This is a genomic window from Clostridium aciditolerans (assembly GCF_016316925.1).
GTDB lineage: Bacteria > Bacillota > Clostridia > Clostridiales > Clostridiaceae > Clostridium_AM > Clostridium_AM aciditolerans.
This window is the reverse complement of the sequence record NZ_JAEEGB010000037.1, coordinates 57,672-149,043: the sequence shown is the minus strand read 5'-3', so window position 1 is coordinate 149,043 and position 91,372 is coordinate 57,672. Positions and strand designations below refer to the sequence as shown.

General features: G+C 31.2%; 92 protein-coding genes (1 of these 92 running past the window's edge). 84 read left to right on the top strand and 8 right to left on the bottom strand.

Going from position 1 to position 91,372, the window contains the following annotated elements; all coding sequences use genetic code 11:
• Window positions 1-283 precede the first annotated feature (283 nt).
• From I6U51_RS20555 to I6U51_RS25185, 26 genes are all read left to right on the top strand, one after another.
• Window positions 284-907 (top strand): DUF47 domain-containing protein, encoded by a 624-nt coding sequence (locus tag I6U51_RS20555; RefSeq protein ID WP_211144433.1) that lies wholly within the window; start codon window positions 284-286, stop codon window positions 905-907.
• Complete coding sequence (locus I6U51_RS20550; protein ID WP_211144432.1) at window positions 900-1,898, top strand: inorganic phosphate transporter; 999 nt, start codon at window positions 900-902, stop codon at window positions 1,896-1,898. Before I6U51_RS20555 ends, I6U51_RS20550 begins: the two co-directional genes overlap by 8 nt.
• A gap of 162 nt (window positions 1,899-2,060) precedes the next feature.
• Window positions 2,061-3,395, top strand: coding sequence for a DUF512 domain-containing protein (locus tag I6U51_RS20545; protein ID WP_211144431.1), 1,335 nt, complete (start codon window positions 2,061-2,063; stop codon window positions 3,393-3,395).
• A gap of 3 nt (window positions 3,396-3,398) precedes the next feature.
• On the top strand, window positions 3,399-4,715 hold the full coding sequence (gene der / locus I6U51_RS20540; RefSeq protein WP_211144430.1) for a ribosome biogenesis GTPase Der: 1,317 nt from the start codon (window positions 3,399-3,401) through the stop codon (window positions 4,713-4,715).
• A gap of 2 nt (window positions 4,716-4,717) precedes the next feature.
• Window positions 4,718-5,716 carry an NAD(P)H-dependent glycerol-3-phosphate dehydrogenase gene (locus I6U51_RS20535; RefSeq protein ID WP_211144429.1) on the top strand — a complete coding sequence of 333 codons (999 nt, stop codon included), beginning with the start codon at window positions 4,718-4,720 and terminating at the stop codon, window positions 5,714-5,716.
• A 136-nt stretch (window positions 5,717-5,852) separates the two neighbouring features.
• Window positions 5,853-7,331 (top strand): stage IV sporulation protein A, encoded by a 1,479-nt coding sequence (spoIVA, locus tag I6U51_RS20530; protein WP_211144428.1) that lies wholly within the window; start codon window positions 5,853-5,855, stop codon window positions 7,329-7,331.
• A 444-nt stretch (window positions 7,332-7,775) separates the two neighbouring features.
• Window positions 7,776-8,765 (top strand): asparaginase, encoded by a 990-nt coding sequence (locus I6U51_RS20525; RefSeq protein ID WP_211144427.1) that lies wholly within the window; start codon window positions 7,776-7,778, stop codon window positions 8,763-8,765.
• Between the two features lie 195 nt (window positions 8,766-8,960).
• The gene (locus tag I6U51_RS20520) at window positions 8,961-9,839 is read left to right on the top strand and encodes a YicC/YloC family endoribonuclease (RefSeq protein ID WP_211144426.1); all 879 of its coding nucleotides are present in this window, start codon (window positions 8,961-8,963) and stop codon (window positions 9,837-9,839) included.
• 17 nt (window positions 9,840-9,856) lie between these two features.
• The gene (gene remA, locus I6U51_RS20515) at window positions 9,857-10,129 is read left to right on the top strand and encodes an extracellular matrix/biofilm regulator RemA (protein WP_178908399.1); all 273 of its coding nucleotides are present in this window, start codon (window positions 9,857-9,859) and stop codon (window positions 10,127-10,129) included.
• Window positions 10,129-10,752 (top strand): guanylate kinase, encoded by a 624-nt coding sequence (gene gmk, locus I6U51_RS20510; protein ID WP_211144425.1) that lies wholly within the window; start codon window positions 10,129-10,131, stop codon window positions 10,750-10,752. Before remA ends, gmk begins: the two co-directional genes overlap by 1 nt.
• On the top strand, window positions 10,733-10,951 hold the full coding sequence (gene rpoZ / locus I6U51_RS20505) for a DNA-directed RNA polymerase subunit omega (RefSeq protein ID WP_211144424.1): 219 nt from the start codon (window positions 10,733-10,735) through the stop codon (window positions 10,949-10,951). Before gmk ends, rpoZ begins: the two co-directional genes overlap by 20 nt.
• Window positions 10,951-12,141, top strand: a complete 1,191-nt coding sequence (gene coaBC, locus I6U51_RS20500; RefSeq protein ID WP_211144423.1) for a bifunctional phosphopantothenoylcysteine decarboxylase/phosphopantothenate--cysteine ligase CoaBC — start codon at window positions 10,951-10,953, stop codon at window positions 12,139-12,141. Before rpoZ ends, coaBC begins: the two co-directional genes overlap by 1 nt.
• Before the next feature lie 112 nt (window positions 12,142-12,253).
• Window positions 12,254-14,455, top strand: coding sequence for a primosomal protein N' (gene priA / locus I6U51_RS20495; RefSeq protein WP_211144422.1), 2,202 nt, complete (start codon window positions 12,254-12,256; stop codon window positions 14,453-14,455).
• A gap of 17 nt (window positions 14,456-14,472) precedes the next feature.
• Entirely contained in the window at window positions 14,473-14,928 is a 456-nt protein-coding gene (gene def, locus I6U51_RS20490) for a peptide deformylase (protein ID WP_211144421.1), read from the top strand.
• A 3-nt stretch (window positions 14,929-14,931) separates the two neighbouring features.
• On the top strand, window positions 14,932-15,861 hold the full coding sequence (gene fmt, locus I6U51_RS20485; protein ID WP_211144420.1) for a methionyl-tRNA formyltransferase: 930 nt from the start codon (window positions 14,932-14,934) through the stop codon (window positions 15,859-15,861).
• A 31-nt stretch (window positions 15,862-15,892) separates the two neighbouring features.
• Window positions 15,893-16,570: a zinc metallopeptidase gene (locus I6U51_RS20480; protein WP_211144419.1), complete on the top strand. Its 678-nt coding sequence runs from the start codon at window positions 15,893-15,895 to the stop codon at window positions 16,568-16,570.
• Between the two features lie 29 nt (window positions 16,571-16,599).
• Window positions 16,600-17,928 (top strand): 16S rRNA (cytosine(967)-C(5))-methyltransferase RsmB, encoded by a 1,329-nt coding sequence (gene rsmB / locus I6U51_RS20475; RefSeq protein ID WP_211144418.1) that lies wholly within the window; start codon window positions 16,600-16,602, stop codon window positions 17,926-17,928.
• Between the two features lie 9 nt (window positions 17,929-17,937).
• Window positions 17,938-18,984: a dual-specificity RNA methyltransferase RlmN gene (rlmN, locus tag I6U51_RS20470; protein ID WP_211144417.1), complete on the top strand. Its 1,047-nt coding sequence runs from the start codon at window positions 17,938-17,940 to the stop codon at window positions 18,982-18,984.
• A gap of 3 nt (window positions 18,985-18,987) precedes the next feature.
• Window positions 18,988-19,731 (top strand): Stp1/IreP family PP2C-type Ser/Thr phosphatase, encoded by a 744-nt coding sequence (locus I6U51_RS20465; protein ID WP_211144416.1) that lies wholly within the window; start codon window positions 18,988-18,990, stop codon window positions 19,729-19,731.
• Window positions 19,706-21,607, top strand: a complete 1,902-nt coding sequence (gene pknB, locus I6U51_RS20460) for a Stk1 family PASTA domain-containing Ser/Thr kinase (RefSeq protein WP_211144415.1) — start codon at window positions 19,706-19,708, stop codon at window positions 21,605-21,607. Before I6U51_RS20465 ends, pknB begins: the two co-directional genes overlap by 26 nt.
• Before the next feature lie 123 nt (window positions 21,608-21,730).
• The gene (rsgA, locus tag I6U51_RS20455) at window positions 21,731-22,600 is read left to right on the top strand and encodes a ribosome small subunit-dependent GTPase A (protein WP_211144414.1); all 870 of its coding nucleotides are present in this window, start codon (window positions 21,731-21,733) and stop codon (window positions 22,598-22,600) included.
• Window positions 22,594-23,244, top strand: a complete 651-nt coding sequence (rpe, locus tag I6U51_RS20450; protein ID WP_211144413.1) for a ribulose-phosphate 3-epimerase — start codon at window positions 22,594-22,596, stop codon at window positions 23,242-23,244. Before rsgA ends, rpe begins: the two co-directional genes overlap by 7 nt.
• Before the next feature lies 1 nt (window position 23,245).
• Entirely contained in the window at window positions 23,246-23,884 is a 639-nt protein-coding gene (locus I6U51_RS20445; RefSeq protein WP_211144412.1) for a thiamine diphosphokinase, read from the top strand.
• Between the two features lie 221 nt (window positions 23,885-24,105).
• The gene (locus I6U51_RS25190) at window positions 24,106-24,228 is read left to right on the top strand and encodes a hypothetical protein (RefSeq protein WP_281396393.1); all 123 of its coding nucleotides are present in this window, start codon (window positions 24,106-24,108) and stop codon (window positions 24,226-24,228) included.
• Window positions 24,229-24,424: 196 nt separating this feature from the next.
• A complete protein-coding gene (locus I6U51_RS20440; RefSeq protein ID WP_211144411.1) occupies window positions 24,425-24,940 on the top strand; it encodes an N-acetylmuramoyl-L-alanine amidase in 516 nt (171 codons plus the stop codon).
• Window positions 24,941-25,021: 81 nt separating this feature from the next.
• Window positions 25,022-25,150 (top strand): hypothetical protein, encoded by a 129-nt coding sequence (locus I6U51_RS25185; RefSeq protein WP_281396378.1) that lies wholly within the window; start codon window positions 25,022-25,024, stop codon window positions 25,148-25,150.
• Window positions 25,151-25,206: 56 nt separating this feature from the next.
• On the opposite strand, the gene I6U51_RS20435 is transcribed toward I6U51_RS25185, so the two are convergent.
• Complete coding sequence (locus I6U51_RS20435) at window positions 25,207-25,635, bottom strand: DUF2935 domain-containing protein (RefSeq protein ID WP_211144410.1); 429 nt, start codon at window positions 25,633-25,635, stop codon at window positions 25,207-25,209.
• A 459-nt stretch (window positions 25,636-26,094) separates the two neighbouring features.
• On the bottom strand, window positions 26,095-26,286 hold the full coding sequence (rpmB, locus tag I6U51_RS20430) for a 50S ribosomal protein L28 (protein ID WP_066619969.1): 192 nt from the start codon (window positions 26,284-26,286) through the stop codon (window positions 26,095-26,097).
• A 205-nt stretch (window positions 26,287-26,491) separates the two neighbouring features.
• Here rpmB and I6U51_RS20425 point away from each other — a divergent pair, with 205 nt between their 5' ends.
• The 6 genes from I6U51_RS20425 (at window position 26,492) to I6U51_RS20400 (ending at window position 32,604) form a co-directional block, all read left to right on the top strand.
• Window positions 26,492-26,842, top strand: coding sequence for an Asp23/Gls24 family envelope stress response protein (locus tag I6U51_RS20425; protein WP_211144409.1), 351 nt, complete (start codon window positions 26,492-26,494; stop codon window positions 26,840-26,842).
• Between the two features lie 16 nt (window positions 26,843-26,858).
• Window positions 26,859-28,520 (top strand): DAK2 domain-containing protein, encoded by a 1,662-nt coding sequence (locus tag I6U51_RS20420; protein WP_211144408.1) that lies wholly within the window; start codon window positions 26,859-26,861, stop codon window positions 28,518-28,520.
• A 140-nt stretch (window positions 28,521-28,660) separates the two neighbouring features.
• Complete coding sequence (recG, locus tag I6U51_RS20415) at window positions 28,661-30,703, top strand: ATP-dependent DNA helicase RecG (RefSeq protein ID WP_211144407.1); 2,043 nt, start codon at window positions 28,661-28,663, stop codon at window positions 30,701-30,703.
• A gap of 315 nt (window positions 30,704-31,018) precedes the next feature.
• Window positions 31,019-31,579: a 16S rRNA (guanine(966)-N(2))-methyltransferase RsmD gene (gene rsmD / locus I6U51_RS20410; RefSeq protein WP_211144406.1), complete on the top strand. Its 561-nt coding sequence runs from the start codon at window positions 31,019-31,021 to the stop codon at window positions 31,577-31,579.
• Window positions 31,580-31,584: 5 nt separating this feature from the next.
• On the top strand, window positions 31,585-32,067 hold the full coding sequence (gene coaD / locus I6U51_RS20405) for a pantetheine-phosphate adenylyltransferase (RefSeq protein WP_211144405.1): 483 nt from the start codon (window positions 31,585-31,587) through the stop codon (window positions 32,065-32,067).
• A 12-nt stretch (window positions 32,068-32,079) separates the two neighbouring features.
• Window positions 32,080-32,604: an ATPase gene (locus I6U51_RS20400; RefSeq protein WP_211144404.1), complete on the top strand. Its 525-nt coding sequence runs from the start codon at window positions 32,080-32,082 to the stop codon at window positions 32,602-32,604.
• Here the strand turns inward: I6U51_RS20400 and ylbJ are convergent.
• Window positions 32,587-33,756 carry a sporulation integral membrane protein YlbJ gene (ylbJ, locus tag I6U51_RS20395; protein WP_211144403.1) on the bottom strand — a complete coding sequence of 390 codons (1,170 nt, stop codon included), beginning with the start codon at window positions 33,754-33,756 and terminating at the stop codon, window positions 32,587-32,589. The genes I6U51_RS20400 and ylbJ overlap by 18 nt on opposite strands.
• Window positions 33,757-33,935: 179 nt before the next feature.
• Window positions 33,936-35,162, bottom strand: a complete 1,227-nt coding sequence (locus I6U51_RS20390; RefSeq protein ID WP_211144402.1) for a nucleotidyltransferase — start codon at window positions 35,160-35,162, stop codon at window positions 33,936-33,938.
• A 527-nt stretch (window positions 35,163-35,689) separates the two neighbouring features.
• On the opposite strand from I6U51_RS20390, the gene pta reads away from it, so the two are divergent.
• From pta to I6U51_RS20285, 21 genes are all read left to right on the top strand, one after another.
• Window positions 35,690-36,697 (top strand): phosphate acetyltransferase, encoded by a 1,008-nt coding sequence (gene pta, locus I6U51_RS20385; RefSeq protein ID WP_211144401.1) that lies wholly within the window; start codon window positions 35,690-35,692, stop codon window positions 36,695-36,697.
• A gap of 60 nt (window positions 36,698-36,757) precedes the next feature.
• On the top strand, window positions 36,758-37,957 hold the full coding sequence (locus I6U51_RS20380; RefSeq protein WP_211144400.1) for an acetate kinase: 1,200 nt from the start codon (window positions 36,758-36,760) through the stop codon (window positions 37,955-37,957).
• A gap of 97 nt (window positions 37,958-38,054) precedes the next feature.
• Window positions 38,055-38,558, top strand: coding sequence for a YceD family protein (locus I6U51_RS20375; RefSeq protein WP_211144399.1), 504 nt, complete (start codon window positions 38,055-38,057; stop codon window positions 38,556-38,558).
• Between the two features lie 14 nt (window positions 38,559-38,572).
• Window positions 38,573-38,755, top strand: a complete 183-nt coding sequence (gene rpmF, locus I6U51_RS20370; protein ID WP_178910758.1) for a 50S ribosomal protein L32 — start codon at window positions 38,573-38,575, stop codon at window positions 38,753-38,755.
• A 162-nt stretch (window positions 38,756-38,917) separates the two neighbouring features.
• Window positions 38,918-39,934 carry a phosphate acyltransferase PlsX gene (gene plsX / locus I6U51_RS20365; RefSeq protein WP_211144398.1) on the top strand — a complete coding sequence of 339 codons (1,017 nt, stop codon included), beginning with the start codon at window positions 38,918-38,920 and terminating at the stop codon, window positions 39,932-39,934.
• A gap of 164 nt (window positions 39,935-40,098) precedes the next feature.
• A complete protein-coding gene (acpP, locus tag I6U51_RS20360; protein ID WP_211144397.1) occupies window positions 40,099-40,329 on the top strand; it encodes an acyl carrier protein in 231 nt (76 codons plus the stop codon).
• Window positions 40,330-40,455: 126 nt separating this feature from the next.
• Complete coding sequence (rnc, locus tag I6U51_RS20355; RefSeq protein ID WP_211144396.1) at window positions 40,456-41,163, top strand: ribonuclease III; 708 nt, start codon at window positions 40,456-40,458, stop codon at window positions 41,161-41,163.
• A complete protein-coding gene (locus I6U51_RS20350) occupies window positions 41,156-42,244 on the top strand; it encodes an elongator complex protein 3 (protein WP_211144395.1) in 1,089 nt (362 codons plus the stop codon). Before rnc ends, I6U51_RS20350 begins: the two co-directional genes overlap by 8 nt.
• A 47-nt stretch (window positions 42,245-42,291) precedes the next feature.
• Window positions 42,292-42,552 (top strand): stage V sporulation protein S, encoded by a 261-nt coding sequence (locus tag I6U51_RS20345; RefSeq protein WP_185648905.1) that lies wholly within the window; start codon window positions 42,292-42,294, stop codon window positions 42,550-42,552.
• Window positions 42,553-42,821: 269 nt separating this feature from the next.
• Entirely contained in the window at window positions 42,822-46,388 is a 3,567-nt protein-coding gene (gene smc, locus I6U51_RS20340; protein ID WP_211144394.1) for a chromosome segregation protein SMC, read from the top strand.
• A 270-nt stretch (window positions 46,389-46,658) separates the two neighbouring features.
• Window positions 46,659-47,570 (top strand): signal recognition particle-docking protein FtsY, encoded by a 912-nt coding sequence (ftsY, locus tag I6U51_RS20335; RefSeq protein WP_211144393.1) that lies wholly within the window; start codon window positions 46,659-46,661, stop codon window positions 47,568-47,570.
• A 166-nt stretch (window positions 47,571-47,736) separates the two neighbouring features.
• Window positions 47,737-48,078 (top strand): putative DNA-binding protein, encoded by a 342-nt coding sequence (locus I6U51_RS20330; protein ID WP_211144392.1) that lies wholly within the window; start codon window positions 47,737-47,739, stop codon window positions 48,076-48,078.
• A 165-nt stretch (window positions 48,079-48,243) separates the two neighbouring features.
• Window positions 48,244-49,593, top strand: coding sequence for a signal recognition particle protein (gene ffh / locus I6U51_RS20325; protein ID WP_211144391.1), 1,350 nt, complete (start codon window positions 48,244-48,246; stop codon window positions 49,591-49,593).
• Between the two features lie 66 nt (window positions 49,594-49,659).
• Window positions 49,660-49,905 (top strand): 30S ribosomal protein S16, encoded by a 246-nt coding sequence (rpsP, locus tag I6U51_RS20320; protein ID WP_178910768.1) that lies wholly within the window; start codon window positions 49,660-49,662, stop codon window positions 49,903-49,905.
• Between the two features lie 18 nt (window positions 49,906-49,923).
• The gene (locus tag I6U51_RS20315; RefSeq protein ID WP_178910769.1) at window positions 49,924-50,151 is read left to right on the top strand and encodes a KH domain-containing protein; all 228 of its coding nucleotides are present in this window, start codon (window positions 49,924-49,926) and stop codon (window positions 50,149-50,151) included.
• Between the two features lie 397 nt (window positions 50,152-50,548).
• Window positions 50,549-51,037, top strand: a complete 489-nt coding sequence (rimM, locus tag I6U51_RS20310; protein ID WP_211144390.1) for a ribosome maturation factor RimM — start codon at window positions 50,549-50,551, stop codon at window positions 51,035-51,037.
• Window positions 51,028-51,759, top strand: coding sequence for a tRNA (guanosine(37)-N1)-methyltransferase TrmD (gene trmD / locus I6U51_RS20305; protein WP_211144389.1), 732 nt, complete (start codon window positions 51,028-51,030; stop codon window positions 51,757-51,759). The genes rimM and trmD overlap by 10 nt, the downstream gene beginning before the upstream one ends.
• Before the next feature lie 175 nt (window positions 51,760-51,934).
• A complete protein-coding gene (gene rplS / locus I6U51_RS20300; RefSeq protein WP_211144388.1) occupies window positions 51,935-52,282 on the top strand; it encodes a 50S ribosomal protein L19 in 348 nt (115 codons plus the stop codon).
• A 68-nt stretch (window positions 52,283-52,350) separates the two neighbouring features.
• On the top strand, window positions 52,351-52,920 hold the full coding sequence (lepB, locus tag I6U51_RS20295; protein ID WP_211144387.1) for a signal peptidase I: 570 nt from the start codon (window positions 52,351-52,353) through the stop codon (window positions 52,918-52,920).
• 96 nt (window positions 52,921-53,016) lie between these two features.
• Complete coding sequence (gene ylqF / locus I6U51_RS20290) at window positions 53,017-53,859, top strand: ribosome biogenesis GTPase YlqF (RefSeq protein WP_211144386.1); 843 nt, start codon at window positions 53,017-53,019, stop codon at window positions 53,857-53,859.
• Window positions 53,860-53,900: 41 nt separating this feature from the next.
• Entirely contained in the window at window positions 53,901-54,761 is an 861-nt protein-coding gene (locus I6U51_RS20285) for a ribonuclease HII (protein WP_425489785.1), read from the top strand.
• A gap of 167 nt (window positions 54,762-54,928) precedes the next feature.
• On the opposite strand, the gene I6U51_RS20280 is transcribed toward I6U51_RS20285, so the two are convergent.
• Window positions 54,929-55,297, bottom strand: a complete 369-nt coding sequence (locus I6U51_RS20280; protein WP_211144385.1) for a YraN family protein — start codon at window positions 55,295-55,297, stop codon at window positions 54,929-54,931.
• Between the two features lie 419 nt (window positions 55,298-55,716).
• On the opposite strand from I6U51_RS20280, the gene I6U51_RS20275 reads away from it, so the two are divergent.
• Window positions 55,717-57,240 carry a YifB family Mg chelatase-like AAA ATPase gene (locus I6U51_RS20275; RefSeq protein WP_211144384.1) on the top strand — a complete coding sequence of 508 codons (1,524 nt, stop codon included), beginning with the start codon at window positions 55,717-55,719 and terminating at the stop codon, window positions 57,238-57,240.
• A 308-nt stretch (window positions 57,241-57,548) separates the two neighbouring features.
• On the opposite strand, the gene I6U51_RS20270 is transcribed toward I6U51_RS20275, so the two are convergent.
• Both I6U51_RS20270 and I6U51_RS20265 read right to left on the bottom strand, forming a co-directional pair.
• Window positions 57,549-58,367 carry a TIM barrel protein gene (locus tag I6U51_RS20270; RefSeq protein ID WP_211144383.1) on the bottom strand — a complete coding sequence of 273 codons (819 nt, stop codon included), beginning with the start codon at window positions 58,365-58,367 and terminating at the stop codon, window positions 57,549-57,551.
• A gap of 20 nt (window positions 58,368-58,387) precedes the next feature.
• Window positions 58,388-59,191, bottom strand: a complete 804-nt coding sequence (locus tag I6U51_RS20265) for an MBL fold metallo-hydrolase (protein WP_211144382.1) — start codon at window positions 59,189-59,191, stop codon at window positions 58,388-58,390.
• Between the two features lie 342 nt (window positions 59,192-59,533).
• Between I6U51_RS20265 and dprA the strand changes: the two genes are divergently transcribed.
• The 10 genes from dprA (at window position 59,534) to I6U51_RS20215 (ending at window position 69,641) form a co-directional block, all read left to right on the top strand.
• Window positions 59,534-60,622: a DNA-processing protein DprA gene (gene dprA, locus I6U51_RS20260; protein WP_211144381.1), complete on the top strand. Its 1,089-nt coding sequence runs from the start codon at window positions 59,534-59,536 to the stop codon at window positions 60,620-60,622.
• Between the two features lie 262 nt (window positions 60,623-60,884).
• On the top strand, window positions 60,885-63,023 hold the full coding sequence (gene topA, locus I6U51_RS20255; RefSeq protein ID WP_211144380.1) for a type I DNA topoisomerase: 2,139 nt from the start codon (window positions 60,885-60,887) through the stop codon (window positions 63,021-63,023).
• Window positions 63,024-63,278: 255 nt separating this feature from the next.
• The gene (gene codY, locus I6U51_RS20250; RefSeq protein WP_211144379.1) at window positions 63,279-64,055 is read left to right on the top strand and encodes a GTP-sensing pleiotropic transcriptional regulator CodY; all 777 of its coding nucleotides are present in this window, start codon (window positions 63,279-63,281) and stop codon (window positions 64,053-64,055) included.
• Window positions 64,056-64,445: 390 nt separating this feature from the next.
• Window positions 64,446-65,147, top strand: coding sequence for a 30S ribosomal protein S2 (gene rpsB / locus I6U51_RS20245; protein WP_211144378.1), 702 nt, complete (start codon window positions 64,446-64,448; stop codon window positions 65,145-65,147).
• Window positions 65,148-65,217: 70 nt separating this feature from the next.
• Window positions 65,218-66,138: a translation elongation factor Ts gene (gene tsf, locus I6U51_RS20240; protein WP_211144377.1), complete on the top strand. Its 921-nt coding sequence runs from the start codon at window positions 65,218-65,220 to the stop codon at window positions 66,136-66,138.
• Window positions 66,139-66,225: 87 nt separating this feature from the next.
• Window positions 66,226-66,939 carry a UMP kinase gene (pyrH, locus tag I6U51_RS20235; RefSeq protein WP_211144376.1) on the top strand — a complete coding sequence of 238 codons (714 nt, stop codon included), beginning with the start codon at window positions 66,226-66,228 and terminating at the stop codon, window positions 66,937-66,939.
• A gap of 29 nt (window positions 66,940-66,968) precedes the next feature.
• Window positions 66,969-67,526 carry a ribosome recycling factor gene (gene frr / locus I6U51_RS20230; RefSeq protein WP_211144375.1) on the top strand — a complete coding sequence of 186 codons (558 nt, stop codon included), beginning with the start codon at window positions 66,969-66,971 and terminating at the stop codon, window positions 67,524-67,526.
• Between the two features lie 81 nt (window positions 67,527-67,607).
• A complete protein-coding gene (uppS, locus tag I6U51_RS20225) occupies window positions 67,608-68,375 on the top strand; it encodes an undecaprenyl pyrophosphate synthase (RefSeq protein WP_211144374.1) in 768 nt (255 codons plus the stop codon).
• 23 nt (window positions 68,376-68,398) lie between these two features.
• Window positions 68,399-69,196, top strand: coding sequence for a phosphatidate cytidylyltransferase (locus tag I6U51_RS20220; RefSeq protein ID WP_211144373.1), 798 nt, complete (start codon window positions 68,399-68,401; stop codon window positions 69,194-69,196).
• Window positions 69,197-69,326: 130 nt separating this feature from the next.
• On the top strand, window positions 69,327-69,641 hold the full coding sequence (locus I6U51_RS20215; RefSeq protein WP_211144372.1) for a spore coat protein: 315 nt from the start codon (window positions 69,327-69,329) through the stop codon (window positions 69,639-69,641).
• 41 nt (window positions 69,642-69,682) lie between these two features.
• Here the strand turns inward: I6U51_RS20215 and I6U51_RS20210 are convergent, their stop codons facing one another.
• On the bottom strand, window positions 69,683-69,826 hold the full coding sequence (locus I6U51_RS20210; RefSeq protein WP_211144371.1) for a hypothetical protein: 144 nt from the start codon (window positions 69,824-69,826) through the stop codon (window positions 69,683-69,685).
• Between the two features lie 739 nt (window positions 69,827-70,565).
• On the opposite strand from I6U51_RS20210, the gene I6U51_RS20205 reads away from it, so the two are divergent.
• The 20 genes from I6U51_RS20205 to rimO form a co-directional block, all read left to right on the top strand.
• Window positions 70,566-71,723: a 1-deoxy-D-xylulose-5-phosphate reductoisomerase gene (locus tag I6U51_RS20205; RefSeq protein ID WP_211144370.1), complete on the top strand. Its 1,158-nt coding sequence runs from the start codon at window positions 70,566-70,568 to the stop codon at window positions 71,721-71,723.
• 33 nt (window positions 71,724-71,756) lie between these two features.
• Window positions 71,757-72,767 (top strand): RIP metalloprotease RseP, encoded by a 1,011-nt coding sequence (gene rseP / locus I6U51_RS20200; RefSeq protein WP_211144369.1) that lies wholly within the window; start codon window positions 71,757-71,759, stop codon window positions 72,765-72,767.
• Between the two features lie 84 nt (window positions 72,768-72,851).
• The gene (ispG, locus tag I6U51_RS20195) at window positions 72,852-73,901 is read left to right on the top strand and encodes a flavodoxin-dependent (E)-4-hydroxy-3-methylbut-2-enyl-diphosphate synthase (RefSeq protein WP_211144368.1); all 1,050 of its coding nucleotides are present in this window, start codon (window positions 72,852-72,854) and stop codon (window positions 73,899-73,901) included.
• A gap of 267 nt (window positions 73,902-74,168) precedes the next feature.
• Window positions 74,169-74,633, top strand: coding sequence for a ribosome maturation factor RimP (gene rimP / locus I6U51_RS20190; protein ID WP_211144367.1), 465 nt, complete (start codon window positions 74,169-74,171; stop codon window positions 74,631-74,633).
• Between the two features lie 19 nt (window positions 74,634-74,652).
• Window positions 74,653-75,753, top strand: coding sequence for a transcription termination factor NusA (nusA, locus tag I6U51_RS20185; protein WP_211144366.1), 1,101 nt, complete (start codon window positions 74,653-74,655; stop codon window positions 75,751-75,753).
• A gap of 38 nt (window positions 75,754-75,791) precedes the next feature.
• Window positions 75,792-76,061: an RNase P modulator RnpM gene (gene rnpM, locus I6U51_RS20180; RefSeq protein WP_211144365.1), complete on the top strand. Its 270-nt coding sequence runs from the start codon at window positions 75,792-75,794 to the stop codon at window positions 76,059-76,061.
• Entirely contained in the window at window positions 76,051-76,365 is a 315-nt protein-coding gene (locus I6U51_RS20175) for a ribosomal L7Ae/L30e/S12e/Gadd45 family protein (protein ID WP_211144364.1), read from the top strand. The genes rnpM and I6U51_RS20175 overlap by 11 nt, the downstream gene beginning before the upstream one ends.
• 17 nt (window positions 76,366-76,382) lie before the next feature.
• Entirely contained in the window at window positions 76,383-78,458 is a 2,076-nt protein-coding gene (gene infB / locus I6U51_RS20170) for a translation initiation factor IF-2 (RefSeq protein WP_211144363.1), read from the top strand.
• A gap of 69 nt (window positions 78,459-78,527) precedes the next feature.
• A complete protein-coding gene (gene rbfA / locus I6U51_RS20165; protein WP_211144362.1) occupies window positions 78,528-78,893 on the top strand; it encodes a 30S ribosome-binding factor RbfA in 366 nt (121 codons plus the stop codon).
• Entirely contained in the window at window positions 78,880-79,842 is a 963-nt protein-coding gene (locus tag I6U51_RS20160; protein ID WP_211144361.1) for a DHH family phosphoesterase, read from the top strand. Before rbfA ends, I6U51_RS20160 begins: the two co-directional genes overlap by 14 nt.
• Window positions 79,843-80,718, top strand: a complete 876-nt coding sequence (gene truB, locus I6U51_RS20155; RefSeq protein WP_211144360.1) for a tRNA pseudouridine(55) synthase TruB — start codon at window positions 79,843-79,845, stop codon at window positions 80,716-80,718.
• Between the two features lie 6 nt (window positions 80,719-80,724).
• The gene (locus I6U51_RS20150; protein WP_211144359.1) at window positions 80,725-81,663 is read left to right on the top strand and encodes a bifunctional riboflavin kinase/FAD synthetase; all 939 of its coding nucleotides are present in this window, start codon (window positions 80,725-80,727) and stop codon (window positions 81,661-81,663) included.
• Window positions 81,664-81,780: 117 nt separating this feature from the next.
• Window positions 81,781-82,044, top strand: coding sequence for a 30S ribosomal protein S15 (gene rpsO / locus I6U51_RS20145; protein ID WP_178910801.1), 264 nt, complete (start codon window positions 81,781-81,783; stop codon window positions 82,042-82,044).
• A 173-nt stretch (window positions 82,045-82,217) separates the two neighbouring features.
• Complete coding sequence (locus I6U51_RS20140; protein WP_211144358.1) at window positions 82,218-84,359, top strand: polyribonucleotide nucleotidyltransferase; 2,142 nt, start codon at window positions 82,218-82,220, stop codon at window positions 84,357-84,359.
• Window positions 84,360-84,492: 133 nt separating this feature from the next.
• The gene (locus tag I6U51_RS20135) at window positions 84,493-85,791 is read left to right on the top strand and encodes a M16 family metallopeptidase (protein WP_211144357.1); all 1,299 of its coding nucleotides are present in this window, start codon (window positions 84,493-84,495) and stop codon (window positions 85,789-85,791) included.
• Window positions 85,792-85,964: 173 nt separating this feature from the next.
• Window positions 85,965-86,237, top strand: coding sequence for a YlmC/YmxH family sporulation protein (locus I6U51_RS20130; protein ID WP_211144356.1), 273 nt, complete (start codon window positions 85,965-85,967; stop codon window positions 86,235-86,237).
• 55 nt (window positions 86,238-86,292) lie between these two features.
• A complete protein-coding gene (gene dapG / locus I6U51_RS20125) occupies window positions 86,293-87,498 on the top strand; it encodes an aspartate kinase (RefSeq protein ID WP_211144355.1) in 1,206 nt (401 codons plus the stop codon).
• A 62-nt stretch (window positions 87,499-87,560) separates the two neighbouring features.
• A complete protein-coding gene (locus tag I6U51_RS20120) occupies window positions 87,561-88,286 on the top strand; it encodes a ClpP family protease (protein ID WP_211144354.1) in 726 nt (241 codons plus the stop codon).
• 268 nt (window positions 88,287-88,554) lie between these two features.
• Window positions 88,555-90,810 carry an FtsK/SpoIIIE family DNA translocase gene (locus tag I6U51_RS20115; protein ID WP_211144353.1) on the top strand — a complete coding sequence of 752 codons (2,256 nt, stop codon included), beginning with the start codon at window positions 88,555-88,557 and terminating at the stop codon, window positions 90,808-90,810.
• Window positions 90,811-90,986: 176 nt separating this feature from the next.
• Window positions 90,987-91,372 carry the start of a 30S ribosomal protein S12 methylthiotransferase RimO gene (gene rimO, locus I6U51_RS20110; RefSeq protein WP_211144352.1) on the top strand. 955 nt of this gene lie beyond the right edge of the window, so the window shows 386 of its 1,341 coding nt (coding positions 1-386); it begins with the start codon at window positions 90,987-90,989; the stop codon falls past the right edge of the window.

Below are 91,372 nucleotides of genomic sequence, written 5' to 3'. Positions count from 1 at the left end.
CCACAAGGGGAGCATATCATTAAGGCAGCTGGCTCTTTTATTATTTTTAATAATTATGTAGAACAATAATGTATTTGTTATAAGAAAACAATAATCAGTCTAATATTGTTATATTTTGTGTGATAATGTGTAAAATAATGTTATAATATCAAATGTTCTATTATATTTTGCAATATATAACGTTTACATTATTAACAAATGTTAATTTCATATTTTACTTTAGTTAATTTTATGTTATACTTTATAAGGTCGAATATATAGTTTCAACATTAGGAGGGATAAAATGTTCAGCTTAACTCCAAAAGAAGACAAATTCTATGATTATTTTATCGAGATTGCAAAAATTGCACAAAAAGCTTCTAATATGCTAGTGGAATTTATACAAGATCTAGATAATTCAGAAGAAAATCATAAGAAGCTCAAAGAAATTGAGCATGAAGGAGACAAAAAACAGCATGAAATACTTCAACAGTTAAATAAAACATTCATAACGCCTTTTGATAGGGAAGATATCTACCTTATAGCAAAAGACATGGATGACGTTATTGACCTTATAGAAGCTACAGCTAGCAGATTCGTAATGCTTAATGTAAATAACTGCACAGAAGAAGCAGAGATGTTAAGTAGAATGATAGTAAGTAGTTGTGAAGAGTTAATAAATTTAATGGAAGAACTTAAAAACATGAAAACTAGTAAAAAATTGCGTAATAACATCATAGAAATTAATAGAATAGAAGAAGAAGGCGACAGAGTATCAAGAAAAGCAATTAGAGATTTATTTAGAAGTAATACTGAAGTTATTGAAATAATTAAATGGAGAGAAATCTACCAGTATCTTGAAGATACATTAGATGCATGCGAAGATGTGGCTAATGTTGTAGAAGGAGTAGTAATGAAAAATGCTTAGTAGTACTATTATTGTAACTGCTGTTATAGTTGTAGTAGCATTGGCTTTTGATTTTATTAATGGTTTTCACGACAGTGCTAACGCTATAGCATGTTCTGTATCAACTAGAGTATTAACATTAAAGCAAGCTGTAATCATGTCTGCAGTAATGAACTTTGTAGGTGCATTCATGAATGTAAAGGTTGCTAAAACTATAGGAAGTGGAATTGTACATGCTGACCATATAACTTTGAAACTTATAATAGCAGCGCTACTCGGAGCAATAATATGGAACTTAATCACATGGTATTTTGGAATTCCAAGTAGCTCCTCGCATGCACTTATTGGAGGATTAGTTGGTTCAGCTATAGTAGCAAATCATTCAGTTGCTGTTGTTAATTGGAGTAGCTTGTTTACAAAGGTTATATTATGGCTTGTATTATCACCGGTAATAGGTTTCTTTATAGGATTTGTACTTATGAACATTATAAATTTTATGTTAAGAAATACAAGGCCAGCAACGGTTTCAAAAATTTTCTCAAAAGCTCAAATACTTTCAGCTATGACTATAGCTTTAAATCATGGTGGGAATGATGCTCAAAAATCTATGGGTATTATTACAATGGCACTTGTTAGTGCTGGAATGATACCTGAATTTGCTGTGCCGAATTGGGTTAAGTTTTCTTGCGCTTTGGCTATGGCATTAGGAACAAGCCTTGGCGGAAAGAAGATAATTAAGACAATGGGATCAAGGATGGCTAAGATTGCTCCAGTTAATGGATTTACGGCGGAAATGGGAGCATCAGCAGTAATTTTCAGTGCAACAATGTTTAATGCGCCAGTAAGTACAACTCACATAATTACTGGTTCAATAATGGGAGTTGGTGCATCGAAAAGACTTTCAGCGGTAAGATGGGCTGTTGCTAGAGAAATCGTAACGGCATGGGTTCTCACAATACCAATATCAGGATTAGTAGCAGGTGCAACTTTTCTTATTTTAAATTTAATATAATTTATAACAAAAACTCTTCTGTTTCTTAGAAGGGTTTTTTATTATGCATTGACTAAATAAGCATATTAAGGTAATATTACTAAATGTAATATAACATCAGTCGACAATTAACAGCTAAAATTTGTCCACTGGTTACTGCTTATTATTAAAGGGGTTGAATATATGAAAAATGAAATTGCAGTAATAAAGCCGGGAAGTATTGCTGAAGAGATGGAAATAGAAATTGGAGACTGTTTGATAAGTATCAATGGTGAGCCAGTTAAAGATATTATTGATTATAAATATTTAATTTGTGATGAATATGTTACAGTTGAAATACAAAAGAAGAATGGGGAAATTTGGGAACTTGAAATAGAAAAAGAATATGATGAAGACTTAGGTGTACAATTTAAAGATGCTATATTAGATAAGCCACAGAGTTGTCATAATAAATGTATTTTCTGCTTTATCGATCAGCTGCCTAAAGGTATGAGGGAGACACTTTATTTTAAGGATGATGATTCAAGACTTGCATTTCTTCAAGGAAATTTTGTAACTCTGACTAATATGAGTGAAGATGATATTGATAGGATAATAAAATATAGAATAAGTCCTATAAATGTTTCAGTTCACACTACTAATCCAGAACTTAGAATTAAGATGCTTAATAATAGATTTGCTGGAAATGTATATGACAGACTAAAGAGAATGACTAGTGCAGGCATAGAAATAAATTGTCAAATTGTTTTATGTCCAGGAATAAATGACGGAATTGAATTAGAAAAAACTATTGAAGATTTATACAAATTATATCCTACTGTAGAAAATTTAGCTGTAGTACCTGTTGGTGTAACCAAATTTAGAGAGGGACTGCATAAGCTAGATTTATATAGTAAAGAAACTGCTGAAAGACAATTAGATATAGTAGCAAAACTGCAGCAAAAATATATAAAAGAAATAGGAAGCCCTTTTGTAAGAATGTCTGATGAGTTTTATGTTGTAGCACAAGGAGAAATTCCATCTACAGATTTTTATAATGGCTTTAAGCAGCTAGAAGATGGTGTAGGAGTAATAAGACTTTTCAGAAACAATATTAAAGATTCTGTTTCAGATTTAAAAGAAAACATAAAAGGATCATTTACAATGGTAACAGGAGAACTTGCCTACAATGAAATTGTAAATGCTGCAGATATTATAATGAAAGCTAATTCTAAGATAAAAATAGATGTTATAAAGATAATTAATAATTTTTTTGGTGAAACTATAACTGTGGCAGGACTTATAACAGGTAGTGATATAATTGAACAATTGAAAAATAAAGAGATAGGAAAACATATTATAATTCCAGATTGCATGCTGAGAAAAGGATATGAATTAGCCGCAGATACAGAAAAAATATTTTTAGATGACATTACTGTCGAAGGTTTAGGAAAAGCTTTAAATAGAGAAATATTAGTATGTGATTATACTGGAGAAGATTTAATAAGCATAATAAATAAACACCATGAGGAGGTATAAAAAATGGGAAAACCAATAGTAGCAATAGTAGGAAGGCCTAATGTAGGAAAATCTACATTATTTAATAAATTGGCAGGTCATAGAATATCTATAGTAGAGGATACTCCGGGGGTAACAAGGGATAGAGTATATGCTCAAGCTGAATGGCTTAGACATAGCTTTACAATTATCGATACTGGTGGTATAGAGCCAGAAAGCAGCGATATTATAATATCACAAATGCGCAGGCAAGCACAAATAGCTATAGAAACTGCAGATGTAATAGTGTTTATAGTAGATGGTAAGGAAGGGCTTACAGCGGCAGATAGAGAAGTAGCACAAATGCTGAGAAAAAGTAAAAAACCAATAGTACTTGTTGTAAATAAAGTAGATAGTCTAAAAGAAGAAGATAATGCATATGAATTTTATAATCTAGGAATAGGAGAACCAATAACTATATCTGCATCACAAGGATTAGGGCTTGGTGATATGCTGGATAGAGTAGTTGAGAATTTTGATGAGGCTTCACTGGAAGAGGAAGAAGATGAATATGTAAGAATAGCTTTTGTAGGAAAGCCTAATGTTGGGAAATCATCACTTATAAATAAACTTTTAGGAGAAGAAAGAGTTATTGTAAGTGATATCCCTGGAACTACTAGAGATGCTATTGATAGTTACCTAGAAACAGAAGAAGGAAAGTTTATACTTGTAGATACAGCTGGTCTTAGAAGAAAAAGCAAGGTTAAAGAAGAAATAGAAAGATATAGTGTTATAAGAACTTATACAGCTATTGAAAGAGCGGATGTATGTATTTTAATGCTTGATGCTACTGAAGGTATAACTGAGCAGGATGAGAAAATTATCGGATATGCACATGAGATGAGTAAGGCTATAATGGTAATTGTGAACAAATGGGATCTTGTAGAAAAAGATACTAATACAATGAACGAATTTAAAAATATGATTAAAACAAACCTATCTTTTATGCCTTATGCAACATATTTATTTATATCTGCACTTACAGGTCAGAGAGTACATAAGGTACTTGAAACTGTTAAAGAATGTTATGAAAGCTATACAAAAAGAATAAAAACAGGTGTGTTAAATGATGTAATAAGCAAAGCGGTAATGATGAAAGAACCACCGATTATGGGAACTAAAAGACTTAAAATTTACTATGTGACTCAGACTGGTGTAAAACCGCCTACTTTTGTGTTCTTTGTAAATGATCAATCTTGTATTCATTTTTCTTATGAAAGATATTTAGAAAATCAATTAAGACAAAACTTTGAGTTTACAGGAACAGGTATAAAGTTGGAGTTTAGAGAAAGGAAGGAATAGTTATGGGTTCAGGAGTTACTTTTTTAGGTGGGGGGAGCTTTGGAACAGCTCTAGCTGTGATGCTCGCTAAGAAAGGAATTCAGGTTAAAATTTGGGATAGAAAAAAAGACGTAATAAATGATATTAATGTAAAAAGAGAAAATATAAAATATTTACACGGTACAGTAATTCCTTTTGGAGTAGAGGCCTTTGAAAATATGGGTGATGCCATTACAGACAGCGATTATATTGTGCTGTCTGTTCCATCACATGCCATAAGAGAGGTGTGTAGGCAGGCTGAAAAGTTTATAACAAACAATCAGATAATAGTAAGCATAGCCAAAGGAATAGAAGAAGAAAGTGAAAAAAGACTTTCGCAAGTTATTAAAGAAGAATTGCCTAAAAACCCCATAGTTATTCTATCAGGTCCAAGTCACGCAGAAGAAGTTGCGCAGGATATACCAACTACTGTTGTAGTAACTTCAGAGAATATGGAATATGCGGAAAAAGTTCAGGATTTATTTATGACAAATAAATTCAGAATTTATGCTAACGAAGACATAACAGGAGTAGAAATAGGAGGGGCAGTTAAAAATATTATTGCTCTTGCTGCTGGAGTGTCAGATGGTATTGGATATGGAGATAACACAAAGGCTGCTCTTATGACAAGAGGAATGAGTGAAATAATAAGAATAGGGACAAAACTCGGTGGCAATAAAGAGACCTTCGCCGGACTTACTGGTATGGGAGACTTAATTGTTACTTGTACTAGTATGCATAGTAGAAATAGGAGAGCAGGAATATTAATTGGTAGAGGGGCCACTGCTATGGAGGCCACAGAAGAAATTGGAATGGTAGTAGAAGGTATAAAAGCTTGTAAAGCTTTTTATGAGTTAAAAGAAAAATTGAAAGTTTCAATGCCTATTACTGATGCTTTGTATAAAGTATTATTTGAAGGTAAAGATCCAAAGTATGGAGTCCATGAGCTTATGACAAGAGATAAAAAATACGAAGTATACTAATGATAAAGAATCTTTGATTAATCACTCTAAGAGTGTTATCAAAGGTTCTTTTAAATTTTTATTTTATTTTAGTAATATTGTCTGTCAATATCAAATATATATATACTGTTAATATTAGATTACTGGGGGGAATATTTTGGAGAACTTTGATATATACAAAGATATTGCAGAAAGAACTCAAGGTGACATTTATGTTGGGGTGGTAGGTCCTGTAAGAACGGGAAAGTCTACTTTTATAAAGAGATTTATGGAGCTTATGGTAATACCTAATATTGAAAATAACTATAAGAAACAAAGAGCAAAAGATGAGCTACCACAAAGTGCATCAGGGAAATCTATTCATACAACAGAGCCTAAATTTGTACCTAATGAAGCTATAGAAATAAGTCTGAATGAGAATACTAAATTTAAGGTAAGAATGGTAGATTGTGTAGGTTACATTGTTAAAGATGCATTAGGCTATATGGAAGGCGAAAACGCTAAAATGGTAACTACACCTTGGTATGACTATGAAATACCTTTTGAAGAAGCGGCAGAAATTGGGACAAAGAAGGTTATAAATGAACATTCAACAATAGGTTTAGTAGTAACTACAGATGGTTCAATTACTGACATAAGTAGAGAAGAATATGTGGAGGCTGAAGAAAGAGTTGTAAATGAGTTAAAAGCAATCAACAAACCTTTTATAATAGTACTAAACTCTGGACAGCCTTATAATCCAGAAACTATGAATCTAAAAAGAGAACTTGAGGAGAAATATGATGTTCCCGTTCAAACGATGGACGTACTTAATATGAAAGAGGATGATATAACCAATGTGTTCCAGAGAGTACTTAAAGAATTCCCTATAAAAGAAATAAATATTGATATGCCTGAGTGGATAGAAAGGCTAGAAGCGTCACACTGGCTAAAGATAGACTTTATAGATTTAGTAAAAGATATGTGTAAAAACATATTTAAAGTTAGAGATATAAGTAAATCATTAGAAGGATTTGTTGATGTTGAATTCTTAGGTGTGTCTAATATTAAGGAAATTAATATGGGTGAAGGTACTGCAAGGATAAATTTAAAACCAAAAGAAGATATGTTCTATAGAATATTAAGTGAAGTTTGTGGAAGTGAACTAGGTGGAGAAAGTGATTTACTTGAGGCAGTTAAACAAATGCATAGAGCAAAAGTTGAATACGATAAGGTAGCAGAAGCTTTAAGGGATGTAAGAGAGACTGGGTATGGCTTAGTAGCACCTCAGCTTACTGAAATGAAACTAGAAGAGCCTGAAATAGTAAAGCAAGGAAATAGAACAGGTATAAAATTAAAAGCTAGTGCTCCTTCTCTTCATTTTATAAGGGCAGATATAGAAACTGAAGTTTCACCTATAATGGGAACGGAAAGAGAAAGTGAAGAGATGGTTAAGTCTCTACTAGAACAGTTTGAAAATGATCCTTCTAAAATATGGCAGAGTAACATGTTTGGTAAATCTTTGGAGATACTTGTTAAAGAAGGGTTGCAAAATAAGTTATACAAGATGCCTGAGGATGTACAGGTAAAAATACAGAGAACTCTTCAAAAGATAATTAACGAAGGTAATGGAGGCTTAATCTGTATTATATTATAATTTAAATATAATGTATAAAGCCTGTGAACTTTAAAGTTCACAGGCTTTATAGATGTTAGTTTATTATTCTTTGTGTAAATCAATTTTTTAGTTTGAAACACTATATGGAGAAGTCAACTTTCGGCCTAGTACTTCTATATAAGATAAAAATATGACTAAAATGCATACTATATAATATCCACTTTATTAAAAAATTTTTATATATTTTCTATTTATAAGAAAATTAATATTGTAGAATTAATATTATATCAATTAATAGAGTAAATCTGAACAAAATTAATAAATTATAATAAAAATCATGAAAAATGATCATCATTAGATTATAATAGAAAGGTAAGAGATTTTAAGGAGGTTAAAGTCCTAAATGGACTTTAACGAGTAGTTTGCGAGCGGAAGCGAGTAGGTTAAACTACTCAGTGTTCTGACTAAAAGGAGGAATTTTTCATGAAAAAAGTTGCTATAGTTTTTAATGGTGGGACGATATCAATGAAGGTAGATCCGAGAGTTCAAGCAGCAGTACCAAGCCTTAGTGGTGAAGAGATAGTTGCTATGGTAACAGGTATTGAAAATTATGCATATATAGAGTCATATAATTTTTCTAATGTACCAAGTCCATTTGTAACTCCTAATGATATGATGAAATTATCAAAATATGTAAAGGATTTATTAGATAGAGAAGATATAGATGGTGTAGTAGTAACTCATGGCACAGATTCATTAGAGGAAACGGCGTATCTTCTAGATTTAACAATACAAAATGATAAACCGGTTGTAGTTACAGGTGCTATGAGAAGTAGTTCAGAGCTTGGATATGATGGTCCAGCAAATTTATCAGCAGCGACATGTACTGCTATTTCAGAAGAAGCTCGTGGAAAAGGAGTCTTAGTATGTATGAATGGAGAGCTGAATTCAGCCTCAGAGGTAACTAAGGCTAATTCTATGAGTTTAAGTGCTTTTAAAAGCCCAGGTTTTGGACCTTTAGGAATAGTGGATAACAATCAGGTTATTTTTTATAGAGATAATCTAACAAGACACCATATAGATACTAATATAGTTGAAGCTAAGGTAAGTCTTATAAAGTGTGTTTCAGGAATGGACTCAAGATTTATAGATTTTTGCATTGACCAGGGAGATAAAGGTATTATAATTGAAGGAATGGGAAGAGGTAACATACCACCTAAGATGGTAGATGGAATCAAAAGGGCTTTGAATAAAGGAATAATAGTGGTATTAGTTTCAAGATGTTTTGAAGGAAGAGTTTTAGACACTTATGGATATAATGGTGGAGGAAAAGAATTAAGAAATCTTGGAGTAATATTTGGAGATAACCTTCCAGGCCAAAAGGCTAGAATTAAGTTAATGCTTGCGCTAGGAATGACAAGTAATAAAGAAGAGATTAAAGAAATTTTTGAAAAGGGATTGTATAATATATAAGCATATATTTATATATAGAAAATATTTTGTGATATAATCTTTTTTAATAAATAGGGGAGTTAAACTACATAATTTGCTAAATTTAATAATAATATATATGAAATTTGATGAAATATAAATTTATCTTGCAATTATTATTAATATTTATGTATAATTAGTATGAATTAGCAAGGAAAGACGGAAGGATGAAATATAATGATAAAAAGTATGACCGGCTTTGGAAGGGGAAGTGTAGAACAAGATGGGCGCAGCTTTGTAGTAGAAATAAAAAGCGTAAATCATAGATATTGTGATTTAAATATAAAAATGCCTAAAAGTTTTCTATCCTTTGAAGATAGAATTAGAAAGACAGTTTTAGAGAAAATAAGCAGAGGAAAAGTTGACGTTTTTATTACTCAAAACAAACAGGAAAAGCTTGGTGTAAAAGCAGTTCTTGATGAAAATTTAGCTGATAGTTATGTTGAGTGTTTAAAAAAAATAAAAGATAAGTATGACATAAAGGAAGGACTATCTATATCTCTTATTGCTAAATTCCCAGATGTAATAATATTAAAGCAGGAAGAAGAAGATATGGAAAGTATATGGGGAATTCTTTCTAATCCTCTTAAAGAAGCTATAAATTTATTAGTAGAAATGAGAGAAAAAGAAGGATTGAAACTTAAAAAAGATATACTATCAAAGTGTGACTATATTAAGCAATCTTTGGATAAAATAGAGAAAAGGTCTCCCTTTGTAGTATGTGAATATAAAGAAAAGCTTAACGAGAGACTAAAGGAATTGCTTCAAGATTACCAAGTAGATGAAAACAGAATAGCTATGGAAGTTGCTATATTTGGTGATAAAGCATGCATTGATGAAGAAATTGTTAGACTAAATAGTCATTTAGTACAACTAAGAGAGACTTTTAATTTAGATGAACCTATAGGAAGAAAACTTGATTTTATATTACAAGAAATGAACAGGGAAACCAACACTATTGGTTCAAAGGCAAATGATTTAGAAATAACTAACTCTGTTTTAAATATAAAAAATGAGATAGAAAAAATTAGAGAACAAATTCAAAACATTGAATAACAATTAGGAGGAAATGTATGAGTATAAAATTAATAAACATAGGCTTTGGTAATATTGTGTCAGCAAATAGATTAGTTGCTATAGTTAGCCCAGAATCTGCTCCAATTAAAAGAATAATTCAAGAAGCTAGAGATAGAGGGATGCTTATAGATGCTACTTATGGAAGAAGAACAAGAGCTGTAATAATTACAGATAGTGATCATGTTATACTTTCAGCAGTACAGCCAGAAACAGTGGCACACAGATTATCCTCTAAAGAAGAAGAAGAAGCTAATGAGGTTGATGAATAATGAAAGGACTTTTAATCGTAATATCCGGCCCTTCTGGCGCTGGTAAGGGCACCATTTGTAAGGCTTTACTGGAAGAAAATGATTTTTGGATTTCAGTTTCAGCTACTACAAGACAGCCTAGAGCGGGAGAAGTAGATGGTGCCAATTATTACTTTTTAACTAAAGAGGAATTTAAGAAAAGAATAGATTACGATGATTTTTTAGAATATGCTGAAGTTTATGGCAATTATTATGGAACACCGAAGTCAAATGCTTTAAAAGCTATTGAAAATGGTAGAGATGTAATATTAGAAATAGATATTCAAGGAGCTTTAAAAGTAAAAGAAAGCTATCCAGAAGGAGTATTTATATTTATACTTCCTCCTTCAATGGAAGAACTTAAGAACAGAATAATAAATAGGGCATCTGAAACACCTGAATCTCTTATGACTAGATTTAAATCTGCATATAAAGAAATAAATTACGTTTCTAAATACAATTATGCCGTTGTTAATGATACTGTTGAAGAGGCAGTAAAAAAAATACATAGCATAATTGTTGCTGAAAGATGCAGAGTTGATAGAGTTAAAGACAAGATATTAGACTCAAAGGAGGGAATTATTCATGAACAACTCTATGATTAATCCATCAATAGTGGAATTATTAAAAAAGGTTGATAATAGATACACATTAGTTACTATGACAGCTAAAAGAGCAAGACAGTTAATTCAAGGTGAGGAACCTTTAGTAAGAACTAATTCAACAAAACCTGTTACTATATCAATTAATGAAATAAACCAAGGAGCAATAACATACGAGACAATTAGAGAAGGTATAAAATAATGGCTCAAGATAAAAAAACGGTGGTTATAGGAGTAACGGGGGGCATCGCTGTATATAAGGCATTGGATGTAGTGAGTAAATTAAAAAAGAAAAATTACGAAGTACATGTGATAATGACTGATTCAGCTACAAAGTTTGTAAGCCCATTAAGCTTTCAAACTTTAAGCCAAAACATCGTAAACTATGATATGTTTTCCGAGCCAAGAGCATGGGAAATTCAGCACATATCTCTTGCAAAGAAAGCTGATTTGATTGCAGTAATTCCTGCTACAGCAAATATTATAGGTAAGGTTGCGAATGGTATAGCAGATGATCTTTTATCAACTACCATTATGGCAACTAAAGCACCTGTAATTTTTGCTGCTGCAATGAATACGAATATGTATAGCAACCCTATTGTACAGGACAACATAAGCAAACTTCAAAACTATGGTTATAAGTTTATTAAACCTACTAGTGGAAGATTAGCTTGTGGAGATGAAGGTGAAGGTAAGCTAGTTGATACAGAAATAATAGCAGAATATATTGATAGTATGCTTTATGATAAAAAGGATTTGTCAGGCAAAAAAGTTCTAGTAACTGCAGGTCCAACTATAGCAAGCATTGATCCTGTCAGATATATAACCAATAGATCTTCAGGGAAAATGGGATATGCTATAGCAGAAGAAGCAAGAGATAGAGGTGCAGATGTAACTTTAGTATCAGGGGCAACATCTCTTAAAGCTCCTTTTGGAGTTAAATTAATTAATGTAAAAACTAATGCAGAGATGCTTGACAATGTATTGGAAAACTTTAATGACCAAGATATCATAATTAAAGCTGCTGCAGTTGCTGATTATAAACCTAAGCAGTATTCTGATAAAAAGATAAAGAAAGCTGCAGATGAATTTGAGCTAACCCTAACAAAAGATAGTGATATACTTAAAAAGTTAGGAGAATTAAAAAAGCATCAAGTACTTGTAGGATTTGCAGCTGAAAGTAATGATTTATTGCAAAATGCTGAAAAAAAGCTAAAAAATAAAAATCTTGATTACATTGTAGCAAATGATATTACAGCCTCAGACACGGGGTTTGCTTCAGACAATAATAAGGTAACAATACTTAACCGTGATGGAAGAACTATTTCTTTAGAAAAAATGTCTAAAAGACAGGTAGCAAGGAAATTATTTGATTTAATAAATGAAAAGTAATTTTTGAAAGAGGGGCTGAAGCTTGCGATTTTTCGTAAGAAAATGCCTCTCTTATTTAGTATATTATTGAAACTAAAAAATTAAACAAAACTTAACAATAAAGGGTGATTAAGTGTATAGGTATGCAGGAATTATAGTTAACAATACTTCTATACAGGTAGATAAGGTTTTTACATATAGAATACCAGAAAATCTAATTGGTAAGTTAAGTATAGGGTTCAGAGTGAAGGTGCCCTTTGGAATGGGAAATAAAAAAATAGATGGGTTTATAGTTGGACTGTATGAGGATTGTAACAACAAAGGAAATATGAAAGAGATTCAATGCCTATGTGAAGGGTTTCCACTGTTTACTGAGAAAGATTTAATCATTATAAATGAGATGCGAGAAAAATATCTTTGTACTTATCTAGAATGTATAAAGGTCTTTATACCAACAGGTATCTTTAAAGGGATGAAGAATAAGAGTGAAACATTAGTATACTTAGGCAAAGCATTAGAAGGAAAATACGAAAAAGAGCCATACATAGGAATATACAAAACTATTGAAAAAAATAGTGGTATGTACACAAAGACTTCATTAAGTAAAGAATTTAACCTATCACTATCCTCAATAAATACTATGTTGAAGTATGGATTTCTTACAAGTCAGGAACAAATAGTTAATAGGTATAATACAAGGCAATACGATATATATTCAAAAAAAGTGTTAAATGAAGAACAGCAAAAAGCTGTAGATGAAATATTAGTATCTGATAGTAAAACATATCTTATACATGGGGTAACTGGTAGTGGAAAAACAGAAATTTATATGCATTTAGTAAGTGAAATGATTAAAAAAGATAAAGAATCTATAATTTTGGTGCCTGAAATTGCCCTTACACCTCAAATGGTAGAAAGATTTAAGGGACGATTTGGAGGAAACATAAGTGTGTTTCACAGCAAGCTATCTGATGGTGAACGGTATGATGAGTGGCTTCGTGTAAAAATGGGAAAAGTAAAGGTAGCAATAGGAGCTAGATCTGCTATTTTTCTTCCTTTTAAAAATCTAGGACTCATTGTAATAGATGAAGAGCATGAAGGAAGTTATAAATCCGATAGTAATCCTAAATATAATGCTAGAGAAATAGGCGAAATTAAATGTAATATAGAAAACTGTAAATTAGTTTTAGGTTCAGCTACACCATCTATTGAAACTTATTATAAATGTAAGAAAGATAAATTTAAATTAATATCTATAAAAAATAGAGCTGATGGAGCTATTATGCCAGAAGTTGAAATTGTAGATATGAGAGAAGAGCTCTTAAGCAATAATAAGTCTATTTTTAGTAAAAGTTTGCATAAAGCCATTGAGGAGAGATTAGCTAAAAAAGAACAAATAATTCTGTTTTTAAATAGAAGAGGGCATTCAACTTTTGTTTCATGCAGAAAATGTGGTTTTGTGTTTAAATGCAACAATTGTGACATATCGCTTACCTATCATAGCGAGGGAAGAAAATTAGTATGTCATTATTGTGGAAGTAAGCACTATATACCTAACACCTGCCCTAAATGCGGAAGTAAATATGTTAAATATTTCGGTATAGGAACGGAAAAAATAGAGCAGGAAATAAATAAGATATTTCCAAGTGCTAGAACTCTAAGGATGGACTTTGATACAACAAGAGGTAAGAATTCCTACGAAGAGATATACGAAACATTTAAAAATGGTGAGGCAGATATACTAATTGGTACACAAATGGTAGCAAAAGGTCTTGATTTTAAGAATGTAACTTTGGTTGGAGTAATTGCTGCAGATTTATCATTAAATCTTCCAGATTTTCGTTCTACTGAAAGAACATTTCAACTTATAACTCAAGTATCTGGAAGAGCAGGTAGAGGGGAAAAGGCTGGTAAGGTTGTAGTTCAGACCTATAATCCTGAGAATTATAGTGTTAAATATGCCTGCAGCAGTGATTATGACAATTTCTATAAGGAAGAAATAGATATAAGATATACTATGGACTATCCACCTTTTTCAGAGTTACTACTTATTAATATGAGTAGTAGAAATGAGAATATTTTAATAAAAAGTATACAAAATGTTGGTATTTATTTAAAAAATATGTTAGAAAAAAATGATACAATTAAAATGTTAGGTCCATGTCCCTGTCAAATCTCAAAAATAAAAGAGCTTTATAGGTGGCAAATTATATTAAAGGGTAAAATAACAAGAGAATTTGGAGAAAATGTAAGGAAAGTAGTTTATGATTTATTGAAAGATGTTTATAATGATATAAGGGTAAGCATTGACGTAAATCCAAATAATTTATTATAGATTACGGAGGGAAATAGATGGGTTTAAGAAACATAAGAAAATATGGTGATGAAATACTTAGAAAGAAAAGCAGAAAAGTAGAAGTTATAAACGATAGGATTCTAACTTTAATTAAAGATATGGAAGAAACAATGTATGAAGCTCAAGGTGTAGGCCTTGCAGCACCTCAGGTTGGAATACTTAAGAGAATTATAGTAGTAGATGTAGGTGAAGGAATAATAAAACTTATAAATCCTGAAATTATATCTAGAGAAGGAAGTCAGTTAGATGTTGAGGGATGTTTGAGTGTTCCTGGTGAACAAGGAGAGGTAGAAAGGCCTAATAGAGTAACGGTAAAGGCTTTAAATGAAAAGGGTCAGGAGATTACAGTAGAGGGAGAAGGATTGCTTGCTAGAGCATTATGTCATGAAATTGACCATCTAGACGGTATATTATTCGTTGATAAAACTATAGATAGCGAAGGGAGAGAATAGAATATGAATATAGTTTTTATGGGTACTCCAGATTTTGCAGTACCTTCGCTTAAAAAACTTATAGAAGAGTTTGGTGTAAAAGCTGTTTTCACTCAACCTGATAGGCCAAAAGGGAGAGGAAATAGGTTAGCTATGTCACCAGTAAAAGAAGTGGCATTAGAGAATAACATACCTGTGTTTCAGCCTGAAAAGCTGAAGAATGACCCAGAGGCTTTACAAAAATTAAAGGATATGAAACCGGATTTTATTGTAGTAGTAGCTTACGGACAGATACTTACAAAAGAAGTACTAGATATACCAAAGTATGGATGTATTAATCTTCATGGGTCACTTCTACCAAAATACAGAGGGGCAGCACCAATACATTGGGCTATAATAAATGGAGAAAAAGAAAGTGGAAATACAACTATGTTTATGGATGTAGGCTTAGACACTGGAGATATGCTTCTGAAAAGCAAAGTTGAAATAACTGATGATATGACTGCCGGAGAACTTCATGATATTATGATGGAAGACGGAGGCGAACTACTTGTAAGAACTCTAAAAGGTCTAATTGATGGAAGTATAACTAGAGAAAAACAAGGAGAAACACCTACAGCATATGCAAGTATGCTGGATAAAAATGTGTCAAAAATTAATTGGAATTTAAGTAGCCATGAGATAAAAAATATGATAAGAGGTTTAAATCCTTGGCCTATTGCATATACTCAGTATGATAAGCAAAATATGAAAATTTTTAAAGCTATGGTATTAAATGAAGAGTGTAATCAGGAGCCAGGATACGTTATTGATGTTTCGAAAGATGGAATAAAGGTAGCCTGTGGAAAGGGTACATTGTTAATTCAAGAAGTACAATTTCCAGGTGGAAAGAGTATGAAGGTAGGAGAATATATAAAGGGTCATGAATTAAAGAACGGCATTATACTTAAATAGTTTAAATTAGGTAGAGGATGGAGGAGTAATTATGTATTTTGATAGCAGCTTTATTATATTAATCCCTGCATTAATTATAGCGGCCTATGCTCAATTTAAGGTTTCATCTACTTTTGAAAAGTATTCAAGATATGGAAGTCGCAATGGATATACTGGGGCTCAAGTTGCAAGAATTCTTTTAGATAGCAATGGATTATATAATGTTCCTGTAGAGGTGATTCCAGGTAAGCTTACAGATCACTATGACCCTACAAAAAGAGTCATGAGATTATCACAAGAAGTTTTTTATGGCAATTCTGTAGCAGCTATAGGTGTTGCTGCACATGAAACAGGCCATGCAATTCAACACAGTAAGAATTATGCACCTTTAATAATAAGAAATTCTATAGTGCCTGTAGCAAACTTTGGTTCTAGCATTTCATGGATATTATTTGCTGCAGGTTTGGTCTTTGGATTAAATGGATTGGTGAATATAGGAATACTCCTGTTTTCAGCGGTAGTTATTTTTCAAATTATAACGCTGCCAGTGGAGTTTAATGCATCAAGTAGAGCACTTAAGATTTTAGATGCGAAAGGAATATTGTACTCAGAGGAACTATCAATGGCTAAATCAGTATTAAGTGCTGCGGCAATGACATATGTAGCTGCTGCATTAACAGCTATAGCAAATCTGTTGAGATTAATAGTTATTAGTAGAAGAAATGATTAAATAGATTAATTTGAAGTAGAGGTAAAATAATGGATAACGCTAGAAGAACAGCAGTAAAGGTATTAGGTGAAGTGCTGCAAAAAGGTGCATTTTCTAATATTGTATTAGGCAGAGAACTAAATAAATCAAACTTAAATGATAAAGATAGAGCATTAGCTACGGAAATAGTATATGGAACATTAAAGTATAAGTATACTATTGATGTTATATTGAATTATTATATAAAGAGTGACTTAGAAAAGATGGATGGAGATATTCTAAACATTCTTAGAATATCTCTTTACCAGATGATATATCTAGATAAAATTCCTGAATTCGCTGTAGTTAATGAGGCAGTAGAACTGGCAAAAAGAAATTCAATTAAAGGTTCTAGGCTTGTTAACGGTGTGTTAAGAAATTACTTAAGGAATAAGGATATAAACTATTGTGATGAAAAAAACAATACAGAACAACTAAGTTTTAAATATTCATTTCCAAAATGGATAGTAAATTTATTTATAAGTCAGTATGGAACAGAAGATGCAGAAAGAATACTAAATGGTTTGAATATGATTCCTGCAATCACAGTAAGGGTTAACAATTTAAAAACAGAATATGAAGATGCATGGAAGCTGTTAGAAGATAATGGATACGATATTGAAGAGGGGAAAATATGTCTAGAAGCCATTATAATAACTAAAGGAAGAAATGTGGAGGATAATCCATTGTTTAAAGATGGATTAATAACTGTTCAAGATGAGAGTGCAATGTTAGTTGCGCCTTCTATGGATCTAGAAGAGGGTATGACTGTTTTAGATTTATGTAGTGCACCAGGAGGTAAAACATGTCATATTGCCGAGATTATGAACAATATTGGCGAAGTATTTGCTTTTGATATTCATTTAAGTAAATTGCCAATGATTGAAGAAAATGCTAAGCGACTTGGAATAAAGAACATTAAATGTAATGTTTTAGATGCCACAAAATATGATACAACATATAAAGAGAAAGCAGATAGAGTACTTATAGATGTTCCTTGCTCAGGACTTGGAATAATAAGGAAAAAACCTGAAATTAAATGGAATAAGAACACTAATGCTATGAAAGAACTCATTGAAATTCAAAGGCAGATTATGACAAATGCTTGTAAGTATGTTAAGCCAGGAGGAAAGCTTATTTATTCTACTTGTACTATAAATAAAGAAGAAAATGAAGAAAATATAAGATGGTTTATCAAAAGACATAGTGAATTTACTTTAGAACCTCTTTACTATGGAGAGTCAGATAATATCATTTATCATAAAGAAGGATACATGACTATCCTGCCTGATAAGCATATGGATGGATTTTTCATTGCCAAAATGATAAGACGTAGGTAGGTGTAATATATGTATAATATTCTTGATTTTAATCCTGAAAAATTAAAACAATGGATGAAAGAAAATAAAGAGAGTGAATTTAGAGCTAAACAGATATTTGACTGGATATATAAAAATATATGGGATTTTGACCAAATGACTAACATTCCTAAAAATACTAGAGAAAAATTAAAGAATTCCTTTTATATAGAAATACCTGAAGTAGTTCATATGTACAAATCAAAGCTTGATGATACTTTTAAATTTCTTTATAAATACAAAGATGGGAATATAATTGAGTCAGTAGTAATGAAGTATAAACATGGTAATTCTATATGTGTTTCTACTCAAATAGGCTGCAGAATGGGATGCAAATTTTGTGCTTCAACATTAGAAGGCATAGTTAGAAACCTAAGCAGTGGCGAGATTTTAGCACAAGTGTTAAAGTCGCAGGAGCAAATAGGTGAGAGAATATCAAATATAGTACTTATGGGAAGTGGAGAACCATTAGACAACTATGACAATGTAATGGAATTTTTGAATTCTGTAAATGCTGAGTATGGGTTGAATATAGGACAGAGACATATAACTCTCTCCACCTGTGGAATAGTGCCTAAAATCATAGAATTGGCAGATAAAAATATGCAAATTACTCTTGCTATATCTCTTCATGCACCAAACGATGAATTGAGAAAGACAATGATGCCTGTAGCATATAAGTATTCTATTGATGAAGTAATAAAAGCTTGTAAATATTATATTAGTAAAACTAACAGAAGAATAACTTTTGAGTATGCCCTTGTTAACGGAGTTAACGACACTAGAGAGTGCGGATTTCAACTGATTCAACTCTTAAAAGGAATATTATGCCATGTGAACTTAATACCTGTCAATGAGGTGAAAGAAAGAGAATTTAAAAAATCTTCTTCAAATAACGTAAAAGATTTTTATGAAATGTTATCAAGCCATGGAATAGAAACTACTATTAGAAGGGAAATGGGATCTGATATTAATGCTGCTTGTGGGCAACTAAGAAGAAGTTATCTTGAATCTAAAAATGATTTAAAAGGGGTGTAGAAAATGGTGGGGATGCTATCCGATATAGGTAACGTTAGAAAGATAAATGAAGATTCAGTGGGGTATTACAGAGATGAGAATTTTGGTATCTACATTGTTGCTGATGGAATGGGCGGACATAATGCAGGAGAGGTCGCGAGTAAGGTAGCTGTGGATGCTACTATATCTTATATAAAATCTTTAAATAATCTAGATGATATGGAAAGTATTCTAATAGAAAGTATAAAGATGGCAAATAAACAAATTTTTGAGCTGTCAAAAAGTAACGATGGTTTAGTTGGAATGGGGACAACTATAACGGCTTGTTTAGTAAAAGGTAAGGAAATGGTTGTAGCTAATGTTGGAGACAGCTGCTGCTATATAATGAAACATAATGGTATAAGTAAAATAACAAAAGACCATTCATTAGTTCAGCAGTTACTTGATGAAGGAAGTATTACTGAAGAGGAAGCCGTAAGCCATCCTAATAAAAATATAATAACAAGGGCACTAGGTACAAATGTATCTGTGGAAATAGATACATTTAACATAGACTTAGCAGATGTGCTGAAGGTAATTTTGTGTAGCGACGGCTTATCTAATGGAGTTAACAATAGTGAAATGTATGATATAATATTTAATAATAATAATGAGAATGCTTGTATACAGTTAATTGAACTTAGTAAGCTGAAAGGTGGAAGAGATAATATATCAGTTATCGTATTTGAAGGAGAGTGTGAAGATGATAGGAACTATGCTAGGGAATAGGTATGAGTTGTTAGAAAAAGTCGGAGAAGGCGGAATGGCTATAGTTTACAAAGCTAAATGCCACTTGTTAAACCGCTTCGTTGCTGTAAAAGTTTTGAAAGATGAATATTCTAGCGATAAAGAGTTTGTTGAAAAATTTAAAAGAGAAGCTACTGCTGTTGCAAGCCTTTCAGATAACAATATTGTCAATATTTATGATGTTGGTACTCAAGAAGATATTAATTATATAGTAATGGAATATGTTAAAGGCAAGACTTTAAAGGAGATAATACGTGAAGAGGGCAAATTAAATACACCTAGAGCTATCAATATTGCCTCTCAGATAGGAAAAGCTCTTGAGTGTGCTCATAGGAACAATATAGTACATAGAGATATAAAGCCTCATAATATTCTTGTTACTGAGGAGGGAGTAGTTAAGGTAACGGATTTTGGTATTGCAAAAGCATCAAATTCAGTTACAATAACTAATTCCAGCAAGGTAATGGGATCAGCACATTACTTTTCACCTGAGCAGGCAAGAGGAAGTTATGTAGACTGTAGAACAGATATATATTCCCTTGGAATAGTAATTTACGAAATGGTTACTGGAAGAGTGCCTTATGACGCAGAAAGTCCAGTATCTGTTGCTTTAAAGCATATACAAGAACCTGTAGTGCCGCCAAGGCAATTGAATGAAAAAATACCAGAAAGTTTAAATAAGCTTATTTTAAAGTGTGTGGAAAAAGAGCCTATAAGAAGATATCAAAATATAAAAGATATGCTTGGCGATTTAAAGAAAATAGAAAATAATCAAAGTTTTAATATTGCATCTAATGCCTCAGACAACGATATGACAAGAGTGATGGATCCTATAGTAGTAGATGATAACTACAAAAATAGTGAAGAATATGATGATGAACCAGTACAACGTAGAAATGTAATCGGAGCTAAAAAAAGAAAGACACTAATTGGAATTACTATTGCAATACTTGTAGTAGTTATAGGAGCTGTATCAGGATTTTATGCATTTGGTAAGATGACAAATGGATCTGGAGATACTACTGTGCCTAATATAGTTGGAATGAATCAAGATGATGCTAAAAAACTTGTAGAAGATAAAAAGCTAAAGTTTGTATCAATTGGAAAAGAAAAGAGTGATAAGCCAGAAGGAACTGTGCTTAGAGTTTATCCTACTGAAGGTACAAAGGTAAAAGCAAATTCTGAAGTTAGAGTTAGCATAAGTGGAGGGCCAGATAAGTTGGGAGTACCAAGTGTAGTAAATCTAGATTTAGCTGCAGCTAAGGAGATTATAATCAATAGTGGGTTAAAATTAGGTAAAGTAAATTATCAATATAGTGATACTGTTCCTAAGAATTCCGTTATAAGTCAGGATCCAGAAGCAGATTCCAATGCAAGTGCTGATACTAGCATAAATTTAATAATAAGTAGCGGACCTAAAATTAAATATGTTAACGTGCCTAATGTAGTGGGAAAAACAGTAGATGATGCAGTAGCTTCCATAACTAATTCAGGTCTTAAGGTTTCAAAGAGTGCAGTAGAAACTAATGATAAATCTCAAGATGGTAAGGTAATAAGTCAGAGTGTACCATCAGAACAACAAGTTAAAGAGGGTACAACTGTTAACATAACTTATTATAAATATAAAGAATCAGAGCCAAAGCAGCCTGGTGATGGAACTGGCCAAGGTGGAGGTTCGACTGGTGGTGGAACTGACCAAGGTGGAAATTCAACTGGTGGAGGAAATCAGCAAGGGGGAGGATCTAACACTGGAGGAGGTTCAAACACTGGAGGAGGTTCAACCGGTGGAGGAACTAATCAAGGTAATCAAAATAATACAGGTACAAATACATCAGGTAGTGGGAAACAAAATCCATAATAAAGTATGGTTCTACGGAGAAGTTTATTTACATTGAATTTAAATTGAAAGTAAAGAGTGAGAGAAAATCAATAAAGGTTATTAATTCTTCACTCTTTACTAAAATTAATAATAGGAGGATTTATGCAAGGAACTATAGTAAAAGGAATAGGTGGATTTTATTATATAAAGGTAAGTGAAGGAATAGTTGAATGTAAAGCAAGAGGTAAGTTTAGACATAATGAACTTACTCCTATGGTTGGAGATAAAGTAGAAATTACTATTAAAGACGGAAAAGGCGTTATAGATAAAATTTATCCTAGAGATAACGAACTGATCAGACCAGCAGTAGCAAATGTTACCCAGGCTTTAGTTGTATTTGCTTTAAAAAATCCTGAAATAAATGAAGACTTACTAAATAAGTTTTTAATAAATTGTGAGTACAATAATTTAAAAGTAATAGTATGTTTTAACAAGTTAGATTTAATATCTGAAGAAGAGAGAAATGAAATAGTAGATATGATAAAAAGTGCAGGTTATGAAATCATTTTCTTAAAGGCAAAAGAGGGATATGGTATTCAAACAGTGAAAGAAAAGCTAAAAGGTAATGTAACAGTACTATGTGGACCCTCTGGTGTAGGTAAATCCACTATTTTAAATACAATAGCAGGAAGAGAACTTATGGAAACAGGAGAAATAAGTGAAAAACTTCGCAGAGGTAAGCATACAACAAGACATAGTGAACTTATTGATATAGGGGAAGGTTTTATTGTAGATACCCCTGGATTTTCTTCTTTGGATTTAGATTTCTTATCGAAGGAAGGATTGGAACACTGTTTTCCGGAATTTGGTGATTATATAGGATGTTGCAAATTTACTGGATGCCTTCATTTTAAGGAGCCGGGATGTGCTGTGAAAGAAGCTGTTACTGATGGCACAATAAATAACAAAAGATATGAATTTTACATAAAAACGCTAGAGGAAATAATGAGTAGGAGGAATAAGCAATGGTAAAGATAGCCCCTTCAATATTATCAGCAGATTTTTCTAAATTAGGAGAAGATATTAAAAGCCTAGAAAAGTACGGTGCAGATTTCATTCATATAGATGTAATGGATGGAATGTTTGTACCCAATATATCATTTGGAATACCTATAATGAAAGGTATAAGAAAAATCACAAATCTCACTTTTGATGTACATTTGATGATTGAAGAACCAGCAAGATATGTAGAGGATTTTGTCAAGGCTGGTGCAGACATTATTACAGTACATTATGAAGCCGATAGACATATAGATAGAACTATAAACTATATAAAAGGCTTTGGTGTTAAGGCAGCAGTAGCTTTAAATCCTGCTACTCCTGTAGAAAGCATAAAACATTTAATTCCTAATTTAGATATGGTGTTAATAATGTCGGTAAACCCAGGATTTGGTGGACAGAAATACATAAATTATTGTTCGGAAAAAATTAAAGAAGTTAAAGAATTGAGTAATAAGTATAACAAGAATCTTATGATCCAAGTAGACGGAGGAATAGGAAAAGGTAATATAAAAGAAGTTGTAGATTGTGGGGCTAATGTAATTGTCGCTGGTTCAGCAGTATTTAAAGATGGCAAAATAGAAGAGAACATAAAGGATTTAAAAGGGGAATTTTAAAATGAAAGCAGTCTTGATGTCTGGAGGTACTCCTCCATCTTATGAGCTAATAAATAAAGAACTGAAAGATAGTGATTACTTAATTTGTGCTGATAGTGGAGGAAACTTTTTATATAAACATCAAATAGTACCTAATTACCTTATGGGAGATTTTGATTCCATAGACAAAGATGCTTTAGACTTTTTTTCAAAACACAAAGATTGTAAAGTAGAAAGAGTTCCGGAAGATAAAGACTTTACAGACACAGAATTTATTTTTAGCAAAGCTATAAAATTAGGAGCAACTGAAATTGTACTTCTAGGATGTACAGGTACAAGAATAGATCATATGATGGGTAATATAGGAATACTTCAGAAATGTTTAGAACTAAACGTTAAAGGATATATAAAGGATGATCATAACACAATTACTATATCGAACAAGTCAATAAAAATAAAAGGTGAAAAAGGATCTGAATTTTCTCTTCAAGCATATTGTGAGTGTGTGAAGAATCTAAATATAATAGGTGCAAAATATAAACTTGTAGATTATAACCTAGGACTAGGAGATTCTCGTACTATTTCTAACCAATTTTTAGATACTGAAGTTGAAATTTCTTTTAAAAAAGGAACTATTCTTATATTGTATAGTAAAGATTAATAAAATAAATATATACCAATATTATAATAAGAGTAGCTGATAATAACTGTTAGCTACTCTTATTGCTTTAGGCATTTTTAATAGATCCTAACATTAAAAAATTGCTATAATTATGTAACAATAAAGAGAGTCAATGCATATAATATTATAGAGCAATTTTAAGGGATAATAATATGTCAAGAAAAATATTCCGTAAAAGGAAAAGAAAAAAAGTGGGGCTAATGATCGCATCAATTGGAATTGGAATAGTAATAACTTTTATTATCCCAGTATGGGGATGGATAATAGCTGTAGGTGGGGCATTGATTTATTGTGGGTGGTACTTAATGGAAAATAATAAGTAGGAGGTATGTCTTATGAAAATAATTACTATTAAACTTCCAGGTTTTTTATCTACCATTATAAAATTTTTTAAAAGAAAGAAATAATTATTAGTTTACTCCTCTTGTCAATAGAAGAGGAGTTTTATTTTTAAGTGTAAAGTTCACTATTTTGCTCTGCTTTCATATTATGATTATGAAAGTAAGGGAGGGTGATCAGATGAAAATTGCTTTAGACATAGGCCATAATTGCTATCCTGATACAGGTGCATCATATATAGGTGATGAAAATGCTATGGTAGTTGATGTAGGTAAAAGAGTTGTATCCAAGTTACAAGCATTGAGATATCAAGTGATTGTTGTTACACCTACTGCTTGCTCAAGTGTATCTGATAGTTTATGGCAAAGAGTTAATAAGGCAAATAATTCAGGCGCAGATCTATACGTAAGCCTTCATGAAAATGCAGGTGGTGGACGTGGGACTGAGATATGGATTGGCAGTGAAAGTGGAAGAAGTGTCGCAGAGAATATTCTTAAGGAAATTGTTTCTTTAGGATTTGCTAACAGAGGTGTAAAGGTTCAAGGAATCGATGGACATCATCTGTATGTGTTAAACAATACTACAATGACTTCTTTACTTATAGAAGGGTGTTTTGTAGACTCACAAGAAGATATGAACAGATTTAATCCTGAGTCTATGTCAACTGCAATAGTAAATGGAATAGTTGGCCTGTAACCTGAAAAGAGCTATTCAAATAATTTAGTATTAAAATCTTCTAGTGTGGGCAAGTTAATGTTGAAAAGGGGTGACAACGATATGCCAACCAAAGGAGAAAAAAAGAGAAAAAATGATAATAAAGGCCAAAATCCAAAAACAGCAAATCCTATTACAATGGATGTTGACACTAATATGAAAAAGCCTGTAAGAGGTTTACCAGAGGTTTAATTATTTTAAGATTATATAGGAAAAGGCAGCCACAAATTGATGAGGCTGCCTATTTGTTATATTAGCTGTCTGTTGAGGTCGGTCATCAATTCATACATGAATCTTTGCTCGTGAGTTATATGATTTAAAAGAGTTTGCCATACCTTATCTTCTTTGCCATATTGTTTTACCTCTGGCAGTATAGATAGGAAGTGATTATCGTGGATTAAGAAACTTTTTATAAGTCCTCTTACCTGTATTGAATGAGCTTGAAAATTATATGGATTTCTTTGAATGTTAGATCTAACAGCTTTAACTTTTTTATTAAGCTCGGTAAAATCATTGTGAACATCCATTAGATTTTTTAATGTACCTTGGGATAAGTTTTTATTAGTTAAGGAAGCCACAGTTTTTATAAAGATAGGATGCTCGCTAGATATCTCTGTCCAAAGTAGAAGTTCGTTAAGAATACAGTTAAGTCCATTAGCATAAGTAAAACAATACATTAAAAATCCTCCATAAAAATATTACATACAATAATATTATATGAAGAAGTAGAAAGAATGTTCAAGTTAAGTTTGCCTTATTATAAAGATATAATTAAAGGATATAATAAATATTAGAAGATAATAGGAAGCAATTATAAAGAAAAAAGCCTAGAAACATAGTTTCAGGCTTAGTAATTGTATCTATATGTATCTTAATAAATATAATTTTCATCTTAAAACAACTAGATAAAAATATGTGCTCCTTTGAATTGCCTAAGTATTATAAGTTTAGATTCAATAAGTAAAAAATTTATAGCATAACAAGTTTCATAAAAATGTTATTACGATTACTATATTAAATTAAGGTTCAACTTTAGGATTGCAAAGGAGCTAAATATTGTAAAGTAATGTAATAATTTACAATATTAATGCAAGAAACAAAAATGCAATTGTTTAAACAACTGCATTTTTTATTCCTTATATTGCACGTTGAACCTTTCCTGAACGAAGGCATCTTGTACAAACATGTATAGTTTTTGGTGTTCCTTCAACTATAGCTTTAACTTTTCTTATGTTTGGAGCCCAAGTTCTTTTGGATTGACGGTGTGAGTGGCTGTATTGTACACCAAATACAACGCCTTTATTGCATATTTCGCACTTTCTTGACATTATAAACACCTCCTTAACAAATTGTGAAGAAATATATCTTCTCAATTCAAACATTAATTATTTTACCACATAACATAGAATTTTTGCAAGTATATTATAAAATTAAATAGTAAAAATAACATTATAAATAATATATTTCCTTGAATAAATCTCTTATTTAATATAAAATATGTTATATGGTCTATGACAGGAGGAGGATTTTATTATGATAGGTAACATCACCAGTGAGAACGGAATTATAGGTTATTCAGAAGAAGTGGTTGCCAATATTGTAGGTGTCTCAACTATGGAGTGTTATGGTGTAGTTGGAATGGCATCTAGAAATGCTAAAGATGGACTATGGGAATTAATAAAGAGTGAAAACTTAAGCAAAGGTGTGAAAGTTCGTTCTAAAGAAGACGGATTATCTATAGAGCTATTTATTATGGTTCAATATGCAACTAAAATATCAGTTATTGCTAATAATATAATTCAAAAAGTAAAATATAATGTGGAAAATTATACAGGTCTTAAAGTTTCAAATATTACAGTAAATGTTCAAGGTGTTAGAGTCTAGGAGGTAGTTTTCAAATATGAAGTACTTAAATATAGATGGCCAGTGTTTTTACAATATGGTTGTGCATGCAAGCAATAAGCTAGAGGCTCAAAAGGATTATGTAAATTCATTAAATGTTTTTCCTGTACCAGATGGAGATACGGGTACGAATATGTCTATGACATTTAGAAGTGCAGTATCTGAAATTAAGAATATGAAGGATAAGTCTATAGAGGAAATAGCTAAAAAACTAGCTAAAGGTGCTTTAATGGGAGCACGAGGTAACTCAGGCGTAATACTTTCGCAAATATTTAGAGGAATTGCAAAAGGTCTAGAAGGAAAAAGTGAGGCCAGTTCTGAAGAGTTTGCAAATAGTTTGATGGAAGGTTCAAAATCAGCTTATAAGGCTGTTATGAGACCAACAGAAGGCACAATTCTTACTATCATAAGAGCAGCAGGAGAAAGCGCTGTTAAGTCAAGTAGTGAAGATGTAGAAACGCTTTTTAAAGAGGTATGCGAGTATAGCAGACTTATTTTAGATAAAACTCCTGAAATGCTGCCAGTGCTTAAAAAAGCAAAAGTTGTAGATGCAGGAGGAATGGGATTATTAATAATACTCGAAGGCATGTATGAAGTTCTAAAGGAAAATATGAAGAAAGTTGACATTACAGACACTAATGAGTCTGTGGCTGGACCAGCTAGTAAAAATATAGTTGAGCAGGATATCAAGTTTGGTTATTGTACTGAATTCTTTATTATTTCAAATAGTACAGATGTAGATAGCTTTAAGTCTGAATTAGAGGCTATAGGAGATTCCATGGTAGTTGTGAAAGATGACGATATTGTAAAAGTTCATATACATACTAATGATCCTGGCATAGTTCTTTCTAAAGCTATTAAGTTAGGTGAGTTGTCAAAAATTAAGATTGATAACATGAGGGAGCAGCATAGAAATATACTAAATGTGGAGAATGAATCCTATAATGAAAAAGCTGCTTCTAGTGAAAGTGAAGAAACTCATGAGTTAGAGAATACGGAATTGAAAAAATATGCATTTATATCAGTAGCTATGGGTAGTGGAATAAAGAATATTTTTGAGGATTTAGGTGTGGACTTCGTAATTGAAGGAGGACAGACGATGAATCCAAGTACTCAAGATATACTTGAGTGTATAAATAAAATAAATGCAGAAAATATTTTTGTTCTCCCAAATAATAAAAATATAATTATGGCGGCAAATCAAGCAGCAGAGTTAAGTGATAAAAATGTAAATGTTATTGCTACTAAAACAATACCTCAGGGTATAACAGCGGTTACGGTATTTAATCCTGACTTAAGTGTTGGTGATAACATACAAGCTATGGAACAAGGCATAGATATAGTAAAGACTGGTTCAGTAACTTACGCTGTAAGAGATACTGAGATGGATGGTAAAACTATAAAAGAAGGTAATATCTTAGGTCTAGTTGAAGGAAAGATACAAGATGTAGGAGAAGACATCTTTGGAGTATGTGAAAATATAATTTCTTCAATGGTTGATGAGGATAGTGAGTTAATTACAGTTTTTTATGGTCAGGATTGCGAAGAGGAAAAAGTAAAAGAATTCATAGAAAATATTCAAGAAAAATATGAAGATGCTGATGTTCAATACTATAATGGACAACAGCCGCTATATTACTTTATTGTTTCTGTTGAGTAAAAAAAGCCTTAAGGCTTTTTTTATTTGCAAAATTATATGATTTTGATGTATATTGGTATGGATATTAATATAATAGTTGATTTAAATAATATAAGGCTATAAGATAAAATTTTATAATTTTTAAAAATGGAGTGATTTCATTGGATGTATATAGTGATATAACTTGCTTAAAAGGGGTAGGACCTAAAACTGGAGAAAATTTAAAAAAATGCTGTATCTTCAGTATTTTAGATTTACTATTGTATTTTCCAAGAGATTATGAGATGATCTCGTCTTGCAGCTCTTTAACGGATGAAAAAAACATTGGTAAATTAATAATAAATTGCAAAGTTGTAAAAATAGATAAAGATATAAGAACTAAAAATGGAAAAACAATTTCTACTGTTATTTTTAATGATGGTAATAATATATTTAAAGGAAAATGGTTTAATCAACCTTACATGAAAAATTACTTTAAAATAAATTGTGATTATACTATAATGGGGAAATTACAAGATTTTAAAGGCGAAACTTCTATTATAAACCCAACATTAGTTAAAAATAGATCAAATGAAGAAAATTCTGAAAAGATAATGCCTAAATATCCTCTCAAATCTGGAATAACAAATAGTTTAATAGCAAAATTGGTAAATTATGTTCTTAAAGATGTAGATATAGATGAAAATCTTCCAGAATGGATAATAAATAGATATAAGCTATGCAGTTTAGATAGGGCAATAAGAATAATACACAACCCTTCTAGTATGAAAGAACTACAGGAAGCTAGAAGAAGGCTTAAGTTTCAGGAGTTATTCACATATTCACTAAAAATACTAATGCTTAAAAATTATTTTAATGAAAATAAAAAAGGAATAGCTTTTAAAATAAGTGATGAATTAAAGCTTTTAAAAGAAAAATTACCCTATGATTTAACAAAGGCGCAAAATAGGGTTATCAGGGAAATATTGATTGATCAAAAAAAAGAAAGCCCGATGAATAGGTTAGTTCAAGGTGATGTAGGAAGTGGTAAAACTGTTGTGGCTCTCATTTCTGCCTTTAACATAATAAAGAACGGTTATCAGGCTGTTATCATGGCACCTACAGAAATATTAGCTACTCAACATTATCTTGAAGCAGAGAAACTATTTGAGGATTTCAATATTAATGTTAAATTATTGTGTGGCAGCACTACTCAGAAAAATAAGGAAGAAATAAAAAGAGATTTGAAGGATGGAAATATAGATTTAATAATAGGGACTCATGCTCTTATTGAAGATAATGTTGAGTTCAAAAACCTTGGAGTGGTAGTTACCGATGAACAGCACAGATTCGGTGTAATGCAGAGGAGTAGGTTAACAAATAAAGGTAAAAACGTAGATACTCTGGTTATGACTGCTACGCCAATCCCTAGAACTTTAAGTTTATACCTTTACGGAGATTTGGATGTATCTGTGATCGATGAGCTTCCGCCAGGAAGACAGAAAATAGAAACACATTATATAAAAGAAGACTTAAAATATAAGGCATATAATTTTGCACTAGAGGAAATAAAAAAAGGGAGGCAGGTTTATATAGTCTGCCCGCTGGTAGAAGAAAATGAAGATTTAGATTTAAGTTCCGTAGAGAACTTATATAGTGAATTGAAAGAGGAATACTTCAGCGAAATACCTATAGAAATACTTCATGGGAAAATGACACCTAAGATTAAAGATGAAGTTATGAATAGATTTAAAAGTGGAGAAGTTAAAGTTGTTATATCTACTACAGTCATAGAAGTAGGCATAAATGTACCTAATGCCACACTTATGATAATAGAAAACGCAGAAAGATTTGGACTCGCACAATTACATCAGTTAAGGGGGAGAGTTGGAAGAGGCCAGCATAAATCTTATTGTATATTAATATCAAATATTAAAAATGATATTATAAGAAGAAGAATGGAGATAATGAAAAGCAGCAATGATGGCTTCTTTATTGCAGAACAGGATTTGAAAATTAGAGGGTCTGGAGAAATATTTGGCTTTAGACAGCATGGAGAAGATGGACTTATACTTTCCGATATTGCAGAAGACATAGATATACTAAAGATGGCTAATTTAGAAGCTAAAAAGCTTATTGAAAGTAATAATGAAAAAGATATTAAAATTAAAAATGAAATCTTTAAAAAAATAGAACAAACCTCAAAATTCATTTGCTTTAACTAATGTTTATTAGAGTAAGTACAGTAGGCTAAATGAATACAAATTGTGATACATTTTTACATGGTAAGTAAAAAATTTTGTATAATATAATTTTATATGTTAAAATATTATAGTAAAATGACTATAATTTAGAAACAACAAGGAAAAATTAGGAGGTTAAAGTCCTAAATGGACTTTAATAGGTAATTTTGCTAGGTAAAAGTTCTAAATGAACTTTTACGGGTAACTTGTGAGCGGAAGCGAAAATATTAAGTTACCTAGTACCCGAAGGGAAGCAAGCCAAATTACCCAGTGTGACCACTAAAAGGAGGAAAAATCATGAGAATTATCGCAGGTCTTGCTAAGGGTAGAAAAATTCTGTCACCAGTTGGCATGGATACTACCAGACCTACTTTAGATAGAATTAAGGAATCTATATTTAGTATAATACAAAATAGAGTTTACGGTGCTACTGTAGTGGATGTGTTCTCAGGCACAGGAAGTTTAGGGTTAGAAGCAGCAAGTAGAGGAGCTAAGGAATGTTATCTAGTTGATAGAGACAAAGTTACATTTTCATTTTTGACTAAAAATGTTGAAAATTTGAACTTTGGAGAAACATGTAAATGTCTCAATATGGATTCATATAAAGCTTTAGAGGAACTTTCAAAAAGAAAAATAACTTTTGATATAATTTTTCTAGATCCGCCTTATTTGAAGAATCTAATTCCACCAGCAGTAGAGATAATAGAGAAAGAAGGATTATTAGACAAAGAAGGCATTATTGTAACTAAGATTGATACCAAGGAGGAGTTATACCAGGGTACAGAGAAAATTATTCTTGTAGATCATAGGAGATATGGCAATACAACTGTATGTTTTTACAGATATAAGGAGGACTAACAATAATGAAAACAGCAGTTTATCCAGGAAGTTTTGATCCAGTAACTAATGGACATTTAGATATAATAAGAAGATCCGCTAAAGTATTTGATGAAGTAATAGTAGGAGTACTTGTAAATCCTCAAAAAAAAGGCCTTTTTGATATTGAAGAAAGAGTCGAATTAATTCAAAGAGTAGTTAAAGACATTCCAAATGTAAAAGTAGAAAGTTTTAGTGGACTTTTAATTCACTTTATGAAAAATAAAGGTGCTAAAGTTATAATAAAAGGTCTTCGTGCCGTATCTGATTTTGAGTATGAATTTCAAATGTCTCTTATGAACAGTAAATTAGATCCAAATATAGAAACGGTATTTATGATGACAAGTGCAAAAAATTCATTTTTAAGCTCTTCATCTGTAAAGCAAGTGGCTATGTTTGGGGGATGCATTAAAGATTTAGTTCCAGATGAAATAATACCTGATATTATAAAAAAGGTTAGCCACCTTTAGGGGGGAAAAAGTATGGATGTAATAAAATTACTGGAATATCTTCATGAGATAATAGAAACATCATCAAAGGTTCCTATGATGGGAAAAGTTGTGGTGGATAAAAAAGAAACATTGGAAATAATAGAAAAAATAATTCATCATATGCCAGATGAGTTGAAAAAGGCTCAATGGGTTATCGAAGAAAAGGAAAGAATATTAAGTGAAGCAATGCAGGAAGCAGAAAACTTAAAAAAAGAAAATTTAAATCTACTTAGAAAGCAAATAGAAAATCATGATATTACTAGAGAAGCAAATATGAGAGCAGAAGAGATTATTGCTTCTGCTCAGAGAAATGCAAAGGCAGTAAGATTGGGTGCTAGAGACTATGCAAATGCAATTTTAAATGACTTAGATAGAGAGCTAACTGCAAAGAAAAATCAACTCCTAGAAGTTTTAAAAGGTGATCTAGAAGAATTTGTTATTGATTTAGAGCGCAATGTAAATCTAAAAACTAATGAAATTAGACAAAACGTAAAGGAACTAAGGGAGATGAAATAAATTTTTTATTCTAATAGTAAACCATGGAAATACTAGAGCTAAAATTGTTACTATAAATATAGCTGATATTTTATCTTGAGTAAAATAATTATACATAAAGGCCTGCTCTGAAAAACTTAATAATCCTTTTTCGTACATTACTATGCTTAGTATGGAACATATACAGCCTTGAAGAATTTTTCTCAAGGCATATTTTTTTATTGATATATCAAATTTGTATGTAAAAGAATAAACCTGAGCTATAATGGATAAACCGCTGAATGTAAAAAGAAAGCTTACAAGTGCGAGTTTAATTGTAATAGATGCGTTGGAAGAGGCAATTAAACTACATCCATTAGTCATTTCAATTATTCCTAAGGTAAATCCTTCGACTATATCTTTCGATATATGGGTTAAAGTTGATATATGGTACATGAACACATTAAACAGATAATTTGTTTTAAGTATATTATTTACAACTGAAAAAAGAGTTACAAATCCGCCTATAGATAAACAAGTTTTTATAGAACCTTCTATACTTGATTTAAGAATATTTCCTATATTTGAAACTGAGTAAGTGTGCTTTTCTTCATAGATATTCTTTATATTAATTTTAACCCTATTAGGGAGAACTATACCCATTATTATACAAGAAAGTAAATTTGACAAAAGCAATATATATCCTATATAGGAACTTTTAAGCATAGATATACCTACTGAACCAAGAACAAATAATGGGCTTGCATTTGAGGCTATATTAAGAAGTCTTTCACAAGTTTTTAAATCTATGATGTTTTTCTCGTATAAGTCACAGGCGTATTTTGCTCCTAAAGGATAACCACATAACAAACTAATAATTAGTACGAAATTACAGCTTTTAGGAAGCCTAAGGGGCTTGCATATGATGTTTCCTAATGCTTTGGAATATATATGAATACCATCATAAGCTAGCATTATATTTGATACTACCAAAAAAGAAAAAAGTGATGGGAAAACCTTGTAAAAAAAGAGCAATGCTCCTGATATAACCCCATCTATGCATACTTTAGGTGCAGCTATTATTTGCAGTATCAGCAGAGAACAGAGTATAGTTACAAAAATGTTTTTGTTTTTTAATAAATATATTGTTAGTATAAGAATAAGTATAATTATTATATAAAATAAAATTTTCAAATTACAATCACCTACTTTTTGTATTAAGTTTAAGCATATAAAAGTGTTCAGGATATAAGCTAAATGTGCTTTAGTAAATATAATTTACTAAAATTATATTTAAAGTTTTCACTTCTTATTCTAACTTTCAGCATTTAATTATTAATACAAATTTAAATAGGTGATTAAAAAATATCTATTTATTTAATCATGATAGGACTTATCAAATAATCAGAGTTAGGATTTATATTTTTATTTAGTAAGCTATAAAGCCTTGTTCCTTGTATATCTAAAGAAAGAACATCATCTAAGTTCTTTGGAATTTTTGTGTATATAGGTATTGAAGATTCTTTCTTCATATCTTTTAACAGTTTTAGGCCATTACTATTAAATCCTAAGACTCTAGCATAGGGGCATTTCTTTTTTCTTAATTCATAAGTATTGAAATTTTCAAAACCTATAAAGAATTGACATAAAATCCTACTAATACGCGAGTAGGTATATCTTTTAGTCTTGATAGAATTAATAAGCTTTTCATAGCTTTCAGCATCTTCTAAAAATTTATATATCCTATTATGAATACCTTCAGATACGTCTGGAAGCTGCTCTATGGCATCTTTATGTAATATATATTTATACTTAAGGTATGGAAGCATCAAATCTTCAGAAGAAAAGGTATAATTGTTTTCAAATAATGAAAGTAGTAAATTATATGTATTTTCAGGTACATAATTTTTAACTTCACTAATGTTTTTCGTATCTTTAATATGTTTTCTTATTGACGATGCGCTGGACAATTCACCTTCGAAGTGCGTACTGTTATAATCACTGCCCTGTCTTTGTATGGAGTATGGTTTTATAGAACTTTTTAACCTTATAATACTTTTACAATATTCTATTCCGAGTATATTGTTTGAAGAAGATAAAACTTCTTCAATGCTAAAATTCGACAAAAGATCAGTGTTATAATTACCAATAAAGTCTGATAAAGCTTTACTTCTAGCACTTGGATAAGCTAATCCCAGTTGAAGCTTTTGTTTTAGAATATCTTTATACTCATCTGGCTCGTCGGATAGTATATTAGCTATATCATATAACACTTTAGAGTCTCCGCATTCACTTCCAAAGCATATATTATCAACTACTCCTAAGCTATTTAGGAGACTTACTGCGCCGAAAGAAAAAAATTCAGCGGAGGATAGGCTATATATCAGAGGAAGCTCTATTACAAGATCAACTCCATTCATTAATGCAGCCTTTGCTCTGCTCCATTTATCAACCATAGCAGGAATACCTCTTTGAACAAAATTACCACTCATTATAGCAATAATATGGGAGCAACCTGTTAATTCCTTAGTCTTATTAATATGATGTAGGTGTCCTTTGTGAAAAGGGTTATACTCAACTGCAATACCAGTTACACTCAATGTTTATTCCTCCTTTTAGTGGTCACACTGGGCAATTTTGCTCATCTCTCTTCGGGTACTGGGTAACTTAATATTTTCGCTTCCGCTTACAAGTTACCCGTAAAAGTTCATTTAGAACTTTTACCTAGCAAAATTACCCGTTAAAGTCCATTTAGGACTTTAACCTCCTAAATTACCAAATTATAAATAATTATATTTATTTTTGTTTTAATCAGCAAGATTTATTTTATTAACTATTAAGCAAAAAAAACTAGAATAAATATAAATATAAAAAATAAATATCATATAATTGCAATTTGTGAATATAATAAAAAACCAGATAAACTATTTGAAATTTTAATTTAATTTTAAAAAGTGCAATATTATGAATAGAATATTGCAATAATATTACAACAAATTAATACAAAAATAGTATTTTTGTTAGATATGAAATTATTGAAAAACACATTAAAAAAGGATTATATTATAAGTGTATGCAATTTTAGCTTGTTTTCATTTTATTTTTATTTTTGGAGGGAGAGACGAATATGTCAAAGTTAATGAAGCAAGTTTGGGCAAAAGCTCAAGCTGACAAAAAAAGAATTGTCTTACCTGAAGGTGAGGAAGAAAGAAATCTTCAGGCATGCGGTAAAATAATGCAAGAAGGTCTTGCTAACGTTATTCTAGTTGGATCTGAAAAGGTAATTAGAGACAAGGCTGTAAGTTTAGGAGTAAGTTTAGATGGCGTTGAGATACATGATCCTGAAACTTCAGATAAAACTCAAGAATATGCTAATGGATTTTATGAGCTAAGAAAGAACAAAGGAATGACTCTAGAAAAAGTAGATAAAATCGTTAGAGATCCACTATATTACGGAACAATGATGGTTAAATTAGGTCATGCTGATGGATTAGTTTCAGGAGCTATACATACTACTGGAGATTTATTAAGACCAGGACTTCAAATAATTAAAACTGCACCAGGAATATCTGTAGTTTCAAGTACATTCATAATGGAAGTACCTAACTGCCAATATGGTGAGAATGGTATGCTTCTTTTTGCAGATTGTGCAGTAAACCCATGCCCAACTGCTGAAGAGCTAGCATCAATAGCAATAAGCACAGCTGAAACTGCTAAAACTCTTTGTGGAATGGAGCCAAGAGTTGCAATGTTATCCTTCTCAACTATGGGAAGTGCACAACATGAATTAGTAGATAAAGTAAGAAGAGCTACTGAACTAGCTAAAGAAATGAGACCTGATTTAGATATAGATGGAGAATTACAATTAGATGCTGCTATAGTTAAGAAAGTAGCTGACTTAAAGGCTCCAAACAGCAAAGTTGCTGGTAAAGCTAATGTTTTAGTATTCCCAGATTTACAAGCAGGTAATATAGGATATAAGTTAGTACAAAGATTTGCAGGCGCTGATGCTATAGGACCTGTATGTCAAGGATTTGCTAAACCTATAAATGACTTATCAAGAGGATGTAGTGCAGATGACATAGTGAATGTTGTAGCTATAACTGCAATTCAAGCACAAGATCAAGCAAAATAATTAACGTCCAAATTTTTACAAATCGATTAAAGTTTAATTAACCGAAGGGAGAATGTAAGAATGAAAGTATTAGTAATAAACTGTGGAAGTTCATCTTTAAAATATCAATTAATAAATATGGAAAATGAAAATGTATTAGCAAAAGGTCTTGTAGAAAGAATAGGTATTGAAGGTTCAATATTAACTCAAAAGGTTAACGATGAAAAGTATGTAATAGAACAACCAATGAAAGATCATAAAGTAGCTATAAAATTAGTACTTGATGCTCTTATTGATAAAGAGCATGGTGTAATAAGTGATATGTCAGAAATATCAGCAGTAGGACACAGAGTTGTTCATGGTGGAGAAAAATATGCAGGATCAGTATTAATTGATGAAAATGTTATGGAAGCTTTACAAGAATGTGTAAAATTAGCTCCACTACATAACCCACCAAACATAATTGGAATAAATGCTTGCAGAGAGTTAATGCCAAGTACACCAATGGTAGGAGTATTTGATACAGCATTCCATCAAACTTTACCAGAAGAAGCGTTTATTTATGCATTACCATATGAATTATATACACAGTATGGCATAAGAAAGTACGGTTTCCACGGTACTTCACACAGATTTGTTTCAATGACAGCAGCTCAAATGATGGGTAAAAATATAGAAGATTTAAAAATTATAACTTGCCACTTAGGAAACGGAGCAAGTTTATCTGCAGTAAAAGGTGGAAAATCAGTTGATACTACAATGGGATTCACTCCTCTTGCAGGTGTAGCTATGGGAACTAGATGCGGAGATATAGATCCAGCTATAGTGCCTTTCTTAGTAAAAGAAACTGGTATGAGCATTGAAGAAGTGGATAACCTAATGAATAAGAAGTCAGGTGTTCTTGGAGTATCAGGCGTAAGCAGTGACTTTAGAGATATAGAAAATGCTGCAAAAGATGGAAATAAGAGAGCAGAACTTGCTTTAGATGTATTCCACTATAGAGTAAGAACTTCAATAGGCGCATATGCTGCAGCACTTAATGGAGTAGATTGCATAGTATTTACTGCAGGTCTTGGAGAAAACTCAATAACAAGTAGAGCAGAAATCTGTGATGGATTACAATACTTAGGAGTTAACATTGATGCTGATAAGAACAATGTTAGAGGAAAAGCTACAGAAATAAGTACTGCTGATTCAAAAGTTAAAGTATTTGTTATACCAACAGATGAAGAGCTTATGATAGCTAGAGATACAAAGGAAATAGTTGAAAGCGCAAAATAATAAAATATTTCATTATATGACAAAAAATAAATAAATCTTGACTTTTAATGCTCATCTCTATATAATAAATTGTGGCTAATATATAGAGGTGAGCATTATGAAATTGGATATATCTGATCTATTAAAAAAACAAACAGCCAATAAAAAAGTCCATTTGGAGCTTGATAAAGCAAGCTTTTTTGATGGAAGAGAACAAATTAATTTTTTGCAGCCGATTAAATTTGATGGTATACTAGTTAAGGTAGGAGATATCATAACCTTAACTGGAACAGTAGATACTGTTTTAGAATTATCCTGTTCAAGATGCCTTGAAAAATTTGATTATGCTGTAGACTTAGATATTGAAGAGAAGCTTACAACTAACGATGGGGCAAATAAAGATGATGATGTCATCTTTATAGATAGTGATACAATAGATATCACAGAGATTATAGAAAATAATATTATAGTAACTCTGCCAATCAAAAGACTTTGCAGAGAAGACTGCAAGGGCTTATGCCAACAATGCGGTATAAATCTGAATCTTTCTGCATGCAATTGTACGAAAGATGTCATTGATCCTAGATTGGCAAAACTGAAAGATATGTTTTTGACTGATTAAGGAGGTGTAGTACTGTGGGAAATCCAGCGAGAAGATTTTCAAAAGCTAGAAGAGACTCAAGAAGAGCGGCAAACGTTAAACTAAGCCTACCAGGAATAGTTGAATGTCCTCAGTGTCATGAAATGAAACTTGCGCATAGAGTGTGCAAGAGTTGTGGATATTATAAGGGCAAAGAAGTTGTTTCAACTGAACAATAAAAGGAAAGAAAGTCGTATAGACTTTCTTTTTTTTACGTATAGAGAAACTAACTAGAAAGTTAACTGACGCTTAGTACTGCTAGAATCTTTTTAAAAATAGAAATTTATGTTATTATTAAGCAGAAGATAAATCTTAATTAAATTAAAAAGGGATGTGAAACTATGATAGTTGCGGTTGATGGTATGGGTGGAGATTTTGCTCCCGCTGCTGTGGTAGAAGGATGTATTCAAGCAATAAAAGAATATAATGTAAATATAATTATTACAGGTAAAGAAGAGTTAATTAAATCAGAGTTATCTAAATATCAATATCCTGAAGATAGGATTAGTGTATTAAATACTAGCGAAGTGATAAGTACAAATGAACCACCTGTTATGGCTATAAGGAAAAAGAAGGACTCAAGCTTGGTTAAAGCACTAGAATTAGTGAAAGAAGGAAAGGCTGATGCTGTTATATCAGCAGGAAGTACAGGGGCATTAATGACTGGAGCAACCTTAATTGTTGGAAGAATAAAGGGAATTGATAGAGTAGCATTAGCTCCAATAATGCCAGGAAAAAATGCCGCTTTCATGGTGGTAGATGCTGGCGCTAATGTGGACTGTAAGCCTCAATATTTGATTCAATTTGCATTGATGGGAAAAATCTATTTTGAAAGCGTGTTAGGTATAAAAAATCCAACTATAGGTTTAGTAAATATAGGTGCTGAAGAAGAAAAAGGTAATGAGCTAACCAAAGCGGTTTATGGTATGTTAAAGAAAACAGATTTTAACTTTGTTGGTAATGTTGAACCTAGAGAAGTATCAAGTGGAGATGTTAATATATTAGTTTGTGATGGATTTGTAGGCAATACCATATTAAAAATGTATGAAGGTGTAGCTTTAAATATATTGGGTATGTTAAAGCAAGAAATAATGAAATCTTTAACTGCTAAAATAGGAGCTGTTTTGTTAAAACCTGTCTTTAAAGGGTTGAAGAAAAAGCTCGACTATTCTGAACACGGTGGATCAGCATTTTTAGGATCGAAAGGAATTTGTATAAAGGCTCATGGAAGTTCAGATAGCAAGGCATTTAAAAATGCTATAAGACAGGCTTTAAATTGTTATGATAATAATATAATTGAAAAAATAAAAGGTGAATTGGAGAATATATCTCAAATTGATAATATAAAAGAAACGTAGTATATAATTAAAAAATGAAGTTGTCATTGGAATTTAAAGAATAAAAAAACAAATGTATTAATATTTGATAATTTAGAATAATAAATTTAGCACTATTTATATTGACGGTGCATAAGTTATGTAATATTATTTATGTATAAAAGCTTTTAGGAGGTGAGACAAATATGTTTGATAAGATTAAAAATTTAATATCAGAACAACTTGGTATTGACGCTGAAGAGGTAAATATGGAATCATCCTTTATTGATGATTTAGGTGCAGATTCACTTGATATAGTTGAATTAATAATGGCTTTGGAAACAGAGTTTGATTTAGAGATACCAGACGAAGATGCTGAAAAGATAACTACTGTTAGCGATGTAGTTGAGTACATAAAGGCTCATACTGAAGAATAATACTTCAAAAAGTCCCGTTTTATACGGGGCTTTAAATTTGTCTAATAAAATATATGTGCAGTTTATTCTTGAATTTGTTTATCTTTAAAAGCAGACTGAAGAATAAACTTCAGAGGGAGTAGTATTATGGCAAACAATGGAAAAATGTTTTTAGAGGAATTAGAAAAAAAATTAGATATTAATATACAAGATAAAGATCTTTTAAGGGAGGCTGTGACTCACAGTTCCTACGCAAATGGAAAAAAGAATGTAAAGTTTAATGAAAGATTAGAATTCTTAGGTGATTCTGTACTCCAACTATGTATATCTGAATTTTTATTTACTAATTACTCGAATAAATCAGAAGGAGAGCTTACAAAACGAAGAGCTCTGATAGTATGTGAAAACTCACTTTATGAAATAGCAAAGAAATGGGGAGTTGGAAAATATATTAGAATGAGTAAAGGTGAAGAGCTTACAGGAGGTAGAGAAAGAATTTCTATACTCGCAGACTGTGTAGAAGCAATAATAGCTGCAGTTTACGTTGATAACGGATTTGAAAAAGCTAAAAAGTTTATTATTGATAATTTTAAAGATATTATAGAGAAGGCTATAAAGAATAAAATAATACTAGATTATAAAACTAAGCTTCAGGAAGTTATGCAGCAAAATGGAGATGTATGTATAGAGTATTCTCTAATAAAGCATGAAGGTCCACCACATAGAAGAAAGTTCTATACAGAGGTTTCTGTAGATGGATCAATTCTAGGTAGCGGTGTTGGATACAGCAAAAAGGAGTCAGAACAAAATGCCGCACAAGAAGCATTGAAGACTTTGGAGGAAGAGAATGAGTAAGCGCCATTATATAATACCTATATTTGTACCTCATGAAGGATGCCCTCATAATTGTGTATTCTGTAACCAGGGTACAATTACAGGTAGCAATGAAAAGGTAGATGCTAAGTTTGCTAGAGATACAATAGATCAGTATCTTAAAACTATGAATAGAAAAAATTCTGTTATAGAGGTATCTTTTTTTGGAGGCACTTTTACAGCAATAAGCTTAGGGAAACAGAAAGAACTTTTGTCTATAGCCAAAGAATATAAAGATAGAGGGGACATAGATTTTATACATTTATCTACAAGACCGGATTATATTGACGATGAAATATTGATTAATCTTAAAAATTATTCTGTAGATATAATAGAGCTAGGAATTCAATCTTTAGATAAAGAAGTATTATTAAGGTCTGGTAGGGGTCATTCAGAAGAGGATGTAGAAAGAGCTTCTAAACTTATTAAGCAGTATGGTTTTGTACTTGGTCATCAGATAATGCTTGGACTTCCTGGGGATAGCTTAGAGAAGGACATAGAAACTGCAAAAAAGTCTATTGCTATGAGGCCAGATATTTATAGAATTTATCCAGCTCTAGTTATAAAAAATACACCGATGGAAAGTATGTTCAACAGTGGAATATATAAACCCTATGACCTTGATGAAGCTGTGAACATTGCTAAAATAGTTTATTCAATGGTTATAGCTAATAATATAAAGGTTATTAGGGTTGGCCTTCAGCCTACGGAAGAAATAAACGAGGATGGAGAATTAGTTGCGGGACCTTTCCACCCAGCTTTCAGAGAATTAGTAGAAGGTAGTCTCTATAACGACATGATTTTAGAGAAAGCTTCTAAGGAGTTTAATGGAAGAATTATAATTGTAATCAATGATAAGGATTTATCTAAACTTTATGCAAATAAAAAGAAATTTTTTAATGACATGAAGAAACAATTAAAGACAACAAATGTTGATGTTGTTCAGGATAAAAGTATACTAAGAGGGAATTTAATTTTAAAACAAGAAGAAAAGATCGTAGAAATGTCGATTTATGAATATTTGATAAGAAAGTACAAAGAAGGAAATCTCAGTACTTTATAGAATAATATTCCTATGAATAGAACAATATTTGTAGGGAGGAATTATACATGGAAGTATTAAAAGTATCAGCTCAATCACAGCCAAAATCAGTAGCAGGAGCTTTAGCTGCAGTATTGAGGGATAACTCATCAGCTGAGGTTCAAGCAGTAGGAGCAGGAGCAGTTAACCAAGCGGTAAAGGCAATAGCAATTACAAGAGGGTTTGTTGCTCCGAATGGTATAGATCTAGTTGTTGTTCCTGCTTTTTCAGAAATAACAATTGAAGGGGAAGAAAGAACAGCAATAAAATTTATAGTTGAACCAAGATAGCTTTGTTTAATAAAGAAACCCTGTGATGAACAGGGTTTTTATTTTATCTAAAGTAAGTTTCACTTTATAATTGATATTTTAATTAATATAATATAAACTATATAAAGTAAATTCTATAATGCATGTATAATACAAATTACAAAGGAGTGTTATAGTATGAAGAAGAAGACAAGAGAAAATATGAGAAAAGCGTTGGTATACGTAGTGGCGCTTATGTTTTTAGTTAGCTTGCTTCCGATGTTATTTGGGAGATAAGGAGTGTACTATTTATGTATTTAAAATCTATAGAGATAAGGGGTTTTAAATCCTTTGCAGATAAAACTGAACTAATGTTTAAAGATGGAGTTACGGCTATTGTAGGACCAAATGGTAGTGGTAAAAGTAATATTTCTGATGCAGTAAGGTGGGTTCTTGGAGAACAAAGCGTAAAAAGTCTTAGAGGCGGCAAAATGGAGGATGTTATTTTTGCAGGAACTCAATTTAGAAAGTCTGTAGGACTTTGTCAGGTTTCTCTCACATTAGACAATGAGGATAGAAGTCTAGCACTTGACTATACGGACGTTACTATATCTAGAAGGCTTTATCGTTCCGGAGAAAGTGAGTATTACATTAATAATACTCAATGTAGATTAAAGGATATTAATGAACTTTTTATGGACACTGGAATAGGTAAGGAAGGATATTCAATAATAGGTCAGGGTAAAATTGAAGCTGTATTAAGTGGAAGACCTGAGGAAAGAAGAAGTCTTTTAGAGGAAGCTGCAGGAATAGTTAAGTTTAAGTCTAGAAAGGAAGAAGCAGAAAAAAAGCTAGAAAATACAGAAAGTAATCTTGTTAGAATAGATGATATTCTAGGTACTTATGAGGAAAGATTAGAACCTTTACGTATAGAAAATGAAAAGGCTAAAAAGTTTATAAAGTTATCGGAAGAACTCAAAAATAAGGAAGTAAATATAATTGTTCACTCAATAGGAAAGGTTCAAGAAAAGATAAATTCTGCTGAAGATTCCATCAATGGAATGAATACAAGTACAGAAGAATTAAATATAAAACTTACTGAATCTAAAAATATGATTAACAATTGGAATGAAAAGCTTGAGGCTATAGACCTAAAGAATTCAAATGATAAAAAACAATATTATGATAACAAGTCAAAAAGGCAAGAGGTAGAGTCAGAAACAAATTTACTAGGCGAGAGGTTAGAAAATCTATATAACTATATACAAAAAAGCTCAAAGGAAATTAATGAAATCGAGAATAAATTAGCTAATATAATATCTGATAAGGGTATTCAAGATAAAGAACTAAGTATTTTAAGAAATAATCAAGAAGATATAAATAAACAGATATATAAATACGAAGAAGATATAGCTTTAATAGATGCTTCTATTTCAGATAAAACCAGCCTGGTAAAGAGGTTAAAAGATGATCAGATAGAATACCTTAGGAGTATATCAAACTTAAAAAATAATGTTTTAATGCTAAAAAATGATATTGATATGCTTACAGAAAAGGCTTTAGATATAAAAAATTCTTGTGAGAGCTATTTGCATTCAATTAAGATCAATACAAAAACTAAAGAGGTGCTTTTAGAACAGATTGAAAAGATAAAACAAAAAATAGATTCTTTACAAGAGAACATAAAAATTAATTCAGGACAGATATCTAAATTGAACTCTGCATTATCTGCTAAAGAAAAAGAACTTAAAGAATTAAATAATATCCATAGTAGATTGGAAGCTAATCATAATATGCTTGTAAATTTAGATAAGCAATATGAAGGATACAATAGATCAGTAAAAACATTGATGGGAGATGTAAGCAAAGGTAAGGTATCTGTAGGAAAAGATAGTTGTTTTGTTTTAGGTGAAGTAATAAGTGTAAAAAAAGAACTTGAAGTAGCTGTGGAAATAGCGCTAGGTGGGGCAATATCTGATATAATAACCCAAAATGAAGAAATAGCAAAAAGTCTTATAAAGTATCTAAAGGAAAATAAGATTGGTAGAGCTACTTTTTTACCGCTTACTATTGTTAGAGGTAAAAAGGCATCCATAACAAACGCTATACAGAACACAGAGGGATACATAGGAATTGCTAGTGAGCTAATAAGTTATGACAAGGCCTTTACAAATGCAATAGAGTATATACTTGGTAGAACTATAATATGTAATAATATGGACAGTGCGCTTCATATAGCGAAAATAAGTAATTATAGTTTTAAGATAGTTACCCTATCTGGGGAAGTTGTTAATCCTGGTGGTTCAATGACAGGAGGAAGTTTACATAGTAAAAATGCAAATATAATTGGTAGAAAAAGAGAAATAGAAGATATTAAGTTAAAAGTAAGGGATACTGAGGAAAAAATCATTGCTTTAACTTCTCAAATACAAAACTATAGAAACAATATTAAAGCTTTAGATGAGGAAAATCTAAATTTAAAGGATCAGACTTACTTTGAAAATATAGAAGTTACTAAATTAAAAGGAAAAATTAATGCTGTTGATAACGAAAGCAGCAAACTAAAAGAAAATTTGGTAGTATCTAATAGAGAAATAGAACTGCTAGATGAAAAACTAAAGGAAAACGTAGAAGAACTATCTGTAAAAGAAAAAGAATTAGAGACTGCAACTAATAATCAAGTTGAGAATGATAAATTAATTGCTGAGATTGAGGAAGAACTAAAGGATAAGATTAAAGAAATCGATAGTTCTAAGGAAAGTCTTACACATTTAAAAATAAAAAAAGCTCAGATAGATGAAAGTGTTTCAAATAAAGCAATAATATTAGATAAATTATTATTGGATATAACTGAGCTAAATCAAAAAAAGAGACTTATAGAAGATGAAAATAAAAAGTCGGAAGAAAGCATAAATAGGTGCAAAAGCCAAATTGAACACAATAAAGAAGCAGTAAAAACTATTGAAAATTACATCTTAAAGTTAGAAGAAAAAATTAAAGAGCAGGATATAGAGATTATAAGAATTAAAGAAAAGATTAAATTAGATACTGATAATATGGAAAGTTTAAGCTTAGTTATTAACAAGAAAGAAGATGAATTACATAAGGCGCAGCTTTTCCTTACAAAGCTAACAGCTGAAAAGGAATCTTTGTATTCAAAACTAAATGATGAACTTGAAATTACTTATGCAGAAGCTCTAGAATACAAAAAAGACATAGAAAATATGGAAGAATTTAAAAAAGAAATTACTGCCTTGAAAAATAGTATATCAGCTTTAGGTACAGTTAACGTAGGAGCTATTGATGAATATAGAGAGTTAACTGAAAAAGTAAATTTCATGACTACTCAAAGAGAGGACTTAATAAGAGCTAAGGAAGAACTTGCTGGAGTAATAAGTGAGATGACTGATAAGATGAAAGTGGTATTCAACGAGAACTTTAATAAGCTTAGAGAGAATTTTAATGAAACATTTAAGGAGCTTTTTAAAGGAGGAAGTGCAGATCTAATACTAACAGATGGAGATGAACTGACAGGTAATATTGATATAACAGTTCAACCTCCCGGAAAGAAACTCCAAAATATTAACTTGATGTCTGGTGGAGAAAAGGGACTTTCAGCTATAGCTTTACTTTTTGCTATATTAAAGATGAAACCAACTCCATTTTGCATACTAGATGAGATAGAGGCAGCATTAGACGATGCGAACGTAGCAAGATATGCAGAATTCCTAAATAAATTCTCAGAAAATATTCAGTTTATTGTAATTACCCATAGAAAAGGAACAATGGAAGCAAGTGATGCGCTATACGGAGTTACTATGGAGGAAAAAGGTATATCGAAGATAGTTTCTGTGGATCTAAGCAAAGAAGCATCTTAAAAAAATGGGAAGCATTTTTTAGAGGACAGAGGACAATGAAGGAGGATTTTTCTACTTTACACTACGAAAAATCTTTAATTATATTATAAACCGATGTTTCACATTAGTGAAACGAGCTCAAAAATAAATTAGTTTTCTGACGTAAGGAAGAAAACTCACCTTCATTGTCCTCTGTCAATTGTTCTCTTAAAAGCTTTGCGTCACAAAAATTTAAAATTATGAGCTTAAGTAAAATATTTATACTATAGTTATAACTTAGGAGGAGTAAAAATGTTTGGTGGATTTTTTGAAAAATTAAAAGATGGTCTCTCAAAGACAAAAAATAATCTCACAGAAAAGATAACTGACATGCTAAGTGGTGCTATGACCATAGATGAAGACTTATATGAAGAACTAGAGGAGATACTTATTACAGCAGATATAGGAGTTGAAACAAGTCTTCATATTATTGAAAAACTAAAAGAAAAGATAAGAGAAAATAAAGTTAAAGATCCGGCTCTTGTTAAAGACTACCTAAAGGAAGTTATTATAGATATACTAGGAGAAGAAAATGGAACTATAAGACCAGATAAGACTCCAGCAGTTGTTCTTGTTATTGGGGTAAATGGCGTTGGCAAAACTACTTCTATTGGGAAAATATCCTCAAAACTAAAAGACAGCGGATATAAGGTATTAATGGCAGCAGCAGATACATTTAGAGCTGCCGCTATAGATCAACTTGAAGTTTGGAGTAAAAGGGCAGGCGTGGATATTATAAAACATCAAGAAGGCTCAGACCCTGCAGCAGTGGTTTTTGATGCAGTACAGGCGTCTAAAGCAAGAAAAACCGATGTACTTATTTGTGACACAGCTGGAAGATTGCACAACAAGAAAAATCTTATGGATGAACTTGGGAAAATAAATAGAATAATTGACAGAGAGTTTGGTGAAGCTGATAAGCAAACTCTATTAGTATTAGATGCCACAACTGGTCAAAATGCAGTTCAACAAGCAAGACAGTTTATGGAGGTATGTCCTATTGATGGAATAGTTCTTACAAAGCTTGATGGAACAGCGAAAGGTGGAATTGTAATATCCATAAAGCACAGTTTAAATATACCTGTTAAATTAGTAGGTGTAGGAGAGAGTATAGAGGATTTACAAGAGTTCAATCCAAAGGAATTTGCTGAAGCTTTATTCTAGACTAAAAAGTTGTAACACTGTATTTAAAATATTTTTAATGTGTTAAGTAAAATTACTTGACAGCATTTATAATCTTTGATATTATATAATTCGTTGAGTAAAACATTAAATGTTTTAATAAATTTAAAGGAGTGAGAGTGCAATTTATATAATTGCATAGTGCTTCATGGAAGAAAGAATTCAACTCTCTATACTATTAGATTTGTATGGCGAGCTTTTAACAGAGAAACAAAAAGATATAATGGAACTGTATTATAATGATGACTTATCTTTAGCTGAGATATCTGAAATAACAAATACCAGCAGGCAGGCAGTACATGATATCATTAAAAGATGTCATAAGCTTTTATTACAGTATGAGGAAAAGCTAGAATTGATGAAACAAAAGCTAAAAATGGAAGAGGTTAAGGTATTTCTTTTAAATTCAATAGATTTATTAAATGCAAAAAACAGTGAGAATTCTAAAGTATTAGATGAAATGAAAAAATATATAATTGATAATATTTAGGAGGTTAAAGTCCTAAACGGACTTTAACGGGTAATTTTGCTAGGTAAAAGTTCTAAATGAACTTTTACGGGTAACTTGTGAGCGAAAGCGAAAATCTTAAGTTACCCAGTTCCCGAAGGGAAACGAGCAAAGTTACCCAGTGTTCCGACTAAAAGGAGGAATAGCATGGCTTTTGAAGGGTTGGCTTCTAAGCTTCAGGAAACCTTAAAAAAACTTAGAGGCAAAGGTAAGCTTTCTGAAAAAGATATAAAAGACGCTATGCGAGAAGTAAAACTAGCACTTCTAGAAGCGGACGTTAATTATAAGGTTGTTAAAGACTTTATAAAAAGTGTAAGCGAAAAGTGCCTTGGAGAAGAAGTTCTCCAAAGTTTGACTCCAGGCCAACATGTTATAAAAATAGTTAATGAAGAGCTTAAAGAGTTAATGGGAAGTAGTGAAAGTGGTATCCAGTTTTCTTCAAGCGGAACAACTATAATAATGTTAGTTGGGCTTCAAGGTGCAGGTAAAACTACTATGGCAGGAAAACTTGCTCTTCAACTTAGAAAGAAAAATAAAAAGCCACTTCTCGTAGCTTGTGATATATATAGACCTGCAGCTATAAAGCAGCTTCAGGTAGTAGGAAAACAAATAGATGTGCCAGTATTTACTATGGGAGATAAAGTTACTCCAGTAGATATATCAAAAGGTGCATTAGAATATGCGAAAAATAATAGCTTAAATGTTGTTATAATAGATACAGCAGGTAGACTTCATATAGATGAAGAATTAATGAATGAATTAAAAGATGTAAAAGAAAATATGAATCCTGATGAAATATTATTAGTTGTTGACTCCATGACAGGACAAGATGCAGTAAATGTTGCTAATAGCTTTAATGAGCAGTTAGACTTGACTGGTGTAATACTGACAAAACTAGATGGAGATACAAGAGGTGGAGCTGCACTATCAATAAAAGCTATGACTGGAAAGCCTATTAAGTTTATAGGTGTTGGAGAAAAAATGAGTGATTTCGAGGTGTTCCATCCAGATAGAATGGCATCTAGAATATTAGGAATGGGTGATGTATTATCACTTATAGAGAAAGCTCAACAGTCTATAGATGAGGAAGAAGCTAAAAAATTAGGAAATCGTATGATGAGTCAAGAATTTAATCTAGAGGATTTCCTATCTTCAATGCAGCAAATGAAAAAGTTAGGACCTTTAAATAAGTTAATTGAGATGATGCCTGGAGTAAATACTAAGGAACTTCAAAATGTAGACCTTAGTGGAAGTGAAAAGGAATTATCTAAAATAGAAGCTATAATCAATTCAATGACTATAAAGGAAAGAAGAAATCCCTCTTTAGTAAGTAGTTCTCCTTCAAGAAAAAAGAGAATAGCATCAGGTTCAGGTACTACTATACAACAAGTTAATAAGCTTCTAAAAGACTTCGAAAATATGAAGAAGATGATGAAGCAAATGAAGGGAATGCAAAAAGGATTTAAAAAGGGTCTCTTTGGTAAAATGCCTTTCTAAAGGTTGAAATAAATAAGTTAATTTAAAAAAGATAGATTTATATATCCTTAAAAGGAGGTGAAATTAATGGCAGTAAAGATAAGATTAAGAAGAATGGGTGCTAAAAAAGCTCCATTTTACAGAATAGTTGTAGCAGATTCAAGATCTCCAAGAGATGGTAGATTTGTAGAAGAAATAGGTTATTACAATCCAATAACTGAACCAGCTACTATAAAAGTAGATGAAGAAAAAGCTGCAGAGTGGTTAAAGAATGGTGCTCAACCAACTGAGATCGTTAAAAAGCTTTTCGTAAGAGCTGGATTAAATAAGTAGTAACTGGAGGGGTATTAAATGAGAGAATTAGTTGAAATTATAGCTAAGTCATTAGTTGATAACCCAGAAATGGTTCAGGTCAATGAAATTGCTGGTGAGCAATCAATAATTCTTGAACTTAAAGTTGCACCAGATGATATGGGAAAAGTAATTGGAAAACAGGGAAGAATAGCTAAAGCTATAAGAACTGTTGTTAAAGCAGCAGCTATAAAAGAAAATAAAAGAGTTGTTGTTGAGATAATATAAAGAGTTAGGTGCACCTAACTCTTTTATTATATTTAGATAAATATAAATTAAAGATAACAAGCAAATATATATGTATAATATAAATAGAAATCAGCAATATATGACTATAGTCTAAAATTAAGGTATATGAAAAGAAATAAGAGACCAAATATGCGAGAATACTGGTCTATTATTTATTTGATTATGCCTAAATGTCAAAGTATTAATAGTTTTAAATAAATAGATTAGGGGGTTAAAGTCCTAAATGGACTTTAACGGATAATTTTGCTAGGTAAAAGTTCTAAATGAACTTTTACGGGTAACTTGTGAGCAGAAGCGAAAATTTTAAGTTATCCAGTTCCCGAAGGGAAACGAGCAAAATTACCCAGTGTGACCACTAAAAGGAGGAAAGGATTCTATGAAACAGTTTATAACTGTTGGACAAATAATAAATACTCATGGACTAAATGGAGAAGTAAAAGTATATCCTTTAACTGACGATATAAAGAGATTTAGAAAGTTAAAAAAAATATACATAAATGAAGTAGAAAGACAGGTAGTTTGGTGCAAGCTTCAAGCAGATAGGGCTATATTAAAAATTGAAGGCATAGATTCTATAGAGGATGCTGTTAAATATAAGGAAAAATATATAGAAGTATCAAGAGAAGATGCTGTTAAACTACCTGAAGGAAGGTATTTTGTCACAGACATAATTGGATGCACAGTAGTAGATGAAAATGGCGTGGATTATGGGAAAATTTACGACGTAATACATACAAAAAATAATGATGTATATTGGATAAAAGAAGGAAAAGAACTATTAATTCCTGTTTTAAAAGAGATTGTGGTTAATATAGATGTAGAAAATCAGAAAATAACAATAAAACCGGTGGAAACATGGCAGTAAAAATAGACATATTAACTCTATTTCCTGAAATGTTTCAAGTATTTAACCACAGTATAATAGGTAAGGCTAAAGAAAAGGGTATTGTAGAGGTAAATGCAGTTAACATTAGAGATTACACAACTAATAAACATAAAAAAGTTGATGACTACCCTTATGGCGGAGGAGCTGGTATGGTTATGGCTTCTCAGCCTATAGCAGATTGTATAAAAGCTGTAAAGAATAATAATAAAGGTAAGGTTATTTTTTTAGGTCCAAGAGGAGTAACTTTTAATCAGAATATGGCAAAGGAACTTGCTAAAGAAAGCGAATTGATATTTATTTGTGGACATTATGAGGGAATTGATGAAAGAACATATAAATATATAGATATGGAAATATCTTTAGGTGATTTTGTGCTTACTGGAGGAGAAATGGCCTGTATACCTATAGTAGATAGTATCTGTAGAATTATACCAGGAGTTCTATCCAGTAGTGAAAGCTATACAGAGGAGTCTTTTTATAGTGGATTACTTGAATATCCGCAGTATACAAGACCGGAGTGTTTTGAGGGGGAAAGTGTTCCAGAGATTTTACTATCTGGACATCATGAAAATATAAGAAAGTGGAGACGTCTTCAATCACTTTTAATAACTAAGGAAAAAAGACCAGATTTATTTAAGAAGTTAAAGTTATCAGAGGAAGATAAAAAATTATTGTTTAAATGTCAAAATAAAGTATTATAATTAAACAAGTTTTTACTATTAATGTATTTTTTAAAAATTCATTGGGAAAAAATTAAATTTTATATTGAAAAATAAATTCCTGTGTGATAAAATGAATTTTGTGCTACACAGGCGGTCCTCTGCTTGCTTAACGGCTGGGCAAGAACGTCGAATATTATTTAGGAGGTAATGCACAATGTTAGAAATAATAAGACAAATCGAAGCAGAACAAATTAGAAATGATTTACCAGCATTCAACGTAGGAGATACTGTAAAGGTTCATATAAGAATCAAAGAAGGAAACAAAGAAAGAGTACAGATTTTCGAAGGAATAGTTCTTAAGAGACAAAATGGTGGATTAAGAGAAACTTTCACAGTAAGAAGAGTAGCTTACAATGTTGGGGTTGAAAAAACTTTCCCAGTTAACTCTCCTTCAGTTGAAAAAATAGAAGTAGTAAGAAGAGGTAAAGTAAGAAGAGCTAAGCTATTCTACTTAAGAAGCAGAGTTGGTAAGGCAGCAAAAGTAAAAGAAATATTAAAGTAAAAGAAATATTAAAGTAAAAACGGGGCTTAATAAAGTCCCTTTTTTGTATATTAAGGTGGTGTATGGTTATGGTAAAGGAATTAATTGAACTTGGAAAATCTATAGTTATAGCTATAATAGCAGCTTTTTTGATTATAACATTTGTATTTGAAACTGTAAGTGTCGATGGTCATTCAATGGATCCTACTTTAAATAATAAGGATAGGCTTATTGTAGAAAAGGTAACATATTACTTTAAGGCTCCAAAGCCAGGAGATATAGTTGTAATAAAGTATCCTGCAGACCCGAAAGAAAAGTTTATTAAAAGAGTGGTAGCAGTAGGCGGAGATAGAGTCAAAATTGAAAATAATAAGTTGTACATAAATGACAAACCTAAGGATGAGCCATATATACTTGAGCAAAACATGCGTGATTTTAGTGAGGTTACAGTTCCTCAGAATACAGTATTTGTATTAGGAGATAATAGAAATAATAGTAGAGATAGTAGATACCCAGATGTAGGCTTTGTTGACTATAAAATGGTTGTTGGCAGAGCTGCACTGAGAATATATCCATTTAGCAGATTCGGGGGATTGGCTTTAAATGAGCCTTTATACTTTGGATTTGCTATGGATATTCAATCTAAATATTTAACTTAATTATAATTATACTTGTAATTAAGTTAAGTACTAGAGATATAACTCCATATAGGGTTAAAAAGTGAAAACTTTAAGAGGTTAGAAAGGAAGAATAAAATGGCTATAAATTGGTTCCCGGGACATATGGCGAAGACTAGAAGGGAAATAAAAGAAAACTTAAAACTGGTAGATGCGGTAATAGAAATCAGAGATGCCAGGATAGTTAAATCAAGTAAGAATCCAGATGTAGATGATATATGTGGAAATAAACCGAGAATAATACTATTAAATAAAAGCGATCTAAGCGAAGGTTCTATCACTAAAGAGTGGATCAAAAGCCTTTCAAATGAAAATATAAGAGTTTCAGGGGTAAATTGTATTACAGGAGAGGGATTAAAAGGTATTAAACCACTTTTAAACGACCTTCTAAAAGAAAAACATGAAAGAATGAAGGCAAAGGGAATTGTAAATATAATTGATAGAGTGATGGTTGTAGGTATTCCAAATGTAGGAAAGTCTTCCTTTATTAATAAGATGGCTAAGAATAATATAGCTAAAACAGGTGACAGACCTGGAGTTACGAGAAGTAGACAGTGGATTAAAACAAAAATTGGAATTGAGTTGATGGACACACCAGGAATTCTATGGCCAAAATTAGAAAGTGAAGAAACTCAGTTAAATCTAGCATTTACAGGGGCTATTAAGGACGAAATTATGGATATAGAAGAATTAGCTCTAAATCTCATTAGAAGGCTTCAAGTTGACTATGCTGATAGATTAATGACTAGATATAAACTTAATGAGCTAAGTGAAGATCCTCTAGAAAATATGAATAGTATAGGAAGAAAAAGAGGAGCAGTTATATCTGGTGGAGAAATAGACTATAATAGAGTATCAGTAATGCTTTTAGATGAGTTTAGAGGCGGAAAGCTAGGAGCTATATCATTAGAGAGACCTTAATTTTTCAAGTGTTTAATTTAGCAAATGGAGAGTTCTTAATTATGAATACAAATGTAGCTAATGAAATTGAAATTAGTAAAATGGAAGAAGATTTATTTGAGAATGCTGGCAAACTAAACTTTAACAATATAAAGACTTATACGGCGTATATTAAAAATAACTATTCCGAAGTTGGAAAAAAAAAGTTATATAGAATCATAGAATGTCTTAATAAGGACACAAGAAAAAATGTATTAAGTTTAGCTGAAAGTCTAGGAAAATTTATTGAAAAAAATGAAAATGAAATTTCTAGAGTAAAAGATATGTATGAATTTGACAAAAGCTTTGGAAAGTATATATATGTAGCTGGTGTAGATGAGGTCGGCAGAGGGCCATTAGCAGGGCCAATAGCTGCGGCTGCTGTGGTTCTAAAATTAAATTACAAAGAAGATAATGATTTGATTTTAGGAGTAAAGGATTCAAAAAAGCTTTCGCCGAAAAATAGAGAAGCATTATCAAATATAATAAAAGAAAAGGCTGTAAGTTATAACGTAGCTGTCTTAAATAGTACTGAAATCGATGATAAAGGTATAGCATGGTGTAATAATGAAGTGCTTAGGAGAGCGGTTTTAGGATTGAAAGTTTCTCCGGATATTGTATTATCAGATGGATATGCCGTTAAAAACTTAAACATACATAATGAGTTTATAATAAAGGGAGATGCTAGAAGTGCTAGTATAGCAGCTGCTTCTATAGTAGCTAAAGTCTACAGAGATAATTTAATGAGGGAGTATTCTGGTATGTATCCTCACTATGGTTTTGAGAGTAATGCAGGATATGGAACTGAAGAACATATTCAAGCAATAAAAAAATTAGGTACATGTAAAATACATAGAATGAGCTTTTTAAGAAATATAATATAGAATTTATAATTAGAGAATGACACTTTTAAGTTTAAAGTGTCATTCATTGCGTTAACGTAAGATAAATGTTAAGGTATTTCTAAAAACAGCTCATATAATCTTAATACTCAATATTATAATTAAAGCTAAGCCTACTTGGTTTAGCCTTATATAAACATAGAAGAAAATTATATTTGGAAAGCATCTTTTATAAGCCTAATGGACGGAGTATTATTGGAATTATTTAATATGATTTCTATAACATCAAATCTAAAGTTAAACTTAAAAAGTTTTTTTCTCATTATATAAGCTTCAGCAGTTTTATAAATTCTTCTTTGTTTTGAATAATTTACTGCTTCACAGGGGCTTCCATATATGGAGCCATATCGAGTTTTTACCTCAATAAAACAGATATAATCTCCATCCCTTCCTATTATATCTATTTCACCGATTTTACATCTAAAGTTTCTATCTAGCACTGTATATCCGACTTGCCTTAGATAAGTTTCAGCAATCTCTTCGCCCAGGGATCCTATATCCTTGTTAAAAGAATGCATAAATTCTCTCCTTTCATTAAGATTACTATCTTATATGTATATTTTAATGAATTAAACACAATATGTAAATGATTTCCTTAAATGTAAATTTTATATTTTTAGTTAGATATTTTATATGATAGCTACCGAATCTAATACCCTTTCTTAATAGGATGAAGAGAAAGAGTTGATGTTGTGCTATTAGGTAAAGATTTTTAAGCTTCATAATGGGGTTAAAATCCTATGTGAAGTCAAGAAATCTGTTGCAGATGTACGAAATACTAATATGTTTTAATTTTAGCAATATTAATTTAATTTGTAAATACGATATGTATTAAGGGAAAATCATATTATAGGTTATTTTTATAATGATGGGGCCTTTGTGGGATTTTATGTATATAAACTATTTTAAATGTCAAAGCTTTAACAGAGGTGATATTATGGCAGTAAAAATTAAAGCTGCTACTTTTACAGGAATAGAAGGTGTTATGGTTTCTGTAGAGGTTGACATTGAAAGAGGATTACCCTGTTTTAATATTGTAGGACTTGCAGATATGTCTGTTAAAGAATCAAAAGAAAGGGTAAGGGCAGCTATAGTAAATTCTGGCTTTGAATTTCCTATAAATAGAATAATAATAAACCTTGCCCCGGCAGATGTAAAAAAAGTAGGATCATTATTTGATTTACCTATTGCTATAGGAATACTAATAGCTACAGAGCAAATAAGTTTTGATGATGCAAATGATTTCTTGATAATTGGAGAATTATCTCTTTCTGGTGATCTTAAAGGAGTTAAAGGAGTATTGCCTATTGGAATAGAAAGCAAAAATAATAATATAAACAATTTTATTATTCCTATGGAAAATGCTAAAGAATCTTCAATTATAAATGGAGCCAAAATATATCCTTTTGAAAATTTAAAAGAAGTAGTTTCATATATTAAATATAGAGATTTAATGCCCTACTATTGTAAAAAGCAAAAATATAAAATTGAGAACAGATTGGATTTTGAGGATGTAGTAGGACAAGAAAGTTGTAAAAGAGCTGTAGAGGTAGCAGCAGCAGGCAACCATAATATAGCTATGATTGGGCCACCAGGAAGCGGGAAAACCATGATAGCGCAAAGAATACCAACTATTTTACCTCCTTTAAGCTACGATGAGGCTTTAGAGGTAACTAAAATTTACAGTGTATCTGGGAATTTAGAAAAAAATAAAGGACTTATTTACGAAAGGCCTTTTAGGAACCCTCATCACACTACTACCACCACTGCTCTAGTAGGTGGCGGTAGAAATTTAATGCCAGGAGAGGTTTCTTTAGCGCAAAATGGGGTGCTGTTTTTAGATGAGGTTTTAGAATTTAAAAAAAGCGTTTTAGAAGTATTAAGACAGCCTATGGAAGATAGAAATATTAAAATAAGCAGGATGACTGGAGCGGTGACTTATCCAAGCAATTTTATGGCTGTTATTTCTACTAATCCATGCCAGTGCGGCTTTTATGGTTCTATGAAACAGTGCACCTGCAGTGAATACGAAAGAAGAAGATATATAAGTAAATTATCTGGCCCACTGCTCGATAGAATAGATTTATTCACATTTGTAAACACTCTTTCCTATGAGGAACTTCAAGCTAAATCTAAAGGCACAGCGGAATCATCAAAAAATATCCGATTAAGAGTTGAAAAAGCCAGGAAGATACAAAAAAATAGGTTTAAAAATGAAAAAATATATTGTAATTCACAGATGGATAGCAGACTTATAAAGAAGTATTGTAAGATAAATAGCAAAACCAATAAAATTATAGAAAAGATTTATAATAGATATAACCTAAGTACTAGAGCATACAGTAGAATACTAAAAGTATCTAGAACTATCGCTGATTTAAATGGAAGAGAATCTATACAAGAAGGTGATATTATAGAAGCACTTCAGTATAGAAGATTTTTAAACGAAAAGATTATTTAGGCACAGTCACCAATGAACTGTGCCTAAATATTTATTTACTTAATAGGAAATACAACTTTTAATAAGATAAACAGAGTTCTTGGCATCAGATGGAGTTTTAATTCCATCTGATGCTTAGAAATCGTTATCCAGGGACGTAGCCGCTCTTTACTCCCACTTTGAGAAAAGCAGATATCCCAAATCTGTGATTTGGTGATAGTCGCTTTCACAGAGTGCGGGGGAGTATTAGAGCGGGTAGTCATCGGATAAAAGTATGTTATATTTCTATGAATATTTTGATAAGTTTTTTTGAATATGAAAAGAGTCTACTATAGCTTTTCATAGGTTTCTTTTAATAAAAGCGAATCTTTCTCAAGTATAGGACTTTCACATATTATACATCCTTTTACATCAAAATCTTTCAAAGCTTTTAGACAATCAACAAATTTAAAATCACTTTCAAGAAAAGGGAGGTGATTTCGCTCTCCTTTTATACTATAATTTATTCCAGACATATGCATGTGTAAATCTTTTAATGCTGATTCGCCTAACTCCTGCTGTATGAAATTTAGGATTTCAGCGAAATCATCATAGCTTTTTAAGCTTCCATTATACCTTGCATGTATATGAGAAAAGTCTATACACAATTTACAGCTAGGAACTTCTTTGCAAATAGAAACTAGCTCTTCAAGACTTCCAAACTGAGTCCCTTTTCCTGTAGTTTCTAATCTATAGTCAACTCCATTATAAGGCAGTTTAAGAAGATTTTCCTTTATAGTATTGTATGTTTCTTCCTTAGAGTCTTTTAAATAATAACCAGCATGGAAAATTAGACTTTTCCCACCAACCTTTGAAATACCATCACTGCCTTTTAGTATTCTTTCTATAGATTGTGATTGCTTATCTTCTTCATCGGCATTTAAATTGATATAATAAGAACCATGGGCTGAAAGATAGAAGTCATTTTCTAATTTTGCAGCTAATATCAAATCTTTATTTTTTTCAGTAACGTTAACTGAACGTACAAATGGAAGCTCCATTGCGTCCAGGCCTATAGATCTTAAATAACTAATAGCAGAAATATAATTAAATTTTTGTGAACCATCTCCAATTGGAATACCAGATATTCCAAATAACAGCTTATCCATTATAAATCCTCCTTTCAAAACTAAAGATATAATGTTTCTAAATCATTTGGTACGATAATGTTTCCATCAAAGAATTGCCTGCCTTCCTCAGAATAAAGTTTCTTTCGTTTTGGCAAATTTTTATCCTCGGTGTGAATTAAAATTATATTTTTTACATTTAATTTTGATGCATTTTCACAGGCATCCTTTACTGTAGAGTGAAACTTTTCATAAGGCTTAAATAGTTCTTTCTGTGAATATAAACAAAAAGCTTCGTGGATAAGATAATCTACACCACAGCTGTAGTTATACAATTTACCATTATAAGGTTCATCACCTAAAAAAGTAAGGGTTTTTCCATTAATTAAATTTGTAGTAAAGCCAAATTGAAGCTGTTTATTACTCTTAATATCAAAGAAATTTATATTCCAATCTATTATTTTTCTAGAAGAATTATCCGAAATTTCTTCGAAAAATACCCTATTATCGATATATTGAGTAAACTTTTTTTGAAGCAGCAAGTTACTTATTGTTCTAATTATACTGACCACTTCTTTATGACAGTAAATATACAAATTACCTTCATAATTACCATTTAATATCTGTTGAGCAACAGCTCTAATTATCCATACTATTCCGGTGATGTGATCATTATGGCTGTGAGATATAAAAACATTATGAATTTTACTCACGGATATATCAGCCTTTTCTAAGTTTGAAAGTATAGTGTTTCCCCCACCTGTATCTACAAGAAAGTGTTCATCTCCATTAGACAGGGTAAAACATGTATTGTAACATTTAGTAACCATAGCAGATCCAGTACCTAGTATAACTATTTTTTCCACAATCAAATCTCCCTTCATGTAGTAAATATTACAAATCTATAAGTTAATTTTAATAAACAAATAATAATATAACATAGAAATAAATATAAAACTACAATATTTGTTTTTGTATATTTAATCTATAAAATAAATTGAATAAAAGTAGGAAATTCTGACAAGAATTTTAAGCATCTGAAAGATAATAAATCAAAAGTTATAGCATACTTTACCACTGATAAGTAAATATAGTTTGGAGATATTTTATTATCAGTGGGGTTATTGATGCAGTAGGTCGCAAATTTGACATACTGACTTATTGTTTCTGAATATGTATGATATAACATATTCAAGAAAGGAGAAAAAATGGACATATATGATTTATGGTTTTGCTCAGTAAATTTATCAAACAAAATTAAGTTAAGTTTAATTGAGAATTTTAATAGTTTAGAAGAAATATGGTACTATAGCAATTATGAGGGAAAAAATATAGATATAAGTATGGAGCATGAAAAGATTAAATATTATTTAAAAAAGGCATGGAATAAAAGGTCATTAGAAGATTCGATGAAAGTAATTAAAGATAAAGGCATTGATAGTATAAATTTTTATAATAATAAATATCCAAATAAATTAAAAAATCAAATAGATGCACCTTCAGTATTATTTTATAAAGGTAACATAGAAAGACTTAATAAAAATTTAAGCGTGGGAATTATAGGGGCCAGAAATTGTAGTATTTATGGCAGAAATGCAGCAACTATTATAAGTAAGGAGATTTCTGCTCATAATATAAATATTATAAGTGGAATGGCAAGAGGAATTGATGCTTGTGCACATAGAGCCTCGGTGGAAAGTAAAGGTTACACTTGCGCAGTATTAGGCTCAGGGATTGATGTAGTGTATCCTAGAGAAAATAAAAAGTTATACGATGATATATTAGAAGATGGATGTGTGATTTCGGAATTTCTGCCAGGGACAATGCCCCTTAGTCGTAATTTCCCTATAAGAAATAGAATTATTAGTGGGTTAAGTGATTTAATAATTGTTGTAGAAGCAGCAGAAAAGAGTGGCTCTTTAATTACAGCAGGATTAGCACTAGAACAAGGAAAAGATATAGTAGCAGTACCTGGTTCTATTTTTTCAGAGATAAGCAAAGGAACTAATAAACTAATTAGAGATGGAGCATATCCTTTTACAAATTTTGAAGATTTATTTCAAATTTTAAATATTCAGTATAGAGCAAATAATAAGACGAATTCCTTGAAAAAAAGCGGCTTGCAAAGACAAATTTATAATATTTTAACTAATGAACCTATACATGTAGATGATATATTTAAAAGAACAAATATTGACATAAAACAATTATATGAGGTATTATTTGAATTGCAGCTTGAAGATGAAATATTATGTCTTCCAGGAAACTATTATGTAAAAGTAGAAAGTAAGATTTGACTAACTTAATATGTAAAGTAAAACTTAAATTTAGTCATATTATTTTTGCTCAGCAAATGTATCTAAAAACTTAGTGGAGATTATATCATATGTAAATAAGGTTCAAGCACTAGTATTATGAGCTATGATATAAAATAAGGTATATTTGTTTAAATGAAGAATAGTATTTAGTAAATGTAAAGAAAATATATAATAGTACAACTAGTTCAAAATAAGGGGGTGCAAACACTTCGGTAAAATTTATTATTTACTGGAGTACGTAATGGGACAAAAATTAGTTATAGTTGAATCACCAGCAAAGGCAAAAACCATAGGAAAATATTTAGGTAAGAATTATGTAGTAGAAGCATCTATGGGACATGTAAGAGATCTTCCTAAAAGTCAATTAGGAGTTGATATAGATAATGAATACAATCCTAAATATATAACTATAAGAGGTAAGGGAGAATTATTAGATAAATTAAAAAAAGAAGCTAAGAAAAGTGAAAAGGTATACCTGGCAACGGACCCTGATAGGGAAGGAGAAGCGATTTCATGGCATTTAGCACATATACTTAAGCTAAATGAAGAAGATAAATGTAGAATAGAATTTCATGAAATCACCAAAAATGCAATAAAAAGTGCTATAAAAGAGCCAAGAGAAATAAACATTAATTTGGTAAATGCTCAACAAGCTAGAAGAGTTTTAGACAGACTAGTTGGTTATAAGATTAGTCCTATACTTTGGAGAAAGGTAAAATGGGGGCTAAGTGCAGGAAGAGTTCAATCCGTTGCATTAAGAATGATATGTGATAGAGAAAAAGAAATATTAGACTTTATCCCTAAGGAGTATTGGACAGTTGAATGTGCACTTCATAAGGGAGATTCTAAAAAAACTTTTAATGTCAGACTTACTACTTTAGGTAAGAAAAAAATTGAAATTAGCAATAAAGAAGAAGTAGATAAAATAATAAAAGAACTAGAAAATGGGGAATTTATAGTAAAGAGTATTAAAAGGACTTCTAAAAATAAAAATCCTTTACCACCTTTTACTACAAGTACTCTACAACAAGATGCTTATAAGAAAATGAATTTTGCAACAAAACGAACTATGTCAATTGCACAACAACTATATGAAGGTATAGATATAAAAGGATTTGGAACAGTGGGTCTTATCACATATATGAGAACGGACTCTGTAAGAATATCCACAGAAGCGCAAGAATCTTGTAAAAACTTTATAATAGATCAGTATGGAGATGGATATGTTCCTAAAGAACCAAGAAACTATAAAGGCAAAAAAAATGCTCAGGATGCTCATGAAGCTATAAGACCAACTCATGTGGAGATTACTCCTGAAATTGCTAAAGCTAGCTTAAAGGATGAGCAGTATAAACTGTATTCTTTAATTTGGAATAGATTTGTTGCAAGTCAAATGTCTTCATGTATAATGGATGTTACATCAATAAACATAGCAAATGGAGACTATGGTCTTAAGGCTAGTGGATCTATAGTTAAATTTGATGGCTTTATGAAGGTATATGAATACTCAACTGATGAGGAAAAAGAGGATATCAATTTACCTGAGCTAACCGAAGATGAAAAGCTTATAAAAAAATCTATAGATGGAAAACAACACTTTACTCAGCCACCTGCTAGATTTTCGGAGGCAAGTCTTGTTAAGACATTGGAAGAAAATGGAATAGGAAGACCAAGTACTTATGCGCCTATTATATCTACATTATTAGAAAGAAAGTATGTTGAAAGAGAAAAGAAAACTTTAAAGCCAACAGAACTTGGAGATATAGTAAATAACATAGTCAGTGAGTATTTTAAACAGATAGTTGATCTTGAGTTTACAGCTGAAATGGAAGAAAAATTAGATAATGTAGAAGATGGAAATGCAAATTGGAATGAAATTGTAGGGCAATTTTTTACACCTTTAAAAGATGCAATAGAGATAGCAGAAAGAGAAGTAGCTAAGATAACGATAGAAGATAAGGTTACAGATATAGAGTGCGAGAAGTGTGGAAGAAATATGGTTATTAAACACGGAAGGTTTGGCGACTTTCTTGCATGCCCAGGTTATCCTGACTGTAAAAATACAAAGCCATTAGTAGAAGAATTAGAAGTTAAATGTCCAAAGTGCGCTGGAAATATATTAGTAAAAAAGAGTAAAAAAGGAAGAAAATTTTATGGATGTAGTAATTATCCAGATTGTGACTTTGTAAGTTGGTTCGAACCAGCAGCAGAAAAGTGTTCAGTTTGCGGTAGTATGATGGTAAAGAAATATAGCAAGTCTAAAGGAAATTACTTGGAATGCACAAATGCTGAGTGTAAGAATGTGGAATACAAAGTAGAGGGAGAAAATATAAATAATTCTGTAAATGACATCGAAAATGTTAACAATAATAAAGGATAAAGGAAATATATCAAAAAATATTAATAAATATGTCGAATATTACAAAATTACTGTTGAAATGTACTTGCTATTATGTTATTATAATTAAAGAATAAGAAATAATTCTAAATATTTCAAAAAGTCTAAATTGTTGGTACAATAATCTTACTTATTTTTGACAATAATAATTAAAAAGGAATGTATGAACTTTATAATACTGTTTGATTTGTGAATTTGAGTTATTTATATAAAAGATAATGTTAAGGAGGAGTGCAAATGTCATCGTTATTAAATAAAACAAGAATGTTAAATAAGATACTGCAAAAGACAGGAACTGAGCCAGTAGTTTTTGATGATATATGTAAATTGTTAAGCGAGGTACTAAACTGCAATGTTTATATAATAAGCAGAAGAGGAAAGATATTAGGTTTCAATCTTTCTTCAGGATTTGAATGTGACACAGTTAAAGATAAAGTTTTAAATGAGATGAGATTCCCAGAGAGTTATAATAATAAGTTATTAAATATTCATGAAACTCTTTCAAATTTAACAAATCAAGGTGATTGTGTATTCGATGAAGACAAATCATGTGGTATTGAGAATAAGTTAACTACAATTGTTCCGATTATTGGTAATAGAGAAAGATTAGGAACTTTATTAATTGCTAGATTCGATGAGCAATTTACGGATGAGGATTTAGTATTATCAGAATATAGTGCTACGATTATTGGACTTGAGATATTAAGAGCTAAGCATGATGAAATAGAGGAAGATGCTAGAAAAAAAGCTGTTGTACAACTTGCAATAGGTACTCTTTCTTATTCAGAATTAGAAGCTGTAGAACATATATTTAATGAATTAGATGGAAGCGAGGGATTACTTGTAGCATCTAAAATAGCGGATAAAGTTGGTATTACAAGATCAGTAATTGTAAATGCACTAAGAAAATTCGAAAGTGCTGGAGTTATTGAATCAAGATCATTAGGTATGAAAGGTACTCATATAAGAATACTTAATGAAAAGTTACTTGATGAATTAAAGAAAATAAAGTAGTGTAAGTGGAGAATTATCTAATTCTCCATTTTTATTTTTAAAGTTATAAAAGTGAAACTTGAATTATATTAAGACTATTATACCAGATAGCTATCAGATAAAGATGTAATTTAAATAGAACTTTAATAGTAAATTATTTTTGTTCATAGTATAAATTTGTAAAATTTAGATGATAATAATCATTAGAGCTTAATATCGTAAATTTTATACATGAAATATTTTTAAATTTATTTATATAAATTAAAAATTGTTGTTGAATAGCATTAATTCATATGATATACTACAAAAGGTAGAAAAATACACACACTACCCAATTTATAAAATGGTGCCGAATAAGGTATTTTATAGATATGACGGTAGTGGAGGGAAAACCTAGGAGGGAAAAATATTATGTCAGTTATTTCAATGAAACAATTATTAGAAGCAGGTGTTCATTTCGGACATCAAACAAGAAGATGGAACCCTAAAATGGCTCCTTATATCTTCACAGAAAGAAACGGAATCTACATAATCGATTTACAAAAAACTGTTAAAAAAGTTGAAGAAGCTTATGATTTTGTAAGATCAGTTTCAGTAGAAGGAAAAGATGTACTTTTCGTAGGAACTAAAAAGCAAGCTCAAGAAGCTATTGGAGAAGAATCAGTAAGATCAGGAATGCACTTCGTTAACAATAGATGGTTAGGTGGAATGCTAACAAACTTTACAACAATCAAAGCAAGAATAAAAAAATTAGAAGAATTAGAAGCTATGGAAGCAGATGGAACTTTTGAAGTTCTTCCAAAGAAAGAAGTTATAAAGCTTAAGAATGAAAAAGAAAAATTAGAAAAGAACTTAGGCGGAATTAAAGAAATGGATGCAAACAACATTGGAGCATTATTTGTTGTTGACCCAAGAAAAGAAAAAAATGCTATATCAGAAGCTAAAATTCTTGGAATTCCAGTAGTAGCTATAGTTGACACTAACTGTGACCCAGATGAAGTTGATTATGTTATACCTGGAAATGATGATGCAATAAGAGCTGTAAAATTAATAACAGCTAAAATTGCTGATGCTATAATTGAAGGAAGACAAGGCGAACAATTAGCTGAATAATTTAATTAGGGTAGATGAAGATATTTCTTCATTTACCTTTTAAATTAAGTTTTAATAGGAGGAATATACTATGATTACTGCACAGATGGTAAAGGAATTAAGAGAAAGAACTGGAGCAGGCATGATGGACTGCAAAAAGGCTTTAAACGAAGTTAATGGAGATACAGAAAAGGCTATAGAATTATTAAGAGAAAAAGGATTAGCAGCTGCAGCTAAAAAAGCTGGAAGAGTAGCAGCAGAAGGATTAGTTAAAACATACATTTCTGAAAATGGAAAAGTTGCTTCAATAGTTGAAGTTAACTGTGAAACAGATTTCGTTTCAGCTAATGAAGCTTTTGTTGAATTAGCTGATAATGCTGCAAAACAAGCAGCAAATTCAAACGCTAAAACTGTAGAAGAATTAGTTGAAGAAAAGTACATAGCAGATGAAAACATAACAGTTAAAGATGCTGTAACTGCATTAATTGCAAAGCTTGGCGAAAACATGGCTGTTAGAAGATTTGAAAAATTAGTTGTTGAAAATGGAACAATTGAAAGCTATATTCACGGCGGCGGAAGAATTGGTGTTCTTGTTAAAGTTGAGTGTGAAAAAGAAAGCCCAGTTCTAAAAGAAGTTGCTAAAGATGTAGCTATGCAAGTTGCTGCAACTAACCCTTTATTCTTAAACAGAGATGCTGTAGACAATGAATCACTTGAAAAAGAAAAAGAAATCTACAGAGTTCAAGCTTTAAATGAAGGAAAACCTGAAAAGATAGTTGATAAAATGGTTGTAGGAAGAGTTCAAAAATACTATAAAGAAAACTGTTTAGTTGAACAGGTTTGGGTAAGAAACCCAGATTTAACTATTGAGAAATACCTTCAGGAAAAATCAAAAGAAGTTGGAGCACCAATAACAATTGCTGCTTATGCAAGATTTGAAAAAGGCGAAGGAATCGAAAAGAAAGAAGAAAACTTTGCTGAAGAAGTTCAAAAGCAGATGCAAGGTAAATAGTAACTGAAAAGAGGACACTGCGTGTTCTCTTTTTTTAAGGTATAAACCTTAATATATGTAATTTATGACAATTTGGAGGTATAATATATGTATAATGCTAAATACAAGAGAGTCATGTTAAAGCTATCAGGAGAGGCTTTAGCAGGAGAAAAGGGATATGGTATAGACTTTGATGTTACTAAAAAGATAGCAGCACAGATAAAAGAACTAGTAGATATGGGTGTAGAAGTAGGTGCTGTAGTTGGCGGTGGAAACATATGGAGAGGCAGAAGTGGAGAAGAAATGGATAGGACTACTGCTGATTATATGGGTATGATGGCTACATGTATAAATGCTTTAGCACTTCAAGATTCCCTTGAAAATATCGGAGTTAATACAAGAGTTCAAACTGCTATAGAAATGAAAGAAGTAGCAGAGCCTTTTATTAGAAGAAGAGCAATGAGACATTTGGAGAAAAACAGGGTTGTAATATTTGGAGCAGGTACTGGAAATCCTTATTTTTCAACAGATACAGCAGCAGCATTGAGAGCTGCAGAGATTGAGGCTGAAGTTATACTTCTTGCTAAGAAAGTTGATGGAGTTTATGATAGAGATCCTCATAAATATAGTGATGCTAAGAAATTTGATAAGCTAAATTACATTGAGGTACTAGAAAAAGGACTTCAAGTTATGGATTCCACAGCAACATCATTATGTATGGACAATAACATCCCTATTTTAGTATTTGGCTTAGATAACCCAGAAAACATAAGAAAAGCGGTATTAGGTGAGCCGATTGGAACTTTAGTTTGTAAGCAGTAAAAATAAATTTATAAGGAGGTATTTTTTCAATGATTAAAGACATTTTAAAATCAGCGGATGAAAGAATGAATAAGACTATATCAGTATTAAAGAATGAATTAGCTTCAATGAAGGCAGGAAGAGCTACTCCAGCAATGCTAGACAGAATAGAAGCTGAATACTATGGAGCAATGACACCATTAAATCAATTAGCGAACATATCTGTTCCTGAATCAAGAATACTTGCGATTCAACCTTGGGATAGAAGTTCAATAAAAGCTATTGAAAAAGCTATATTAAAGTCAGATCTTGGAATTAACCCTTCAAATGATGGAGAAGTTATAAGACTTATTATTCCAGAGCTTACTGAAGAAACAAGAAAAAATATAGTTAAAAATGTGAAAAAGCTTGGTGAAGATTCAAAGGTTGCCATAAGAGGAATAAGAAGAGATTGTAATGAAAAAATAAAGGCTTTAAAGAAGGAAAGCGAAGTATCTGAAGACGAAATAAAAAAAGCTGAAGATGATATTCAAAAGAAAACAGATAACTTCATCAAAGAAATAGATAAGATGGTTGAAGTTAAAGAGAAAGAAATTATGTCAATATAATTTTGAATTTTAAACCTGCGAATTCGCAGGTTTTTATTAACAAATGAAGGATTTAATATAAATTATGAATGGAGAGTACATATGTTAAATTTTTTCCGTTTAAAAAAAGAGAATAAAGCTGCCGGTGAAGATATACATATAGACTTAGATAATATACCACAGCATATTGCTATAATAATGGATGGCAATGGAAGATGGGCGAAGGAAAGAATGCTTCCAAGAACTATGGGACATAAAGCAGGAGTTGAAGCTATAAGGGGAATTGTAAAAGAATGCAGCAGTTTGGGTATAAAATACTTAACACTATATGCATTTTCAACGGAAAATTGGAAAAGATCCAATGAAGAAGTAAGTGCTCTTATGAATTTATTAGTTCAATATTTAAGAAATGAATTTAAGGAATTAAATGAAAATAATGTTATCATAAATCATATAGGAGATATATCAAAGCTTCCACAAGTTTGCCAGCAGGAACTAAAAAATGCCTACGAGAATACAAAAAATAATACAGGCTTAACTTTGAACTTAGCACTAAACTATGGTGGAAGAGACGAAATTCTTCGTGCTGTTAAGAATATATATGAAGATATTAAAGATGGAAAAATAAGAGAAGAAAATATAGATGAAAACACTATAGCAAGTCATTTGGATACAAAAGGAATGCCAGATCCGGACATAATAATAAGACCAAGTGGAGAACAAAGGCTTAGCAACTTTTTACTTTGGCAGTGTGCTTATTCTGAGTTCTGGTACTCTAATATAAAGTGGCCTGACTTTAAAAAGGAACATTTGCATAAAGCGATTTATGATTTCCAAAATAGAGATAGAAGATTTGGAGGCGTGAAGTAAAATTATTGCTAGGAGATGGTTAGATGAATAATAGATATATAGGAGCATTAATTCTTGCACCTTTTATTATATTTTTATTTTTAGGTGGCATATACCTAAAATATGGTATTATGATTTTGTCTCTATTAGGAATGTATGAATTCTACAAAGTGGTAAAATCTAAAAATATTCAGCCAATAACTGTGGCGGGATATTTACTATGTATAGTTTACTATATAACGCTAAATAAAACTATTGATTATAGAATAAGTTTTTTCCTTTTAATAATTACTGTTTTTATAATTATGTGTATTCCTGTATTAGATACTGACTATAATTTTATTGATATATCCATTACAATATTAGCATTTTTATATGTGGCTGTGTTCTTTAGCTTTATTGTTTTGGTTAATAACAAGACTTATGGAAACTATTTGGTTTGGTTAATATTTATATCATCATGGCTCTGTGATACTACGGCTTATTATACAGGAAAAGCTTTTGGAAAGAGAAAATTATGTCCTAAAGTAAGCCCGAAAAAGACTATAGAAGGGTCTATGGGGGGAATGCTTGGAAGCACAATAGCTTGTGGAGTATTTGGCTATGTGATTAATTCCAGTGGAGTTTCTATACCGCTTTATCACTTTTTTTTAATAGGAGCAACTTGTGGGGTATTCTGCCAATTTGGAGATCTTACTGCTTCATCTATAAAAAGGTATATTGGAGTTAAAGACTACAGTAATCTAATTCCAGGTCACGGAGGAATACTAGATAGATTTGATAGTATATTATTTGCCTCTGTCGTTGTATACTATTATATAACTTTCGTTATAGGAATTTAATATTTAGAATCATAAAAAGACTGAAAGGCTTTATTGATATTGCTTTTGAGTCTTTTTATAGTTTCACTTTATTCCCATGGATATTTAAGTATTTACTGAGAAAAATAATTTATGTGGGAGGTGAAATGATATGTCGTGGTTAGATGATCTATTTGGAGTAGATGATACCTCTAATAGTGGGACTAATCTTAATGATAAGGATATAGCTATAGATATGCTCACTTCATCAAAAACTAGAATAAGAATATTAGCTAAAGCGGCAGTTGAAGCTACCAATCCTCAATTGAGACAGATTCTTAGTTGTGAGTTAACTAATAGTATCAATGAACATTTTAAATTATCAGATATGGCAGTAAACAAACAATGGTATAATGCTTTTGCAGATCCGGTGCAGCAAATACAGCAAGACGTAACTGAAGTTCAAAATCTTTCACAAAATCAATAGATATATCTAAAGGAGCCTTTTTATTGCTCCTTTTTATAATTCTATTCAATATCATTTATATACTCAATAATATTCCAAAACTCTTCCCAATCTAGACCAACTTCACCGCAAATCTGCACATCAGAATAGCCTTTGTCTAGTAATTGTTTTACTATTTCTATGTTATCATTCAACTTTATAATCATTGACTTATAGTTTATTTAAGTCAATGAACTCACCTCACTTTCTTTTATAAATTAAACTGCAATTAATATATAAGTATAGTGTTGAATATAATACTATAAAGCAATAATATTAAGAGGTATTGTAAATTTAAATTACAAAAAAATAAGTTCTAATCTAATTCTATTGATTAGTATGTATAGTTTTTACTATAATAAAACATTATTTTAAACTTTTATTTTTAATAGTTAAGATAATGTTTCTATGTTGTCCTATTTGTAATTTGTTATGCAATAATAATATACTTAATAATAATGTTAACAATTTAATTGATAACATTTGTTAATAGTGTATGCTTTAGAAAATAAGTTGACAAATATAGATTATTTGCATATTTTATAGGCAATATAACTGCTTACTTTATTTTGGAAGATAAATATGTTATAGTTAATCATGCTATGGAATTTATATCTAAGTATAGGGTTTTTGTTATAAGAAAAAAATAGAAGATATTATATAGAGAGAAATTGTTAACACAAAATTTATGAAGGATAGGCTTGAAGTCTATCTACTGTTTATTATATTATCTCTTTATATAGTATTAAATTTTTGGATTTAAGTTCTATTATATGTAATTGTTATAAAAGAAAATTTAAGACACTAAAGCTTAAGGCATCTTTAAAAAATAATTAATCAGTATGCTGGTCTATTTTGGCTTGTTATTTTCTTTCAGATGCCTAATCAGAATTAGGAGATGTTTAAATGAGAAAAGTTTCAATACTTGGTGCCACAGGTTCTATAGGAACCCAAACACTTGATGTCATAAGAAAAGAAAAGGATAGATTTCAACTTACTGCTATTTCTGCAAATAGTAGCTGGAAAAAGGTCATAGATATAATCAATGAATTCAATCCGACTTATGTTGTATTAACAGAAGAAAAAGCTTATAGAGAAGTTAAAGAGTATTGTTCTAATATAGGCAAAAACACAAAAATACTCTTTGGTATGAAGGGACTAAATACAATAGCAAGTTTGCCGGAGGTAGATATAGTAGTAACTTCAGTGGTTGGAATGATAGGGTTAGTGCCTACAATTACTGCAATTAAATCAGGAAAAGATATAGCTTTAGCAAATAAGGAAACATTGGTTACTGGTGGGAAACTTGTTATGTCAGAAGCTAAAAAACATAATGTCAAAATACTTCCTGTAGATTCAGAGCATGGAGCTATATTTCAATGCTTACAAGGGAATGAAAAATCTTCAGTAAACAAAATACTGCTTACGGCTTCAGGAGGACCATTCAGAGGGAAAAAAGAATATGAACTATCTGAAGTTACGGTAGATGAAGCTTTAAAGCACCCAAGATGGAATATGGGTAAAAAGATATCTATAGATTCTGCCACTTTAATGAATAAAGGTCTTGAAGTAATAGAAGCCCACTTTCTATTTGATATAGATTATGATCAGATTGAAGTTGTAGTTCACCCTGAAAGTGTAATACATTCTATGGTAGAATATATTGATGGAAGCGTAATAGCGCAGATGGGAAGCACAGATATGAAACTTCCTATACAATATGCACTTAATTATCCTGAAAGAAAAAATGCTGTTGTGGAAAAATTAGATTTTTACAAAATGGGAACTTTAACCTTTGAAAAACCAGATATGGATACATTTAAGCCATTAAAGCTTGCGTACGAAGCAGGTAAGGCTGGGGGTACAATGCCGGCAATATTAAATGCAGCAAATGAATGTGCGGTAGATTTGTTTTTGAATAAAAGAATTAAATTTTTACAAATAGGCAATATATTAGAGATGTGTATGGATAAGTTTACTATACAGCAAAACTATACTTTAGAAGATATATTACAACTAGATAGTAAAGTAAAAAGCTATGTTAACGAAAATTTTGGTAAATAGAATTAATTTTAGTTCGGTTGGGAGGAATAACGTTTGTATATTATAATGGCTATCATAGCCTTTGGAGTATTAATTATAATTCATGAATTAGGCCATTTTACATTAGCAAAATTAAATGGAGTAAAAGTAGAAGAGTTTGCTATAGGAATGGGACCAAAGCTTTTCGGGGTAAAAGGAAAGGAAACAACATACTCAATAAAACTATTGCCAATAGGTGGATACGTAAAAATGTTAGGAGATGAAGGGGAAAGTACAGACCCTAGAGCTTTTAACAACAAAAGACCACTACAAAAGTTGAGCATTGTAATTGCAGGTCCTATAATGAACTTTATACTTGGAATAGTCTTATTTGCATCTTTAGCTGGGTTAAGAGGATATGCATCTCCAGAAGTGAGCAAGGTAATTCCAAATCAGCCAGCAGATGTGATGGGGATTAAAGCTGGAGACAAGATAGTAAAAATAAATGGATCTAAGGTTTCAACCTGGGAGGATTTTCAAACAGGAGTGTATATGGCTAATGGAAAGCCAATTGATATAGCATACATTCGCAACGGTGAAACAAAAACTGTAAAAGTTGCACCAGTTAAAGATCCGAACGAAAACAGATACATAGTTGGCGTATATCCAACTGCAGTTGAAAAACCTACAGTTTCACAATCTGTAACTTATGGATTTATAGAGACTAACTCCTTAGTAAAACAAACCTTTAGTTTCTTTAAAACATTATTTAAAGGTAATGCATCTATGAATGATGTAGGTGGACCGCTGACAATAATTAAAGTTTCAGGGGCAGCAGCTAAGGCTGGGATATTAAGTCTAATGGCTTTTGCAGCATATATAAGCGTACAATTAGCCATATTTAATATTATACCTTTTCCAGCTTTAGATGGAGGATATATACTGTTATTTTTATTTGAAATAATTACAGGTAAAAAGGTTGATGAGAATAAGGTAGGGTTGATAAATTATGTAGGATTTGCTATTCTGATGGCTTTGATGGTATTAGTAACAATAAAAGATATATTATATCCTATTAAATTTTAATTCATAATAAATAATTGGGAATTGGAAATTGTATGATTCGATTTTTAATTCCTAACTTCCAATTTTTTTAGGGAGATGAAATAAGTGAAAAGAGTAAAAACTAAAAAGATAAAGCTTGGAAATATACATATTGGTGGAGATTCAAAAATAGCAGTACAGTCTATGACTAATACAGATACAAGAAATGTAAAGGAAACTATTGCACAGATACATAAGCTTCAAGAAGCGGGCTGTGATATAATAAGATGTGCTGTTCCTGATATGGAAGCCGGTAATGCAATAAAAGAAATAGTAAATAACATAAATATTCCACTAGTTGCAGATATTCATTTTGATTACAGATTAGCTCTGACATCTATTGAAAATGGTGTATCAGCACTTAGAATTAATCCAGGTAATATAGGAAGTATAGATAGGGTAAAAGAAGTAGCTAAAGCAGCTAAAGATAAAAATATACCAATAAGAATAGGCGTGAACTCAGGTTCTTTAAAAAAAGAGATATTAGATAAGTATGGTAAAGTGTGCCCAGAAGCTTTAGTAGAGAGTGCGTTAGAACATGTTAGAATACTAGAAAACGTAAATTATGATGATATAGTCATATCTATTAAGTCTTCAAATGTTATGCAAATGATAGATAGCTATAGAATGATCTCAAAAGTTGTAGATTATCCTCTTCATTTAGGAGTTACCGAGGCTGGTACAATATGGCGAGGAACAATTAAATCAAGTGTGGGAATAGGTGCGCTACTCAGTGAAGGTATAGGAGATACTATAAGAATATCTCTAACAGGAGATCCCGTGGAGGAAATAAAAGTTGGCAGAGAAATTTTAAAATCCCTTGGATATTTAAATGAAGGAATAGAGTTTATATCATGTCCTACTTGCGGAAGAACACAAATAGATTTAATCAATATAGCAGAAGAAGTGGAAAGAAGACTTATAAATTATAATAAAAACTTGAAGGTTGCAGTAATGGGATGTGTAGTGAATGGCCCAGGAGAAGCAAGAGAAGCTGATATAGGAATAGCTGGAGGAAATGGTGAAGGGCTTATTTTTAAAAAAGGCAAGATAGTCAAAAAAGTTAGGGAAGAAGAATTAGTTGACGAATTGATAGAACAAATAAAGAATATGTAATTAAAATATTCGTATTTTCCTTTAGATACCTTAAGCCATTTTTTAACTTTTTCTTGAAATAATTAATGTAGTATGTTAAAATGGATTTAGCAAATCTACAGAAGTATGTTAACTGTTGTAAAGAGTGGGTACCGGCCCGCTCTTTCTATTTTTAAAAAACGCAGCTTATGTTGCGTTTTTAAATTAGCGTAATATTTTATGCAATTTTTTTATAAAAAGTCATTTTTTATTGTAAATTGCAGAATATATAGATAAGGAGGGATTGAAATGAATAAAAATGCTTTAATAGATAAACTTATGGAACTAGTTAGGCCAATAGTGGAAGAGTTGAATTATGAACTTTATCATTTAGAATATGTAAAAGAAGGTCAAGAAAATTATTTGAGAATATATATAGAAAAAGAAGATGGTGGAATATCACTAGAAGACTGTGAAAAAGTAAGTAGAGCTGTAAGTGATATGCTAGATGTAGAAGATCCTATAGCTGAGGCATATTATCTAGAAGTTTCATCACCAGGAATGGAAAGGGTTTTACATACAGATAAACATTTAGAAAGATATATTGGAAGTAGTGTTTTAGTAAAGATATCTGGATTATTAAATGGAAAGAAAAAATTTGAAGGCGAGCTTTTAGGATTTAACTCTCAGGAACTAAAGATAAAATACCAGGATGAAGATCTTTCTATTCCAAGAGATAAGATTTCAATTGTAAGTCTTAGATTCGAACTTTAAGGGAGGGTATTTTTAGGAAATGAACCAGGAATTTATAGAAGCCTTAAAAGAAATAGTTAAAGAAAAAGGTATAAGTGAAGATTTGTTGTTTACAACTATAGAAGATGCATTAGTTGCCGCATATAAGAAAAATTACGCTAATTTAGGCGGAAATAACCAAAATGTCAAAGTGACAATGAATAGGGAAAATGGAGAAATTCATGTTTATTCTCAGAAAAAAGTTGTGGATGAAGTCTATGACGAAGTAAATGAAATAAGTTTAGAAGAAGCAAAGGATATAGATCCTAACTATGATATTGAGGATGTAGTAAGTATTGAAGTAACTCCTAAAAAGTTTGGAAGAGTAGCAGCACAAGCAGCAAAACAAGTTGTTATTCAAAGAATAAAGGAAGAAGAAAGAAGAATTATTTATAGTGAATTTGCAGAAAAAGAAGATGATATTATAACAGGTGCTGTTATTAGAAAAGATAAAAGTAACGTACTAGTTGATTTAGGTAAGACAGAGGCAGTACTGGGACCTAATGAGCAAATGCCAGGCGAGAAATATAACTTCAATGATAAGTTAAAATTATATATTGTTGAAGTTAAGAGTACAACAAAAGGTCCGCAAATTGTTATTTCAAGAACACATCCAGGTCTAATAAAAAGACTGTTTGAGCTTGAAGTACCTGAAATATTTGATGGTACAGTTGAAATCAGAGCTATTGCAAGAGAAGCTGGATCAAGAACAAAAATATCAGTGTTTTCAAATGATGAAAATGTAGATCCAATGGGAGCATGCGTAGGACCTAAAGGTATAAGAGTACAAAATATTGTAAATGAGCTTAAAAATGAAAAGATTGATATCATAAAATGGAGTAAGTTACCGGAAGAATATATTGCAAATGCATTAAGTCCAGCAAAAGTCTTAGATGTAACACTAGATGAGGATAATAAATTCGCTCAAGTAATAGTAGACGACAACCAGTTATCCTTAGCTATTGGTAAGGAAGGACAGAATGTTAGATTAGCAGCAAAACTTACTAGCTGGAAAATTGATATTAAAAGTAAATCACAAGCTGGAGTTGATTTTAAGGAAACTATAAATGAAGATGACGACCAGTTTGTAGATGAAGAATAAGTAAAGCAATATTTAATTTTAGGTGAGGTGGTTTTTGTATGAAGCAAAAAAAAGTACCACAAAGAATGTGCACTGGATGCATGGAAATGAAGCCTAAGAAAGAACTTATAAGGGTTGTTAGAGATGCCGAGGGAAACATTTCGGTAGATCTAACTGGTAAGAAAAATGGCAGAGGAGCCTATGTATGCAGGAATATCGAATGTCTGGAGAAAGCTTTCAAGGCAAAAAGATTGCAGAAAAATTTAGAGGCTCAAATAGATGAAGAAATTTATGGAAGATTGAGAGATGAAATACAGCATGAAAGATAAATTTCTCCAGTTTTTAGGCTTAACGAAGCGTGCAGGAAAGCTTCTGGAAGGGTATAATAAATGTGAGGATGCAATAAAAAGAAATAAGGCATATTTAATAATACTATCTTCTGATGCATCTGATAATACAGTAGATAAATTCCTAAAGTATGGTGAAAAATATAAAACACCTGTCTTAAAGGGATACGATAAGGACGAATTAGGAAGCGCTTTGGGAAAGGAAGAAATAAAAATCCTAGGCGTTACAGATTTAAAAATGAGCGAACGGTTAATTAGTATATATAAAGACATCGAAAAAATTTAGTGTCGGGGGTGAATGCTATGTCAAAAGTAAGAATTTATGAATTATCCAAAGAATTAGAAATATCAAGCAAAGATTTAATTAGTATTCTGCTAGACGAATTTAGCATAGAAGTAAAGAATCACATGAGTGTGATAGAGGAAGAAGATGCGGAATTAATAAAAGAACTTTTAGCAGAAAGAAGGAAAGAGGAAACTAATTCTGGCGAAGATATAGTAGAAAAATATGAAGAGTTAGTTGAAGATAATAAAACAAAAAATCGCAAAAAAAATAAAGGTAAAATTAAAGGTAGAGATGATCAAGGTAATTTTACAGAAGGTGAAGATAGTGATGAGAAAGTAATTGAAATAGATGATACAATTACTGTAAAAGAGCTATCAGAGAAATTAAATGCATCTTCAATAGAAGTGATAAAGCAGTTAATATTTATGGGAGTAATGGCTGCTATAAATCAAGAAATTGACTTTGAAACTGCTGAAAAATTAGGAGAAAAATTTAATGCTATTGTAGTTAAAAAAGAAAGAGATATTGATAAAGAAGCTGTAGAGCAGATAGATGAAGATGAAGAAGAAGATACTAACTTAGAAAAAAGACCTCCTGTTATAACTGTTATGGGTCATGTTGACCATGGTAAAACATCATTATTAGATGCCATAAGAAAAGCAAAAGTTACTGAAACAGAAGCAGGTGGAATTACTCAGCACATAGGTGCTTATACTGTAACTATAAATGATGAAAAGCTTACTTTCCTTGATACTCCAGGTCACGAAGCCTTTACAGCTATGAGAGCTAGAGGAGCCCAAATTACTGATATAGTTATTTTAGTTGTAGCTGCAGATGATGGAATAATGCCTCAGACTGTAGAAGCTATAAACCACTGTAAGGCAGCAAATGTTCCAATGGTAGTAGCTATAAATAAAATGGATAGACCAGGAGCTAATCCAGATAGAGTTAAGCAAGAGTTAACTGAGCATGGATTGTTAGCTGAAGACTGGGGTGGAGATATAATCACTGTACCTGTATCAGCTCATACTAAAGAAGGAATAGATACATTACTTGAGATGGTTCTATTAACTGCTGAAATGCAAGAATTAAAAGCAAATGCCAATAGAAATGCTAGAGGAACAGTAGTAGAAGCTAAGCTTGATAAAGGTAGAGGACCAGTTGCTACATTACTTGTTCAAAATGGTACTTTACATGTAGGTGATTCTATAATTGTAGGAACTACATATGGAAGAATTAGAGCAATGTTTGATGATAAAGGAAAGAAAATTAAGTCTGCCGGACCATCAATACCAGTTGAAATACTTGGACTATCAGAAGTACCTGCTGCAGGTGATAGATTCCATGAAGTAAAAGATGAAAAAACTGCTAGGGATATGGCTGAAAAGAGAAAAGAAAAGGTAAGAGCTGAGTACTTACAGTCAACACATAAAGTTTCTCTTGAAGACTTATATAGCCAAATTAAAGAGGGAAAAGTAAAAGAGTTAAATATAATTGTTAAAGCGGATGTTCAAGGTTCCGTAGAAGCTGTAAGACAATCACTTCAAAAGTTATCTACTGATGAGGTTAAGGTTAGAGTTATACATGGAGCTGTTGGAGCTATAACAGAGGCAGACGTTACTCTTGCATCTGCATCTAATGCTATAATCATAGGATTTAATGTAAGACCAAATGATAATGCTGTTTCTGTAGCAGAAAAAGAATCTGTTGATATGAAGAGTTATAGAGTTATATATAATGCAATAGATGATATTAAGGCTGCTATGGTGGGAATGCTTGAACCAGATTATAAAGAAGTAATTCTTGGTAAAGCGGAGATAAGACAGACATACAAAATATCCAATGTTGGAACTATAGCAGGATGTTATGTATTAGATGGAAAATTAACAAGAAACAGCAGCATAAGAGTTATAAGAGATGGTATAGTTATATTTGAGTCAGAGCTTGCATCTTTAAAGAGATTTAAGGATGATGCAAAAGAGGTTGCAGCAGGTTATGAATGTGGTCTTTCTGTTGAAAAATTCAATGATATAAAAGAGGGAGATATAATAGAAGCTTATACCATGGAAGAAATTAAAAAGAAAGAACTATAATTTTACTTGGAATTGAGAATTAAGCTATAACTTGACTGTTAGTAGCTGCACAAAAATGAGGTGAATTGTATGGCTAAATATAGAGGCAATAGAATAAATGAGGAAATGAGAAAAGAAATAAGTAGTATAATTCAAAATGACATAAAAGATCCAAGACTTACTGCAATGATAAGTGTAACAAAGGTTGATGTAACAAAAGACTTAAGATATGCTAAGGTTTATGTTAGTTTATTTGGTAATGATGATTCTAAAAAAAGCACTTTAGAAGCATTGAAAAGTTCCTCAGGTTTTATTAGAAGAGAAATAGGTCATAGAATAAACTTAAGATATACACCAGAAATAATTATTGAATTAGATAACACTATAGAACAAGGTATGCATATTGATGCTTTATTAGAGAAAATAAAGGAGAAAGAGCATCATGATAATGAATAAAATCTTGGAAAAGATAAAGGAAAGTAATAGAATAGCTATTACTTTCCACATTTCTCCTGATGGTGATTCTTTAGGGACGTCATTAGCTTTGATGCAGGGACTGCGTAAAATAGGCAAAGAGGTATATATACTTTCTAAGGAACATATACCTAAAGATTTTAGTTTTTTACCTTGTTCAGAGGCTGTTGATGGAAAAAGGTATGATGTAGTTCCTGGCACTGAATGTGTAATAGTCTTAGATTGCGGCGATGTAAAAAGAATTAATGCGCATATAAATTTTGAAGATAGAAACTATACTTTAATAAACATAGATCACCATATGTCAAATGAACTTTATGGTGATTTAAACTATGTAGATACTAATGCATCAGCTATGTCCGAAATAATATATCAAATGCTTCGTATTATGGGAATAGAAATAGACCAAGATATGGCTAAGTGTCTTTATACGTCATTAATTACGGATACAGGGTCATTTAAGTACTCCGGGACTACATCTGTAACCCATACAATAGCAGGTGATCTTATTAACACTGGAATCGATTTTAGCGAAATTCATAGAATTATTTTTGACAATAAAAAATTTGAAAGAATAAAACTATATGGAAAAGCTATTGATAAAATGGAGCTTATAGGAAGTAAAATATGTGTTATGTCATTAACTAAGGATATGCTGTTAGAACTAGGGATTGATACTAACACAGATACCTCTGATATTATAACCTTTGGTATGCAGGTAGACTCTGTTGAAGTTGCTGTGTTGATAAAAGAAACAAATGAAGGTGTAAAGATGAGCTTAAGATCGAAGGATGTTGTTGATGTACGAAAAATTGCAGAAAAGTTTGGTGGAGGCGGCCATATAAAGGCTTCAGGTCTTTCAATGGAAAATAAAACAGTAGAAGAAGCTAAGGCAATAATAATTAAGGAACTAGAAAAAGAGTTGATATAAATGGATGGAATATTAAATATAAATAAACCTACAGGAATGACTTCCTTTGATGTAGTAAGAAAGGTAAAGTCAATAGCCAAAACTAAGAAGGTTGGTCATACAGGAACATTAGATCCTGAGGCTTCAGGGGTACTACCAATATGCATAGGTCGTGCTACAAAGCTTGTTGACTACATAATGAATGATTATAAAATATATAAAGTAGAGTTAAGACTTGGTGTTGTAACAGATACTTATGATAGAGAAGGTAAAGTTTTAAAAAACGAAGATGTTACTTTATCCAAAGAAGAAGTTGAAGAAGCAATAAAAAGTTTCATAGGAGAAATAGACCAGGTTCCTCCTATGTATTCTGCTTTAAAGGTAAATGGACAGAGATTATATTCCCTTGCAAGACAGGGTATTGAAGTTGAAAGAAAAGCAAGGAGAATCAATATATATAATATTGATATACTGGATATAAAAGTTCCTACTGTAATATTTAATGTAAAGTGCTCTAAAGGCACCTATATTAGAAGTCTTTGCTATGATATTGGTGAAAAGCTAAGATGTGGTGGAGCAATGTGGAATCTTGAAAGAGTCCAAACAGGAACCTTTAATATCTTAGACTCCGTAGAACTGGAACATTTAAATAGTGATAATATATTGGAGTATTTAATTCCAATGGACAAAGCCCTTAGTGAATATCCAGAGATACATTTAGATGAAAAATACGAAAAACTTGTATTCAATGGAGTAACTATAAAAGACAAATCTCTGTTAAATAATATTGAAAATGATAGGCTATATAGAGTATATTTAAAAAATAATGAGTTTATTGGAATAGGCATAAAAAATAGTGTAGGATTTAAAATTGTTAAACTACTTGTTCAGAGGTAATACAGTATGATTGTAATGGAAGATAATTTTAAAGAGTATTTACAACAGGATACTTATATTGCACTAGGAAGCTTTGATGGACTTCATATAGGACATATGAGTTTGATTAATAAAACCATTAAGTTAGCGAAAAAAAATAATGCTAAAAGTATGGTTTTTACTTTTAAGGATCATCCATTAGCAACTATTAATGCAGAATTAGCACCAAAGCTTATTATGGATAATAATACTAAATTAAAAGTATTAGAAAGCGCAGGTTTGGACATAATAAATATGGTAGGGTTTAACAGAGACTTTATGAAGTTAAATCCAGAGGATTTTATTATAAACTTAGTAAGCCACTATAGACTTAAAGGTTTAATTGTTGGCTTTAATTATAGATTTGGATATAAAAATCTTGGGGATGTAGAATTATTAAAGAAAATGAGCAAAGCCCTTGGATTTTCATTGAATATAGTTGAACCTGTTAAATTTAAAAGCCAAATAGTAAGTAGTTCAATTATAAGAAGCATTATATGTGACGAAGGAGATATAAAGAAGGTTAATAAAATGCTCACAAGACCTTTTATGATGCAAGGTGCTGTTATAAAAGGAAAACAATTAGGAAGAAAGCTAGGCTTTCCAACTAGTAACTTAGATTATGACAAAAGATTTGTAATTCCTAGAGGGGGTGTCTATTATACTATAGTTGAGTATAATAAAAACTTATTTAGAGGAATTACAAATATAGGTTATAACCCAACAGTAAATGACAATAAATTGGGCATTGAAACTCATATATTAGACTTCAATGAGGACATATATGATAAGAATATAAAAATATACTATATTGATAGAATAAGAGATGAAAAAAAGTTTAATTCTCTACAGGAATTAATCGATCAATTAAAAAAAGACAAGGCTTTTGCGAGAAAGCAAAAATTAGAAATTAATTTTAAAAATTAATTTACAACATTATTTTTATTTGTTATAATAACATTCGTGAACCTTATTCTAAGAAATTCGACTTGCCGACGGCTTTCTTGGAATATAGGGGATTTTAATTTTTGGAGGTGCATACACATGAATAAGGCAGTTAAAGAAGAAATAATGCAAAAGCATGCAAGACATGAAGGAGATACTGGTTCTCCAGAAGTGCAAATAGCACTACTTACTGAGAGAATAAATCACCTAAATGATCACTTAAAGACACACAAGAAAGACCACCACTCAAGAAGAGGTCTTTTAATGATGGTTGGTAAAAGAAGAGGTCTTCTTAATTACTTAATGAAGCAAGATATTGAAAGATACCGTGCTATCATAGCAGAGTTAAAATTAAGAAAGTAATTTTAGAGCGGCTAATACCCGCTCTATTATTTTAAAAATTTTGCATGGAATTAAAATGTAAAATTGGTTTATCATAATAATGTTTATATTAAAAATTAGTAACTAAAGTTGTATAATAATGTTGATAAATAATGATAATAATAATATTGAAACCTGTGAAGGGAGGTTAATTTATGAGTCAAATAATGGAAACTACTATTGCTGGAAGAACGTTAAAAGTTGAATACGGTAAAGTAGGTATGCTGTCAAATGCTGCTGTACTTGTAAGTTATGGAGATACAGTAGTATTAATTAATGCCAATGCTTCAGATAAACCAAGGGAAGGAATAGACTTTTTCCCTTTAAGTATAGAATATGAAGAGAGACTATATGCTGTAGGTAAAATTCCAGGAGGTTTTATAAAGAGAGAAGGTAAACCTTCTGAAAAAGCAATATTACACGGTAGAGCTATAGATAGACCTTTAAGACCGTTGTTTCCTAAGGGATATAGAAATGACGTTCAGGTAGTATGTACTGTTGTTTCTGTAGAACAAGATAATTTGCCAGAGATATTAGCTGTCAACGGTGCATCAATAGCCCTATGTATTTCAAGTATTCCATTCACTACTCCTGTAGCAACGGTATCAGTAGGTTTAGTAGATGGTGAATTTATTATAAATCCTACTTTATCTCAAAGAGAAAAAAGCACTCTAAATCTAACTGTATGTGCTACTAAAGAAAGAGTAATGATGGTTGAAGCTGGAGGCCAGGAAATACCAGAAGATGATATGTATAATGCTATTATGTTTGGATTTGAAGAATGTAAAAAAATAGTTGCATTCCAAGAAGAAGTAATGGCTAAAATGGGAAAAACAAAGGTTATTCCTGAATTATATAAAGTTGATGAAGCAATAGAACAAGATGTTAGAGCTTTTGCTTTTGATATGGTAAAAGAAGCTATGTACATAATGGATAAAGACGAAAGAAATGCAGCTATAGATGCTGTAAAAGTAAAAATTAATGAGCAATTTAGCGAAAAATATCCTGATAATGGTTCAGACATAGCAGATACAATTTATGGAATGCAAAAAGAAATAGTAAGAAATATGTTGTTAAATGAGCATAGAAGACCTGATGGAAGAGATTTTAATGAAGTAAGACCTATAAGCTGTGATGTTGCATTGCTTCCAAGAACTCATGGTACAGGACTATTTACAAGAGGAATGACTCAAGTAATGACTGTAGCAACATTAGGTGCACTAGGAGATGTTCAAATTCTTGATGGACTTGGCTCAGAAGAATTTAAAAGATATATGCATCACTATAACTTCCCATCATATAGTGTTGGAGAAGTTAGACCTCTAAGAGGACCTGGAAGAAGAGAAATAGGTCATGGTGCATTAGCTGAAAAGGCTTTAGAACCACTTATTCCAAATGAAGATGAATTCCCATACACAATAAGACTTGTATCAGAAGTGTTAAGTTCAAATGGATCAACATCTCAAGCAAGCGTATGTGGAAGTACATTAGCGCTTCTTGATGCTGGTGTTCCAATAAAAAGACCTGCAGCAGGAATAGCTATGGGACTTATAACTAGTGAAGACTTATCTAAAGAAGAAGTTATAACTGATATACAAGGTATAGAAGACTTCTTTGGAGATATGGATTTCAAAGTGGCTGGAACAGAAGTTGGAATTACTGCTATTCAATTTGATACAAAAATTCATGGTCTATCAAATAAATGTATAAGAGAATCTTTAGATAAGGCAAGAGTTGCTAGATTACACATATTAGGAAAGATGAACGAGTGTATTTCAGAGCCAAGAGAAGAATTATCTAAGTATGCTCCAAAAACATATACTATGACTATTGATCCAGATAAGATAAGAGATGTAATAGGAGCTGGCGGTAAAGTTATAAATAAGATAATTGCTGAAACTGGCGTTAAAATCGATATAAAAGAAGATGGAAAAATATTTGTAATGTCCGATGATAGCGTATGTGCTAAGAGAGCTCTCAAAATAATAGATGATTTGACTAGAGAAGTTAAAGCTGGAGAAATATATCTTGGTAAAGTAACTAAGATAGCTAACTTTGGAGCATTTGTTGAAATACTTCCAGGAAAAGAAGGCTTAGTTCATATATCAAAACTTGATTTTGCAAGGGTAAATAAAGTGGAAGATATAGTTTCTCTAGGAGATGAGATACTAGTTAAGGTAACTGAAATTGACAATCAGGGTAGAATTAATCTTTCAAGAAAAGACGCTATAAAAGACTCAGAAGAAAAAAATTCAGAAGAGAAAGCTTCAGAAGAGAAAGTTTCAGAAGAAGAATAAAAATAGAAGGGCATTATTGTGCCTTTTTATTTTTATCTACTATTTTATCATAAAATTATCTGCCATGTGGTATAATATTGGTGAATTTGCTTATATTTCCAGAAGTCAAATATTAATTTTTGAGGTGGCACTGATGTATAATTTATTTAAATTAGATAACGGATTGAGAATAGTCTTAGAAAATATTGATTATGTTAATTCAGTAAGTGTAGGTTTATGGGTAGAAAATGGGTCAAGAAATGAAGATAAAAATAATAATGGAATATCTCATTTTATTGAACATATGTTTTTCAAAGGGACAAAAAATAGAACAGCATTGCAAATTGCAGAGTGTATAGAGGATGTTGGAGGTCAAATCAATGCTTTTACAGGAAAAGAAGCTACTTGTTTTTATATTAAGGCATTAGATTCACATCTAGAACTTGCTTTAGATGTAATATCAGATATGCTCTTTAACAGTAAATTTTTACCGGAAGATATTGAAAAAGAAAAAGGTGTAGTAATTGAAGAGATAAAAATGAGTGAAGATTCTCCAGAAGATGTGTTAATGGATCTTCATAGTTCGGCAATTTGGGGGAATGATCCTTTATCACTTCCTATACTAGGTACAGTAGAAACAGTAAAATCTTTTGATAGAGAACAAATAGTTAATTATATTTCTTCTTATTATATACCTGAAAATTCAGTTATATCTATTTCTGGAAAATTTGATGCAAAAGCTGTAGAAAAACTTGTAGACAAATATTTTGGAAACTGGAACAGCAGTAACAAAGAAGTAACTAATTATTCGGAACCAAATATTTTAACAAGTCACTTATATAGAAAAAAAACTATAGAACAGCTTCATCTAAGCTTAGGGATACCAGGTATTGAATCTGGTAAAGATGAATTATATTCATTACTTCTTTTGAGCAATGTATTTGGAGGAGGAGCATCTTCTATATTATTCCAAAAAATAAGAGAAGAAAAGGGGTTATGTTATTCTATTTATTCATATATCTCATCTTTTAGAAATACCGGTGTTGTAAGCATATATACTAGTTTAAATCCGCAGTACGCGGCAGATGCATTGCACATGATAAAGGATGAAATGGATAAATTCATTAAGAATGGTATAAGTGATGAAAAGCTTCTTAAAGCAAAAGAACAGTTAAAAGGCAGTTATATTCTAGGATTAGAAAGTACTAGTAGTAGAATGTTCAATAATGGAAAATCAGTACTATTTTTGAACAGAATAAATAAACCTACAGATATAATAGAAAAAATAGACAATATCAATAAAGAAAAATTAAATGAAGTTATGCAAAAGACTTTTATGAAGGGTATAACAAATGCAGCCTTTGTAGGGGAAGAGATAGATCTAGAGGTTTTAAAGAATGTTATTAGTAAAGATGTAGTACCTTTTAAAAATTCAAAAATAAATTCTATATAAAATACTTTTGGTTTCTATATTTGTTCCTGTATGTTTAAATAAATGTAATAACTCCTTAGTATAATTCATAATATAAAAATAATAGGTTGTATTATTTTTTAGGAGACAGTTGACAGCGAAGGTGAGTTTTCATCCTTCACTGCCCTCTATTAAAATATTAAGGAGGTATATATATGAGTGAAAGTGTAAAGTTTTATAGTGAAATGGAAAGATATGAGATTATAAATGTAAATGATGGAGATAGATTTAACTGTTTGGGCAATAATGATATAATAATTGATGAGGATGGCAATCTTAAATTATTAGTTTTAAATGACAATAAATCTAAGTTTGGTTTGTTTTCTAAAAGTGAATTTGTAGAAGTACCATGGGAATATGTAAAAAAAATAGGTTCGAAAACAATAATTATTGATGCAGAAGAAAAAATGTTAAAGAGATCTCGTTAACATATTAGAGATCTCGCTAATATACTATTATTAGAAAAAGCGATGGAGGGTAAAAATGAAAATATTAGTACAAAAGTTTGGAGGAACCTCTGTATCTACTGACGACAGAAGAGAGTTAGTAGTTCAAAAGATATTAAAGGCAAAAGAAGAAGGTTTTTCTCCAGTGGTAGTAGTATCTGCTATGGGTAGAAAAGGACAGCCCTATGCAACAGATACCCTTCTTTCTTTAATAAGTGATGAATACAAAAGAGTTAATACTTTAGGAATGGATTTACTTATGAGTTGTGGTGAAATTATAAGCACTGTAGTGATGAGTGACGTATTATCTAAAAATAGTTTGTCAGCCGTTCCATTAACTGGAGGACAAGCGGGTATTATTACAGATGATAATTATAATAATGCATCTATTTTAAAAGTAGACTCAGAAAAGTTGTTAAATATAATAAAAGAAGGAAAAATACCTGTTGTGGCTGGTTTTCAAGGTATAAGTGAGAAAGGATTTATAACCACTCTTGGAAGAGGAGGTAGTGATGTAACTGCTTCCTTGCTTGGCGCTGCCCTAAAGGCAGAAGAAGTTCATATTTATACTGATGTAGATGGAATCATGACTGCAGATCCTAGAATAGTTTCAGATGCATCACTAATTGAAAAAATAAGTTATAATGAAGTATTTCAATTTGCAGATCAAGGTGCGAAGGTGATTCATCCTAGAGCTGTAGAAATAGCCATGAAGTCAAATGTAACACTTGTTATAAAAAATACTCTCAGTGATTGTAAAGGTACTGTAATAAATAGTAATGCAATTAGAAATACTGAAAACATTATTACTGGAATAACTTCTATGGACAAAAGAGTACAAGTAACAGTAGAGTTAGATGAAAATAAAGAGAATGAAAATTATGATATACTTTTAGATGAATTAGCTCAAAATCTAATAAGTATAGATTTAATAAATGTGTTTCCTAAACAAAAAATATTTACTATAGATGGGAAAAATCTAGATAGCTTTAAGATTATTATGGAACAACTTGGCCTAATTTATTCATATGTAGAAGAATGCAGTAAGATTGCAATAATCGGAAGTAGAATGAGAGGTCTTCCAGGTGTAATGGCTAAAATATTAAGAGTATTAACTAAGGCAAATATAGAAGTTCTTCAGACTGCTGACTCTCATACTACAATTTGGTGTCTTGTAGAAAGTAAAAACTCGGAAAAAGCAATAAATGCGCTCCATAATGAATTTAAGTTAGGCAGCGAATAAAATTAAAATGAATATCAGTCCCTTATAATGCACAAAATATATTTATGCAAGGAGGGATTGATATGCAAGAAGAAAAAGATAACAAAGGAATTAAAGATCAGGAAGAAAATAAAGGCAATAAGGAACTGCAGAATATAAAAGAATTAGGTATGCAAAATATTCCTAAAGCTAAAGATAGAATTCAAATACTACCTATAATCGGTCAAATTGAAGGGCATGTGGCGTTACCACCACAAACTAAAACCACTAGGTATGAACATGTTATACCACTACTAATTGCCATTGAGAATGATCCAAATGTTGAAGGAGTACTTGCAGTGCTAAATACTGTGGGAGGTGACGTAGAAGCAGGATTGGCAATATCAGAAATGATAAGAAGTTTGAGCAAACCTACAGTATCTCTAGTGATTGGCGGAGGACATTCTATTGGAGTACCTCTTGCTACTGCTGCAGATTACTCCTTTATTTCACCTTCGGCTACTATGATAGTTCACCCAATAAGGATGAATGGTCTTGTTATAGGTGCACCTCAAACCTTTGAATATTTTAATAAAATGCAGGAGAGAATTATTGAGTTTATAGTGAGAACCTCAAAGATAGATAGAGATAGATTACGTAAACTTATGGCTCAAACAGATGAATTATTAAATGATATGGGAACTATTTTAATTGGAAAGCATGCAGTAGACGAAGGATTGATCGATGAAGTTGGAGGTATAAGTGATGCTATTAAAAAACTAGATGTGCTTATACAAGAGAAAAAAAAGGATACTGAAAGTCAGCCATAGGATATTTCCTATGGTGATTTATATTTATAAGTAATTAAGGCATCTTCAAAAAATAACTAGTCAATATGCTAGTATATTTTGCATCATACTGTGGCAGTAGAATCTGTTGACAGACAACTGTCAGCGGAACCTGTCTACTTGTCTAATGCAAAATATCTGTAGCATTTTGACTTGTTATTTTATTTCAGATGCATAAAAGGAAATATATTAATTATGTAGAATAACTACATAGATAAGTGTTATTACAATTGTCTTGAGGTGATATGATATGGCTAGAAAAACAGAAAAATATGAATTTGATAGAGACATAAAAGGAATTCTTCTAATTACATTAGGAATATTGATGATAATAAGTGTTTTCTCATCAGAATCATCTGGAATTATTGGAAACTTTACTAAAAAAATATTAATAGCTGTAATGGGATTAGGTGCCTTTGTTTTTCCAGTCTTAATAATATTTACAGGATTTTGTTTTGTATGTAAAAAGAATAAAATAAATTTCAGCAAAAAGTTTTACGGAATTTTACTGTTTATTATTAACACTCTTCTGCTTATACAAATGATAATAATGTCAGAGTATTATGCAAGTAATGATATAGTAAAAGGAATAAGAATACTATATGAAACTGATAGTCCATTGCATGGAGGGATTATAAGCTTTTTAATAGATGTACCTCTTTTTAAATTGTTTGGCAGTGTAGGTTGTTATGTGATCTTTGCTTCAATATACATAATATGTTTTATATTAATGAGTAGAGTAACAATTTATGATATATTGCATAAAATAAAGTCTGTATTAAAAGAAAGCAATTATGTGGAAGAAGACACAATCATTAATGAAAAAGACAGAGAACCAGAAAAGGCCCAACATAGTAGCAGCGTAGAGAAAGAAAGTTTCATAAAAAATATTAATAATAGAATAAAGATTTTGGACTTTATGAAATCAGCAGACAAAAATGTTGAGGAAAAACCTGATGCAGATATTAAAGAAAATAAAAATGTAAAGCGTAATATTGAGATTGAATGTGCTTCCGATAAGGCAATAGATGACTCAATAAATGAGGAATTGGACAAGCAAATGACAGGTACTCATATAAGCTGTAACCAAGAATATAATTTTCCATCTGTTGAACTGTTAAAAACAAATGTCCAGTCAAAACTTAATAAAGAAGATAAAAAAGAATTAATAAATAATGCTAACAAACTAGAAGAAACCCTAAGCAGTTTTGGTGTAGAAGCTAAAGTTATTCAGGTAAGTAAAGGACCTTCTGTAACGAGATTTGAACTTCAACCTAGTCCAGGAGTTAAGGTAAGCAAAATTGTAAATCTATCTGACGACATAGCTTTGGGATTAGCAGCATCAGGGGTAAGAATTGAGGCTCCTATTCCAGGAAAATCTGCCATTGGAATAGAAGTACCAAATAGAGAGTTAACAGCGGTTTATCTAAGAGAAGTTATAGAATCTCCAGAGTTTATTAATTCAAGCAAAAATTTGGCCTGTTCATTAGGAAAAGATATAGGTGGAAACTGTGTAGTTTGTGACTTAACGAAAATGCCGCATATGCTTATTGCAGGAGCTACTGGTTCAGGAAAAAGTGTATGTATAAACACATTAATAGTAAGTTTACTCTATAAATATTCTCCGGATAATGTCAAGCTGTTGATGATAGATCCGAAAGTAGTTGAGCTTAGTGTGTATAATGGAATACCTCACCTGTTAATACCAGTAGTTACAGATCCTAAAAAAGCAGCGGGAGCGTTAAACTGGGCTGTTCAGGAGATGACAAGAAGATATAAACTTTTTGCAGACAACGGTGTAAGAAATATTGAAAGCTATAATGAACTATATGAAAAAGGAATAACAGAAAATGAACTTCCTTTTGTTGTAATAATAATTGATGAATTAGCAGATTTAATGATGGTATGCCCAAACGATATTGAAGACTACATAGGTCGTTTAGCTCAGATGGCCAGAGCTGCAGGAATGCATTTGGTTATTGCCACACAAAGACCTTCTGTAGACGTTATTACCGGGGTAATTAAGGCTAATATACCTTCAAGGATATCTTTTGCGGTGTCTTCTCAAATTGACTCAAGAACTATATTGGATACAGCGGGTGCTGAGAAGCTTCTTGGAAAAGGAGACATGCTATTCTATCCAGTAGGTGAGGCAAAGCCAATAAGAATTCAAGGAGCATTTATATCTGAAAGTGAAGTTGAAAAGGTAGTTAACTTTATTAAAGATAAACAAGGTGCACCACAATATGAAGATGATATAATAGATCACATTGACACGAATGCCAATGGAGAAAGTTCAGATGCTGATGAATTATTAGAAGAAGCTACCAGAATAGTAGTAGATATAGGACAAGCATCTACATCACTTCTGCAAAGAAGGCTTAGAATAGGTTATAATAGAGCTGCTAGAATAATTGATCAGATGGAAGAAAGAGGGATAATATCAGGACGAGATGGAAGTAAGCCAAGACAGGTTCTTGTAAAGAGAGAAAACTATGAAAGATAGGGTAAATTTGATTAACAAAGAGTTGTCTAAGTTTATTAATATTATGTGTGGTAATTATAGGATAAGATAACTCAGTCTTTTGTTATTATAATTTTTTCTTGTAAAATGTAAAAAGTAGATTTAAAATAAAGTATGAAGTTTTGGATTTAATTATTTATCTAATAGGAGGAAAAATAGTGGATAAATTAAAAGTTGGACTAATAAGTTTAGGCTGTGATAAAAATAGGATTGATTCTGAAATTATTCTAAGTCATATAAATATGGATAATACTATTGTAAATAATCCTAAGGAAGCAGATGTAATAGTTATAAATACCTGTGGATTTATTGAATCTGCAAAACAAGAATCTATCGATACCATTCTTGAAATGTCAAAGTATAAGGAAAGATTTAGTTGCAAGTTAATTGTAGTTACAGGGTGCTTAACTCAAAGATACGGTAAGGAGCTTATGGAGCTTTTACCAGAAATAGATATAATGCTTGGAGTAAATGATTATGACAAGCTAAATGAAAGCATAATAAAATGTATGGAAGATAAAAATTCTAAATTTTATAGCTGCAA

Excerpts from the sequence above, each read along its gene's own strand:
- I6U51_RS20555 (WP_211144433.1), top strand. The coding sequence starts at position 284 with ATGTTCAGCTTAACTCCAAAAGAAGACAAATTCTATGATTATTTTATC.
- I6U51_RS20550 (WP_211144432.1), top strand. The coding sequence starts at position 900 with ATGCTTAGTAGTACTATTATTGTAACTGCTGTTATAGTTGTAGTAGCA.
- I6U51_RS20545 (WP_211144431.1), top strand. The coding sequence starts at position 2,061 with ATGAAAAATGAAATTGCAGTAATAAAGCCGGGAAGTATTGCTGAAGAG.
- der (WP_211144430.1), top strand. The coding sequence starts at position 3,399 with ATGGGAAAACCAATAGTAGCAATAGTAGGAAGGCCTAATGTAGGAAAA.
- I6U51_RS20535 (WP_211144429.1), top strand. The coding sequence starts at position 4,718 with ATGGGTTCAGGAGTTACTTTTTTAGGTGGGGGGAGCTTTGGAACAGCT.
- I6U51_RS20525 (WP_211144427.1), top strand. The coding sequence starts at position 7,776 with ATGAAAAAAGTTGCTATAGTTTTTAATGGTGGGACGATATCAATGAAG.
- I6U51_RS20520 (WP_211144426.1), top strand. The coding sequence starts at position 8,961 with ATGATAAAAAGTATGACCGGCTTTGGAAGGGGAAGTGTAGAACAAGAT.
- remA (WP_178908399.1), top strand. The coding sequence starts at position 9,857 with ATGAGTATAAAATTAATAAACATAGGCTTTGGTAATATTGTGTCAGCA.
- gmk (WP_211144425.1), top strand. The coding sequence starts at position 10,129 with ATGAAAGGACTTTTAATCGTAATATCCGGCCCTTCTGGCGCTGGTAAG.
- rpoZ (WP_211144424.1), top strand. The coding sequence starts at position 10,733 with ATGAACAACTCTATGATTAATCCATCAATAGTGGAATTATTAAAAAAG.
- coaBC (WP_211144423.1), top strand. The coding sequence starts at position 10,951 with ATGGCTCAAGATAAAAAAACGGTGGTTATAGGAGTAACGGGGGGCATC.
- def (WP_211144421.1), top strand. The coding sequence starts at position 14,473 with ATGGGTTTAAGAAACATAAGAAAATATGGTGATGAAATACTTAGAAAG.
- fmt (WP_211144420.1), top strand. The coding sequence starts at position 14,932 with ATGAATATAGTTTTTATGGGTACTCCAGATTTTGCAGTACCTTCGCTT.
- I6U51_RS20480 (WP_211144419.1), top strand. The coding sequence starts at position 15,893 with ATGTATTTTGATAGCAGCTTTATTATATTAATCCCTGCATTAATTATA.
- rsmB (WP_211144418.1), top strand. The coding sequence starts at position 16,600 with ATGGATAACGCTAGAAGAACAGCAGTAAAGGTATTAGGTGAAGTGCTG.
- rlmN (WP_211144417.1), top strand. The coding sequence starts at position 17,938 with ATGTATAATATTCTTGATTTTAATCCTGAAAAATTAAAACAATGGATG.
- I6U51_RS20465 (WP_211144416.1), top strand. The coding sequence starts at position 18,988 with ATGGTGGGGATGCTATCCGATATAGGTAACGTTAGAAAGATAAATGAA.
- pknB (WP_211144415.1), top strand. The coding sequence starts at position 19,706 with ATGATAGGAACTATGCTAGGGAATAGGTATGAGTTGTTAGAAAAAGTC.
- rsgA (WP_211144414.1), top strand. The coding sequence starts at position 21,731 with ATGCAAGGAACTATAGTAAAAGGAATAGGTGGATTTTATTATATAAAG.
- rpe (WP_211144413.1), top strand. The coding sequence starts at position 22,594 with ATGGTAAAGATAGCCCCTTCAATATTATCAGCAGATTTTTCTAAATTA.
- I6U51_RS20445 (WP_211144412.1), top strand. The coding sequence starts at position 23,246 with ATGAAAGCAGTCTTGATGTCTGGAGGTACTCCTCCATCTTATGAGCTA.
- I6U51_RS25190 (WP_281396393.1), top strand. The coding sequence starts at position 24,106 with ATGATCGCATCAATTGGAATTGGAATAGTAATAACTTTTATTATCCCA.
- I6U51_RS20440 (WP_211144411.1), top strand. The coding sequence starts at position 24,425 with ATGAAAATTGCTTTAGACATAGGCCATAATTGCTATCCTGATACAGGT.
- I6U51_RS25185 (WP_281396378.1), top strand. The coding sequence starts at position 25,022 with ATGCCAACCAAAGGAGAAAAAAAGAGAAAAAATGATAATAAAGGCCAA.
- I6U51_RS20435 (WP_211144410.1), bottom strand. The coding sequence starts at position 25,635 with ATGTATTGTTTTACTTATGCTAATGGACTTAACTGTATTCTTAACGAA.
- rpmB (WP_066619969.1), bottom strand. The coding sequence starts at position 26,286 with ATGTCAAGAAAGTGCGAAATATGCAATAAAGGCGTTGTATTTGGTGTA.
- I6U51_RS20425 (WP_211144409.1), top strand. The coding sequence starts at position 26,492 with ATGATAGGTAACATCACCAGTGAGAACGGAATTATAGGTTATTCAGAA.
- I6U51_RS20420 (WP_211144408.1), top strand. The coding sequence starts at position 26,859 with ATGAAGTACTTAAATATAGATGGCCAGTGTTTTTACAATATGGTTGTG.
- rsmD (WP_211144406.1), top strand. The coding sequence starts at position 31,019 with ATGAGAATTATCGCAGGTCTTGCTAAGGGTAGAAAAATTCTGTCACCA.
- coaD (WP_211144405.1), top strand. The coding sequence starts at position 31,585 with ATGAAAACAGCAGTTTATCCAGGAAGTTTTGATCCAGTAACTAATGGA.
- I6U51_RS20400 (WP_211144404.1), top strand. The coding sequence starts at position 32,080 with ATGGATGTAATAAAATTACTGGAATATCTTCATGAGATAATAGAAACA.
- pta (WP_211144401.1), top strand. The coding sequence starts at position 35,690 with ATGTCAAAGTTAATGAAGCAAGTTTGGGCAAAAGCTCAAGCTGACAAA.
- I6U51_RS20380 (WP_211144400.1), top strand. The coding sequence starts at position 36,758 with ATGAAAGTATTAGTAATAAACTGTGGAAGTTCATCTTTAAAATATCAA.
- I6U51_RS20375 (WP_211144399.1), top strand. The coding sequence starts at position 38,055 with ATGAAATTGGATATATCTGATCTATTAAAAAAACAAACAGCCAATAAA.
- plsX (WP_211144398.1), top strand. The coding sequence starts at position 38,918 with ATGATAGTTGCGGTTGATGGTATGGGTGGAGATTTTGCTCCCGCTGCT.
- acpP (WP_211144397.1), top strand. The coding sequence starts at position 40,099 with ATGTTTGATAAGATTAAAAATTTAATATCAGAACAACTTGGTATTGAC.
- rnc (WP_211144396.1), top strand. The coding sequence starts at position 40,456 with ATGGCAAACAATGGAAAAATGTTTTTAGAGGAATTAGAAAAAAAATTA.
- I6U51_RS20350 (WP_211144395.1), top strand. The coding sequence starts at position 41,156 with ATGAGTAAGCGCCATTATATAATACCTATATTTGTACCTCATGAAGGA.
- I6U51_RS20345 (WP_185648905.1), top strand. The coding sequence starts at position 42,292 with ATGGAAGTATTAAAAGTATCAGCTCAATCACAGCCAAAATCAGTAGCA.
- smc (WP_211144394.1), top strand. The coding sequence starts at position 42,822 with ATGTATTTAAAATCTATAGAGATAAGGGGTTTTAAATCCTTTGCAGAT.
- ftsY (WP_211144393.1), top strand. The coding sequence starts at position 46,659 with ATGTTTGGTGGATTTTTTGAAAAATTAAAAGATGGTCTCTCAAAGACA.
- I6U51_RS20330 (WP_211144392.1), top strand. The coding sequence starts at position 47,737 with ATGGAAGAAAGAATTCAACTCTCTATACTATTAGATTTGTATGGCGAG.
- ffh (WP_211144391.1), top strand. The coding sequence starts at position 48,244 with ATGGCTTTTGAAGGGTTGGCTTCTAAGCTTCAGGAAACCTTAAAAAAA.
- rpsP (WP_178910768.1), top strand. The coding sequence starts at position 49,660 with ATGGCAGTAAAGATAAGATTAAGAAGAATGGGTGCTAAAAAAGCTCCA.
- I6U51_RS20315 (WP_178910769.1), top strand. The coding sequence starts at position 49,924 with ATGAGAGAATTAGTTGAAATTATAGCTAAGTCATTAGTTGATAACCCA.
- rimM (WP_211144390.1), top strand. The coding sequence starts at position 50,549 with ATGAAACAGTTTATAACTGTTGGACAAATAATAAATACTCATGGACTA.
- trmD (WP_211144389.1), top strand. The coding sequence starts at position 51,028 with ATGGCAGTAAAAATAGACATATTAACTCTATTTCCTGAAATGTTTCAA.
- rplS (WP_211144388.1), top strand. The coding sequence starts at position 51,935 with ATGTTAGAAATAATAAGACAAATCGAAGCAGAACAAATTAGAAATGAT.
- lepB (WP_211144387.1), top strand. The coding sequence starts at position 52,351 with ATGGTAAAGGAATTAATTGAACTTGGAAAATCTATAGTTATAGCTATA.
- ylqF (WP_211144386.1), top strand. The coding sequence starts at position 53,017 with ATGGCTATAAATTGGTTCCCGGGACATATGGCGAAGACTAGAAGGGAA.
- I6U51_RS20285 (WP_425489785.1), top strand. The coding sequence starts at position 53,901 with ATGAATACAAATGTAGCTAATGAAATTGAAATTAGTAAAATGGAAGAA.
- I6U51_RS20280 (WP_211144385.1), bottom strand. The coding sequence starts at position 55,297 with ATGCATTCTTTTAACAAGGATATAGGATCCCTGGGCGAAGAGATTGCT.
- I6U51_RS20275 (WP_211144384.1), top strand. The coding sequence starts at position 55,717 with ATGGCAGTAAAAATTAAAGCTGCTACTTTTACAGGAATAGAAGGTGTT.
- I6U51_RS20270 (WP_211144383.1), bottom strand. The coding sequence starts at position 58,367 with ATGGATAAGCTGTTATTTGGAATATCTGGTATTCCAATTGGAGATGGT.
- dprA (WP_211144381.1), top strand. The coding sequence starts at position 59,534 with ATGGACATATATGATTTATGGTTTTGCTCAGTAAATTTATCAAACAAA.
- topA (WP_211144380.1), top strand. The coding sequence starts at position 60,885 with ATGGGACAAAAATTAGTTATAGTTGAATCACCAGCAAAGGCAAAAACC.
- codY (WP_211144379.1), top strand. The coding sequence starts at position 63,279 with ATGTCATCGTTATTAAATAAAACAAGAATGTTAAATAAGATACTGCAA.
- rpsB (WP_211144378.1), top strand. The coding sequence starts at position 64,446 with ATGTCAGTTATTTCAATGAAACAATTATTAGAAGCAGGTGTTCATTTC.
- tsf (WP_211144377.1), top strand. The coding sequence starts at position 65,218 with ATGATTACTGCACAGATGGTAAAGGAATTAAGAGAAAGAACTGGAGCA.
- pyrH (WP_211144376.1), top strand. The coding sequence starts at position 66,226 with ATGTATAATGCTAAATACAAGAGAGTCATGTTAAAGCTATCAGGAGAG.
- frr (WP_211144375.1), top strand. The coding sequence starts at position 66,969 with ATGATTAAAGACATTTTAAAATCAGCGGATGAAAGAATGAATAAGACT.
- uppS (WP_211144374.1), top strand. The coding sequence starts at position 67,608 with ATGTTAAATTTTTTCCGTTTAAAAAAAGAGAATAAAGCTGCCGGTGAA.
- I6U51_RS20220 (WP_211144373.1), top strand. The coding sequence starts at position 68,399 with ATGAATAATAGATATATAGGAGCATTAATTCTTGCACCTTTTATTATA.
- I6U51_RS20215 (WP_211144372.1), top strand. The coding sequence starts at position 69,327 with ATGTCGTGGTTAGATGATCTATTTGGAGTAGATGATACCTCTAATAGT.
- I6U51_RS20210 (WP_211144371.1), bottom strand. The coding sequence starts at position 69,826 with ATGATTATAAAGTTGAATGATAACATAGAAATAGTAAAACAATTACTA.
- I6U51_RS20205 (WP_211144370.1), top strand. The coding sequence starts at position 70,566 with ATGAGAAAAGTTTCAATACTTGGTGCCACAGGTTCTATAGGAACCCAA.
- rimP (WP_211144367.1), top strand. The coding sequence starts at position 74,169 with ATGAATAAAAATGCTTTAATAGATAAACTTATGGAACTAGTTAGGCCA.
- nusA (WP_211144366.1), top strand. The coding sequence starts at position 74,653 with ATGAACCAGGAATTTATAGAAGCCTTAAAAGAAATAGTTAAAGAAAAA.
- rnpM (WP_211144365.1), top strand. The coding sequence starts at position 75,792 with ATGAAGCAAAAAAAAGTACCACAAAGAATGTGCACTGGATGCATGGAA.
- I6U51_RS20175 (WP_211144364.1), top strand. The coding sequence starts at position 76,051 with ATGAAAGATAAATTTCTCCAGTTTTTAGGCTTAACGAAGCGTGCAGGA.
- infB (WP_211144363.1), top strand. The coding sequence starts at position 76,383 with ATGTCAAAAGTAAGAATTTATGAATTATCCAAAGAATTAGAAATATCA.
- rbfA (WP_211144362.1), top strand. The coding sequence starts at position 78,528 with ATGGCTAAATATAGAGGCAATAGAATAAATGAGGAAATGAGAAAAGAA.
- I6U51_RS20160 (WP_211144361.1), top strand. The coding sequence starts at position 78,880 with ATGATAATGAATAAAATCTTGGAAAAGATAAAGGAAAGTAATAGAATA.
- truB (WP_211144360.1), top strand. The coding sequence starts at position 79,843 with ATGGATGGAATATTAAATATAAATAAACCTACAGGAATGACTTCCTTT.
- I6U51_RS20150 (WP_211144359.1), top strand. The coding sequence starts at position 80,725 with ATGATTGTAATGGAAGATAATTTTAAAGAGTATTTACAACAGGATACT.
- rpsO (WP_178910801.1), top strand. The coding sequence starts at position 81,781 with ATGAATAAGGCAGTTAAAGAAGAAATAATGCAAAAGCATGCAAGACAT.
- I6U51_RS20140 (WP_211144358.1), top strand. The coding sequence starts at position 82,218 with ATGAGTCAAATAATGGAAACTACTATTGCTGGAAGAACGTTAAAAGTT.
- I6U51_RS20135 (WP_211144357.1), top strand. The coding sequence starts at position 84,493 with ATGTATAATTTATTTAAATTAGATAACGGATTGAGAATAGTCTTAGAA.
- I6U51_RS20130 (WP_211144356.1), top strand. The coding sequence starts at position 85,965 with ATGAGTGAAAGTGTAAAGTTTTATAGTGAAATGGAAAGATATGAGATT.
- dapG (WP_211144355.1), top strand. The coding sequence starts at position 86,293 with ATGAAAATATTAGTACAAAAGTTTGGAGGAACCTCTGTATCTACTGAC.
- I6U51_RS20120 (WP_211144354.1), top strand. The coding sequence starts at position 87,561 with ATGCAAGAAGAAAAAGATAACAAAGGAATTAAAGATCAGGAAGAAAAT.
- I6U51_RS20115 (WP_211144353.1), top strand. The coding sequence starts at position 88,555 with ATGGCTAGAAAAACAGAAAAATATGAATTTGATAGAGACATAAAAGGA.